Consider the following 115343-nt stretch of genomic DNA (forward strand, 5'->3'; position numbering starts at 1 on the left):
CGGTTCGTGATGTTGGTGAAGATTGCCAGCAAGGACTCTGAAGCTGTCGTCAATGCTCTGATAAGACACGCCGGCAAGCTTCCGCAGGAATTGTATAAATCGCTGACGTGGGATCGGGGCACGGAGATGGCTGGCCACAAGCGCTTCACTGTCGCGACGGACATCAAGGTCTACTTCTGCGATCCCCAGCATCCCTGGCAACGCGGCACGAACGAAAACACGAACGGGCTGCTGAGACAGTACCTCCCAAAAGGAACCGACCTCTCTGCCTACTCGCAAGCCAAGCTCAACGCCATTGCCCGACGGCTCAACGAACGTCCACGCAAGACACTAAACTTCGATACACCGGCTGAACGATTCCATCAAGCTGTTGCATCGACCGGTTGAATCCACCATCGGCTACAGCCGAACGCGTCGGGCTACAACCGGCCAATAGCCGACACTCGACGCAAACGGCCGAATCGATGACAATTTGGCTTCCAGAACGTCCGGCATATGCGATGAAACTGTACGGTATTCGACTCCGTGAGCATGCGCTGTCTGACGCCGATCGGTTCTGCGAATTGCAAATGAGTTCTCGTGTCGCACGATATGTGTCATGGCTCCCGCGAACGCGAGAGCAATGCGAGAAAGCTCTGGCTGACGTGATAGCGCAGCAAAGTTCCGCCGAGCGGGTGCGATTCTTCTACGCAGTGGAATTTCAGCACCAGGCTGGAATGATCGGAAGCGTCGGATATACAGTTCGGGATCCTGGCTCGGCCGATTGTGGATGGTTCCTTTTGCCCGCTTTTTGGGGACAAGGCTACGCGGCTCCGGCAGTTCGCGAACTGCTGCTGCAAGCGTTTGGTTCGGGCGGGATCGTAAGCATGGCAGCATCATGCTCGGTTGAAAATTGGGCCTCTGTTCGGGTAGCGGAAAAATGCGGATTTCGCTTGATCTCAAGGACTCGCGGGCGCGCGCACTTTGAAATCCGGCTGGATGACATTCACGAGCTTGCTCTACATGGACGTGTGTAGACGCTCGTTACCGCCGGTTTCGGTCACTCGACAGTGCGGCCGGATTTGGTGACAATCTGAGCAGTGCTGCTCGTTTAGGCCGCGTAGATCCGCGATGAATCTCAACGAAAGATTAGTCGAAATAGCCCGACAGTCATCTTGGTGTCTGTCGGCGCTGTCGGCGGCACGTGCAATGGGCCTGAAATCCTGGTGCATTGGCGCAGGGGCCATTCGCAATTTGGTCTGGGACTCGCTCCACGGATATGTGACTCCGACACGCCTAGCCGACGTCGATTTAGCCTACTTCGACCCGTCCGATTTGTCGTCGATTCGCGATGCCGAAATCCAGCGCAGCCTCACCGCGCAGTGTCCCGAAATTCCGTGGGAGGTCACGAATCAGGCCGCTGTTCATCTCTGGTTCGAGAGCGCCTTTGGGCATCCGGTGCCCCCCTTCAGTTCACTGGCCGAAGCCATTGCGTCGTGGCCGGAGTACACGACGACGGTAGGACTGACTTTGCTTCGTGACGGGACAATTGATGTCTGCGCGCCATACGGGCTCGACGACCTCTTTTCCATGGTGGTACGACGCAATCCAGTGCGTGTCAGCATTGATACCTATCTTCAGCGAATCCAGCAGAAAAGATACAAGGACCGCTGGCCCCGTGTGACCATCATCATTTAGAGATGTCGCAGGCAGTCAAGGGGCGAGTTACCGACGGAAGTCGACCATAAATGGTCAATCGACGCGAGAGGATTCCCGAATGCTCACAACAGCGTTCGTCGTTGAGGTTCCCGCAGCCGAGTCAACAGTAGCGGACCTTCGGAGCCGGTTTGATGCTACCTCTGACTTGGGCGTGCCGGCGCATATCACGGTCCTGTTTCCCTTCATGCCGCCTGACGAAATTACGCCCGATGTCCTTCATCAGGCGCGAAGCGCGCTGAGTAACGTGCAGCCGTTCGAATTTTCGTTGAGGAAGGTCGAGCGGTTTGCGGTCACCACTTATCTTGCTCCCGATCCGCCAGAACCGTTCGTCGCCTTGACGACTGCGCTGATCGAGCGATTCCCCATGTTTCGCCCCTATGGTGACGGACACGATGGCATCGTCCCGCATCTGACTGTCGCACACGGCGATGCTGCGACAGCACATTTGGCTGCCGTCGAACTCGAACATCGTCTGTCTGCGCGGGAGGCGATTCGAACGTGCTGTAGCGCTGTCGCTCTGCTGGGGAACTCGTCGGGCCGCTGGAGGAAGATGCATGTGATTGATCTTCCAAATGTCTACGTGTAGTGACGATCGACCGCAGTCCGGTCTGGACTGTTCCATGGGACTATGCATCTGGCCGATCTGAAGCGAATGGCTGCTTTGTAGAAAGCTGACCGTCCGTTCCGGGTCGTTCAGCGATATTCGGGAAGCTAGAGCTAGAGCACCTAGCCGCCTGACGTACGAAAAATCCGAATCTTGAGGGCTCCAGCACGTTCGCCGGGCTTAACTGACTTCTCTGTTCCATTGCTCCCCGGCCCCCGACTTGACCACACCCCGGAGGCGGCACTCATTCCCGGGATGGTGAATCAGCAAATATGGGTTTTCACACGCATAGAGGTTGTTGACGAGGTTGTACGCGCATTGCAAGGTTTGCCGTCCTTAACCCCATGGGCGCCGCAAACGGAAAGCGAACGCAAATAAATTGCACGCGGCGCAATTGCTTCGGTGCGTCCGCGTGCAATTCAACACGGATTTAGAACCGATGCCGCAATGCTACCCGGATCAGCACCTGATGGTTGTTCGACGAGTCACCCAGGTTGTCGATATCGGCAACGGCAGCGGCTCCTGTCGATGACGTGCCTGACGCTCGCTGCCAGCCGACTGTACCGTAAATGTCGGTTCGTTTGGAGAGCAGGTAGTCTGCCATGAAGGCGATTTGGTTGTAGTGTTGGTTCCCAACTGCCGTGCCGCTCGCGGTGCGTACCGTCGCGCCATTCATGTAGTCGTAGGTGAAGCCTGCAAAAAAGAAGGGGGAAAATTGGTATTGCGCGCCGATGTCGAAGTTATTGAAGCGAGCTCCACTACTGCTAAACTCCGCCCCGAGTTGCCCATATTGAACGTTCGAGTAGGACGCCGCGACGGTCAATGCGCCGATTTTGTAATTGGCGGCGACAATCGCAGATTGATAGGATTGCGCGCTCTTGTACGCCTTGTTGAGCGAAAAGGCCAGTGGAGATGAACCGCTTGCGTTATCGGTGAAGAATCCGGATCCCGCGGTTGCGGCCGTCGGATTCTTGAAATACTCAAACGCAGCACCTATCTGGAACGGACCATATTGATAAGAAGATCCCAGTGAATAGCCGCTGTTAGCGGTGAGGTTTCCTGCTACGCCCCCAACGCTATACTCGCCGCCGAATTTGAGGCCGTTGAAGTTCGGACTCATATAGCGAATGGCATTGTTGACGCGCACCGTGTTCGCGCCGTTGTCGATGTCCCCCGGATGGACTGCAGCGGGACCGCCGATCAAACTGGCTGCAGTCAGGGGTAAGGGAAAGTAATAGATAATGTCGTACTGACGGCCAAAGGTGAGGCTGCCGAGGTGGTCGCTGCTCAGGCCAACGAAAGCCTGACGACCGAACGCGGTGCCTCCTTGTCCGAAAGCACCATTGTTCAAATTGATGCCTGACTCAATCGTGAAGATTGCTTTCATGCCACCGCCCAGATCTTCACTCCCGGTCATACCCCACCGGCTGCCAAAGATTCCGCTCAGTGAATCGAGAAAAACCCGCTTTCCGCCTCCATTGTTGTTCTGAAACATCACGCCTTCGTCGATGACGCCATACAACGTGACATTGCTTTGAGCGTGTGCTGCGACTGAAAAGCCGGTGGCGAGAGCGGCGCAGACAATTTTCTGTCTGTAGGTTGCATTCATCATATAGTATCCTAACTAATTATGTTAACCTTTGAGTTCGCTGCGCCGACGAACGCATTCGCTAGAGATCGAACGCGATACATACTGAAAATTCACGAGTCAGTCGAATGGCGCAGGAACCTCAGCGCACAAGCGGACCTTGTGCGCGGCGCTATATTTGAATGGCGAAATATCGAGGTAAAATATCGATCGCCAGGTCCTCCTCCGGATTGCAGAAATAATGGTGCGGCACGCAGGCGGTATCGGCCGCGATGCGCGTGAGAGGGAAGGATTGCATTCGGTTGTTCAAAGATCGCAATGTGTCGATGCGGTCCGACGTGCGATTACTCACGGGTGGGGGGGCGTCACGGTTGTCTCCAATAGATCGGTTTTTGTATTTGCTGATATTGCCGCAGGCTACTTCATGCGCCTCGGCTCTTACGGTAATGCAACGTCCATGCCAGCGAGACAGCAGCGTGTCGGGGTGTGCGCGGATCTGAGCTCACGCTGACTTCGGTCGGAGCGATACGGCAACGTTCGGTCGTGACCTCGTGTCTATCGGTGTTTTTGGCTTCGACAACGATGTACTTGCGAAAAACAGCTATGTGACTTCGTGTACGTGACGCGGAAACGTCATGTGGGCCGCCTCGTCCGATGCTCAGAGCTCTGTGGAGTAAGAGCGTTGTCGGAGGAAAAGTGTTTGCGAGATTCTTATATCGTTCAGGAAGGTCGCGCACTGGGCGCGACCTTGCGCGACCACGCGGGCGTCAGTGCGCAATACCCTGACCGCCGTCGACGTAGATTGTTTCGCCTGTCAAGAACGCGATACCCGGGGTAAAAAGAGTCGCCACGAGTGCGCCGACTTCTTCAGCGGTGCCTGGATGGCCGCGCGGAATTCGCTTTTCGAGATAGTCGGCCAGCGGACCCTCAGTGATCATGTGTGCGTTCAGGTCCGTCTGAATATAGCCGGGGGCGACGTTGATGACGCGGATCCCTTTGCTCGCCCACTCGACTGCCAAGCAGCGTGTGATGGCGCCGACGGCCGCCTTGCTAGCGCAGTACGCCAGGTTGCGTTTGACACCGAGTTTGTCGAAGAAAGAGCCGATATTGACGATCAGCGCGCTACCCGCCGATACGAGATGGGGATAGGCCGCCTGACACGCGGAGACGACAGACGTCGCGTTCATGTCCATCACCTGATGCCACTGATCAAGGGGCAACTCCGCCGACGGTGCGTCGATGTGGAACCCCGCGTTATTGACGAGGCCGACGATTCGCCATTCTTCTTTGGAGAGTTCGCCGAGTACTCTCGCGAGGTCCTCCGGACGCGTGACGTCGGCGGTACGCGGTAGCCAGTGTGCGGACACTTTTGGACAGGCGTCGGGAAAGGATGGCAGGGCGCCCGAACGCGACAGACAGGCAACGTAATGGCCTTGCTTGGCCAGGGCGCGTGCAATGGCAGCGCCGATGCCTCGGCTCGCGCCTGTTACGACTATGCAATCACGGGTCATTAAGACTACTCCAAGGGGAAGCAATTGCGGTGTTCGAGGGCGAGTCGATAGCGCACGTGCCGATCGACTTTCTGCCCTCGCGACACGCGCGGAATTGTGGATTGGAAATATGTCAGGCGGTGCGAAACCGTACAGGAGCCGGCTCGATACGGCCGTCCCGTACCCACTGGACCAACTCACGTTTCAGGATCTTGCCGCTGGCGGTCAGCGGAAATTCCGATAGTGCGATGAAGTACTCGGGCATATCGAACTTCGACAGGCCTTCCCGGGCCAGATGCGCAAGCAACTCGTCGGCGGCGGGCGGAGCGCCGTCTCCGATAATCGCGAGGCAGACCTTTTCGCCGAGGCGTTCGTCCGGTATACCGAATGCCGCTGCTTTCTTGACGGCAGGATGACGATGGGCGAACTCTTCTATGTGCGACGGATGAATGTTGTGGCCGCCGCGGATGATCAGATCCTTTTTGCGCCCGACGATTTCGAGGTTGCCGGCGTCATCGAAGCGACCCAAGTCGCCGCTCATGAACCAACCGCTGCTGTTGAACGACGATTCGGTCGCCGACTGATTGTCGAAGTAGCCGAGCATCAGCACGCCGCCGCGGCCGCCGATTTCGCCAACTTCGCCGGGAGCGGCCTCAAGATCGGGATTATCGGGTTGCCATAGGCGCACTTCGTATCCGTCACATGCCTTTCCGCACGTCGCGGTAATGACGTCAACCGAATCGATCGGGCTGGTGTATTGATGGGAGCCGTTTTCCGTCATGCCGTAAACGTTCTGCGGCGTTGCGCCAAGAGCGAGCAGCTTGCGGGCGGTCTCACTCGGGATCAGGCTCCCAGCCATGTAGAAAACCTTGACGGAGCCGAGGTGCGTGACACCGCGTCGCTCTATCTCCTGCAGGAGGTCGATCGCGTGCGTGGGGACCCCCATCACGTAGCTGGCTTCGGTCGATACGATCAGGTCCAGCGGCGCGATGCCGGCTGTCGGATCGTAAATCACCAGTTCACAGCCTGCGACGAGCGCTTGTTCGAAGGCGACTGTGCCGACGTGATGAGTCAGCGGACTCAGCGTGAGCAGTACGGTATCACTGGTTTGTTTCCAGTCGGACACCAACGCGCGCCCGTTCGCGAGCAGCGTGTTGTCGCTGTGCATCACGCCTTTCGGCGTGCCGGTCGTGCCGCTCGTGAATGCCAGATAGACGACTTGATCGGGGTTCTGGCTCGGCGGCGGAAGCGGAATCTGTGGAATGTGTCCCGGAATCGGAAACGGGTGGGTTCCGGGCGGCGTGTCTGGATCGGCTACACGCAATGAAGGCAGCGCATACACGCGCTTGACGTGACCCAAAGCGTTGGCGCCCGAGAATACATCAACCCGATTGGCATCCGCGCCCCAGCCGGGCTGGGCAAACAACGCCCGGCACTCGATACGGCCGAGCATCGATAGGATTTCGGCAACCGTGTAGTTCTGATGCAACGACGGGTTGCAGACGTATCCGTTGCGGGAGCACGCCAGTTGAATGACCGTCATTTCGACGCGGTTCGGGAGCCATACGGACACGCGATCGCCACTACGCAATCCGCTGTCGTGGAGATCGGCGGCGACGGCGTCTGCCCACGCGACGAGCGCACTCCAGGTCAGGCGCCTGGTGCTGTCTCTCACGGCGAAAGCGGCGCCTCGCTCGGTCGCGTGGCGTCTCGCGAGCGAGTAAAGCGTGTCGGTTTGCCAGATTCCGGTCAGATAGTGTTTTCGGGCCGTTGCCGGATCATGCAAGGTAAGGAGATGCGACATGGTCGGGAATTCCAGGAGGCGTGCGGGTTAATGGCCGAATCGAGTTGCATCCGGCGCCCTGCGGTCAGCGAATGCATCGGCCAGTTCTGCGTGCTCGTCGGAGTCGAGGTATGCGCGCAGGAGCAGGTCGTGCGCCATGCGCGACAGGCCGGAAACGCCGCCGTGGCGCGCGTTGAATGCTGCCTTGATCGATGCGAGCGCGAATGCGCCGCGGTCGGCGATTTCGAGCGCCAGCTTGCGCGTCGCCTCTTGGAGTTCCGCGTCCGGAACCACGTGATTGATGAGCCCCCATTCGAGCGCTTCTCGTGCGGTCAACTTGGGATTGCGATACCACATCTCTTTCGCGCGCTTTTTGCCGACGAGATCCTCGAGATACCAGGTACCGTAGCCGCCATCGAAGCTACCGACCATCGGGCCGACTTGTCGGAACACCGCGCTTTCCTTCGCGATGGTGATATCGCATACGACCTGCAGCACGTTACCCCCGCCCACAGCGTAGCCGTTGACACACGCAATCACCGGTTTCTGCAGGCGGTCGATGCTCTCGTACATTTCGAGGGTCGGCAGAACGCCTGCATACAGCAGCGAGTCCTCCATGCCTTCCTTGCGGCCTCCCGTACAAAAGAACTTGTCGCCAGCTCCGGTAATCACGATGACGCGCGTGCGCGTCTCGCGACGGATTTCGTTGATGCAATCGCGAATCTCGTGGCACATACGCGGTGTGAACATGTTGCCGTCTTGCGGGCGATTGAGCGTGATGGTGCCGATCGGGCCGTCTTCCTGATAGATGATTTCTTCGAATTGCATTGATTGTCCTTAGAGGGATGCGCACTGCGCGAAGTTGAAGGATTTCGGACGATCGCGATGGACTGCGATAGCGCAATTCGGGCCTTTGAGTCGACCCGATGGCAGCCGGCGTGAGCATCGCGAATGTCGTCACGGCGTTTAATCTGCAAGCTCCGTGCCAAACTGACGAGCATTGGGAAATCGCAATTGCGTCCGGAAAGTGCGGTAGCCAGATGGGTTGAACCATCGGCGAGTGTCCGCCGCGACGACAGCAATCGATCGTGTTGGGGTGATTTCCGCGCAGACACCACGTGCCCCATTGCACCGCGCGCGGCTGAGTGCCGATGTACTGGCATGCCGGGACGAGATTGCGTGGTGCCGGTGTCGAGCTGCCGCCTGGACAAAAAAGCAACCCTCCTGGAGGGCCGGGATAATCGCAGCAACGGTTCGAGGTCAAGCGCCGGCTTCGAGGCCAGGCCGCAGCCTCAAGCCGGATCGGGTGCGACTTGCGCTTGCTTACTGGTCCGATGCGGCTCGCTTGAAGTCCGCGGGGCGGCCGTCCACGGCGGCGCCGAGTCCTTCTTGAAACTCGGGACTCGACATGGCCAGGATCTGCCCGAATCCCTCGAACGCGAGCATGTCGTGAAGGCTTGTTTCGAAACTGCGTGCCATCAGGTTCTTGGCAAGACCCATGACCTCGGCAGGACCATTCGCGAGACGCGTGGCTTCCGCGAGTCCGATTTCATCCACCTTCGCGTCGGGCACCACCTGTGCAACGAGCCCAAGCTCCAGCGCGTCCTGTGCGGAGAGCGTCGCGCCGCTGTAAAGCAGCCGCTTCGCAGCCGCCATACCGATGAGCCGCGGAAGGTGGTACATCGTTCCAATGTCGGGCACTACCCCGATACGGAAGAATCCTGGGATGAACTTCGCCCCCTGGCCGGCGATTAGCAGGTCGCCTGTCAGCGCGAGACCGAATCCTCCTCCCACCGCCTGACCTCGCACGCCGATGACGACCGGCTTATCGAGCGTGATCAGCGGGGTGAGCCATTTGCTCATGCCGCGAAAGCGCCGATGGACGGTCCATGGTGCAGACGCATTTTTCAGCAGGTTCAGGTTCCCCCCGGAGCAGAACGTCGGACCTTCGCCGGTGAGATAGACCGCGCGCACTGCACGATTGTTCTGCGCGTATTCGATCGCGTCGCCGAGCTGTTCGCGCAGTTCGGTCGTCAGCGCATTGCGGTCGGCAGGGCTACAGAGCCGGATGACAAATACGGAACCTTCGATCGAGGTGTTTACCAGCTGTTCGGTCATGCGATCTCTCCTGGATGCTGCTTTGATGAATGATTGCGGATGCACGCAATCGCCGTGCCAATTGGCTTGGTTCGACGTGATCGGCATGCGGTACCCGTTGCGTGCATTTTTTGCGGAACACGAATGTGACCTAGCGGCAAACTCGAAATGCATGTGCGAACGTCGACTTAGCGAGCAATGAACGTCGGCATGGCGCTTGCATGATCGAGCGCGTACGAGCTTGGCGCGCCTTGAACACGCCAGAGAACACAACCCGATTCAACGGAGATGCCTCGATGTTCGCGAACAATACGCTGGCCGGCCGCGTTGCCCTGATCACGGGGGGCGGTACGGGTATCGGTTTCGAGATCGCCACGATGTATGCCGGTCTGGGCGCGTCGGTGATGCTCATAGGCCGCAACGAGGAGCGCGTTCAGGCGGCAGCTCGGACGATCAACGAAAGCGGTGGCCGTGCCGCTGCACGGCGCGCGGACGTACGCGATTACGACAACGTGAAAGCCGCGGTGGACGGCGCGGTCGAATGCTTCGGTGGTCTCGACGTACTTGTGAACAATGCCGCCGGAAACTTCGTATGTCCGACAGCGGAACTCTCGCCCGGCGGTTGGCGGGCGGTGATCGACATCGACTTGAACGGCACGTTTCACGGCTGCCATGCAGCCTATCCGCATCTAAAGCGATCGGTACACGGTGGTTCGATAATCAGCATCATTACTATGCTGGGGGTGACCGGCTGGCCAGGTGCCGCGCACGCGTCGGCGGCAAAGGGCGGCATCCTGTCGTTGTCGAGGACATTGGCCGTAGAGTGGGGCGGTGACAACATCCGGGTCAACACGATTTCCCCCGGACCGATCGGTGATACCGAGGGCGTGCGTCGCATGTACGAGGAAACCGGCCGTGGCGAACTGGAGGTCAGGAAGACGGCGCTCGGCCGATTCGGCAGGAAGGCGGATATCGCGAATGCGGCTGCCTTTCTGGCGTCCGATCTCGGATGCTATATAACCGGCGAAAATCTGATCGTCGACGGCGGCCGGTGGCTCAAGTACGTCGCTGCGTAATCGTGCCGATCCGGCGGGCGTTCCGCCCACTCGATCTGCTCGAAGCGTTTGTGCTCAGTCCATCGTCAGTACGACGCGACCCGTCGCACGACGCGTGCCGATCAGCCGGAGCGCTTCGGAGAAGCGGCTCAGGGCAACGGTCTGCATGATGTTGGCGCGCAGCGTCCCCTTGGCCCACATGGATGCCATGACCGTATGGGCTTGCGCGACCTTCCACGGCTGCCGATCGCGATAGTCCGTCCATTGCAATCCGCTGACCGTCGCGTTTTTTACGAGCAGGTAGCCGGCCTTGACTTCGGGAATCCGTCCGGCGGCGAAGCCGACGGTGACGATTCGGCCATCCCACGCAAGCGCACGCAGCGACGCGTCGAAGATTTCGCCACCGAGCATATCGATCACGATGTCGGCGCCCCGGCCCCGATTCGCAGTATGGACCTGGGTGCGAAGGCTGTTGCGCAGATCGGGCGCACTCAGATCGATGATGCTGCACGGCACGTCACTGAGCAGCGATCTCGCACGCTCCGGTGAATTCACGCCTGCGAGGACCGTCGCACCCATCGCGCTTGCAATCTGCACGGCGGCATAGCCGACCGCGCCTGTGGCGCCATTGACGAGTACGGCCTCGCCGGGCCAGCGGCCGCGTTCCATCAGTGCGAACCACGCCGTTTGCGCCGGAAGGCCTAGGACGGCCGCTTCTACGAACGCCATATCGTCGGGCAGCGGCAGACATTGATCTTCCTGCGCGAGCACCTGCGTTGCGAAGGCACCCCATTCCACATGGATCAGCACGCGATCCCCCGGTTTGACCCGCGTAACGCCCGGTCCGACTATGCGTACGATGCCCGCGGCTTCCTTCCCGGGGGTGAATGGCAACGGCGGGCGCGTTTGGTATTGACCTGAAATCACGAGCAGATCCGGATAATTGACCGCAGCACTTTTGACCTCGATGACGACCTCGTGCCTTCCCGGTTCGAGATCGGGGAATTCCTCGATCGTATGAATTTCGGCTAGGCCGAGCGTCTTGATTTGAATCGCGCGCATTACTCTTTCTCCGTTTTTTCGAATATGGACGAGTGCTTCCGGCTATGCCGGGTGAATTCGCCGGGCCGTGCGTATCGCATTGCAATGCGCGTGCCATTCTCGTCGCAGCTGGATCGACCACGAGCCCGCTCGGCATGTCATTGGATTGTGCGCGGCAACTCACGTGTGTCTGTATCGCGGACACTTCGCAGTGCGCCGTCCGCATGATGTACACGATCGAGAACGTGTGTGTTGCGGTCGCCGCTGGCAGCGCGGGCTCCGACGGCCGATAGCGGTTGCAAAACGACCCATGTTGATCGATGGCATGCATGTTGCTGAGATGACGTGTCGAAAAGCACTTGTGGTGGGCTGACGAAGATGCCGTTCGGCGCGGCCCGATCGAAAGACCCGTGAAGGAGGAAGCGCGTGGATAAGGCGACGTCAGAGGAGATCGATTCGGTACGCGACCTGGTGACGCGGTTCATGCACAACGAGGTCGTGCCGGTCATGGACGAGTTCGAGAAGCGCGGACAGTTTCCGCGAGCCCTGGTGCGCGAGGCCGGCGAAGCGGGACTATATGGGGCTGTTTTTCCGGAGTCGGTGGGAGGGAGCGATATGGGCTACCTCGCGGCGGCGGTGATCCAGGAAGAGATGTGCCGGATCGACGTGCGCTTTGCATCATGCAACAACCAGCAGGGATCGACGTGCCCGAGCGCCATCTACTTCGGCGGGACGCCGCGCCAGATCCGCAAGTACGTGCCGGACCTGCTGGCGGGAAAGGCGATCGGGATGATGTCGCTGACGGAATCGGGCGGTGGTTCCGACCCGGGTGGCAGTATGCAGACGTTCGCGCGTCGGGACGGGGATGTGTACCGGATCAGCGGACAGAAGATGTTCGCTTCGATCGCGAACGAGACGGATGTCGGCGTGTTGTTCGCGAAGACCGACCGTGCGGCCGGCGCGAAGGGGGTGACCGCGTTCATCGTGCAGCCGAAGAAATATCCGGGATGGACCGCTCAACCGATTGACATGATGGGATTGTCGAACGCGTTCCGGACGAACGTGGTGTATCTGGACGATTTTGTCGTGCCGGCTGAGGACCGGCTCGGCGACGAAGGGGACGGCTCCAAGATCATCATGCGTACGCTGCAGCCCGGGCGCGTTGGGGTGGCAGCCAAGGCTCTGGGGGTTGCGCGGGCATGCTACGAGGATGCGCTGCGTTACGCGAACGAGCGGACTCTGCGCGGCCAGCCGATCGGCCGGTTTCAGATGATTCAGTCGGATCTTGCTGAGATGGCGGTCGCGATCGAGGCAAGTCGGGCGCTGGTTTACAAGGCCGCGCAGATGATGGATGCGAGCCTGCCGTCGAATCGGATCGCGGCGATCGCAAAATACCACGCATCCCAGACCGCAAAACTTTGTGCGGACAAGGCGGTGCAGATTTTCGGCGGCTATGGACTGGCGAAGGAATACCGGGTGTCGTGGTACCGGGCATATGCGGACATGTTCTTTACGGGAGAGGGATCGGCGAACGTGCAGAAGATTCTGATCGCCGAGGACGCGTTGGGATACAAGCTGGCGGACCGCCATCACGGAAAGACGGGACTACGCGACATCCGAAAGGACGATGTGCTGAAGAAGTCAGAACAAACTGAGTAGTGAGGAGGACGATATGTCGGAACAACTTAGATTAGAAATAGATCGTGGCATTGCTACGATCACACTCAATCGTCCGGACAAACTGAACGCCTTTACCGAGGCGATGCAGGACGCGTGGATCGAGGCGCTCGAGGAGTGTCGTGCGAATCCGGACATTCGCGTCGTCGTGATGACGGGCACCGGGCGCGCATTCACGACGGGCGGTGACGTCGAGACCTTTTCCGCATCGGCAGCGCAGACGCCGGCGAATATCAAGGCGCGAGTAGCCGACGGCGTACAGCGTCTGCCACGCAAGATCACCGAACTCGACAAGCCGGTGATCGCTGCATTGAATGGACTGGCGACAGGCGGTGGACTGGACATAGCTCTGGCATGCGACATCCGTTTCGCAGCGGAAAGTGCACGCTTTGCCGAGACCTACGTTCGACTGGGACTGATTCCCGGCGTTGGCGGAGCGTATCTGCTGCCGCGCATCATCGGGATGTCGAAGGCACTCGAGATGTTCTGGACAGCGGACTGGATGGAGGCGCGCGATGCAGAGCGAATCGGTCTGGTGAACAGGGTATTTCCGGACGCGGAGTTGATGGACGAGACGCATGCGTTCGCACGCCGGATCGCGGATGGGCCGCCGCTTGCCGTGCAGTTGATCAAGCGAGTGATGCGGTTTGGCCTGGACAAAGACCTGCAGACGGCTCACGAATTGGTGGCTGCGAATCTGCCGATTGTACGCGCCAGCGAGGACCATCAGGAAGCGGTGAATGCGTTCAAGGAGAAGCGCACACCTAAATTCATCGGGCGCTGACAGCGCCGTCGACTTGAGAAGAAACGGAATATGGACAGACATGCATTCGAGAAGTTTATTGAGCCGCGCAGCGTCGCGATCGTCGGCGCATCACCGCAGCCGGGCAATCCGCGCAATTCGCTGGTGCGTGTGTTGTTGAAGCATGGGTTTGGCGGGGCCGTGTATCCGGTGAGCCCGAACCACACCGAGGTAGAAGGGCTGATCGCGTATCCGTCGGTGGCGGCATTGCCCGAAGTGCCGGACGTTGCACTGGTGATTACGCCGGCTCACACAGTGCCGGGCGTCATTGCGGAGTGCGGGGAAAAGGGGATACGCAGCGCGATTGTCTTCAGTTCCGGATTCGAAGAGACGGAAGCCGGAAAGGAACATGCGCAGCGCCTGGCTGAAACGGCGCGGGCGCACGGTGTGGCGGTAATTGGCGCCAACTGTCAAGGCGTGTGGTCGGTTCGTCGGCGCGTCATGATGACGTTCGGATCGGCGGCGATGAGTCTTCCGACGCTCAAGCACGCGCCGATCGCGGTCGTCAGCCAGAGTGGCGCGCTCGCCGGGGCAATTGGCAATTTCCTGCAGAGCAACGGAATCGGATGCTCGTATATCGTGAGCGTCGGCAATGAGACTTGCTCGGATGCCCTTGACGTCCTCGAACACATCGTCGAGCAGGACGATGTGCGCGTGGTCGCGCTCTACATCGAAGGACTCGACGAAGCGAGCCGGATCGTCAGGATTGCAGAGCGTGCGCGAGAACGCGGTGTGCAGATCGTCGCTTTGAAGGCCGGCCGATCGACGATCGGGCAGCAGGCGACCGCGTCGCACACCGGGAAAATTGCTTCGGCGCACTCGGTATATGCGGATGTGCTGGAGCAGGCGGGGGTGATCACGGTCGATAGCCTGACCGATGCAATGTCGGCGGTCGAGGTCCTGGCATATATGCCGGAACCCCGCGCGAGCGGCGATCCGCGGGGCGGCCTAGCCGTGTTGAGTTCGTCGGGTGGGGCAGGCGCGCTGCTCGCCGACCACAGCAGTGAATATGGGATTCCGATGGCGGAATTCGGCCAGCAAACTGCAGCAGAATTGGAGCGGGTTCTGCCGGCGTTTGCACGCACAGCCAATCCGGTGGATTTGACGGGGCAGATTCAGAGCGTGCCGACGCTGTTCCGTGACACGTGTTTCGCTATCGAGGCCGAGCCGAGGGCAGAGGCACTGATCGTGCAGTTCGCCAGCAGCGGTCGTCGGTACCTTGAGCCGAACGCCGAAGTGTTCAAGAAGGTGGCGCGGTCCATGCCGGTGGTGATCAGTTTTATCGGGGAACTGCCGGATCACGAGACTCGCCGATCGTTCAGGGAGGCGGGCGTGCTGCTGGTCGCGGATCCGTCGCATGCGATGAAAGCGCTGTCGCTGCTGTACAAGCGTAGCCGGATGCTGTCATTGCCAAAATCGCAGGTTCGGACGCCGTTGGCGAACCGGGCGGCGCCGGAGGACTGGACGCAAACGATGCGGTTTTGCGCGGAGAGCGGGATGACACCCGCTAAGTGGGTGGTGCTCGGGCCGGAGGACCGCGCGTCGGAAGTATGTGCCGGAATGGCGTATCCGCTGGTCGTGAAAGTACTGCCATCGGAATGCGAGCACAAGACCGAGCTTGGCCTGGTGAAGTTACGCGTTCAAACCCCCGAGGAGGTCGATGCCTGTGCGCGCGAGTTTCGCGAGCGGGTAGCCAGACCCGATATGGGCGTCCTGGTTCAGGAAATGATCAGCGACGGCGTCGAAATCGTGGTGTCGTGCATGAGGCAGACGGACTTCGGGCCGATCATCTCGATCGGCTCCGGTGGCGTCGCGGTGGAACTGTACCGCGACATGTCGCACCTGGCGCTACCGGTGACTGCGGATCAGGTTCGTCAGGCGCTTCGGAAGCTCAAACTGTGGACGCTTCTAGAGGGTTTCCGTGGAAAGCCCGCGGCGGACCTGGACGCGCTGGTGGAGGCGGCCGTGCGGTTTGGCGACATGTTCCTCGCGAGCCCGGCGATCCAGGAGTTCGAGATCAACCCCGTGATCGTGAGGTCTTGTGGACGGGGACTCGGTGCCGTCGATGCGCTAGTGACGGTGCAGTGAAAGAACGCTGGACGTGCAGAGGACAGCGCGTCCGGCTGTTTCGGTTCTTGACGTTTGGGTTGAAGAATGAAAATCCTGGTGCCAGTGAAGAGAGTGGTCGATTACAACGTGAAGGTCCGCGTGAAGTCGGACAACACGGGCGTCGACATCGCGAACGTGAAGATGTCGATGAACCCGTTCGACGAAATCGCAGTTGAAGAAGCCGTGCGCCTGAAGGAAGCGGGCGTCGCGACCGAAGTGATCGCCGTGTCGGTGGGTGTCACGCAGGCGCAGGAAACGCTGCGTACGGCGCTGGCGATCGGTGCGGACCGCGCGATCCTCGTCGAATCGACCGACAGCGTCGAGCCGCTGGCCGTCGCGAAGATCCTGAAGGCGCTGGTCGACAAGGAACAGCCGCAACTGGTGATCCTCGGCAAGCAGGCGATCGACGACGATTCGAACCAGACGGGCCAGATGCTGGCTGCGCTGGCGGGCCTGCCGCAAGCGACGTTCGCGTCGAAGGTGACGATCGCCGACGGTAAGGCAACCGTTGCGCGTGAAGTCGACGGTGGTGCGGAAACGCTGTCGCTGACGCTGCCGGCCGTGGTCACGACCGACCTGCGCCTGAACGAGCCGCGCTACGTGACGCTGCCGAACATCATGAAGGCGAAGAAGAAGCCGCTGGAAACCGTGAAGCCGGAAGACCTGGGCGTGGATGTCGCGCCGCGTCTGAAGACGCTGAAGGTGGTCGAGCCGCCGAAGCGTGCGGCCGGCGTGAAGGTTCCGGACGTGAAGACGCTGGTCGAGAAGCTGAAGACCGAAGCCAAGGTGCTGTAAGAGGGAGCGCAAAGAAATGACGATTCTGGTGATTGCAGAACACGACAACGCGTCGATCAAGGCCGCGACGCTGAACACGGTGGCAGCGGCGGCGAAGATTGGCGGTGACATCCATGTGCTGGTGGCAGGCCACAACGCGCAAGCGGCAGCCGATGCGGCAGCGAAGATTTCAGGTGTCGGCAAGGTGTTGCTGGCCGATGCACCGCAGCTCGCGAGCGGTCTTGCAGAGAACATCGAAGCGACGGCGCTGAACATCGCGAAGGACTACTCGCACATCCTCGCGCCGGCGACCGCCTACGGCAAGAACATCGTGCCGCGTATCGCTGCGAAGCTGGACGTTGCGCAGATCTCGGACATCATCGCAGTTGATTCGGCCGACACGTTCGAGCGGCCGATCTACGCGGGTAACGCGATCGCGACGGTGCAGTCGAGCGACCCGATCAAGGTGATCACGGTGCGTGCAACGGGTTTCGATCCGGTTGCAGCGGAAGGCGGCAGCGCAGCCGTCGAGAAGATCGAGGCGGCCGCAGACGCAGGCAAGTCGCAGTTCGTGAGCCGCGAGGTGACGCAGCTGGACCGTCCGGAACTGACGTCGGCAAGCATCATCGTGTCGGGCGGTCGCGGCTTGGGCAGCGGCGAGAACTACACGAAGGTGCTGGAGCCGCTGGCCGACAAGCTGTCGGCAGCACTCGGCGCGTCACGCGCGGCAGTCGACGCAGGCTACGTGCCGAACGACTATCAGGTTGGCCAGACCGGCAAGATCGTCGCACCGCAGCTGTACATCGCGGTGGGAATCTCGGGCGCGATCCAGCATCTGGCCGGCATGAAGGATTCGAAGGTGATCGTCGCGATCAACAAGGATCTGGAAGCACCGATCTTCAGTGTGGCCGACTACGGCCTGGTTGGCGATCTGTTCGAGATCGTGCCGGAACTCGTCCGCGAACCGGGCTGACGCCATCGGGAATGGTTCAGGTCGACGCACCAATCACGAAACCACGCAATGTCGGTTTGCGGTTGCGTGACCCAGCGGGCGGAGGAGCCGAGATTACTGTACCGAAACGTTCTCTGCGAGCGGCAATCGGAAAATGGTTTGGCAGCGGCCCTGCCGTGCGTTTCCGTTTCTCACGTATCGGCCGATCGGATGAAAACCCGTGGCGTTGCGTGTGAATCGACTTCGATTGCTCTTCCGAACCCTTGTCAATCGTGTTCTTTCGTCACGACGATGGTTCGTGGCACGTTTTCCCCCACCGACAGAAGACGGGCGGTGATCGGCGGATCGCGATATGCCGGTTAGTTTCTCTGTCGCGTACACGAACCGCGAAAAAATTCGGACGCGTTTAGCCCCTCGGCAGTGAGCGCACGGCTCCGATGATCGACGTTTGTGGATTGAATGAAGCGCAAATTGAATGGGAGATGGAGATTGGGACAAGCTCTGAATAGAGTCGGCGTGGTAGGCGCAGGCGCGATGGGGCGCGGTATCGCACAGGTTTGCGCGGTAGCCGGTTGCGATGTGAAACTGTTCGACGTGACAGACGGTGCAGTGGCGCGGGCCATTTCAGCCATGCGTGGCGATCTGATGCAGTCGGTCGAAAAAGGCCGGATCGAGCAGCGCGACGCCGACGCTGCGCTGCAGCGGATTGCCGCGGTCGCCAGTCTGGCCGAAATGGCCGCGTGCGATCTGGTCGTGGAGGCAATCGTCGAGAATCTCGAGATCAAGCAGCGGCTGTTGCAGGAGCTCGAATCGATCGTATCCTCGACGTGCATTCTCGCAAGCAATACGTCATCGCTGAGCGTGACGTCAATCGCATCCGGTTGTGCGCAGCCGTCTCGCGTGGCCGGCTGGCATTTCTTCAATCCCGTCACGCGGATGCGACTGGTCGAGGTCGTGCAGGCGCCCCGAACCGCACCGGAAGCGCGGGATGCACTGGCTGAACTGTCGCGGCGCATCGGACATCGTCCGATCGTCGTGCCGGATTCGCCGGGGTTCGTGGTCAACCACGCGGGACGTGCGTTCGTCACCGAAGGGCTGAAGCTGCTTGCGGAAAAAACCGGCGAACACTCGGTACTGGATGGAATCCTGCGCCAGTGCGCAGGATTCCGCATGGGGCCGTTCGAGCTGCTGGATTTGACCGGGCTCGACGTGTCCGTGCCCGTGATGGAATCGATCCATGCGCAGTACTACGGCGACGATCGTTACCGGCCGGTGATGTTGGCACGCACCCGATTGAATGCCGGTCTGCTGGGTCGCAAGGCCGGGCAGGGCTTTTATCACTACGACGGCAAGCAGGCTGCCGCCGAGTCGCCGTCGGCGCAGCATTCGTCGCCGGGTAACGTTACCGTGTGGTGGCCGACGGATGGGGTGGCGGCGTTGCCGGAGTCCGTCGTGACGCTGCTGTCGCAGGTAACGCGTGTCGCCGACCCGCGCGATGCCGACCTGGCACTTGCGGCTCCGATCGACACTGACCTATCGACCGCGATTTCGAATCTGCATCTCGATCCGAGCAAGGTTGTCGCGATCGATCCAATCTTCTGCGGGCTGTCGGGCGTCACGTTGATGACGTGTCCGGGAACGGCAAAGTCGGCCATCGAAGCGGCACAGGCGATATTCGCCACGCAATCGATTCCCGCTTTCGTCATAGCCGATTCACCCGGGTTCGTCGCGCCGCGCGTGGTCGCGTGCATCGTTAATCTTGCTTGCGAAATGGCTCAACAGGGAATCGCGTCACCGGAGGACATAGACGTCTCGGTGCGTCTCGGTCTCGGCTATCCGGCCGGTCCGTTCGAATGGGGCGATGCGCTCGGCGCGGCGCGGGTCCTCGACATCCTGCGGGGTCTTTACGAGACCTTCGGCGACCAGAGATATCGGCCATCGCCGTGGCTCGTTCGACGCGCGCGCCTCGGTCTGTCGTTGACGTCGCCTGACCGGGCGCCCGCCTGACGAATGGCGATCGACCGAGAACAGGCGCAAGAGTCTGCTCACGCTAGCCGTTTTTCCAACCATCCCAAGCCCGCTATCGCATTGAACAAGCCGTAGACCGGATGCCCTTCGATCGACGCGTCGGTCTGCTGCAAATACAACAAACGGAGACAGGTGATGAAACTGCGATTTGACCTTCCTTGGGCGCTCGCCATCGTGGCACTCGCGTCGCAGACCGTGTTTGCGGCGTCGCCGCCGGAGCCGTTGAAGATCGGCGTAATTGTCGATATGTCCGGCGTCTATTCTGGCATCGGCGGAACCGGTGGGGTGGCGGCGGTAAAGATGGCGGTGCGCGATTTCGGCGGCAAGGTGCTCGGCAGGCCGATCGAAGTGCTGTCGGCAGACTATCAGAACAAGGTCGACATTACTGCGACGCGTGCGCGCGAATGGTATGACAGAGATAACGTATCGATGGTGATCGAGTCGACTGATTCGGCGTCGGCGCTCGCGCTGCAGAAGCTCGGTGCGGAAAGGCGAAAGGTGACGATCTTCGCCGGTTCCGCGACGACCGATCTGACCGGAAAACAGTGCTCGCCGTACGGCGTCCACTACGTGTACGACACGTATTCGCTCGCGAACGGCACGGCGCGGGCGGTCGTGTCGGAGGGGGGCACGCGCTGGTACTTCATCACCGCCGATTACGCGTTCGGCCATTCGTTGCAGTCGCAGGCCACGCAGGTGGTCCAATCAATGGGTGGGCAGGTGGTAGGCAGTATCAACCATCCGCTGGCGACCTCGGACTTCGCGTCTTTCCTGATGCAGGCACAGTCGTCGAAAGCCCAGGTTATTGCACTCGCGAACGCGGGACGCGACACGCAAAACGCGATTCGTCAGGCCGCCGAGTTCGGCCTGATGACCGGCAAGCAGATCGTTGCGCCGCTGCTGATTTTCGACGGCGATCTGAAGGGCATTGGACTGAAGACAGCGCAGGGTCTTCAGTTCACTACCGCGTTCTACTGGGACTACAGCACTCAGACGCGGGCGTTCGCGAGGACATTCAACGCCGCGACCGGGAAGATGCCCACGATGGTCCAGGCGGGCATGTATTCCGCCGTGACCCACTATCTGCAGGCGGTTCAGGCGGCTGGAACCACGCACAGCGACGCGGTCGTGGCGAAAATGAAGGCCATGCCGATCAACGATTTTTTTGCGCGGGACGGTCGCATTCTGGCAAACGGCTTGATGGTGCACGACATGTATCTGGCCGAGGCGAAGAAACCGTCGGAATCGAAGGGCGAGTGGGACTTGCTGAAGATCCGGTCCGTGATTCCGAAGGAAAAGGCCTTCGAGACGCTTGAGCAGAGCGGCTGCCAACTGCCCGCACACTGAGCGAGCGAAGCTTGCAGGCGCGTGCCCGGCGCGCCGATGTCGAAGCGGCATTGCGAATCGTGGCGGAGTCGATGCGTGGTGTCCGTCGAAAAGACATCTCATGTAGAGAGCGCAGACAGCGACGCAACACTCCCGCATGAACGTGATCATGTGGTGGCGCGTGGAATGGGCGTCGCATGCGGGTGAAAGCCCGTCCGCCGTGCCAGCAGCGACCGTATCGGACCGCGAATGCCGCGTCCCGGCGCGATTGGCATGTTCATTGCAATAGAAGTGCGACTTCAACTTCTCGGTGCGACGCCACGTCATGAGTACACAAGCCTTTATCTGCGATGCAATCCGTACGCCGTTCGGTCGTTATGGCGGTGCGCTGTCTTCCGTGCGAGCCGACGATTTGGCCGCGATTCCGATCAGGGCGCTGATGGAGCGCAATCCCGACGTCGACTGGGCGGCGGTCAGCGACGTGCTGTACGGCTGCGCGAATCAGGCCGGTGAGGACAACCGCAACGTCGCGCGCATGGCGGGCTTGCTCGCCGGCCTGCCGCTCGGTGTCCCGGGTGCCACGATCAATCGTCTGTGCGGCTCGGGCCTCGATGCGGTAGGCAGCGCGGCGCGAGCGATCAAATCCGGCGAAACGGCGCTGATGATCGCGGGTGGCGTGGAAAGCATGAGTCGCGCGCCGTTCGTCATGCCGAAGGCGGAGTCGGCTTTCAGCCGTGGGAACGCGGTCTACGACACGACGATCGGCTGGCGGTTCGTCAACAAGCTGATGAAGGAGCAGTACGGCGTCGACGCGATGCCTGAAACGGCGGAGAACGTCGCGGTCGACTACAAGATTGAGCGCGACGCGCAGGATCGGATGGCGCTTGCCTCGCAGACGAAGGCGCTCGCCGCGCAAAAACGAGGGTTCTTCGATAGCGAGATCACGCCAGTCTCCATCCCGCAGAAAAAAGGCGATCCGCTGGTCGTGACGCAGGATGAGCATCCTCGCGAGACGTCGCTCGAAACGCTTGCCAAGCTGAAGGGCGTCGTGCGGCCCGACGGCAGTGTAACGGCCGGCAATGCAAGCGGCGTCAACGACGGAGCGTGTGCATTGCTGCTGGCTGACGAGCGCGCGATTGGCCAACACCGCCTCACGCCGCGTGCGCGTGTGGTCGCGATGGCCGCCGCGGGCGTGCCGCCGCGCGTGATGGGTATCGGTCCGGCGCCGGCGACGGAGAAGGTGCTGGCACTGGCCGGATTGGGGCTCGACGAAATCGATGTAATCGAACTCAACGAGGCGTTCGCCGCACAGGGACTGGCCGTGTTGCGCCTGCTCGGCTTGAGTGACGACGATCCCCGGGTCAACCCCAATGGCGGGGCGATCGCACTCGGCCATCCGCTCGGCGCCTCCGGCGCGCGTCTCGTGACGACGGCAATCAATCAGTTGCACGCCACGGGCGGTCGTTACGCACTGTGCACGATGTGCATCGGGGTGGGCCAAGGCATCGCATTGATCCTGGAACGCGTCTAAGTGCGATCGGATACGTGTAGCGGACTCTGCCGAAACCGGCGAGTTCGTTTCGTGCGCCGTCCATGCGGCGTGCAGGCCATGTGCGCGCCACCAATCGTCGGCTGATCGCCGACGCGACATCGCGCGTCGGTCCGCGTATCCGCTGCGCAGCAACGAACGATCATTTTCATCAAGGAGCAGACGTCATGCTGATAGGTGTGCCCGTCGAAACGACGCCGGGCGAAGCCCGCGTCGCCGTCACCCCGGAGACGGCCAAAAAACTGAGGGACCAGGGACACACGGTGCGCACGGCTTCGGGCGCGGGCCTGGGGGCCAGCTATACCGATGATGCTTATCGCGCCGTGGGTGCCGAGATCGTCGATCAGGCGGCTGCGCTCGGCTGCGAACTCGTGTTGAAAGTCAGGCCGCCGCTCGAGAGCGAACTCGCCGCATTCGGCTCGGGCGCTGTGCTGGTCGGTATGCTCAATCCGTTCGACGCGATCGGTCTCGAACGGCTGGCCAAGGCCGGCATCACCGCGTTTGCGCTCGAGGCGGCGCCTCGCACGACGCGCGCGCAAAGCATGGACGTGCTGTCGAGCCAGGCGAATATTGCGGGCTACAAGGCGATCATGATCGCTGCGGATCGATATCAGCGCATTTTTCCGATGCTGATGACGGCTGCGGGGACCGTGAAGGCGGCCCGCGTGGTGATTCTCGGTGTCGGAGTGGCCGGGTTGCAGGCCATCGCGACGGCGAAGCGCCTGGGTGCCGTCATCGAGGCGAGCGATGTGCGTCCCAGCGTCAAGGAACAGGTCGAGTCGCTGGGGGCCAAGTTCATCGACGTCCCGTATGAGACGGCGGAAGAAGAAGAGGCGGCCGAGGGCGTCGGCGGATACGCGAGACCGATGCCGGCTTCGTGGCTTCAGCGTCAGCAGGTCGAGGTGGCCAAGCGCGTTGCGGCCGCCGATATCGTCATCACTACCGCGCTGATTCCCGGGCGACCTGCTCCAGTACTGGTGACGGAGGCGATGGTGCAATCGATGAAACCGGGGTCCGTGATCGTGGATCTCGCTGCGGCGCAGGGCGGTAATTGCCCGCTGACCAAGCCGGGTGGCACGACGGTATGGAACGGCGTGACGATCGTCGGCGAAACGAATCTGCCGGCACTGGTCGCTACCGATTCCAGCAACCTCTATGCGCGCAATGTACTCGATTTTCTGAAGCTGATTCTGCCGAAAGAGGGCGGTGTGAGGATCGATCTCGAGGACGACATTGTCGCCGGCTGCCTGGTGACCCGGGACGGCATAGTGTTGCGCGATCAACCTGCTCGCGCCCGGCCAACGGCCGAAGTTTCGACCACGAACTGAGAATCGCCATGGAAGCTGTCAGCCATATCATCACCAACCTGATCATATTCATCCTCGCCATCTATGTTGGGTACCACGTCGTCTGGAATGTGACGCCTGCATTGCATACGCCATTGATGGCCGTGACCAACGCCGTGTCGGCGATCGTCATCGTCGGCGCGATGCTGGCGGCGGGACTGACGTCTAGCAATCTCGGGAGGACCGCCGGCGTACTGGCGGTTGCCCTCGCAGCGGTCAACGTGTTCGGGGGGTTCCTCGTCACGCGACGAATGCTCGAGATGTTCAAGAAGAAAGAACGGAAGACGACTGAAAAGACGGGGGCGTAACGATCATGAGCATGAATCTCGTTACCTTGTTGTACTTGCTGGCCAGCATCTGCTTCATCCAGGCCTTGAAGGGGCTGTCTCATCCGACGACGGCAATTCGCGGCAACGTGTTCGGCATGACAGGCATGGCAATCGCTGTGCTGACGACCGCGGCGCTGCTCGTGAAGCTCGCCGCCACGCCAACCGGGCTCGGTCTCGTGCTGATCGGTTTGCTCCTGGGGGGAACCGTCGGCGCCGTGATGGCCCACCGGGTGGAAATGACCAAGATGCCCGAACTGGTCGCGTTTATGCACAGCATGATCGGGCTAGCGGCGGTCTTCATCGCGGTGGCTGCGGTGACGGAACCGTGGGCATTCGGCATTACGCCCGCGCCGGCGGGCGGCGCGGGCCTGGACGGTCTCACGCATCCGCCGATTCCGGGTGGTAACCGGCTGGAGCTCTTCCTCGGCGCGGCGATTGGCGCGCTTACGTTCAGCGGATCGGTGATCGCGTTCGGCAAGCTCAGCGGGAAATACAAGCTTCGCGTATTCCAGGGGGCGCCGGTCCAGTTCAAAGGCCAGCATCTGTTGAACCTCGTGTTGGGGCTGGCCATGATCGCGCTCGGGCTGATCTTCGTCGCGACCGAGAGCGGGCCGGTGTTTCTGCTGATGCTCGCATTCGCGTTCGTGATGGGCGTCTTGATCATCATCCCGATCGGCGGCGCCGACATGCCGGTGGTGGTGTCGATGCTGAACAGCTACTCGGGTTGGGCAGCGGCCGGCATCGGCTTCTCGCTCAGCAACCCGATGCTGATCGTTGCCGGCTCACTGGTCGGAAGCTCCGGCGCGATTCTCTCCTACATCATGTGCAAGGCGATGAACCGGTCGTTCTTCAACGTGATTCTGGGCGGGTTCGGCGGCGAGGCCAATGCCGCCGTCGGCGGGGTCAAGGAGGCGCGTCCGGTCAAGAGCGGCAGCGCGGACGATGCCGCCTACATGCTGTCGAATGCGGAATCCGTGATCATCGTTCCGGGATATGGGCTCGCCGTCGCGCGCGCGCAGCATGCGATCAATGAGCTGTCCCAGAAGCTCACGGAAAAGGGCGTGACGGTGAAGTACGCGATTCATCCTGTCGCGGGGCGCATGCCGGGGCACATGAACGTGCTGCTCGCGGAAGCGGAGGTTCCGTATGACCAAGTGTTCGAGATGGAGGACATCAACGGCGAGTTCTCGCAGGCTGATGTTGCGATCGTGCTCGGCGCCAACGATGTGGTGAACCCGCTCGCGCTAGAAAAGGGCAGTCCGATTTACGGTATGCCGATTCTCGATGCGTACAAGGCGAGGACGGTCATCGTCAACAAGCGTTCCATGGCTGCCGGATATGCGGGGCTCGACAACGAACTGTTCTATATGGACAAGACGATGATGGTTTTCGGCGACGCGAAGAAGGTAGTCGAGGACATGGTGAAGGCGATCGACTAAATAGGCCAACAGGTAAGGACCCCTTTACGGTCCGCGTCCCCGATCGGGGAGGGGAAATATGTTCGGTTCAACGCTGGTCCAAAGGCGTATCGGAAACACGTCGCTGACAGCCGAGTTTCACGAACGCTCGGGACGACTTCGCATCTCGTCGAACGGCATGCTATCGCATGAATTCTTTCCGCCCCAGTCATGGATGATCGTGGCCACGAGCGCTGGTGGAAGCCATTGGGGTACGCGCCCGAGCAAGACCGATCTGCTGCTCGTTCTCGAGCAGTTTGCGGGATAACGTGATCGGGCGACCGGTGATGGTGGCATGCGCATCACATCAATAGCCGGTCCCGCGACGAGCGCGTCGGTCCGTTTATTTTGAGGGATTGATGACAAATCCAGCCGACGTGCGTAGTGACGCAGCGCGACAGCGCGAATCGATGGAATACGACGTTGTGATCGTCGGCGGCGGCCCCGCCGGGCTGTCGGCCGCGATCCGGCTCAAGCAGCTGGCTGCCGAGAAAGGCACCGAGATCGGCGTGTGCGTGCTCGAGAAGGGTTCCGAGATCGGCGCGCACATCCTGTCGGGCGCGGTGATGGACCCGCGCGCGATCACCGAACTGTTCCCCGACTGGAAGGAACGCGGCGCCCCGCTCGACGTCGAGGTGACGGAAGACCGCTTCCTGTTCCTGTCCGAAAAGAGCGCGGTCACGACGCCCAACTGGGCGCTGCCCGCCAACTTCCAGAACCACGGCAACTACGTGATTTCGCTGGGCAACGTCACGCGCTGGCTTGGGGCACAGGCCGAAGCGCTCGGTGTCGAGATCTTTCCGGGCTTCCCCGCAGCGGAGATTCTCTACAACGAGGACAGCTCGGTGAGGGGCGTCGCTACCGGCAACATGGGCGTGGGCAAGGACGGCGAGCCGACCGAGAACTTCCAGCTTGGCATGGAGTTGCACGCGAAGTACACGCTGTTCGCGGAAGGCTGTCGCGGCCATCTCGGCCGTCAGCTGATCTCGAAGTTCAAGCTCGACGCGAACGCCGATCCGCAGGCGTACGGGATCGGCATCAAGGAACTGTGGGAAATCGATCCGGCGAAGCACAAACCGGGCCTCGTGATCCACACGGCCGGCTGGCCGCTGAAGTCCGACACGTACGGCGGCTCGTTCCTGTATCACATGGACAACAACCAGGTCGTGGTCGGCTTCGTGGTGGGCCTGGGCTACACGAACCCGTACCTGTCGCCGTTCGAGGAATTCCAGCGCTACAAGACGCATCCGTCGATCCGCGCGTTCCTCGAAGGCGGCAAGCGCGTGTCGTACGGCGCGCGTGCGATCACGGCCGGCGGCCTGCTGTCGCTGCCGAAGACGGTGTTCCCGGGCGGCGCGCTGATCGGCGACGACGCGGGCTTCCTGAACGCGTCGCGGATCAAGGGCAGCCACGCGGCGATCAAGACCGGCATGCTGGCTGCCGACGCCGCATTCGATGCGCTGCAGGCGGGCCGTCAGTCGGACGAGCTGAATGCGTATCCGGATGCTTTCAAGCAATCGTGGCTGCACACGGAGCTGTACCGCGCGCGCAACTTCAAGCAGTGGATGGCCAAGGGCCTGTACCTGGGCACGCTGATGGTCGGGCTCGAGCAGAAGGTGATGGGCGGCAACGTGCCGTGGACGCTGCATCACAAGCATGCGGACCACGAGATGCTGAAACCGGCGTCGCAATGCACGCCGATCGAGTATCCGAAGCCGGACGGCAAGCTGACGTTCGACCGGCTGTCGTCGGTGTTCATCTCGAACACGAACCACGAGGAGAACCAGCCGGCGCACCTGACGCTGAAGGATGCAAACGTGCCGGTGAACGTGAACCTGCGCACGTACGCGGGGCCGGAGGGGCGCTTCTGCCCGGCGGCGGTGTACGAGTTCGTGAAGAACGACGACGGCAGCGACCGGCTGGTGATCAACGCGCAGAACTGCGTGCACTGCAAGACCTGCGACATCAAGGACCCGACGCAGAACATCGTGTGGGTCACGCCGGAAGGCGGCGGCGGGCCGAATTATCCGAACATGTAGTGCGCCTTCGCTTTATCAGCCGTGACGAGAAATCGACAATCAATGCCAGTTTGATGCCGCTTCCGACCAGGCAAGCATGGGTCCGCCAGCTGCGGGATTTCCGGATGTCCGTGATCTTGTCTAGCGGGAGTCGCCGGAACGGACATCTGTCTTTTTCAAGGACACATTTGCGGCGATGCATGCACATGCCGCTTCCGCCCGTCCATCGAGTTCGTCGGTTAATGAAGTCGCATCTGGACGGGTGTATTCCGATCGGAACTACGTGGGCCCGGGAACCGGCTCCTTCACTTTCGAATCCTGTTCGCTCGCCGCGGATGTCGTTTGGAATGCTTCCAGAGTCCGCCGAATGCTGGCACGGGCATTGCGTTATCTGTGCTACTTGACGTGCCACTGCAACGTTGCGGATTGAAGCATAGGGCCGATGCCACCGTGGTCACGGATGGTTCGTCTTTCGCAATGGCCGGCGGCATTCGAGATCGAACGATTAGCGATAGAAAGAACAGGAGACAATCGATGCACCACCTTCCATTTTCCGCAACAGCACATCGCGACGCGCGAGACGGGACAGACGATGTTCCACATGCGCGGCCATCGGCGCTGCGTGTTTCGATTGATGAACGCCGCCCCGAACGTTGACAGCCGTTCCTTCGGCGCGTCCTTTATCCCAACGATCGAAAAAGAGGTATCAAAGTCATGGAAGGCTTGATTTCGGCTGGCGTCATCGGTCTGAGCCTGGGCACCCAATATGCGTTGATCAGCATCGGGTTCACGCTCATTTTCGGCATCATGGGCGTGGTGAACTTCGCTCATGGTGGTTTCTACATCCTCGGCGGATACATTGCCTATTCGCTGTCCCAGTCCCTGGGCGTGCCGTTCGCGGCAGCCGTGCTAATCGCCGCGTTGGCAACGGGCGTGATCGGATATCTGGTGGAGGTCTTGGTCGTGGAGAGAAATGTCTCCGACCATTTGGCGACGATGCTGATGACGTTAGGAATCTATCAGATCATCACGACCGGCATGACGGTCGCCTATGGCGCCGAGCCGATGAATTTCCCCTTCCCGGTGACCGGCTCACTGCGCGGTCCGGGTTTCTATATCCCTTACGCAAATCTGGTCGTCTTCGGTGTGTGCGCGCTGGCGATCGGCAGCGTTTATTACCTCGTCTTCAAGACGCGATACGGCATCGCTCTGCGTGCGATGGCGGATGACAGTCCGGTCGCGCGCGCTCAGGGGATCCGGCCCGCACGCATGTTCCCGTTGGCATTTGCCATTGCAACGGCTCTTGCGGGACTGACCGGCGCACTCGTCACGCCGATTCTTGCGTTGGAGCCATCGAGCGGAGATTCGGTGCTGGGCAGAGCGTTCATCGTCGTCGTCATGGGCGGACTGGGAAGTGTAGGTGGTGCCACGATTGCCGCATTCGTCGTGGGTCTGGTGGAGGCTTACGCCAGTGTCTACCTCGGGGGCTCCCAGGGAGCTCTCGTGCTGTTCGTGATCGTGATGCTGATCCTTTTGGTTCGCCCGCAGGGGCTGTTCGGTACCGTTACACGCAAGGCCTGAATTATGAAAATGACCCATCGCCGCCGTGACTTCATGCTCGACATATCGGGCGCGGTCGTACTACTGCTGCTTCTCATCGTACCGTTTGCATCAACGGATCCGTTCATGTATTCGCTCACCAGTCAGTCCGCAATCGGTGTGTGTGCCGCACTGGGCATCTACATCATGCTGCGGCTGGGGCTGCTGTCGTTCTCGGCGCCGTCTTTCATGGCGCTCGGTGGCTATGCCGCTGCAATCGCGGCGAATGCCGGTACGACGAACCTGGTTCTGCTCATGCTGATCAGCGCAATTGTGCCGGCCCTCGTGGCGCTGCCACTGGGGGCGCTGGTACTTCGGCTCAAAGGCGTGTACTTCATTTTTATCACGTTCGTCTTCAACGAAATTCTTCAGATCGTCATCTTCCAAACGCCGGCATTGACCGGTGGCCCGAACGGGATTACGGGTGTCCCGCCCGCGTTGCTGTTCGGGATGGGCGCGACCTCGCCAGCGACCGTCGTCGTCGTCACGGTCGCAATTTGTATCGTCTCCGCGCTATTTACGCTTGGCATTACGCACGTCCTCAGGCCCGAGTTCTCGTCGATCGAGGAAAACGAAACGCTTGCAGAAAGCCTCGGCGTTGCACCATGGAAATATCGCACCATCGGCTTTATTTCCTCAGCCGCCGTTTCGGGACTTGCGGGCTTCGCACTGGTCAACATGTTGTCGACCGCGCATCCGAGCTCATTCACCACGTGGTCCGTGAACAGCTACATCGCGTACGTCTTTGTCGGCGGGCGCGGATCGTTGCTTGGTGTCGTCGTGGGCAGTCTTCTACTCATCACGATGAACGATGTTTTCAGCAGCTACGCTCAATTGTCTTCTGGATTGTTCGGGTTGCTGCTCGTCGTCGTGATGATGATTGCTCCCGGCGGCATCGTCGGAACGCTGACGAAGTTGTTTGACAAAGCCAAGGAGCGCCAACGGGGCGTGCTTCAACCGCGTATCGAGGATCGCCGAGTATGAGTTCGTCAATTGATATCTCCAAACAGAGCAGCGAAGCCCCCGTGCCGACGACGTTGCAAGTCGAATCAATCACCAAGCGATTCGGCGGCCTACGCGTGTTCGAAGGCATCTCCTTCGAAGTGCCGGCTGGCGAAGTGCTTGGTGTAATCGGCCCTAACGGCGCAGGCAAGACTACGTTGATCAACGTGATGAGCGGTATGCTGCCGCCGACGTCGGGACGAATTTCGCTGGGCCGCCACGTTATCTCCGGGAAGCGGTTCTACAACGTGGCCCGTCTCGGCGTCGCGCGCAGCTTCCAGCAGACCAACACGTTCAAAAGTGCGACTGTCGAAGAGAATCTTTTTCGCGCGCAACGCTTCAGCACCTCCCATTTGGATGCGGATCTCGGAATCGAAAGTTTGCTGAATGAGTTCGGTCTCGCACAACACCTTCACGAACCGAGCGATAAGTTGCCGTACGGGCTCCAGAAAATGCTTGGCCTGGTGATGGTGCTCGCTTCGAGACCCCGCTTTTTGCTTCTGGACGAGCCGGCCGCTGGGCTGGAGGCCCGAGAGCGACCACAGGTGGACCGCTTCATCGAACATGCGCGAAATGTGCTCGGTTGCGGTGTCCTGATCGTGGAGCACGACATGGATATGGTGAAGCGACTGTGCCCGCGCATTATCGTGCTCGAGGCAGGGCGGCTGCTCGCGGAGGGAACGCCGGACGACGTGCTTTCCCGTCGCGATGTCATTGAGGCTTATCTGGGCATAAGTGAGGATTGAAAATGCTGAGCATCGAGAAGCTGGTCGTTTGCTATGGAGGCATCGTTGCACTTCGAGAAGTGTCGATCGAGGTGAAGGAGGGAGAAACCGTCTTGCTGGTCGGCGCAAACGGGGCGGGCAAGTCGAGCCTGATCAATGCCGTGGTCGGTCTGGTTCCCGCGGCATCCGGTCAAATTCGGTTCGCCGGCAAGGATCTGGTTGGCGTGTCGTGCCCGGCTCGTGCGCGTCTCGGGATCGGCTACTCGCCGGAAGGGCGCCGGATATTTCGCTCGCTGACCGTGAGGGAAAACGTCCTGGCCGGCACACTCGGCATTCCGAAGGCATCCGCGCAGGCCAACCTCGAGTGGATGGAGCGAACGTTCCCGCTGCTTGCCGAACGCGCGGACCAACCGGCCAACCAATTGAGCGGCGGTCAGCAGCAGGTCGTTGCTCTCGCACGTGCGGCGAGCACGCTACCCAAATTGCTGCTGCTGGACGAACCATTTCTAGGACTTGCACCAGTCTGGATCGAGCGCATCAGCGACTCGATTCGGGAGTTGCAACGTCGCGGCACGACGATTCTGATGACCGAACAAATGGCCCGTCCCGCGCTCAAGCTGGTCGACCGCGCTTACGTGATGCGTGGTGGCGAAGTTCGGCGTAGCGGCACCGTCGACGAGATTCGCGATGTTGCGTTGGCCGACGAATATCTTTGAATTCGAATTCACATCAAGACAAGGAAATGCAATGACGAACATGTTTCCGTATCCGCAGATCAAGGCCGGACGCGATGAGCCGATCATCGACCCCGACCTGCCGATCATCGACTCCGCTCACCACCTTTTTGACAGACCGGCATTGCGCTACATGTTCGAGGATTATCTGGAGGACGTGAACGCGGGCCACCGGATCGTCGCGTCCATCTACGTGGAAACGCTGGCCTTCGCACGACAGGATGGCCCGCAGGTGCTGCGGCCGCTGGGCGAGGTCGAGTTTGCGAACGGGGTTGCGGCGATGAGCGCCAGCGGTGCCTATGGCGATTGCCGCGTTTGCGCAGCTATCGTCGGGAACGCGGACCTGCGATTCGGCTCGGCGGTGGCGGAATTGCTCGATCGGTCGCTTGAAGTCGCACCCGAGCGATTCAGGGGCGTTCGCCAGATCACGATCGAAGATCCGAGCGATGCGCCGTTCCGATATGTCACGAACCGGCCGGCGCCTGGAATCATGAAATCCACCGGATTTCGTGCAGGCTTTCAGGAGGTGGCGACGCGTGGCCTGACGTTTGATGCGGCGGTATTCCATCATCAGATGGCCGACATTTGCGAACTTGCCGATGCCTTTCCCGATACGCTTATCGTCCTGAATCATTTGGGGCAGGCGATGGCCATGGACATGGACGCCGACGGCCGTGCCCGTGTGTTCGCGCAGTGGAGACTGGCGATACGTGAAGTGGCGCGCCGTCAAAACGTGCTGTGCAAGATCGGCGGGTTGGGATTGCCGTTCTGGGGGTTCGGTTTCGAGAAACTCGCGGAGCCCGTCGGCTATCTGGAACTGGCCGATGCGTGGAGACCGTATATCGAGACCGTAATCGATGCTTTCGGCGTGGATCGCTGCATGATGGAAAGCAATTATCCGCCCGATGGTCGGTCGTGCGGATTCGTGCCGATGTGGAACGCGCTGAAGCATGTCGTTCGGGACGTCTCGCCGCGAGAAAAGGCGGCGCTTTTCCACGATACAGCGGCACGCGTCTATCGGATCGATCTGTCTTGAACAACGAGCATTGCACCGGGGGCGAGCCTGCAGACGGCTCGGGTCGCCGCGGCAACCCTGCAAGAAGACGATGAGTTCTGCTTTCCGTCCGCTCACTGCGGACGGAAAGCTCGATGCCTCAGTGAGACGGAATGCCTGCCGTCGAGCCACCGTCCACGGGCATGACGATACCCGTGACAAAGCTCGCGTCTGACGACAGCAGAAACGCTATAGCGGCGGCAACCTCTTCGGGCTCACCTTCGCGACCGATCGGATGTGCATCCCGGATGCGTTGTTCGTTGTCCGGATCCTGGAACATCACGGCAGTCATCGGCGTGCGAATCATCCCCGGGGCAACGGCATTCACGCGGATTCCATACGGCGCCAGTTCCAGTGCCATCGTATGCGTGATGCCGGACACCCCGAACTTCGATGCCGCGTATGCGAGCCGGTTCGGCACACCTCGAATGCCGGCACCCGAAGATACGTTGACGATCGACGCGGGTGTTTTCGCTTCTGTCGCGATCCGTGCAAATGCCTGGCAGACATAGAACGTCCCATCCAGATTCACCGACAGGACGCGGTGCCATGCGTCCGGGTCGAAATCCAGTATGTTGCCGACGCCGCGAATACCGGCGGAGTTCACCAGCCCGTGAAGCGGGCCGAATTGCCGGGCAGCGCCGGCCATGAATACATTGACCTGGTCGCGATTCGATACGTCCATCGCGACGGCGTGGACGCGGCCGGTCGTGCCAAATTCCGATGCGACCTGGTCGACGTCCTCCTTGCGTACGTCTGCTGCGACGACCAATGCGCCCTCGTCGAACAGACGTCGGACGCACGCCGCGCCAATTCCGCTGCCGCCGCCTGTCACGACGATCGTCTTCCCTTCAAAACGCTTCATGTCCACTTTTCCTTTCCATATCGAAGTCACCACGTGCGGTCGTGCAACGCGTTCGCGACGCGCGGGTTCGCCGTGACTTCGTCGATTCGCGTTGCCGTGGTGAGTGAAAGATCCGGCAAAAGTCGCGCGGTAACGTGCCTGTCCCGCGCGACCCTCGACGATCAACCGCACATTCGGAGATTCAAGGCGTTGCAGGTTCCGCCGCAATGGCGACGCGTCGGTCCTTTTGCCTTTTACCGTTCGCGATCACACCCATCCCGATCGGGAACGCGAGCTGCTGATTAATTCCGTATTGCGCCTTGCCGCGCCACCCTCCCTTGCCGAGGTAGCGAGATTCCGGTGTCATCTCCCGCAACGCGGCCGCGATCTTGTCGCCGTCCTGATCCGTTCCGGCCCGCGAGATTGCGCGAAGAATCTGCTCGGCGGCGAGCGCGGACGGATAGAACAGGGTGTTGTCCGGCGCCTTTGACTTCATCACGCGCTCGTAGTCCGCATTCAGACGCTGTACGCCGGGGTCATCCATCGGTGCGAGTTCGAGCCAGTAGAACGCCTTCTGGGCTGAAATGTTGCCCACGGTGTTCAGCACGACCTCTGCGCCGCTGCCAAGGTCACCGAACGCGCCCGTGTATCCGGCGCCAAGCATTTGTTTGACGAGGACGCCGGCTTCACCCGGTGGCATCGGCCCCAACTCCACCGAGCCAGGGCTCATGCTCATCAGGCGGGCGACGATGGGCGCAAAGTTCGTGGTGCCGCGTTGATAGAATTCGAGGGTCGCCTTGGCGCCAGCCTTTTCGTATTCCTGGGCCAGTGCTTTACCCGCATCGGTCCCGCCCTGATCGTTCGGAGCAAGAACGACCACCTTGTCGAACTTGAACTCGTCCCTTGCGGTTTTCACGACAGAGGCGCCCCAGACCGGAGGCGTGAGCGATACCGCAAAGGCGAGCGGATATTGCGAGTTGATGACGTCCTTCGCGTACGAGTGCGCAAAATTCACAATGCCATAGCGCTTTGCGATGGGCTTGAATCCCGCGAGCTCGACCGACGGGACCGGACCCACAGTCGCGTGAACTCCTTGGCTTGCGAAATAGTTCGCGGCAGCTGCCCCGCCGGCAGCCGTCGATTGCGAGTCGTAACTCGTCAGCACGACCTTGCACTTGCGGTTGCCTACTTGCAGGCCGCCATTGGCATTGGTATAGGCGGCCTCGAACTCGACGGCAGCTTTCTCGGCCAGGCCCCACGACGATCCGCCGCCGCTCATTGGGCCGAACGCGCCAATTTTGATTTCGCACGATTGTGCCGACGCTGGCGTGCAGGCCGCCCAGGATGCGGCGAGCGTCGCTACGCAAGCCGCTGCTTTTGCCGTCTTCCAATGTTTCGCCATCAAAGTCTCCTTCTGGTAGTTATCAATGGGTTCAAGTCCGGAAATGGCGCTACCTCGTCCGAACACCCGGATCGCCGCTCAGTACGTAGCGCTGGGCGTAAAAAAATTCTGTTATCCGCCGAAAGCGGCTTATCGGCTCCGCGAACTGAACTGACGGCAATCAAGCAATTGCGATGCCAACGACCGTCGGAGGCGCTGTAGCTCGCGATGGAGGCGCTGTGCGCATGCGTGCCGGAGTGTCGGTCAAACGTCGCTATTGCGGACAACTGTGTTTCCCGAGGACATGTGTGAGCAGCGGCGAGGTGTCGACGGTCGGGATGCTGCTGTGACTGCGTATGCGATGGCCTCGCTAGGACAGACGGCGGATCCTTTTACTCGCGATATACCGGCGCAGCACTGCCGCATCGCATGATGCCCAATGAAGCTGGTATGAATTCTGCAACCGACTTGTCGACTGGGACGAAACTGCAGCGCGGCATTTTTTTGGAAAAGGGGCTGTACATGAAAGTCGGATATATCGGTTTGGGCGCGATGGGTGCGCCGCTCGCGCAGAGACTCATCGGCGCGTACGAGCTGAGCGTTTGGGATATCAATACTGCGGCTGTGGCCGAGTTCGAGAAGCTCGGTGCCGACGTCGCACCGTCTGCCGCCGAACTGGCACGTCGCTGCGACGTCGTGATGCTATGCCTGCCGCGCACGGAGAACGTGCGGCAGGTCATCTTCGGCCCCGAAGGGCTGGCGCAGGGGTTGACGCCGGGAAAGATCATCGTCGACCAGACGAGCGGTGTGCCCGATCAAACCCGGGACATCGCTTCCCGCCTCGCGGCACGGGGCGTCGCGATGGTCGACGCGCCGGTGGCCGGTGGCGTAGCCGCCGCGCATGCGGGCAAGGTGACGATCATGGTCTCTGGGCCCGACAGTGCATATGAGACGGTATCGCCGATCCTCGAAGCAATCAGTTCGAACGTTTTCAGATGTGGCGAGCGGGTCGGCGACGGGCAGGCGATCAAGCTGGTCAACAACGTGATGAACGCGGCATGCCGCCTTGCGACGCTGGAAATCGTCGCGATGGGAAGAAAGTCGGGACTGTCGCTGGCGACGTTGACCGATGTACTAAACAAAAGCACGGCTCGAAACCGCATCACTCAGACCATGCTGCCTGCGATTGTTGAAGGCCGGGCCGCGACCAACTTCGCGCTCCCGCTGATGGTGAAGGATGTTCGTCAGGCCATCGAGCTAGGTATGGGCGCCGGCGCGCCGATGCCTGTCTCAAGCATCACGCTCGGATTGCTGCAGACCGGTGTCAATACGTTGGGACAGGATGCTCGTCTCGAGGATGTCATCAAGCTCATCGAGTCGATGGCGGGCACGCGGTTGCGTGATGATGCGATTCCGACGTCCGTGCCGGCGTTGACGGCGGATGGTGCGGGTCGGGACAGGTTGACGGTCGGCTATGTCGGGCTTGGTGCGATGGGCGCGGCACTCGCGCGGCGCCTGATGAAATTCACAAAGGTACAGGTGTTCGATGTGCGGCCCGAGATCGTACGCGAACTCGAAGCTGATGGCGCCGTTGCGGCGCCGGATTTGCCCTCGCTGGCGCGCGATTGCGACGTCATCATGATTTGTGTGCCTGACTCGGCTGTGGTCCGACAGGTAATTTTCGAGAAGGGCGGGTTGGTGGAAGGCCTGGCCACCGGCAAGATCGTCGTCGATCAGACGACCGGCGACCCCTCGGCTACGCGCCGTATGGCGGAGGAACTCAAGGCGCTGGGCGTGGAACTGGTAGATGCGCCCGTTTCGGGCGGCCCGAGCGGGGCGGAGGCAGGCACCGTGGCGATCATGTGCAGCGGTGCGCCGGACGCTTGCGCGAGCGTGCGGCCGCTGCTCGAATCCATCAGCCCGAACGTCGTGTATTGCGGCGGCACCGGCTATGGCCATATCGCGAAGCTGGTCAAGAATGCAATTGGGGCCTGCAATCGGCTGATCGCGTATGAAGCTGTGGCGATGGGGATCAAAAACGGTCTGAGGCTTCGAGACATCGAGAAAGTGATCAACAGCGGGTCAGGGTGGAGTGCGACGTTCGAGCGCATCGTCCCGGTGCTTGCGGCGGGCGGACGGTCTGCGACCTTGCGTCTCGAGCTCATGGTGAAGGACCTCCGGTTGGCATGTGAGACCGCAATGAATTGCGGTGCGCCGATGTTGATCGCGAATGCGGTCCGTAACGTGGTCGAGGCGGCAGCGAATGAACTTGGGGGCGATGCCAACATCGACGAGCTGGCAACGCTGTTCGAAGCGCGGGCGGGGATCACGTTTTCCGCTTCGTGACAAAACGCTTGACGGTGCGAGGTGTTCCGTCCGATTGCGGTTGCGGCGACATGTTGGGGTTTGGCGTTAGCGTCGCGTTGGCGCTCGCCGACGCGACAAGTCAAGCGGCTTTAGACACAACGCGCGGTGCCGACAGCGCATCGAGCGTTGTGTGTACTACCGGTGGACACGGCTCGGGCGCACCGTCGTTGGTGTGGACATCCTGGAGGGCTCGTGACGGCCAATGACCCTGCGAAAGGCATGGCACATCAATTGCAAGTTGAAGGACAACTTCGTTCTACGCTTTTGCGCCTACATACGATGAATCAAACTTCCCGATCTATCTCCTTTCAACACATTGCCCCGGAATTGCGGCTTTACTGTGGCGACGAAAGCCTTGCTGCATTGGCCAAGGAGATCAAGCGCAGCGGTTGTCAGCGTGCCGTGATCGTCAGTGGTCGGTCGGTCAGGTCTTCCGAAGCGATGCGGCAGCTGCGCGATACGCTCGGTGCCGCGCTGGTCGGTGAGACGGCGACGGTTCTGCCGAATAGTCCGTTGCACTCCGTAGAAGAAACGGCTCGTGCGCTGAGTGCTCTGGAGGCGGACGCCGTGATTGCGGTGGGGGGCGGGTCGGCCGCCGTCATGGCCCGTGCAGCAAGCATCTTGCTCGCAGAGAAGCGGCCGGCGGGCGAGCTTTGCACGCGCAGGCTCGCGAGCGGCGAGTTCGACAGCCCCCGGCTGGCCGCCCAGAAGCTTGTGCAATTCGTTGTGCCGACTACGCCAAGTACCGCGTTTGTCAAAGCGGGAAGTGCCGTGCACGACACCGAGACGGGACAGCGGCTTGCCTTGTTCGATCCGAAGACGCGGGCAAAGGCAATTTTTCTCGATCCGGGTTTTCTCGGCACCGCTCCTGCGGCGCTCGTCGAAGGGGCCACGCTGAACACCCTTTCCACGGCAATCGAAGCGCTGGAGTCGCCGCGCTGTGACCTCGTGTCGGAGGCAATGTTGACGCAAGCGCTACGGCTCATCGCGCGCAATATTGACTGTATGTCGCCTGAAGATATCGCCGCTCGCGAACGTCTGGCGGTTGCCGCCGTCCTTTGCGGGCGGGGGACCGAGCAGTCGGGTGGTGGGCTTTCGTCGGTACTGGCGCATGCGATCGGGCATCGAAGCAACGTGTCGAACGGGATCGTCAATGCCATCGTGCTGCCGCAAACGATGCGTTTCAATAGCCCTGCAACGCACGATTCGACCGGGCGCATTGCCGACAGTCTATGGGTTCCGGCCGCCGATTCGGCACAGCGGTATGCGGCGCCAGCCGTCGAACTCCTGGAGAGCCTGCTCGCGAAGGTGAGCATTCCTCGGCGACTTCGCGACATCGGCGTGACGAAAGACGATCTCGATCCGATCGCGGAAGCGGCTATGCAGGACTGGTTTATCAAGCGTAGTCCGCGTCAGGTGACAGGCGTCGCCGATATACGCGGCATCCTCGACGCGGCGTGGTAGGGAATAAAGATCTCGGAGACGGAGACATCTCATGAAGCACGCATTCTTTTGTCGCCGGTTCGTTACGGGTGTATTCGTCATTTGCAACGCGGCGTCCGCGTCGGCAACCGAGCAGTTTCCGACCAGACCCGTGCATATCGTGGTCGCGATGGCGCCCGGCGGTATGGTGGACACTGTCACGCGCCTGCTGGCGCCGAAGCTGGGTCAGAGCTTGGGGCAGCCGGTGATTATCGAAAATCGTGGCGGTGGAGGCGGATTGGTCGGCATCCGCTATGTGAAGGATGCACGGCCGGACGGATACACGGTGCTGGCAACTTCCGCGGACACGCTCGGTCTCCAGTCGGCAGTCAAGCGTGATCCGGGTTTCGTTCTCCGCAGTGACTTCGTGGGGGTGGGGACGATGGTCGAATCGCCGCTTCTGATCGACGTCGGAGCCAGCCAGCCCTACAAGACTTTTGGCGAACTGACTGCGTATGTGAAGGCGAATCCGGACAGAGTGTCCTACGGATCGGGAGGTGTGGGCAGTGCGACTCACTTTGCTACGGCCGCATTTCTGCAACGGACCACGTTGAAGATGATGCACGTTCCATTCAAGGGCAATGGGGAAGCGCTGCCTGAAGTGATGAGTGGACGGATCTCCGTCATCTTCGACGCGCCGGTCAGCAGCTCTCCCTATCTGAAGGCCGGAAAATTAAGAGCATTGGCCGTGACGTCCCCGAAGCGCCTCGCAGCACTGCCGGACGTGCCGACGGTCGCCGAGGCCGGTTATCCGAACTACAGCTACGTTCTGTATCAAGGCCTGATGGCGCCGGCCGGTACGCCGCCGGCCGTCATTCAACGCCTGTCGTCGGCATTGCAAGCAGCGGTTTCGGATAAGGCGCTGGCGGAGCGCCTGCGAAGTTACGGGCTCGAACCCTTGACGATGTCACCAAAGGAGTTCACGGATCTCCTGCTGAAAAATGAGACTGAGAAAGCAAAGCTTGCCGCATATGTGGGCATGCCAAGCAGTAATTGGCGTGTCAGCAAGCAGGTGAAGAGCGTCGCCGATGTGCGGGGCATCCACGACGCAGCGTCGTAGGAAATCGAAGTCATGGAGAAAGGATCTTCTCATGAAGCACGCATTTTTTTGCCCTGGATGGGCGGCAGGCGCTTTCGTCCTTTTCGGAGCGGTGTCCGCGTCGGCATCCGACCAGTTTCCGACCAAGCCGGTGCATATCGTGGTCGCGACGGCGCCCGGCGGTCTGGCAGACACGGTCGCGCGTTTGCTTGCGCCGAAGCTGGGTCAGAGCTTGGGGCAGCCGGTGATTATCGAAAATCGTGGCGGCGGAGGCGGATTGGTCGGCATCCGCTATGTGAAGGACGCACGGCCGGACGGATACACGGTGCTGGCGACTTCCGCGGATACGATAGGCCTGCAGTCGGCAGTCAAGCGTGATCCGGGCTTCGTTCTCCGCAAGGACTTCACCGGAGTGGGGCCGTCGGTCGCGTCACCGCTACTGATCGAAGTCGGCGCCAGCCAGCCCTACAAGTCGTTCGGCGAACTGACTGCGTATGTGAAGGCCAATCCGGACAAACTGTCCTACGGATCTGGGGGCGTGGGGAGTACTACTCATCTTGCTACGGCCGCATTCCTGCAGCAGAGCGCTTTGAAGATGATGCACGTTCCGTTCAAGGGCAATGGCGAAGCGTTGCCTGAAGTAATGAGTGGACGGATCTCCGTCATCTTCGACTCGCTGATCAGCAGCTCTCCTTATCTGAAGGCCGGAAAATTGAGAGCATTGGCCGTGACGTCCCCGAAGCGCCTAGCTGCACTGCCGGACGTGCCGACGGTCGCCGAGGCCGGTTATCCGAACTACAGCTACGTTCTGTATCAAGGCCTGATGGCGCCGGCCGGTACGCCGCCGGCCGTCGTTCAACGCCTGTCGTCGGCATTGCAGGCGGCGGTTTCGGATAAGGCGCTGGCAGAGCGCCTGCGAGGTTACGGGCTCGAACCCGTGACGATGTCCCCAAAGGAGTTCACGGATCTCCTGTTGAAAAATGAAGCCGAGAAAACAAAGCTTGCCGCATATGTGGGCATGCCAAAGCAGTAACGTGCATAACGAAATTTGGAGGAGGTGACTCATGACGTCATATACGCGTCAACTGGCGGAATTTGCAGCGAAACTCAAACTGGCCGACGTTCCAGAAGATGTGCGCGATCGCGCAAAGCTGATCATTCTCGATGGTCTAGGATGCGGGCTCTTCGGCGCAAGTCTTGAGTGGACCCGAATCCTGGCAGGCGTGGTTCGCAAGCTCGAGCCGGATGGCGGGCGGGCATCGGTGTGGGGGCGCGGTGAAACGGCGTCGGCCGTCAATGCGGCGCTGCTGAACGGCACGATGATTCAAGGTTACGAGCTGGACGATGCGAATCCGGCATCCATTCACAGCTGCGCGGCGGTCTTGCCCGCGGCGCTCGCGGCGGCCGAATATGTTGGCCCCGAAAACGTCGACGGCGAAACTCTACTGACTGCAATCATCGCCGGCTTCGAGGTCGGTCCACGGGTGGGCCTCTGCATGAACGGCAACAAGATGCTGGTACGAGGTTGGCATACGCCCGGCATCTTCGGACCGTTTCCGGCCGCGGTGGCCGCCGGAATCGTCCTCGGTCTCGACAGCGAGCAGATGTACCACGCACTTGGTATCGCGGGTGCCCAGGCGTCGGGCATCATGGCTGCCCAGTTCGGCTCGATGGTCAAGCGCATGCTGTCGGCGAAGGCAGCACAAAGTGGGCTCTATTCGGCATTGTTGGCCGCCGATGGGTTTACCGGCATCGAGGATGTGTTCGAGGAAACCTATGGCGGATATTGCACCACCTTCACGCAGACTGCCGACCAGTTCGACTTGTCCGCGTTGATCGGTGAGCTCGGCACGCGTTGGGAAACAATGCGGATTTCCATCAAGCGTCACGCGGCAGTCGGCACGAACCTGTCCGCGTTGGACGCGATCGAGGAGGTCATGGAGGAAACGGGCCTGACCGCGACCGACGTCGAGCGAATCACGGTGCGAATGACCGAGGATGCGGTGCGTCATTCCTTCTGGACGCCGTACGTCCCGAATGGGCTTACTGCGGCTCAGATGCATCTCGGCTTCTGTATCGGCATGAAGCTCATTGACGGCGAGGTATTCGTCGATCAGATGATCGATGAAAACGTCGGCCGTCCGGATCTGGTCGAATTCGCGAAGCGTGTCGATGTGGTACGAAGCGAAGAGCGCGAACGAAAGGGGCGGCCTTTTGCGCGAGGCGCCGATGTTGAGATCCTGCTGACAAACGGAACGACGTTGCGCAAGACGGTCGACAACTTCCTGGGAAGTTATCAGCGTCCGATGAGCGACGAACAGATGGCGACAAAATTTCGCCGTCTCGCGTCGAAAGCTCTTCCCGCGGATCAGGTGGAGCGTCTCGAGGCCGCAGTGCGCGGGCTTGAGCGTGCCGGCACCGCGACAGATCTGCTTCGCTTTCTGCAATTGCCGAACTGATGCAGCACGCGCGCTCGTCCGACGATGAGCGCGCGGCGGCGGATGGACCAGATGTTACCTGTGATGAATAGGTGATTTCCCTCGTGCGTCAGACCAGTTCGGGGACGACGCACTAGTGCAGGCGCTTGCCACGGTAATGCCCCAGAGATTGATGAGTCGGATCAACAGGAGCTGTCGATCCGGCCCACTGATCATTGGATTTCGTGGTGTTACGCTGTGTCCGCGGTGAGGACAGACCAAAAAAAAAGCGATTCGATGATCGCCACGGAGACATAGGGATACCATCATGGAGACACTCGATTTTGCCAGACCTGGTGTGGCGGCGTCGCTACGTGGCGTATTGATTCTTTCCGCGGACGGAAAGGAGTTAACGGCGACCGGAATCGCCGAGCAGCGCGAAATGGCGACGAGAATCGTCGCGGGTTGGCATGATGCTCGGCGCCGCCAGCAACGCATTTTCACGGTTGAAGGTCCGGATTCTTCGCCGGTTGTGGTTATCGTGCTACCGGCCACGGATGCGACGATACTCGTCGCTCTGCTTCGAGAGGGGCGCGACGCGCTATTCGAGTTCGTCGGTTCCGTCGATTTCGCGAGCGACATCCTCAGTCACTTTCTCACGAATCCATTCGAAGCGCTGACCGTCGTCGATCGCGACGGGGTGCTGCGGTATATCAGCCCCGTCCATGAGCGCTTCTTCGGAATGAAGCCTGGCAGCGCTGTTGGCCGTCCCGTATCGGAGGTGATCGAAAATACGCGGCTCGACAAGGTGGTATCCACGGGTAAAGCGGAGATCGGTGCGATTCAAGAAATGCGAGGCGTGACGCGGGTCGTTACGCGGCACCCGATCAAGAATGCCCGCGGAGAGATGGTCGGCGCGATTGGCCAGGTAATGTTCAAAGGCCCCGAGCAATTGCAGACGTTCTCGACCGAGCTGACGAAATTAAAGTCCGAAGTGGCGTACTACCGCCGAGAGCTGAAGGATCTGAAAAATCGGAGCTACGGCCTCGACCAGATCGTCGGGGAAAGTCAGGCGATGCAGCGCCTGAAGCAGCAAATCGTGAAGGTCGCGCCGCTCGACGTCCCGGTTTTGCTGACAGGAGAGAGCGGAACCGGCAAGGAGTTGGCGGCTCATGCGATTCACAAGTTGAGCGCCATGCGGGACGGTAATCTGATTATGGTCAATGCTGCGGCGTTGCCGTCAACGCTGGTCGAGAGTGAACTGTTCGGTTATGAGGGCGGGTCATTCACCGGTGCAGAACGCAAAGGCCGGCGCGGCAAGATCGAACAGGCCGATGCCGGGAGCCTGTTCTTCGACGAGGTGGGAGACATGCCCGCCGACGTGCAGGTGAAGTTGTTGCGCGTGTTGCAGGACGGGTCGTTCCAGCGTGTCGGCGGAACCGAAGCTCGGCATTCGAATTTCCGTTTGATCAGTGCAAGCAACCGAAACTTCGAAGCGATGATCGCAGACGGTACGTTTCGGCTCGATCTGTTCTATCGAATCGGTGCGGTCGTCATTCGGCTGCCGGCGCTTCGCGAACGACTCGACGATATCCCGCTCCTCGCGGATCTGGCGCTCAACCAGTTTGCGGAGCGGCATGGACAGCGGCCAAAGCGACTGTCGGACCACGCCCTGGCCTATCTCCAGGTCCAATCGTGGCCTGGGAACGTGCGCCAGCTGATGCATACGCTCGAACGAGCGGCCATCTTCAGCGACACGGATATTATCGATGTAGCCGACTTCGGCGTCATCGATCTGTCAGATGCGAGTCCCGAAGTGACCGTCGCGGCTCCGGAGTTTTCGGATCGGTCGTCCTATCCGCCGTCGCTCGGGCAGCACGACACGATGCGCGTGAGTAGCGCAGTGGAGCAGGTCGAGGAGCAGCTCATTCGGAAGGCGATGACCCAATTCGGCGGAAACAAGAAGCGGGTGGCTTCCAGCCTGGGAATCTCGCGATCATATCTCTACAAGCGGCTTGCTCAGATGGGGCTGACCACGTCTTGACGGACCATGCCCGATCGGCCGGGCAATGTCGTCGCCCGGTCGGTGGTAGGTCGCCTTGTCGCTATCGGCGCCGTGCGTCGTGGGGGCCGGTCGATGTAGCCCGTCGCGCTGCAATTTTGATTTCGCTGATTGATACGACTGCCCAGGCCGACGAGGTGATCACCGAGGCGGGCGGCTTCATAGGATTTGGCCCAACCGGGCGACGTCGTGATAAGCGACCCGCTGCCACCTCGAAAGACGCAGGAGTCGCTCGGCAATGGCGTCGATATCATCGATTCGCCTGTTACCGGAATAAAAATGAGGCAAAGGAGGGAACGCTCAAGTTTTATGTCGGCGCCCGAGCGGCGGCCCTTGAAAAGATACGTTCGATTCTCGAGTCCATGACATCGCAGGTGGTTTATCTAGGTGACGTCGGCAACGACACGGCAGTGAAGCTCATGGACAACATGCTGTTCCGGGCCAACCGCGTTCTGACTATCGAGGTACTCGCGCTTGGCGCGAAGGTCGCACTCGATCCGACGCAAATGGTCGAGGTGATCAGCGATACAGCCAGCAATAGCGTCGCATTTCAGTAGTTGGCTCCGCGGGCCGTCGCGCGCAAATTCGACGGTATCTGCGTGCATATCACGTAAAGACATCGCGTTCCAGGCCGCGTTTGCCAAGTCGGCCAAGATGCCGATGTTCATGGCGAATGCCGCACTGCAGGTCTATCAAATGGCGAGGGCCGCCGGGCAGGAAAATGATGACGGCGTCGCCGTCGAGAAGATCCACGAGCAATCCACCAGTGTGCCGGTGTGCTCGCAAGCGCGATTCCCGATCGCAGCCGGCGACGCGATACGGGCGTCAGGTGTACTCACCGAGTCTGGTGCTTGCGGTGAAGACAGTCGTGCTTACCGCGCGGACAATCGATTCGATGTCGTTCAATGTGCAACCGGCAGATCGGCGAAGTGCTATGCATCGATCTGATGGCACATGTTTTGCAACGTGGTTTGCATACCTCAACCGTTAAAACCAGACAATGCGAAAATTCGAACAGTTCTACATCGATGGCAAGTGGGTCGATCCTATCGAGTCGCGTCCATTCAACCTCATCAACCCGGCGACGGAGGAGACCTTCGGAGTCGTCGCATTGGGAAGTACAGCGGACGTGGATCGAGCGGTACAAGCGGCAAAGCGTGCACTCCCCGCCTTTAGCGCCGCCCCCAAGCAGGAGCGGATCGAACTCCTCGAGAAAATCATCGCGGTGTACCTGCGTCGCGAAGACGACATCATGACGGCGTTGACCGAAGAAATGGGTGCGCCGTGCTCTTTGAAGCAACATACGGCGTCCGGCCTTGCGGCGCTCCGGCAGGCAATTGAGACGCTCAAGGGTTACGAATTCGAGAGTTGGCTGGGTGTCAGTATCATTCGTCGCGAAGCGATCGGCGTGGCGGGGCTCATTACCCCTTGGAACTGGCCAAACCAGCTAATTTGCAACAAGCTCTCGTCGGCGTTCGCAGCAGGTTGTCCGGTAGTGCTGAAACCGTCCGAATTCACGCCTGTGAGCGCGTTGATTCTCGCCGAGATTCTTCACGAGGCCGGCGTGCCCAGCGGGGTATTCAATCTTGTGAACGGTGACGGCCCGATCGTCGGCAACGCGATCAGCGCGCACGACGATATCGGCATCGTGTCGTTTACCGGCTCGACCCGCGCTGGGATCCTCGTAGCCGAGGCGGCTGCGCCGTCGGTAAAGCGTGTCGCGCAAGAACTGGGCGGCAAGTCGGCCAACATTGTCCTTCCGGACGCCGATTTGCGGGCCGCTGCGGTCTATAACGTGACACGCGGCTTTTCGAACAGCGGACAGTCTTGCCATTCTCCGACGCGCCTTCTCGTGCATGACGATCAGCTCGAAGAGGTTCTCGGCTATCTTCGCGAAGCCGTTGCGGAAATGCGTATCGGTGACCCGAAAAATCCCGAAACGACACATGGTCCGGTTGTCAATCGCGCGCAGTTCGATCGGATCCAGCACTACATCAAAGTTGGACTGGAAGAAGGCGCTCGTTTGGTTTGCGGTGGCCCCGGTCGTCCGGAGGGGATCGATCGGGGCTTCTTCGTTCGTCCTACGATCTTTGCCGATGTCACGCCCGATATGACTATTGCTCGTGAGGAAATCTTCGGTATGGTCACCGCGGTCCTGACGTATAGGACGGTGGAGGAGGCGATCGAGATCGCAAACAACACCGAGTATGGACTTGGCGCATACGTCTTCACCAAAGATCGCGAAAAAGGACTGGACGCCTGTCGTAAATTGAACGCTGGTCGCGTATTTTTCAACGGTGCGCCGGCAAATACCGTTGCGCCCATGGGGGGGTATCGGAAATCGGGTAACGGTCGCGAAATGGGTGTATTCGGGATGGAGGAGTATCTCGAGACGAAGGCCGTGATCGGCTTCGCCTGATTGTTCGTGCCGGCCTCCAGCTGTTGACGGATTGTTCGCCGCGCTTGCGCAGGCGGCGGCTTCGCGGTTCAAAGTGTTGCACAAGGCGAGTCACGAGGCGACGAAGTGTTCTGGACAAGTGAGTCGGCACCGAGCTTCATGTTGTTGATCCGGCACGTTGAACGGAGAAAACCCATGCTGAAACATTGTCGATCTCTGCTTCTATTTTCTGTGGTCTTGTCGATGCTGGCCACCGCGCACGCTTCCGAGAGCGGGTGGGATGGGGCCGCCCGAGCTATCCGTGTTCCCGATACGGTCAGTCCGGAAATTCGAACGATAATTGCGGCCGGCCCTTTTTCCTAATACTTATAAATTTGACATAATTGTATCTAGCAGTCGTTTTGTTTGTTGTAGGGGTAACCTTGATCTCCGTGCAATTTTCCGGTTAGAGCGATCTGGACTGCATGCGGGGTTGCGCCCCGCCGCCTCTAAATATTTGTTTAAAATCAAATGGTTGCTGTCTGTTTTTCAAGCCAGCGGGCTACAGGCATACCATCCAACCAACGAGTAACAAGAAATGAAGGCGCGGAAAAGGGCGCGTGGGTCGCCCGCAAGGTGATACACCGTCATCGCGACGCTTGTCGGCTCGGTTGCCGACGCGAACGAGGCGAATTTCGTAGCAACAGTCGCCTGGCGCGTCGACGGCATCGTCTCGGTGACGAACCAGTTGCAATTCGACGATCAGCCTTTGTGAGGTGAACGCGGCCACTATCTCCTTGCAACGATACGTTCATGGCGATCATCAATCGATACTAGGTGAAGATCCACGGCCGACCTCGAATGAGAGGGGGACCCACCCCTGCCGCGACCAACCCCGCGTTGTAATGTGATGAAGCAATTTCCGCCTCCTGCCCACGGTGGAGTATTCGCAACAGTCTCGTCATCAAATCGTGTGGGGTACACCCCGTTCTAGCAATGTCCGGGCGATCTGCGCAAGGCGTCGCGGGGGAGCGAATACGAGCTAGCGATCACGCTGCTGTCTTGAGCGCAGGCACCGGCGCGGCGCCCGCCGCGTCATACCCGGCAATCGCAAGCGCGAGCACGGGATTCAGGCTGTCAACCATCGCACTGGGGATCAGGATCGTCGCGCCGCGTTCCTTCGTCGTTTCGTAGATGATGTTCATCGCTCGCAACTGAAGCGCACCTGGATGATTTTCGTAGACCTGCGCCGCTTCGACGAACTTGGTCGCGATCTCGGCCTCCGCCGAGCCGAGGATCACCCGTGCCTGCTTTTCGCGCTCGGCTTGCGCCTGGCGCGACATCGAATCCTGCAGCGCGACTGGGATCGCAACATCGCGGGTCTCGACCGAGCGGACGGTCACGCCCCAATCCACGGTCTTTCTGCCGATCTCGTCGCGCAGGTGCATGTCGGCCGCCTTGCGATCCGACAACAAGGCAGCCAGCATCGATGCCCCGATCATTTCCCGCAGCGAGGTTTGCGCAACGCGGTCGATTGCCTGCCGGTAGTCGGTGATGGCGAGCGCGGCTTTCTGCGCGTCATGGACGTGCCAGAAAATCACGGCGTCGACGTTGACGGGCACGGTGTCCTTGGTCAGCGCTTGTTCGGCGTTGAAGGCGGTGGTTTGAATGCGTTCGTCGATGATCGCGACAACATTGTCCAGGATTGGAATGATCATGAAAAAACCGGCACCCTTGACGCTTTGCAGCTTGCCAATCCGCAGGATCACGAACTTCTCCCAGACGTTGGCGACCCGCACGGACAGTGCGATCAGGACCGCGACGATGAAAAGGGGGGCCGCAAGATACAGGTGGCCCCACGCGCCGATGGCGAATGCCGCGAGGACGAACGCGGCAGATAACACGAGTATGATGGGATTCATGGTGACGCTCCGTTTCGGTGACGACAACCTGGCGCATGAGCGATGAGGCGCACTGCATCTCGGGTCGTCTTGGGCGTTCTGGCAACAGGGGCAGAAGCCCTGATGCGAGCGTGCGCCCTATCGCCATGCCGATCGGTACGGTGCCGTACCTCGATCGCGCGCGCTGCGCTTGCGTGACCGGATAGCGAAATATCGGGCGATCCGGTGTGTGAACGACGTGCAGCGCACCACGAAACGCTTCCCGGAGACTGTTCTTCAGCGTACCGACTCGACGAGCCTGCGCGATGCACGATGACGTTCGTCACGTTCTTCAGCCGGGAGCGGTTAATGAAATATCCGATCTACATCACGCAGCATGGGCAGCCCCGCTATCGCGGCGCGCTTCCGGATTTCCCCGAGGTCGGCGTGGAGGGCGACTCGTATGGCGAGCTGCACGCGGCCGCCGAGCAACGGGTCATGGCCCGCTACGACCGCTCCGCGCGTCTCGTTCCGCCACCGACCACGGACATGTCGGTATTGCAGGCGTCGGAAGTTGATGCCGGGGACGGGATCTGGCGGTTCATCGATCTGGACCTGAGCCGGATGACGTCGAGTTCGGTGCGCATCGAGCTGTGCTTACCAAAGCGCATCGTGCACGACATCGATCGGACGGCGAACGCGCTGCATACGACTCGCGATGCCTTCGTGTCGCTGGCGTGCGAGAACGCAGCCGTCCGATCCGCGCAGCACGGACCGTTGCGGTGCGAACCCATCGCGAAATCGCTGTCGGAAGCGGCCTGACGGCCCGGATGTGCCGGGCATGAAGCCGCTGCGGATGGTGCGGCGATGGGGGAGGAGGCGCCTTGAAGATTCACGTTGCGCGTGTGTCGCGACGCCGGACATCGCCATGGAGCAATGCCCGGCCGATTCGCGAGGAGTTCTTCGGCGAGGAGCGACTGGCGCAGCATGCGGGCAGCCTGGCTCGCGCGCAGAAGGTGTTGCCTGGTGTGATCTCGGGCCCGTCGCTCGCCACACGGCTGAGAGACAATGCGGATCATCTGCTGAAGGCCTATCAGAACACGGCGGCCGCAGACGCACGCGGCGAAGAGATCATGCCTGCCGCGGAGTGGCTGCTCGACAACTACTACCTTGTCGCAGAACAGGTGCGACAGATCCGGGACGATCTCTCCCCGCGTTATTACCGCCAACTGCCCAAGCTCGGCAACGGCCCGTTCGCCGGTTATCCGCGCGTGCTCGAGATCAACTGGGCCTTCGTCGCCCATACCGACAGCCGTTTCGATCCCGACGCGCTATGCCGTTTCATGCTTGCCTATCAGGCCGTGGAACCGCTGACGATCGGTGAACTATGGGCGGTGGCGATCACGCTGCGGATCGTGCTGATCGAAAATCTGCGGCGGCTCGCGGATCAGATCATCGACGACCGGCGCGCGCGGCTCGACGCCGACGCGCTCGCGGATCGCCTGCTCGGCGAACGCGGGCAGGCGCGGGCGGAGACGGAGCCGCTCGTCGCGCGTTATGAGCAGATGGTATCGCACGATGCGTTCGCGGTGCAGTTGATCCAGCGGCTGCACGATCCCGATCCGGCCGTCGCGCCGGCACTGGCGTGGCTGCATCGGCACCTGGCAGCGCGCGGCGCGACGCCGGACCAGATCGTCGCCTCCGTCAACCACGAGCAGGGCGCCGCCAGCCTCACCGTGCGCAACGTGATCACCAGCATGCGGCTGATTTCAGAGGTGGACTGGACCGAGTTGTTCGAGCGCATCAGTCTGGTCGATCAGGTGCTGCGCAGCCACCCGGGTTTCGCGGAGATGGATTTCCCAACGCGCAATCTGTATCGCGACGCGGTTGAAGCGCTTGCCCGCGGCGCGCCCGTCAGCGAGCTCGAGATTGCCCGTCGCGTCGTCTCCGATGCCGCGGCCCAGGGGCCAAGCCAAGCGCCGGCCGCCGGCGTGATACCTGGCCGCGAGGCGGACCCCGGTTATTACCTGCTGGCGGACGGCCGCGCCGCATTCGAAGCGGAGATCGGCTATCGGCCGCCCGTTGCGTTGTGGTTGCGGCGCCTCACCCGCCACGCCGGTCTCGGCGGGTATCTCGGCCGAATCGGGCTGATTACCGCGCTGCTGCAGATGGGTATGCTGGCATGGCTCGCTCGCATCGAGCCGCCCGGTCAGTGGCTGATCTGGCTCGGCATCGCCGGCCTGCTACCGGCGCTGGATGCCGCGGTCGCGCTCGTCAATCGCGGCGTGATGCGCGATGTCGGTGCGAAGATCCTGCCCGGCCTCGCATTGCTCGACGGCATTCCGCCGGACCTGCGCACGATGGTCGCCGTGCCGGTGCTGCTGACAACGGAAGCTGTGCTCGGCGAGCAGATCGAGCAACTGGAAATTCATCATCTGGCGAGCCCCAACGGCGCGCTTTACTTCGCTTTGCTCTCCGACTGGATGGACGCGTCCACGCCGCACGCCGACAGCGACGACAGGTTGCTGGCATCCGCGACGGAGGGCATCGACCGGTTGAATCGCCTTTATCCGGCTGCGCCGGGCGAAGGCGAGCGCTTCCTGCTGCTGCACCGCAAGCGCGTATGGAACGACGGCGAACGGTGCTGGATGGGCTGGGAGCGCAAGCGCGGCAAGCTGCACGAGCTGAATCGATTGCTGCGCGGCGCATCGGACACGACGTTCATCGCGGCGGCCGGCCGGACGCCGCACGTGCCGCCGGACGTGCGCTACGTGATCACGCTCGATGCCGATACGCGGTTGCTGCGCGATACCGTGCGCCGCCTGGTCGGCAAGATGGCGCATCCGCTCAACCGGCCGGTATTCGATTCGGCGAGCCGGCGCATCGTCGGCGGCTACGGCGTCCTTCAGCCGCGCGTCACGTCCTCGCTCGCGAGCGGCGACGAGGGTTCGCTGTTCCAGCGCGTGTCGTCGAGCGCGCACGGCATCGATCCTTACGTGTCAGCCGTATCGGATGTCTATCAGGATCTGTTCGACGAAGGATCCTATGCGGGCAAGGGCATCTACGACGTCGACGCGTTCGAGGCGGTGCTCGCCGGTCGCGTGCCGGAGAACGCGGTGCTCAGTCACGATCTGTTCGAAGGTATTTTCGCGCGGGCCGGACTGGCGTCGGATATCGAGGTTGTCGAAGCGTCGCCGTCCCGCTACGACGTCGCCGCGAGCCGCCTGCACCGATGGGCGCGCGGCGACTGGCAGCTCCTGCCCTGGTTGCTGTTCGGCCACGAACCGTTGACGGCGGTCGGCCGCTGGAAGATGCTGGACAACCTGCGCCGCACACTCACGGCGCCCGCCATGCTGGTCGCGCTACTGGCCGGATGGATGCTGCCGCTCCCCGTATCGCTCGCCTGGAGCGCCTTCGTGCTGGTGACGATCGCGCTGCCGTTCCTGTTGCCTGTATTGAGCGGGCTGGTGCCGCGCTGGCGGCGCACGCACGTGAAGATGACCACGCGCAGCGTGCTCCATGCATGGTCGATGGAGTTGCGGTTCGCGTTGACGCGGTTCGGCCTGTCGATCGTCATGTTGCCGCAGCAGGCGTGGTCGATGGGCGACGCGATCGCGCGTACGCTGTTTCGTGTGGCGATCAGCCGTCGCCATCTGCTCGAATGGACCACGGCGGCCGCAGCGGGTGCGCGCGACCGGCGGACCCTCGCGCCCACCTATCTGCAAATGCGCGGCGGTGTGACGCTCGCGCTGCTTGTCGCGGCTGCCAGTCTGATGGCGGGCTGGCGCCTCGATCGTCATACGGGCTGGCTGGCCGTGCCGTTCGTACTCGTCTGGCTTGCCGCGCCGGCGATCGCGTATTGGCTGAGCCGCGCACCACGGTCGGCGGGCGAGCTGCCGGTGGCCCCGCACGATGCGCGTCAACTGCGGCGCGACGCGCGCCGGACCTGGCGTTATTTCGAGACGTTCGTGACGGCGGACGATCAGATGCTGCCGCTGGACAATTTCCAGGAGGACCCGAAGCCCGTCGTCGCGCACCGGACTTCGCCCACCAACATCGGGCTATACCTGCTGTCTGCCGTCAGCGCCCGCGAGTTTGGCTGGCTCGGTACGCTGGACGCGGTATCGCGGCTGGAGGCGACCGTCGCGACGATGCGACTGATGTCACGCTATCGCGGCCACTTTTATAACTGGTACGACACGCGCGACCTGCGGCCCCTCGAGCCGAAGTACGTGTCGTCGGTCGACAGCGGCAATCTTGCCGGCCACCTGATCGCCCTCGGCAACGGTTGCCGGGCCTGGGCGAATCAGCCCGCCGGTGTGGGGTGGCAGGCCGCGTACGAAGGGATCGGTGACACGCTCGCGCTGTTGCGCAAGGCCGTGTGCCGCGATGGCGATGCCCGGACGACCTTGCACGGCGAATTCGAGCAGGCCGCGACCGAGCTGGATGAGACGCTCGCCGCGCCGGCCCGGGAAGTCGGCGCCCCGGACGGCCCCGCAGCGCCGGAATGGTCCGAGATCACGATCCTCACCGCGACGGTCGCCGATGTCGCGCGCGCGCTGACGGACGAGGTCGGCGGGGTGCGGCGCGGCGACGTCGACGACGTGCTGTTTTGGGCGCAGGCGCTGGAGCACGCGGTGCAAGGGCATTGCCGCGACGCGACGCGCACGCCGGACGAAGCGGACGTGCTGAACAAGCGCCTGCATACGCTGGCCGATACCGCGTTGCAGATAGCCTATGCGATGGAGTTCGGCTTTCTGCTCGACCCGGTGCGCAATCTGCTGTCGATTGGTTACGCGGTGGGCGACGGGCGGCTCGATCCGGGCAACTACGATCTGCTGGCATCGGAGGCGCGCCTCGCGAGTTTCGTCGCGATCGCGAAGGGTGATGTCCCGGCGCGGCACTGGTTCCGGCTCGGCCGCCTGGCGACGCCGATCGGGCACGGCGCGGCGCTGATCTCGTGGTCGGGATCGATGTTCGAATACCTGATGCCGTCGCTCGTGATGCGCGCGCCGGACAGCAGCCTGCTCGCGCGCACCAATCAGCTGGTGGTGCGTCGCCAGATCGCCTACGGCGACGGGCTGCGCCTGCCGTGGGGCATGTCCGAATCGGCGTACAACACACGCGACATCGAGCTAACCTATCAGTATTCGAGCTTCGGCGTGCCGGAGTTGGGGCTCAAGCGCGATCTCGACCAGAACCTGGTGGTCGCGCCCTATGCGACCGCGCTCGCGGCGATGGTCGCGCCGAACGCCGCCGCGCGCAACTTTGAGCGGTTGCGTGCAGCCGGCGCGTGCGGGCGCTTCGGCTTCTACGAAGCGCTCGACTACACGCCCGCGCGCGTGCCGGAAGGCATGCCAGTTGCGATCGTGCGGGCATTCATGGCGCATCACCAGGGCATGTCGATCGTGTCGATCGCCAATGCACTGCTGGGCGGGCGCATTCGCGCCTTCTTCCATGGCGAGCCGGCCGTGCGCGCCACCGAGTTGCTGTTGCAGGAACGGGTGCCGGGCCGGGTCGCGGCAGGGCGGCCGCGGGTCGACGCCAGACCCGCCGGCAGGATGCATGGCGTCGACGCCGGCGTTGCACGGCGCCTGCTGTCGGCGGACGATCCCGCGCCCGTCACGCATCTGCTGTCCAACGGCCGCTACGCCGTGATGCTCACGGCCGCGGGCTCCGGCTACAGCCGCCGCGACGATCTGGCCGTCACGCGCTGGCGGGAAGACGCGACGCGCGACGATTGGGGTAGCTATCTGTATCTGCGCGACGCCGAGAGCGGCGAGGTCTGGTCGGCCACGTGGCAGCCCACCGGCGTGGTGCCGGACAGCTACGAAGTGACGTTCACCGAAGATCGCGCCGAGTTCGTGCGTCGCGACGGCACCTTGACGACGTCGCTTGAGGTGGTGGTATCCGCCGAGGACGATGCGGAAGTGCGGCGGGTGTCGGTGGCCAATACCGGCTCCCGGCCACGCGTGATCGAATTCACGTCCTACGCGGAAATCGTGCTCGCTCCGCCCGCCGCCGATCACGCCCATCCCGCATTCTCGAAACTGTTCATCGAAACCGAGTACGTGCCGGCGTCTGGCGCGATTCTGGCGACGCGGCGCAAGCGCGCGCCGAACGAGGCGGAAGTTTGGGCCGCGCATCTGGCCGTGACCTCCGGCGAAACCGTCGGCGCGGAAGAATTCGACACCGATCGATTGCGCGTCATCGGACGCGGGCGCAGCGTTCGCCTGCCGCTTGCGCTGACCGAACAGCGTGCGCTGGGCGCTTGCGAAGGCGCGGTACTGGACGCGGCGTTCACGCTGCGGCAGCGGCTGCGCATCGAGCCGGGCGCGAAGGCGAGCATCGTCTATTGGACCATCGTCGCGGATTCGCGCGCGCAGCTGCTCGACCTGATCGACAAGCATCGCGACGGCGAATCGTTCGCGCGGGCGGCGATGCTCGCGTGGACCCAGGCGCAGGTGCAGCTGCGGCATAGCGCGGTGAGCCTCGACGAGGCCGCGTTGTTCCAGCAACTGGCCGGATACATGCTCTACAGCGATGCGTCGATGCGGCCGGGGTCCGCCGCGCTGATACGACATGCGGCAGCGGTGTCCGCGGCGGGCGGCGTGGGCGCGGCGCCGCTATGGACCCATGGCGTATCGGGCGATCTGCCGATCCTGCTGGTGCGGATCGACGACATCGAGCACATCGCGATGGTGCGGCAGCTGATCCGCGCGCACGAGTACTGGCGGATGAAGCGGCTCGAGGTCGATCTGGTCATCATCAACGAGCGCGCGGCGTCGTACGTGCAGGATTTGCAGGCGGCGCTCGAGGGGCTGGTGCGGACCCGGCAGCAGCCGGACGAAGCCGGGCGCGGCAGTATTTTCGTGCTGCGCGAGGATCTGATGGCGGCCGCGGCGCGCGCGCTGTTTCCGGCGGTCGCGCGCGCCGTGCTCGCCGCGCGCAACGGCCGGCTGGTGGACCAGTTGCGGCGCCTCGCGGGTTCACCGCTGCCCACGCGACCGGATCCCGCGCGCGCGCCGCTGCCGCCGCCCACGATTGCGCCGCCGAAGGGCGCGCAGGCCGGCGCCGGTCTCGAGTACTTCAACGGAATCGGCGGTTTCGCGCGTGGCGGCCGCGAATACGTCGTGATCCTGCAGCCCGGTCAATGCACGCCGATGCCGTGGGTCAACGTCGTCGCGAATCCCTCGTGCGGCTTCCTGACGTCGGCGGAGGGGGGCGGCTATACCTGGGTGACGAACAGCCGCGAGCATCCGCTGACGCCGTGGTCGAACGACCCGGTCACCGATCCGCCGAGCGAAGTGTTCTACATCCGCGACGACGAGACCGGCGTGCGCTGGGGGCCGCAAGCGGCCTCGATCGGCGACGACGCGCCGGGCGCGACCGCTTTCGTGGCGAGTCATGGCCAGGGCTACAGCCGGTTTGCGCATTCCGCCGCCGACGTCGCCGTCGAGTTGCTGCAGTTCGTGCCCCTGGCCGATCCTGTCAAGATTTCCCGCCTGACCTTGCGCAACCTGTCCGACCGGACTCGCCGGCTGTCCGTCGCAACCTATGCGGAGTGGGCGCTGGGTTCGTCGCGCAGCGTCGCGGCGCCGCACACCGCGAGCGAGATCGATCAGCCGACCGGAGCGCTGTTTGCCCGCAACGACTGGAGTCAGGTGTATCGCGGCAGGGTGGCGTTCGCCGATTTATGCGGCCTGCAAACCTCGTGGAGCGCGGACCGGCGCGAGTTCATCGGCCGCAATGGCGTCCTGAGCGATCCCGCCGGTTTTCCGGGCAGGGCCGGCGCGTCGCCGTTGTCGGGCCGCGTCGGCGCCGGGCTCGACCCGTGTGCCGCGTTGCAGACCACGGTCGATCTCGAACCCGGCGGCAGCATCGAAATCGTCTTGCTGCTCGGCGAGGGCGCCGACGCGGCAGCGGCGCGACAGTTGATCGCGCATTACCGTCAGGCGGATCTCGACGCGATATTCGCCGCCGTGACGGCGTTCTGGGACGAGACGCTCGGCGCGATCCAGGTCGAGACACCGGACCGCGCGATGGATCTGATGCTGAACCGCTGGCTGCTGTACCAGACGCTGTCTTGCCGGATCTGGGCGCGTGCGGGCTTCTATCAGGCGAGCGGCGCGTACGGCTTTCGCGACCAGTTGCAGGACGGCATGGCGCTCGCCATCGCCCGCCCGGCCCTGGCGCGCGAGCATCTGCTGCGGGCGGCGGCGCGCCAGTTTCCGGAAGGCGACATGCAGCACTGGTGGCTGCCGGAAAGCGGCAGCGGCGTACGCACACGGATCTCCGACGACCGCGTCTGGCTCGCGCATGCGGTTGCGCACTACGTCGACGTCAGCGGCGACCGCGCGATTCTCGATGTATCGATCCCGTTCATCGACGGACGACCGCTGGCCGCCGACGAGCAGGACGCGTTCTTCATCCCGCGCATCTCGGAAACGAGCGCGTCGCTGTTCGAGCATTGCGTGCGCGGACTGGAGGCCAGTCTCGCGCAGGTCGGCGAGCATGGCCTGCCGCTGATCGGCACGGGCGACTGGAACGACGGCATGAACCGGGTCGGCGAAGCCGGGCGGGGTGAAAGTGTCTGGCTCGGGTGGTTTCTGCATGCGACGCTCACGGCGTTCGCCCCGCTCGCGGCGGCGCGCGGCTCGGCCGACCTGGCGGCGCGCTGGTCGACGCGTGCCGCCGCGTTGCGCGATGCGCTTGCCGATGCGGGATGGGACGGCGCATGGTATCGGCGCGGCTACTTCGACGACGGTACGCCGCTCGGCTCGGCCGGCAACGCCGAATGCTCGATCGACGCGATCGCGCAGTCGTGGAGCGTGCTGTCGCGCGCGGCGGACCCGATGCGCGCCGCTCAGGCAATGGACGCGCTGGAAGCGCAGTTGATCCGCCGCGACGATGGCCTGGCCCTGCTGTTCGCACCGCCGTTCGATCGTTCGTCGGTCGATCCCGGTTATATCAAGGGCTATCCGCCGGGCATCCGGGAGAACGGCGGCCAGTACACGCATGCGGCCACGTGGTCGGTGCTCGCGTTCGCGCAAATGGGCGACGGCGATCGCGCCGCGAATCTGTTCGCGCTGCTCAATCCGGTCAATCGCAGCCGCACGCGCAGCGGGGCGAATCGCTATCGGGTCGAGCCGTACGTGGTCGCGGCCGACGTATATTCCGTCGCGCCGCATGTCGGCCGCGGCGGCTGGACGTGGTACACCGGCTCGGCCGGCTGGCTCTATCGCGCGGGCGTCGAAGGCGTGCTCGGTCTGCGCAGGCATGGCGACATGCTGTCCATTCAACCGTGCATCCCGCTGTCCTGGCCGGGCTTTAGGGCCACGCTGCGTCACGGCGCGTCGCACTACGACATCGTCGTCGAGAATCCGGGCGGCGCCAGCGGCGGCGTGTCCCGCCTCGTGGTCGATGGCGTGCGGCTCGCCGCCGGCGAAGCGGCGGTGCGGCTCGTGGACGACGGTCGCCGCCACAGCGTGGTCGTGACGCTGGGGGCGGCGCAAGCGGTGCTTCTGTGACGCGGCAGATCGGCATCCGCGCCGGTACGTTAGCGGACGGACTGCGCGCGATCGACCGGCCATCATGAACCGATGTCCCGAATTTCATCGAGATGTCAGCGCATGGGCCTCCGTACGCCGTGCCGGATCAGACGGCGCCGCGGCACCCCAAAGGAGATGATCATGAGAAAGCTAGATTCCGTGGCACTCGAGATGGCGATAGTCACCATGACGATTGTCGTGCTGGCAGGTTGCGGTGGGATGTCTCACCGTGGAACGGACACCGTGATCGGGGCGGGTGTCGGCGGCGTCGCCGGCGCGGTACTGACGGGCGGCAGTGCATTGGGCACGGTGGGCGGCGCGGCCGTCGGCGGGGTGGTCGGCAATCAGGTCGGGTAATAGATCGGGCGTTTTCGGAAGACCCGGTACATGGGCAATTGGGACAGCATGGACATCGACTGGCTGAGAAACGTGTTCGGCAGGCATCCGTGTTATGTCGATGGCGGGACGCAGCCCAGGCAGTACCTACTTTTGCGACAGCAGCCGGTCGCTTTCCTTCTTGACTACCATGTAGCATTCGCACACGCGCCGCTCGAGGGCGCTGCGATCGACGACTTCAATCAATCCGCGCGAATAACGGATGATGCCTTCTTCCTGAAGCCGTTTTGCGGTTTCCGTCACACTGGCTCTGCGTACGCCGAGCATGTCGGCAATCAGTTCCTGCGTCATCCGCACGTTGCGCGAATCCAGCCGGTCAAGGCTCAGCAGCAGCCAACGGCAGAATTGCTGCGCGATCGAGTGATGGCGATTGCACACGGCCGTCTGCGCCATCTGGGTGATGAGCGCCTGCGTGTAGCGCAGAAACACGCGCTGCAATGCACCGCCGCGCGCGAATTCCTCTTTCACGATCTGTCCGCTCAGGCGGAACGCTTCGCCCGCGCTCTGGACGATGGCCCGGTTCGGCATCGTTTCACCGCCCATGAACAGCGCGACGCCAAGCAGCCCGTCGCGTCCGACCACGGCAATTTCCGCGGACGAACCGTTTTCCATCACGTACAGCATCGAAATGATCGCAGTCGTCGGCAGGTAGACGTGGCTCAGGTGATCGCCCGGTTCATACACTACATGCCCGAGCGGCAGCGCGACCCACGACAGATGGGGCTCGATGCGCTTGCGCTCGTCCATGGGCAATTCGCCGAGAAGATTGTTCGCTACTACGGGCGAGTCGGCCGCGTCGTCCCGCTCTGCGGGCACGACGCCTACTCCCGATCGGATTCGGTCGATGCGCGCAAGAAGCTTTGCATGCTGTGCTGCCTGTGTTTCCCGGTTTTTCTCGGGCAGCAAGCTCGACAGCGACGTACGCAACGTGTCGTGACCCAGTGCATCGAGGATCTTGATCTTGGTCAGGATGCCGAGATCGCTTTTGCCGGTGCGCCATGCCGAGATTTGCGCGCGCGTAAGCCCAAGGCTGTCGGCCAGTTGCGCATCGCTGCCGAACTGCCCCTCGCGCTTCAGTTCGTCGAACAGCTTGCTCCAATCAAATCGCATCGATCGATAGTTAAGTTTGGTGTCAAATTGATTTGACACCACGCCTGGTCGATGAAAAAATACGATGAGCGTTGGTATGTCAAATCCTAGAGACACTTATAGCATAGGCGCCTTCCGTCGTGAAACAGCGTCCGTGCTTCGGGCATTCACGCCGCGTTCGTGCGTTTCACGAGATCCGCATGAGTGATCGCCCGTCTTACATCCGTCTTCCTCCTTCGTTGTCCGACAGTGTTCTCGCCGTTGTGCCACCTTCCGTGGGCGATGACGAATTTGCCGCTCACCAGATCGAATTCATCCAGCGCGTTTTCAGTTATAGCGCTTATCTGCGCGAGCATGCGCGTGAGACGCCCGTCTCCGATTCCTTCCTCATTGCATTCGTTAGCCTGCTCGAGGCGATCGATGCAAATGCCCCCGAGGATGCTCGCCGATGCGCGCGGCAACTGCAGCAAATTCTCCGGATGCTCGTTGATGAGCCCGACGGCAGCCCACCTGAACCGGCTTCACCGCCCGCAATCTGTTGACCGGCTATTCCACGCCGCGCGGCCGCGTGCTGCGCTCGGCGGCAAATCCCGGGCACGGTAGCGGACAGAAGAATTGTTCGCACGATACTAGACTGCTCAAGCACTCAGACGGATCGATCGGCATACCGATTGATGATGATTAAGCCATCCATCGAAGGGTGGCTAAGCGATTGCTGGGGGAGCGGCGACATGAATATCGAAGCACTGGCTGCCCGACTGGCGCAGACGTTCGGTCCGCAGAGTCTGGCCGGACTGGCGCTCGCCGAATTGAAGCGCTGTCGGGCGAATGGCGAGCGTGCGGCCCTCATTCTGGAAAAGGGCACATTTGCCGTTGTGCACGACAGACTCAATCCCGACGATTTGCCCACTACCGTCAGGAAGCCAGCATTCGATTGCAGGGATCGCGTGGATGGCGGTAGCGGCAGACGCCTGCGATACCTCGCGCATTCGAACGGTTACGTCATCGTGTGCTGGACCGAGGGCACGCCTTTCGTTGTAAACGAACGGCACTGGCTTGTGATGAGGGTCTGCTCGCATCGCCATCGGATGTCGCCGGCGTGATCCCCGACCAGGCCGTGCTGCCGCTCGTCGCCACGAAAAGCCGCATCCTCGCCGGCGCGAGCCTCGCGACGTTCGACGCGGAAATCGTGGCGGGGCTTTCGATCGAGACCGTCCGCCTGTGGGCGTCGCTTCCCCGCATGCAGATCGCCGTCCGGAATGACTCCGGGGTTCCCTATCGCATGATCGCCGTCGAATCGATGCGCCAGTGGCACTGCTTGATCCAGTGGTTCCAGGATAACCGGTTCGCGGATGAACTTTCCGGCCGTTGCTTTTCCCGAAACAAATTCGACGCCATCTTCCGCAAGTTAGTGTGACCGGCGCGTCTAGCGGGCAGGGCATCCATACGATGCCGCCTTCAATCGAACTTGAAAAGGCAATCTTTCTCGATCACTTTACCGCCCTTCATCAAGATGCTTCGCGGAAAATCGTGGAGGGCTTGAGGGCGATTGCGTAATCTGACGCCTGACCTTAAAGGGAGCGGGAAAGATAATTACTCGACCCTAGGCACTTCAGGCGCCGGGTTGCTGGGCGAGTTATTGGTTAAAGCGTGGGGAATGGCCGATCCGATTGGCCGGTGAGTGCTGTGGGTTGGGGGGGATGGATGGCTCGCGCGACACGTTTCGAACCTGCATCGAACAGTTGCCTGAAGGCATCGCCGCGCGCATCGAAACGGTCACCATCGACATGACTACGGCCTATGAGCTGGGGATCAAGGCACAGTGCCCGCAAGCAGAAATCATCTTTGATCTGTATCGCGTCGCGGCAAAGTTCTACCGCAAGCCGGCCTGGGCGAAAAAGGCTTGGGAGGCAATGATTCGAACAGGCTCGGGAAAGCGGGATGGCCGCCCTGCAAAAGTTCGCCGGACGTTTGCAGGGCTACTGGCATGGAATCGTGACCCGAACGGAACAGCGCGGATCAAGGCCATTGCCGAATTCTTGATCCGCCTGTGCCAGTAGGCCCGATGCCGGAACGTCGGCGACGTAGCCTGCGGGACGCGCGCACGACAACGCGGAGCGCGAATGTCATGCTCCGCCTGTGTCGGGAGCAACGCCGTATCATGATCACAGTGCGTGCTCAATTCGGCGGATAGGCCATACCCCAGCGCTTTCTCGAATCGGCGATCCGTTGCTTCGCGGTCCGCAATCGTTCTTGCTCGGTCGGGCACGTATGCGTCGGCACTTCGGGCGCGGCGGGCATACCGTCGTCCGTTGCATTGTCCTGCTCGTATTTACGGCGTTGCTGCCCGACAGCGTCGTCTTTCTGCTTGCGGTCGTTCATCTGCCTGCTCCCGTGAATTCGCCTTGCGCGGGCGTATCGGCATCGACGACGCACGCGTGTCGAATACAGGATGACCGGGCCGGACGAAGAAGTCGGTACGATGCCGCGCAGTGTCGGCCAGCGCCGTTGCTGACGGATTCCTAGAGCCGCTTCAGGTCAGGAAGCAGGCGATCGAATTCGCGTTTGACCACGCTGTAGCATTCGCACACACGCTTTTCGAGCCCGGGTCGGTCCAGCACCTCGATATGGCCGTAGTTGTAGCGGATGAGGCCAGCGTCCTGCAGTTTCAATGCCGCTTCCGTCACGCCCGACCTGCGCACGCCCAGCATGTTGGCGATCAGCTCCTGCGTCATGCGCAACTGGTTCGATGGCAGACGGTCGAGGCTGAGCAGCAGCCAGCGACACAGCTGCTGATCGATCGAGTGATGACGGTTGCATACCGCGGTCTGCGCCATCTGCGTGATGAGCGCCTGCGTATAGCGCAACAACAGACGCTGCATCGAGTTGCCGCGCCGGAATTCTTCTTTCAGGACGCTCGCGTCGAGCCGGTAGGCCTGCCCAGCGCTTTGCACGACGGCGCGACTCGGCGTCGTTTCACCACCCATGAACAGCGACACGCCGATCATGCCCTCATGCCCGACGATCGCGATTTCCGCAGACGAGCCATCCTCCATCACGTACAGCAGCGACACGATCGTCGTGGTCGGAAAATAGACGTGATGAAGCTGGCCGCCCGATTCGTACAGCACTTTCCCGAGCGGCATGTCGACGATCGTCAGGTTCGGGATGATGCGTGCAAGCTCGTTCTCCGGCAGTGCGGCAAGCAGGTGATTTTCAGTGATGGGGGGGATGTCTGGCATGCGTGGTTCCTAGGCTCGCATCTGGCGGGATGGCGTTGTCTGGTCGCTTCGAGCGCAGCGGGGAGTGAGCGGGATTCACTATCGTATCTCGTCGTTCGCAGCTTGACGGTACGGTAGCTGAAAATAAGCCCGATTTCCTGACGAGCCAGGGACGGCCGTGATCGGCAAGGCTCAGGGAGCTGTTCGCCGCGCGATGTCGACTACAAGGAAGTCAGGTCAACGCCGGCTTTGGCGCCGGGCGCGGTGCAAGCGGCGCTTCCGTGAGACGGTCGGCCGGCATCCAGTCCGGTACGTTAGCGGACGGACTTCGCGCGATTTACCCCCCATCGTGATTCGACGTCTCGAATTTCATCGGGACGTCAGCCCAGGGGGTTCCGCGCGCCGTGCGGGATCGGACAGCGTAGCGGCGACCCGAGGAGATGATCATGAGAAAGCTACATTCCGTGCCGGTCGGGACGGCGATAGTCACCATAACGATGATCGTACTGGCGGGTTGCGGCGACATGTCCCACCGCGGAACGGATACCGTGATCGGGGCGGGTGTCGGCGGCGTCGCCGGTGCGGTCCTGACGGGCGGCAGTGCGTTGGGCACCGTTGGCGGTGCCGCCGTCGGAGGGGTTGTCGGCAATCAGGTCGGGAAATAGGAGGCTCGTCGAAGGGCAGGGAATCGGCACGCGCACGCGTCGTCACGGCGAAGCGTGCGCGGATACCAGTGTGGCGCGGAGTGCGAACGGAATGTCGGCATTTCTTCTGAACGGCGAACTGAGGCTGTCCTGGTTGCAGCTTGCGTGGGTCGTGTTCGTGCTCACGCATGTCACCATCATCAGCGTGACCGTGTACCTGCACCGCTGCCAGGCGCACCGGGCGCTGGATCTGCACCCGTGCATCAGTCACTTCTTCCGGTTCTGGCTGTGGTTGACGACCGGCATGCTGACCTCGCAATGGGTCGCGGTGCATCGCAAGCATCACGCGCGGAGCGAGACCCCGGACGATCCGCATAGCCCGCGAACCCGCGGCCTCGCGACCGTGCTGCTGCGCGGCGCGGAACTGTACCGTGCGGAAGTGCGGAACGAGGAAACGGCGCGCAGATACGGATCGGGGACGCCGGACGACTGGCTCGAACGCCACGTCTATGCCCGCTATCCGAATCTCGGCGTCGGGCTGCTGGTCGTGATCGACGTCGGGCTGTTCGGGTTGCCCGGCGTGGCGGCGTGGGCGATCCAGATGATATGGATTCCGTTCTGGGCCGGTGGCGTGATCAATGGCTTAGGCCATTTCAGCGGCTATCGGAATTTCGCGACACCCGATGCGAGTACCAACCTTTTCCCGCTGGGCATCCTGATCGGCGGCGAAGAGCTGCACAACAATCATCACGCGTACGTGACGTCCGCCAGGCTGTCGAATCGCTGGTTCGAGTTCGATATCGGCTGGGCGTACATCCGCCTGCTGGCGGCATTGCGGCTGGCGACCGTTCGGCGAGTCGCAACGCAGCCGCGCCTGCTCCCGGTCAAGGCAGTCGCCGACGACGCGACGCTGCAAGCGGTCATCCGCAACCGGCATGCGGTGATGGCCGCCTTTGCGCGCACGCTCGAGTCCGCCTGCCGGCGGGAACTGCGCCGCGTCGAGGACATGAGTCGAGACGACAAGCGCGCGTTCGCGCTCGGCATGAAACACTGGCTGCGCCAGGCCTGGGGCCATCGGAACAAGCCCGACCTGCGCGTGCTGACGAGCCCCAATGCCAACCGGCGAATACGCGTGTATGTGGATATGTACGACGCGTTGCTCGAGCTATGGACGTGGCCACACGCGTCGCACGAGCAATTGCTGGCTCAGTTACAGGATTGGTGCCGCTGCGCGGAGCAGAGCGGCATCGACGCGATCGCCGAATTCTCGATACACCTGCGCCGGTATGCGTGATCCCGGCCCGCCCGCGACCTGCGGTGCGGGACCGGTGTGCCACGGCGCGTGGCGCATCCGTCGCTCATCTCGCCCGATTGTCGGGGCGCAAATAACGCCACTTGCTCGCATTGGAGTTGATGCCGGCATCCTGACGGATGCGCTTTTCGGCGCGTTCGACATCGGCACGCGCGAGATCGTCCCGCTGTTTTTTCCGGGTCGCGTCATCGCGCCGGTCGATCGAGGTGCTTGAGTAATATTTCATGGATCGCTCCTGAGTGAGATGTGCTCGCGTCGCGAGACGCCGCATCGAGTCCGATGCGGCGGATGGATCAGATCGCCGTAGGGGCGATTCTGCCGTCGACGATGTCCTTGCCGAATTGCATCGCCAGATCGAGGGCGAGCGCCGCCGTTTGCGGAGCGCCATGCTCGAAAATGGTCGAGTAACGCGGCGCCGTTGCCGAGGTCGACGGAATCGTGTCGATGCGTACGATTGAACCGAAACGTTTCGGACCGGGGGCGTGGGGATCGCCGAACGGCGGGAAAAGCATTTGTGAATAGACGCGGAGTTCACGGCCGCGATATTCGAGAGTGGGAATGGTCATGATGTGCTCCTGACAGAGCGACCGTTGGCGCCGAAGGATTCGAGGGCGCCGATGCCTTGACAACGAACCGGCAGGTCTCTGTAGTGTGCGCGTTCAAAACCGGTTGCGCAATAAAAATATCGGATACCGAATCATATTGTCGATTCAGGTTGATCATCTGGCGTCAGCGAGGTGCCGCAAAACCTGCGTCCAAATAGTCGATACCGTACAGACCCGCGCGTGTCGCTCGGTTCAACATGAAGTCAATACCGAGGAGGCCGCCATGTGCATCCCACTTTCACCCGAGGTTGTCGAGACCCTCAAATCGCTTGATCGGATTCCCGATTCACAAGCCGATATTCCACGCGTCATAGCCGATGAACTGTTGACTCACGGGCTTGCATACGAGTCGCGCACCGGCGGTTCGATCAACATGACCGCCGCAGGCCGGCTGTGGCTGAATCGGTGCGCCGATTAGCGCGCACGCGTCGACCGGGTTTTTCCTGTACAACGATCCATGGACCCATGAGGCAACGATGAAAATCCAATCTACACGATGGTTTACGCTGGACCAATATGCGCCTGTGCGCGACGGATGGTATGAGGTTCGACTGGTGAGCGGAGACACGGCGTTTGCGAAGTTCGGCGACGGCGAATGGACGGAAAAGCCGATGCTCACCTTTACGCGCTGGCGAGGCTTGTGTTCCGATCCGGCCAAGTCGAGCGACCAGGAGACGCTTGCAGTGGATGCGACCGCAGATGCGACCGCGGCGAAAGGTGTCCGGGACGCGTGGGACACGTTCTTTCCCGGCGTGGGAGACGCGCAGCACAAGCCGCTTGCCGACGTGCACAGCGACCACCCTCGACGCATTGCGATATCTTGAAGGTCGGTCGGGAAGCGGGTAGCGCCGGATGTTGCCTGCACGCGCCGTCAACATCCGGTGAATTCGCGTCACGTTGCCCGATCGCGCGGTGCGATAGAACCGAACCGTTCGCGTGAGCATCCTACGGCCGCTTCCTGAGTTGCTCCTTCGCGTCACCGAATGACGCTTGCGTCTTTCCGATGACCTGTTCGACCTTGCCCTGCATCCTGGTCGATCGATTTCCCATGATTCTGCCGACCATTTCCTTCAGTTTGCCCTTCGCTTCCGCGATGCGGCCTCTCATCTGATCCCTGTTCATCATCTTGCTCCTTGACATGGATCGCATGTTTCACCGGTACGAAATCCTGAACCATCGAAGCGTCGTACTGGTGCTTCGGCGCGCGACAATCAGGATGCCGGAATACAGGTTGAGCGCGTTCGTGACGGAAGTCGGTACGATGCCGTACGTGAACCGGCACCGCCACGCGAGCAGGTGTATGCGGGCGGCTCCCGGGTCGATCGCTGCGAAGGGTGGTTGTCTGTTTTTACATGCTTGGTACGCTTTCGTACCGCATTCACGTTCGCCAGTGTGTAGCGTCGGGGATATCCACGAACTGCCTGAGGCGAATCATGCAGCGAAAAACACTTACATGAGGTACGCAGGGATCGCGTCTTGCTATCTGCGTCGTGGTGCAGGGATGCACGACGACCGGCACATCCGACGCGAGCGGCCGCCAGATCGACGAATGCCACATCACCGCCGCCGGCGTCGGCTCGCTCCTTGCGCGCTCTTGCGCGACCGCCAAGAGCCCGCGTGTCGCCTGGGTCAAGTCGCTGTAACGAGCATCGGAGGCAGCGCGGATTCGTATCCATCTGTCGTTTTCAATCTTGCGGAGGGCATATGCACATCCTCACGAGCGCAGGCCCACTGGTTTCGCTGATCGCCGGCATTCTGATTCTCGTCGTGCCGCGGCTGTTGAATTACATCGTTGCGATCTACCTGATCGTCATCGGGTTGCTCGGTTTGTTCGGAGGGCATCTCCACTGAACCGGGTCCCGTCACCCGAAAAAGCAGGTGACGAACTTCGCAGGTGGTACCCACGATCGTCGGCTCGTCGGTGTCGACAGGTCGATCCGTCGCGCGGTGCCGTGCGTCCGGTACGTCGCCGGACATACTCCACGCCCGCGTCCGCCTACCTTGATATCGAAAGAGTCGATGCACGTCCCGAACCGGGTGCATCGCGCACGAGCCCTGCATGAAGAAGCAGGACGACTTCCGTCCGGGTAACTCCGGCATTCGAGAGGCGACCCCGCGAATTTCGACGCGACCGGCGACGAACGGCGCGTGCGCGCGTCGACGTGGAATCGCTCGGGAGCGTTTCGACGGAAACATCGGTTCGATTGCATTCGGCGAGGCCAACGATGCGGACGCATCGCGGCATGACTGGCCGGATTGATTGAAGAGAGACGGCATGTCACTGGGACTACTTCTACTGATCGTTGCCGTGCTGCTGATGGTCGGGATGATCCCGACCCGGCGCTACAGCAACGGCTGGGGTTATGGTCCAAGCGGATTGCTGGGCTTGGTATTGGTCGTGTTACTCATACTGATGCGGCTGGGCAGGCTGTGACGCGGGACATCATCGACGCTGCAAGTTCATGGAAGGACTGTCGCCCGGCACCTTGAGTGTCGGGTGTGGCATCGCGCCAAACCGTTCGACCAGCCCACGCATCGCGTCACTACGCCCGTCCTGAGTCTCACGCATAACGACGCATCAGCGGCGCAGCTGAAATACCGTGCAGCACGATCGACACGGCGATGATGGCCAGTACCCACGGAACCATCGGCAACAGTTGCGCGCGCGGCTCTTGCTCGATGGCCAGCATCAGGTAATACAGGGAACCCACGCCGCGAATGCCGAACCAGCTGATCAGCCGGCGCTGGTGGTGCGACGCCCGGGAGCCGATCAGCGCAAGCTGGGTGGCGGCCGGCCGGATGACGAACAGCAGTGTCGCGACCACGGCCGCGCCCGCCCAGGTGAGCATGTCAGCCCAATACCGTGAGACGAGCGCGCCGATCAGCAGGATCAGGACGGCTTCGACGATGTGTTCAAGCTCGATTGTGAATCCCATGACCGATTCCGCGACGAAGGCATGGGCTTTGTCGGGATCGGTGGCGGTGGCTTCGACATCTTCGCTGTTCACGACGCCGACCGTCTCCTTCGACGTCTTCTGGCCGCTCGTTCGATGTTCGACGCGCCGCATCGCGACGCCCGCCGCGAACACGGCCAGGAACCCGTAGCCATGAATGGCGAGCGCCACACCGTACGACAGCATGATCAGGCCGAGCGCGAAGAACCCTTCGAGGCCGAGCGCCTGGCTGTGACGGCTGCGCAGGAATGCGACGAGCCGGGCCGTGACGAAGCCGAGCAGCCAGCCTGCGCCCGCACCGGACGCGATACCCCATGCAATGCCGCCGACCATGCTCCAGTAAAGCGCCGACGTCGTGCCGGAACCGCACAAAAGCATGCCGAGTACCGCGCACGGGTAGGCCGTGCCGTCGTTGATCCCACCTTCGGCGGACAACGAAAAACGTACCAGCTCGACGTCACCCGCGTCGCGCACGCCGACGTCATGAGCGAGCACGGGGTCGGTCGGCGCGATCATCGCGCCGAGAAGTACCGCGACACCGAGATTCAAATTCAGCACCAGCACGCCGAGCGCGGCGATCGACGCCACGGTGAAGATCATTGCGACGACGCCGAGCCGCAGCGGCAGCATCCAGCGGGGATCGGCGGGCGGGACACGCAGCCTCAGGCCGATCGCGAACAGCGAGATCAGCAAGCCGATTTCGGCAGCAATGCGCAAGTTCGTGACGTCGTCCGGCAATTTCAGCGACAGGAAGCCGGTGCCGGCCGGTCCGACCAGAAAGCCGATCCCGAGATACACCATGGCCGCACTCAGCGGCAGGCGCTTAAGCGACGATCCGATGAGTCCCATGAAAATCAGCAGGGCTCCGAAGATGAGGCATCCGATCGTTTCGGTCACTTTGCATACCTCGCGTGGATCACGTTGTGCTCGCCGCGTGTCGGCCGCAGGTCGCCATGCGACGTCGTGGAGGGTGGTGCGCGGCACGCACGGGACGGCTCGCGCCGGACGGGGCGCCGATGCCCCCCGCGCCCGTCGCACAGTATCGCGCCGGGCGCCTGCATTGCGGCCGTCGCTGCCGGGAAGTGCCCCGCGCGCATGCGATGTACGGTAGCGGGCAGAGCGGCGCAGTGCTTCGGCATAGACTGTCCGCCGTTCCTCACGACAACCGGAGCATTGCCATGGCCCACACAGCAATCGAGGAAGACCTCCGTTCACTCGAACGACTCATTGCACGCGTCGCCCCCGGTGAGCCTGCGCCATGGGCACTCTGGCGAATTAGGCTGGAATCGATTCTCGAACACGGCAGTCCGACGCCATCTGAACGCATGCATGTCGTCAGCATCATCGCCCTTATTCTCATGCTCGAGCGCCGAGCCGGCAAGCCCGCCACCGCTTGAGCATGGCGGGTGGCGGAATGGGCGGCGCTTCGCGCGTTCGGTTGGTTGTGGAAGGTCCCGGCGCCCGCCGTCCGCCACGCGCATGCCGGCAGTCACGGCCGTGCGCGAACGAGAATGCGCCAGTGCCTTATACAGGAGAGCGGAGCGGATCACGTGGCGCATCGTGCCCGATGCCCAGTCGATGGTCGACGCGGTACTCGAAGCCGGTATGTGCCATGCCAGCTGCGGCCCGAACGGTTGATACGCGTACGGGCCGTCCACGGATCAGGCGAGCAGTTTCAGTGCGTGGTCGCAGACGTTCTCGACCGTGAAGCCGAAATCTCGCATCAGCTGGGCGCCCGGCGCCGACGCGCCGAAACCCGCGATGCCGAGTACGTCGCCACGATCGCCGACATAGCGGTGCCAGCCTTGTGACACACCCGCTTCGATCGCCAGCCGCGCGCCGACCGACTTCGGCAGCACGGCGTCCTGATATGGCTGGGGCTGAGCGTCGAATAATCTCCAACAGGGCAGCGACACCACCCGAACCGCTACGCCGCGCGCGAGCAATTCGACTTGTGCTGCCAGCGCGAGCGTGACTTCCGAGCCCGTCGCGATCAGGATCAGCGTGGGGTGGCCATCGGGGGCATCGGCCAAGACGTAGCCGCCACGCCGCAAGCCCTCGGCCGGCGCGAACCGGAGGCGATCGATGGTCGGCACGTCCTGGCGGGTCAGTACCAGCGCAGTCGGTCGCTCCCGCGCTTCGAGCGCCACACGCCACGCGACGGCGGTTTCATTGGCATCGGCCGGTCGAATCACCAGCAGGCCCGGGACCGCACGCAGTCCGGCAAGCTGCTCCATCGGCTGATGTGTCGCACCGTCCTCGCCGACGGCGAGACTGTCGTGCGTGAACACGTAGATCACCTGCAGACGCATCAATGCGGCGAGCCGGATCGGCGGACGCATGTAGTCGGAAAAGATCAGAAAGGTCGCGCCGAATGGCCGGATGCCGCCGTGGGCCGCCAAGCCGTTCAGGATCGCGCCCATCGCATGCTCGCGCACGCCGAAATGCAGATTGCGGCCGCTACGGCTCCAGCCGCCGCCGTCGGACCCTTGTCGGTCGAGCGCGTTCACGCCGGCGGCCTCGAAATCGCCGAGCCCGATTAGCGCGGTGAAGGTGGAGGGGTTTAGGTCGGCGGAGCCGCCGACCAGCGACGGGACGCGGGAGGCGAGGGCGTTCAACACCTTGCCGGATGCGACCCGCGTCGCCATGCCTTTCGGATCGGCCGGAAAGACCGGGATATCGCGGTCCCAACCGTCGGGCAGCTTGCCGTGCACAGTGTTCAGCAGCATCCGAGCCAGCTCGGGGAACGCGCGCGTATAGGCCTCGAACCGCGCGTTCCACTGCTCTTCCCGTACTCGCCCCTCCGCCAGCGCCCGGCGAAAATGCGCGAGCGCCGGTGGGGGAATATGAAACGCGGGATCGGGCGGCCAGCCGAGGTTGTGCTTGGTCAGGCGCACCTCGGCATCGCCGAGTGGCGATCCGTGAGCCTGGTACGTGTCTTGCCGGTTGGGCGAGCCATAGCCGAGATGCGTGCGCACGAGGATCAACGACGGACGTCGCTGCTCGGCGCGTGCGTTGACCAGCGCCGCATCGATGGCGGCCAGGTCGTTGCCGTCTTCGACCGTTTCGGTATGCCAGCCGTAGGCGTCGAACCGTTGTGCGCGATCTTCGGTGAAGGTGATCGCGGTGCCGGCGGACAGCGTGACGCGATTATCGTCGTACAGGCAGATCAGCTTGCCGAGCTGGAGATGGCCGGCAAGCGATGCCGCTTCCGCCGCGACGCCTTCCATCAGGTCGCCGTCGCTGACGAGTGCGTAGGTGCGGTGATCCACGATCTCGAAGCCGGGACGGTTGTAGCACGCGGCGAGCTGCGTTTCCGCCATCGCCATGCCGACGGCGTTGGCGAAACCCTGGCCGAGCGGGCCGGTCGTCGTCTCGACACCCGGAGTGAGGCCGCGCTCCGGATGGCCGGGCGTGAGGCTGCCCGATTGCCGGAAGCGGCCGATCTGATCTAGCGGCAGGTCGTAGCCGGTGAGGTGGAGCAGGCTGTACAACAGCATCGATCCATGTCCGGCCGACAGGATGAAGCGATCGCGATCGAACCATGCCGGATTGGCCGGGTGATGCTTGAGATGACGCATCCATAGCGCATAGGCCATCGGCGCGGCGCCGAGCGGCAGGCCTGGATGGCCGCTCGCCGCTTTCTGCACGGCATCGATCGACAGGAAGCGCAGCGTATTGATGCAGAGCGCATCGAGTGCCGCCCCTTGGATTGACGGGAAATCGGTTGAGGTCATGCAACTGCTCCTTGGCGTTCGGTCACGCAACATCCCAAACGGGATGGTGGTTGCGTTGACGGCCCGTCGTCCGCGTTATCGGTCTCGGGGCCAGTAGCCGTGCTTGCCGTAGAATTCGTGCAACTCGATTTCGTAGCTTCGATGCACGAGCTGCGAGTCGTCGTAGGGAGGGCTGCGGCGGATCGCGTCGCGCGTGAGCGTGGCCGACACCGTTTCCGTATGCCATTCCACCTGGTCAAGCCAGTGCGTCGCGATCAGGACTTCCTTGCCGGTCGACCACCAGCTCGACGTGTCGATCGCCAGATAGCGGATCACCCAGGCTTCATCGTCGTAAATGAAGTCGGACACGTGACCGATATGTCCGTCCGTGGCTTCGAGCCGATATCCGTCGACCTCGCCGGTGCTGCGCAAATGCGTATCCGCCGGCGCACTGGCCGGCGCGCCGTGCGAGAACAGCGGGTCGCCGGCATCGAGATCCTGCGACGGTCCGGCCGGATCGAAAGCCGGGTAAGCACCCATCCCCCAAAGGTTCGGGCCGCCCCAGTAAGTCGGGTAGTTGTAGTAACGCAGGTACTCGATCTCGTGCTGGCGCGATACCGGCTTGTGCGTGTCCAGATTCGGGCTGTCTCTCACCTGCTCTTGCGACAGACTGACATATAGCGTGCGGCATTCGGGATGTGTTACGGAATATGGCGAGATTAGAACCCGTCTGTCGTGCAGCCAGTCGCCCGTCTCGACGACGAGGTAGCGAATACACCAGTTGTCGTCGTCGAAGTAGGCCTGGTTAATGTGCCCGATATCGCCGTCCTTCGCTCGAACCGTGTCTCCGTGCAACCTTCGGATGCTTCGCAACATGATGTCCTCGTCAGAGCGATGCCCGGCACTTCGGTGATCCGGCTGACCTGCCTGCCGTGCAGTGGTATCCAGCCGTTCGCCCGCCGATGCGGAGCGATGCCTGCCAAGCGCGTCCCCTCGGGTGGCCGGCATGATTGAGACGCTACACGCGACGAATGCCCGATGCGGTACGAAACCGTACAATGCGCGCACGGGCGCGAACCCCCCTCCCGGCATGTCGCGACACCTCCTCGCCAGCTTCGTCATCAGGATCACGAAGCAGTGAGGATCGCCACATCCACGTGCCGCCAGGTGTACCCGTCCGCCGGACTGGATTCGTACGTCAACGCAGCCGCAGCGGGATGAACAGCGAGACGCCGGGCGCCGGTGCCGGCTCGTAAACCATCGGAGGCGCGGCATAAGCGTCATCCTCGCCATCGTAATAGCCGTCGCCTCCATGCCGGTGATGGTCGTAGTAGCGACCGCCCTGATGTGTCATGCGCGCGTGATTGCCCTTGTCCCAGCCGTGATTCATTCTCTCCGCATGCAACTGCGGTGCAACGACAAGGCAGCCGAACGCAACGATCATGCCGACGAGCCGCGTGCCTGATCTCGGCGCCACCGTGTTTCGACGTGCGTGTCCGGCAGAAACGTCCATCATGTTCTCCCGTGTACGATCCGCAATCTGCCGGTCAGCGGCTGTCATCGACAGTCGGTATCGGCAGAAGGTCCGGAACTATTGCTCCTTGATCAGGTGGCGACCGTTGCCACGGAAAATCGCATTCGCGTTCTGCTTTTACGTATCGGACATCTTGTCGTAAAGCGGCTGAAACGCCGTGGTCAGCTTTTTGACGCCATCTGCGTGCACGTTGGTGACTTCGCCATAGGAATGAAGATCGCCCATCGCGCTCATGTCGTTCGCGTGATCGCTACGTGCCTTCCTGAGCGATTCCATCGCGTTCGCGTTGTCGCGCATCACCTGCGCCACCGGCTGCCACAGCGATTCCTGGCCAGGCGTGATGCCAAGCCGCTGGTGCAGGCTGTTGATGCGCCCGTCGATCGACCTTTGCGCCGCCACGGGCATGATGTGGGGCGGTGCTTGATCCGGTGCGGAGCCGCGGGCATTCGAGAGTGAGGGGAAGACGGCCGCGCCGAGGGCGACTGTCGCCGCCACGGAGAACTCGCCGGCAATCTGTCGGGGGAGAGCGAGAAGAACGAGTGTCGTGGCGGATCCTGGTGAAAAATTGGGAAGAAGTCGACGTACCGCGACGCATCCGGTCGGCGGCGAATTTCGGCCCGGTAGCCCAGCTATACGCGGGATGCGCGGGCTCAGTCTGTCCGATGCCGGACGGTTTGCCGGTGTACGTGGCCGTTTCGCGATGTCCGGCGGATCACGCTCGCACCGGGCGGAATATTCCAATCGGGCCTATGCTGGCATCGTGACCGGAGGCGTTTCACGCTGGTGGGCCAGATGAATCCGGCCCGATCCGACCATCAACTCCACGGAGGCGGTTATGCGCAGCAGGTATCGAGAGCAGCATACGAACGGTGGCAAGAGCGAGCGCAATGTCGACGAGGCGGTGGAGGGGACGTTCCCCGCCAGCGATCCGCCGTCGATCGGTGGTGTCACGAGGATGATCTCCCGCCCGGCCCATCGAAAGCATCACCGGAAGTCGTTGCACATCAAGCACCGCTAGCGCAGGGGCAGCGCCCTGCGAGACTACGAAGGATCGAGTCGTCGCCGGTATTCGGCGATATCGATAAGCGTGGCGGAATCGGTCGGAGCGTCGGCGAGCCAATATTCCCGAGGTGCTCGGGTACGGAACCGTACCGACTTCCAATGCCGGTGCGCGCAGCGTTTCCTCGTGCGTCGAGTGCCGCTTTCGATGTCGAGGCCGTGTACGAGACGGATATTCCCGGAACTTGTCCAAGGAGGACATCATGAGGATGCTCCACACCCCCGACCGATCCGGGGATGACGGCAACGGGGGCAAGCTCGTCGAACGCGATGCTGGCGATGAACCCGGTCATATGGTGACGACCGCCGATGTCCTGAGGGGCAGCAAGATCATCGCGTCGGACGGTGAGGATATCGGCAACGTGTTCGACATCGTGCTCGATTTGCACCACGGCAAAATTGCCTACGCGGTAGCGTCCAGCGGCGGCATGGGCGAGATGCTTTGTGCCATTCCGTGGAGTGCGATGAAATACGATGTCGGTGACAAATGTTTCCACCTGGACGTGACCGCCGCGCATGTCAAAAGCACCCCTGGCTTCGACGACGAGCATTGGCCGGTGATGACGCAATCGCAGTGGGGATTGTCGCTTCACCAGTACTACAATCGGGCGCCGTACTGGGTCGTCGGATGAGGCGAGGTTGGCGGCAAGGTGTCGATCGGCCGCTTCCGGGCCTTCTCGGGCATCGAGTGCAGTTGCGGGGAAGGCCGGCACGATGCGGCTCAGTGGCGGCTAGAGTCTCTTCAGATCGGGAAGCAGGCGATCGAATTCGCGTTTGACCACCGCATAGCATTCGCACACGCGCGTTTCGAGCCCGGGTCGGTCCAGCACTTCGATATGGCCGTAGTTGTAGCGGATGAGGCCCGCGTCCTGCAGCTTCAATGCAGCCTCCGTCACGCCCGACCGCCGCACGCCCAGCATGTTGGCGATCAGTTCCTGCGTCATGCGCAACTGGTTCGACGGCAGGCGGTCGAGACTGAGCAGCAGCCAGCGGCACAGCTGCTGATCGATGGAATGATGGCGGTTGCACACCGCGGTCTGCGCCATCTGCGTGATGAGCGCCTGCGTATAGCGCAACAACAGGCGTTGCATCGCATTGCCACGCCTGAATTCTTCTTTCAGGACGCTCGCGTCGAGCCGGTAGGCCTGCCCAGCGCTTTGCACGACGGCGCGACTCGGCGTCGTTTCGCCGCCCATGAACAGCGACACACCGATCATGCCCTCATGCCCGACGATCGCGATTTCCGCAGACGAGCCGTCCTCCATCACGTACAGCAGCGACACGATCGACGTGGTCGGAAAATAGACGTGATGAAGCTGGCCGCCCGACTCGTACAGCACCTTTCCCAACGGCATGTCGACGAGCGTCAGGTAAGCGGCGAGGTGAGCGCGTTCGTTTTCCGGCAGCGCGGCAAGCAGGTGATTTTCGGTGATGGGCGGGTTGTCCTGCATGCGTGGCTCCTGCGCTCGCGCTCGGGCGACGATGAAGAATCCAGCCATTAGGGGCGCAGTGGGAATCGGCGGGAGAGGCCAATCCTCACACTTTACCGATCCGACGACCGGACGGGATGGCGGCAGCAATATGTCCCTTTTCTCGATGAGTTCGGGAGACCGTTCGAGCGGGAATCCTGCATCAAAAATTATAGTGCCGGCACATGTCTCATCAAGGTGGGCGCAATCACGCGCACTCGATACGGAACCGATATTTCACGGAGCAGTTGACGGGAAATCGATCGCGGTCGGCAGGCCTGAGCGGTGTCGACCGCGGAAGGATGAGCCGCGATGAAGCGCGCGCGCGTCCGCTCCGTTGCCGGACAGGTGCCACACGAGCACGGTTACGCGCCGTTCAGGCGAGTCGAATTCAGATCCGCCGCCGCGTCCTCAGGGCGCCGCGTCTGCCGGCTCACGCTGAGCACTACAGTGTCTTCAGCTTCGAGATCTTCGTTCCTTCAAGCGTCACACCCGCCATCAACCCGCTGTTCGTCAGCACGAATGCTTCGATCGGCGCGGTCGCGGTGATGGTGTCGACATTGCCGTTCGCACCAACTTTCAGGACTGCAACTGATGCGTCGCCGCCTGCCGACCAGCCTTCGCTGCTACGGAACCGATTAAGCGCGTCCTCGGTCATGAACAGGAAAATGATGGCTTTCGATTGTGCGCCGATCTGCAGCCCGATCGAGCCGGTCGTGGTGCTGTAGTACCCGACGGTGCTGCCGGCCACGCGCAGCGAGCCTTCACCGTACTGACCGCCGATCCAGAAGCCGGCCGCGATGACCGATGGGAACACCAGCACGCCACGCGCCTTACCGACAAGTTCATGTAAGCCGTTGGCGCTGGAGTAAAGACGTGCGAGGGTCGAGTCGACACCCGCATCGATGGTGTGGCGTTTGTCGGTCTGGTGGCCGCTGGCGTCGGATGTTCCGGTCATCGTGCAACCTGAAACCGCGAGGGGAAACAGCCAGGATCGATCCCGGCGTACCCCATAGAAATGTTCGTCGTAGCATCATCGTCTCCTGATTGTTGCCCGAGCTTTCGAGGCTACGTCAGGACGGCCACGGATGCGGTACGACAGCGTACAAAGGCGCAACATCCGCGTTGTCCCGCGTCGCGTTCGGCTTCGCGGCACGTGCAGCGTGTGCGGGTGAATGTCGGTCGATGCCGCGCAACCGGTCCGTCTCCGCAAGCGTCCTTCACCGTACAGACACGCCATCTCGTTGTCGGGACGATGTCCTCTGCAACCATCCGTTCGTTCGTGCGTGACCTGTACACGCACATCGACGTGGTTCACGTCAGCGGTGAATGATTCCGTCATTCGTCTCCGGTCGATCAAACGAAGCAACGTGCCTGGATCCGACCGGCAAGGAGAGCAACATGCGTGCGTCTGTCTACGTCTGTCTTGCGGCTATTGCGACCGTGCTTGCCGGATGCTTTTGGGTACCCGGTGAGGGCTATCGCGGCGATCGAAACGGGGGGTATGGCGGTGCGTATGGCGGCAATCACGAAAGCGGATGGAATCGAGGCGACACTTCGCGCGACCACATGAATCATTCCGGGCGTTCCGATGACCAGGGGCCGCATGGGGCAGGGCAACGGGAAGGATGGTAGGTCAGGGCTGCGGGCGTCACATGAAAACAGCGTCCTTCCGGTGCGCTTCATCATGACCGATGCCGCGGCTCGGCAACGCACACGTCGCCGTGTCGAAGTTCTCCTTTCATATCCCGTTGTACGGCGATTCTCCCAAACAGATCGATCGGAAGAAACGACCGGCAGTCGCCATGGATGGCCGGGCCGCGTCGTTCGCCATTCGATCGCGTCGTTTCGCGAAGCTGGCGCCCCGGATACCCCATTGCTCACGTCCTGCCAGACTCGAGCAGGTTCTTCAGCGCCGCCATTTGTTCCTTCTGCATGTTCAGCAATTCAGTACATTGCTCCTCGCGCAACCCGTCCAATTTTTCATGGAGCAACATGATCTCGAGTTCGGCCTTCAGATTGATTTCGTAATCGTGTTCGGCAGAGACCCGGTCCTTGTATGACTGCCGGTTCTGCGCCATCAGGATAATGGGTGCCTGGATAGCTGCCAGCATCGAGAGAAACAGGTTGAGCAGGATATACGGGTAAGGATCGAAGGCCTTGCTGTACGTTGCCAGAATCAGCGAATTCAGACTGACCCAGGCGACCATGACGACGACAAAGCACGTGATGAATATCCACGACCCGCCGAAGGCGGCAACGGCATCCGCTGCGCGCTGGCCGCGCGTTGCCGCTGCATCCAGTTCTTTCGTGGGGTCTCTCGCGACGTGCTTTCGCTCCGAGATGAGATGTGCAACATTCTTCGTGCGCTCGTCCAGTGATTCATAGGGGACGCCAAAGAATTTTTCGGCAAGCTCCGCAGGTTTACGCATGTTGCTCTCCGCGCGCGGTCGCACAATCAGAACAGAATAGAACCGCAGTCAGGTCATTGCAAAAGGCTGGTTGCTCGGCAACCGCGAAGCAACGAAACCGAAACGGCCCGAACAGCGGCCTCTCCCGGTTTCGTTGCCATCCGACCCAATGGACAAAGTCCCGCGCGATCCCGCACCCTACCGGAACCGGAGCGGTATGAACAGGCTGACGCCTGGCGCCGACTGCGGCGCATAAACCACGGGTGAGAGCGAAGTCCGAGCGTGGCCGACAGCCAGGAACAAATTGCAATAGAAACGGGAACAGCTTTACGGAAAAGAGCGGCAGCGGCTCGCGGATTCCATTTGGATCATTTTAATTTGACATAATGGAATCTCTCGTCTGAAACGAGTAGTCGCGGAGCATCCGAGTCTGGATCACCAGCACCGACTGGCCAAGAATACCGCTCGCTTAATTGTTCGTTATTCTGAATCGAATAATCCATCTACGTCCAGATTCAGCGCGAATAGTCAAAAAAATGAAACGGCGAATCTTCGAACGATATCCCGCAGACCCGCCGGAAACGGTGGATTACGACGGCTGCTTCCCGGCTCGGCAGTTGTCGACCCATTCCCATGCCATGTCGTACGGGATGATCGCATCGGGACCATTCTTGGCTACGAAATTATTCTGCCACTTTTGTGTACACGCGTTTTCTTCGGTCGGCCACGCGTTGCGATCCTCGGTAGGGGCCGATGAAGAGGGCGACGCGGATGCTGCTGCATTGTTGCCGACAGGCGGGAAGCGTTGCTCACATTCCTCTGACCACTTTGCTTCTTGCTGACCACTAACGTCCATCGGGTCCGGTGGCGTAGCGTTTCGAAGGTCGCGGATACAGGCTTTCACCTTTTTGCTATGCTCAAGGGTTGCGAGCGTGTTCGCTGTAGTCTGTGCTTCTTCTGGCGTTGGTACCCGCGTGCCCATTTGCCATACGTCGTGGCTGATGAGTTCGCCAGTGTTGGGATCGAATCGATCCTCGGCACCGTCGAGTTTGTCGTTGGAAAATGATGAGCGGTAGATGACGCGCTTGCCATCGGGTGCATAGCGGATCATTTGCCCGTTGGCCGCACCGTTTTCATAGTGTGCTTCCAGGAGCGTGTTTCCGGTCTTGCCGTCGTACGTCTTGACCGTGCCGTCGAGCCATCCGTGCTTCCATGGAAATTCCCCGATGAGCTGTCTGGTCGGTGCGTAGTAGACCTTCTCTGCCCCGTCCGGCTTGCCGTTGCTAAAATTGACATCTAGGACGGTACGATCACCGGTGTTATCAAAGACCTGCATCGAGCCGGTGAGTGCAGCGCTGCTGAACGACATTTTCATGCGAACGGTATCCGATTGCGGCGCCTTGCAGACGACATCACCATCGAGTATGCCCTCGGTCACCTTTGCATCGCAGAGGAACTGATGGATGGCCATCGGACTGATGCCATCACGATAAGCTTCGGGCACGACGTACGCGCTGCTTTGCATCATCCGTTGGTAGCCCGGCTGGTTATTCAGAATGTCGGGGACTGGCACGTTTGTGACTTTTCCGGAGAACGGTGAGTTCGCGTCACCAGCATAGACCTTGCCGTTGACGATCTGAGTGTTACGGTAGTCGAGGGCATCGCCCTTGCAGCCACTGAGGATGAGGGCTGCGAAAGCGATCGCAATTGGTACTGCGAGACGTTGGCGAAAGTGGGTGGTTGCCATGGCTGGAAATATGATTGAAGACGCGATCGTGACGCGGTGGTTTGAGCGACCGCGGGTACAAAAAAACCGACCGGCGAGCCGGTCGGCTGAAATGGTTCTGGCTATCCGAGGGGGGTACATGCCAGAACCCAGGCCAAGCATTGCAAGCTGTTTAGTTCAATGCGGCGCGGCGACGACCGAGTTAAGTGCGGTCAACAAGGTGCCAGGAAGATCGGATGCGAACTGCAGGGATTTGTCGGTGTAAGTAGACGGGTACAGCCAGCCGACCTGCAGTCGTCCAGCGCGAAGTGCAACGACAAGCTTGGCGCCGAGGGCGAGAGGTTGGAGTCGAGCGTTCCCCGAAGTCAGTGCCGAAATATCGGCGGTCGCGAAGTCGAGTACCAGCACATTGGCGTTTCTGGCGTATGCGGACCACGTGCCAAGCGTGTTGTCGACGACGGCGCGATGATCTGCCGACAGCTGAATCGTGCCCAGTCCGACATTCAGTCCGGCCATAGCGATGCCGACAGCCTGTTGAACCGAGTTGTACGTCGTAGTCGAACTGCCGGACGTCATGACGATCGTGTTGCCGTCCATATAGGCGGGAACTCCACCGCAGACCAACCCGCCTTGCACAACAGCGTTGTCACACATCGGAACGGATACCGGCAGTACGACGCGGTCGGCCGAATAGGTCTGGATGCCGAGGTATGCAGTCGTGCCACTCGGGAATATGGTGCCGGTCAATTGCGATGCATGAGCGAAGTCATAGAAGCCCGGTACGGCAGGCGCGGCGAACGACAAGGGTTGGCCGGACAGGTCAACGGAACGTGCCTCATACGTGAACCCCATACCCGATACCGGGTCGGAGCCGGATAGCGTCGCGCCGATACGCGAAAGAGGCAGCGGGGTGAGCCGCTGAGTCTCCGAGACGAGGTTCGACCACGTTCCGTCTTTCTTCAGCGCGTACTCGCCGGCAAGCCCGTCGTATTTGTCGCCGTTGTACGCACCGAGACCGACATTGGTCCAGTTGTCGGTTCCGGCCGGCAGGTTTTCCTGTCGATCGGTCTGCAGGGCCCCATTGACGATCTGGCGGACATTGCGAACCAGCGCTTGATTGGTCGAGCCCGGCGTCGGGTTGTATCCGCCGAAGAACGAGATCAGGTAATCGACAAAGCTGTAGGTGGGTTTGGCGAGGACCTGCGAGGCGTCCGCGATCTGGTAGACCGGTTTTGCCGCTTGGGTGGCTAGATCGTCCTGAGTGATCGCCGTCACGCTGCCCTTGGCGACCATGGCGTTCAGGGCATTGCGAAGCGTCGCGGCATCGACCGCGCCCTTGACCGAGAAGGTTCCGAGCTTGTCCACGATCTGCGCTGCGAGCGCTTGGGTCGCCGCATCGCTGTTCGCGAGGTAGTCGGCATTCGGATCGACCTGTTTGCCAAGCAGGTTTTGCACGGCAGCGATGGCCTGCGGGTGGCTCAAACCGGTCTGCATTTGGGCGCCAACCAGTGTCGTGAGCGGACTGATAACCTGCGATGTCGTGGGTTGGATGACCTGCGACAGCGTGAAGGTGGCGGGGAACTGGAATCCCGCTGGGCGAGACTGGTCCTTGGTCGTCGGTGTGACCTGGACGAGTAGCGTTTTTCCGGTTGTGTCGCCGCTATACGGAATCGAGAACTGGCCGGTCCCGTCCGTGACCGCCGTGGGCTCTCCAGAATCACAAACCCCGTTGTTGTTCAGGTCCAAGCAGACCGTTGCACCGACCAGGTAACCGTCGATGGCTTTACCGGTGACCGCAGGTGCCGGCGTTGTCGGCGTGCCTCCGCCCCCGGGTGACGGCTGACTGGGGCTAGAATTGCCGCCACCGCCGCAGGCGGCAAGGGCGGTCGCGACAGACAGGCCCAGGATGTGTTTGCTGAACCCCGTATGTTTTTTGGCTTTCATTGCTTTCTCCGTTTGACGTGCTCGTCCCGTACGGATGGGCACATTGGATGTAGTGTTTACTCGACAATTCAAGGCGCACGGATATAGCTGGATCGATACGAGCTCGAACCAGCAGGACGCTCGAGGCAGCCAATGGACGTCGTAATGTAGATTATATACGTCTATAATTGAAGTGTTTACAGCGTCGTTAATCAGTCGACGGGCGGGCATCCTGCACGCCATGGCTACTAGGCGCTCAACTTCCGCTGCATCAAGACCTGCCCCGATCTCGATTGCTCTTGGCAAGCGAGTCAAGGAGTGTCGACATGCGGCCGAGAAATCTCAGGAAACATTGGCTTTCGAAGCGCACGTTGACCGCACGTATATCTCCGCGATCGAGCGTGGTATCGCCAATCCATCTGTCGAAACGCTCGCGAACATCTGCTACGTCCTCAATGTGACGTTGGCCGAACTCTTTGCGCCGTTGGATGGCGTGTCGCTGAAACCGACGGGAGAGCGCCGAGCGAATGCGGCGACGCCGCCGGAAATCAAGCGGCAGCGTCTGCGTTAACGGTCACCGCCTCGAGTTGCCTAGACGGCGACTATTCGCTAGGCGGAGTGCCGTTCAATAATCGCCAGGTAGCAGAAGCGTTGTCACGGACCGATCCCATTCAGTAATGAGCCAAACGGTCTGTCCATCAGCGAGGACATAACTGGACAGGATCCGTGATCCAGCATCGACGGCCAGTTCGTTTTGTTCCCGATCGGATTCAGATAGATCTCCCCAGTCCCCGCAGGCGTGTCGGATCAACAGATTGATGATCGAGACGTTCGCATTGGCGACGACACTCAGCGCGGCGGGTGTGGCAAGGACTCGGCCGAGCTTGAAGCGCGGGCCGGGCAGACGGTTGGATGTCGAATTCATGGTGTTCTCCAGTGAGTGGACGAGCAACGGCCTCCAGGCTTGGCTGGATGCGAGGACGTCCGGGGGAATTAAGAAAAGAGAACCGGGCGAAAGCCCGGTTTATGCCGGCAGGTTGAGTTCGGCGAGTCGCCGGCGAAGTGCCAACGCTTTGGCTTGTGAACAGCCGAGGTGGATACGGATGTCTGCGACGGTGGGGCGGACCAGACCGGCCGCAACGTCGTGCGCGAGTCGAGTCACCGCGTCGTCAGGCCGTGTCACGATCGACGGCCTTTCATTCGGATCGTCTAAATTGCGACTAACGGTCTCACCCGTTTCCATCATCGAACTTGCCGCCGCGACTGTGGGTACCGCCGTAGTCATGGCTGCGACGACCGGGATTTCCATGGGAGTCGCGTCACGGGACGTCGCTTCGGCAGAAGAGCGCCCGAGCACGATGACCCACAGCAAACAGGCGGCGCTTTCCAGTACGGTCGCGAACGTCAACCCCGACAGCAGATCGACACGCGCAGTCGTCGCACCGAGTAACGCCGCGAGTCGCGACGTGACCGGATCGACGAGTAACGCGTCGCGCTGATCGGTGACTCGATCGCGTTCGGCTTCGACGTGTCGCACCTCGTCGGCTTCTGCGTTCAGCGCGTCAAGTTTCGCGACCAGCGTCACGTGGCGTGCCTCTTGCATCACGCAGTCACGACGACACCGTAGTGCGTCGATTGTCGCGAGCTGCTGCATGATCGTGGCCCGATCATCCATGACGACGGTCAGGCTACGGCGCGGTGCGGGCGGGAAAGCAACTGCAGTGGCCATCCGCCGGGCACCTGCATGCTGCTGGGCAAGCAGAAAGAAGGTGACGTGGCCGTAACAGGCGGTTGCCATGCATGCCAACCACAACAGGCCGCCGATCACTCTGACGCCAAGCGGCTTACCTCGGATGAGCGCCGGCAGTAGATGCGCGCTCGTGATGAGCACCACGCCAATCGCGATCCAGATGAGCCGTTCCGGCCACGTGCCACCGCGTTGCCAACCCGCCAATACAGACAGACTGAGCGCAGTGGCCGTGGCCGACATCGCCAGAGCAATAATCCAGCGAGATGACCGCATCATGCTGCCTTGCCGCCCAGCAACACGGCTTTGCGCTCGAGCTTGCCGCGCAGCGTCGCGGATTGACCGGTATCGTCGCCGCTTCCGGTATCCGGATGGCCCGCCGACTCGGGATAGAACTCCTCGGCCACGGCGGCGCGTTCGTCAGGACTGTCTTCGAACGCGCCATTCGCGAAGCCAGACCGTGCTGCCGCGTCGAGTGCGGCCTGATCGAACCCTGCCGCTCGCCGCCGCGCATCGAGTTCGCGCGCCTGCATCAGCGTGTCTTCGAGCGTACTGCCCGATCGCACGCCTAGATCGACGTAATAGATTGCGGACCGATAGCTCTGCGTGGTTGATTTTCCGCGCAGCCGAAGCTCCAGCGACAGACTGGCGAGCAGGTTGCCGGACACGGCACGGAAGTAGTGCAACCGAGCGGCAAGGGTGCGAATCGAGTTGTACGAGGTGGTGCGGAAGATGAACGAACCCATCTCGTCTTCGTCGCCAACGATCACATTCAGTCGCGCATAGGGCTTGCAACCGCCCTGGCGCGCGAAGGCACAGCCGTCCGGCGACGGGCAGGGTAGGTTTTCGATGCCGGCGTCACCCGCGCGACGACACGTTTCCCCGTTGCCGACGCACACCGGCCGCCCGGTGTCCCGGTCGAACAGGCTGTAGTCGGCACGCAGGTTGAGATCCGGATCGTTGAAGAGCATGCGGACCGGAATCGCGCGGAGCTTGCCGGACGCCGCCTTGCGCAGCGTTTCATTCAGTGGATGCAACATCCACTCGCCACGCTGTTGTACCTGGGTGGTGAGCGTGAACTGGTCGTCCTTCTCGGGAATGCGCTTGCCGTTTTTCTCGACGATGCGACCGATGGAGATGCGCCCGACAACGGGCGGAGTGATAGCAAGACCTTTGAGCATGATGGCCTCTAAGCTGAATAGGTAAAGTGGAGGGATGCGATTTCGAGTTGCCGCACTGGCTACCGAGCGAAATGTGCTTCGAGCTTGTCGTGGATCTCGCGCGCGACGCCTTGCCAGGCTTGAACGCTGATCATCGGGTGAACGCCAAATTGCGCTTGCAACTGGTCGAGTGGCACCGTCGCAACCCGCTCGGCATGCTTGCTGAGCGCGTCCATGACGAACGCCTGGGCAAGCGCGCCATATCGTGAAAAAGTCATGATGTCGGTGAGACATTCGAGATTTGTCATGGTCGGTAGGGGTTAGGTAGAAATGAGGAAGCGCCGAGAACCGGGCTTCGAGATGGCGTATTGCTGTTCGAGCGAGGGGTGATCGGCCAGTAGCCGCTCCAGATCGATCGACGACGAATCCTTGCTGCGCTTGAATGAGACCGAGCCGGTTTCGAACAGGGCTCGCGTGGCGTCCCCCATGGCTTCCTGGATTGCCTGCTTGAACTGCGCCTCGAGCTGCTGGCGCGTCTCGATCTCGGTCCGTACGACGACCAGATCGGCAAACACGGAAGACAGGTGACGATCACCGCTGAAATCGATCGTTTCGCCGTTGCCGGGATACAGATGGCGTAGGGCGCGATCGGCTGACTCCGATCCGTCTGCGGGCGGTGGCGTATCGCTCTCCACGAAACGCCAGAAACGGGCTTCGAGTTCGACCAGTCGCTCGATCAATGCCTCGTCCCGTTCGATCCGATGAACTTCCAGTGCCTGGCCGCACAACAGGACGGCGACGTGTGCAGCAGATTTGCCTGTTACTGCAAGCTGATGCTGAACCTGAATTTGTACGTACTCGGGCACGCCTTCCCGCCAGAGCCGGGCCCCGAACTCTCCCGCTGTCTTACATTCGAGAATCTGGACGTCGGGCACGCCAACGATCTCCCGGTCGAGGTTGGCGAGCATGAAAGGGATCGTCGGGTGACGCAGCACGGCGTTGATCCGTCGAACTCGATTGCCGGTCTGCTTGGTGTAGGACGCGGCGACAATAGGTTCGAGTAACGTGCCCCAGTAGGTCGGCGAACTTGTGTCGTCCGGATCGGGCCCGGGCAAACCGTCCGCGCGGCCGGTCTTGTCGAGCCATAGCTCAAGCGGACTCATATAGGGATTCAGGCCCACTGCTGCCGCGGCGTCCGATCCACCAATGCCGGTGCGTCGAACCGCGAGCCAGTCCTCGCGCGATAGCTCGGCGGTTCTGGCAAGCTTCAATGCAGGGCGTCGCGAACGAACGCGACTGGATGGTATGCTCATGAAACCTCCAGAAACAGAACGGCCCGGCAGGCGAACCTGACCGGGCCGGGGTGAGTGAATACGAGACGGGAGCTATACGACGAGCTTGAGCGCTTCGTCCCAGGCTTTTTGCTTGATAAGCGCGCCTTGCCCGAACCATGCGGCATCGCGCCGGTGGTCGTCGCTGCGAGCGCGGCGATGGTGGTCGACATACTCGGTGATGCTGTTGAGCAGCCCCCAAGCCGTACCGGATGCGGAGGGCAGCTGCGCACCTTTGCCGCGCCCGGCATAGAGTTCGCTCACCGCACGGAGTGCCCGTTCGTTGACTGTCGTCCCGTCACGCTCGCCGGGATTCGTGACGGTGTAGGTCAGCACCCGCCGGAAGAAGGCATCGGCAGCCGAATCGGTTACCTTGCGCTCGGCCATCGCCTTCGTGCGGACCATGAATGCATCCCACGACGACACGGCGATTCCGAGCTGACGTTTGACGGCGGTGGCATCGAACTGCGAACGATGGGGTACCTTGACGACACCCGTGCCGTCACCGAGCGCGATCGCCAGCGTGTTGTTGCAGACAACTCGGACCGAGGTGAATTGCGCCGTCGTGGCGAGTGTGCCATCACAGGCGGTCGCCAGCAGCAGATAGCCTTTGACGTTATCCTTACCCTTCAATATGCCGGATTGACCGGTGTTGGCGAGTGCCCAGAATTTGCGACCCTCCTTGAGCACGCCAGCCGTTTCGAGTTCGAATCCGCCGACTTCCGTCAGGTCTCGGTAGAACTCGAGGATCTCGCGGGGTTGGACGACCTGATAGCGCGCGGAGACAACGGACAACGGTGCCTTGGTATCCGACCGATACAGCACCTTCTGGTCGGGAAAGGCGTGGATCGAGCCGATGCCGGCGGAGCCGGACACGTACCGGACTTCGGACGATTCGATCGACCAGTTCATACCGGCGCGATCGGCCCAGACGTCGATCGGTTGGTTGGCGGCGAGGCGGTTGCCGAGACCGTGCCAGGGCTCTCGACCGACGTAGGCCATGGTTTGGAGGAGATGCATTGAATACTCCTTTTCGATAGAAATGGCATAGCGCCCGACTAATGTCGGGCAGATTGGTTTGAATGAGCGGGGAGCGGAAGAGGCGGATGGCGAGAACGACTGCCACGACGGCGGTGATCAGCGGTATTGCGCGCCGAAGGTGTGACCGCACGATACGCACCGGTAATTGTCGAGAAGACTGTCGTCAAGTACGCCGCCGACAGCGGAACCAGCGACCGAGCCGGCTGCGCTGCCAATCAACCCGGCGATGACGGCGCCCGTCAGGCCACCGAACACAGCGCCAAGCGGACCACCAATGGCACCGACGGCCGCGCCCGCCTCGGCCCCGGACAGCGCCATGGCGACACCGCTCGTCGCGCCGGCGACGCTGCCAAGCGTACTGCCAGCTTTCCGGCCGACGTTGAGCACGTCGACATGGGGGGAGTCACATTGAGGACAGGCTCGTGTCTCTCCGCTAGGCGACAGAGCCCCTGTCGCCCACGCAGGCGCGTACGAGAAGTGAGTGGAATCGGTAGCTGTTGTTTTGGACGAATGGGGCGTAGCCGGGAACGACGATGGAGAGTCGAGAGGTTCGTTGCGTGCTGGCGATTCAAAACGGCGTCGAAAGGATTGGGTTTCGAACGATTCACTGTCGTCGGGAAATGGATCGGGTAAACAGCGAGTGGGGTAGTCTGATGTCTGAGAGGATGTCGGCGGCGTATGTCGAAAAGCATGTAGTGCGTGATCAGGGTAGGGGGTTTGGGCTTCCCATTCTTCGATCGTTGGATCGAGTAGCTCGTACTGAACCGGGGAGGTAACGGTGATAGGTGTAGGCGACGTTGGGGTGGGCGTTGGAGTTGCGCGCCGCCTGAGAAACAGCAGGATGCCGGTAGAGATAAGAATTGCGACAACGGCATTGCCAATGGCGAAGGTAAGAATGGGATGCATGGGGAGTTCCTGAGCGAAGTGCGCCGATGCGGGAGTGCAGCGGTGGAGCGGCTGTAGCCAACCGTACTCAGATAGGTCATATGTGACCGAGAAAATCTACATTGACGCGAGAACACGAACGATAGGATGAGGAGGGCCGTGATTGACACGAGACAGGCTAGGCGTGACACGTCGGTCGGCTGCGGTGTGGCCGCCAAATGAACAAGCATGCCCTTCCCCTTGGGGCTTGCGGTTGCTATTTGCTGTGTTGCCTCCTTCAATTCCCGGCCCCATTCGACGTAGAATCGTCTGATAATTCGGTGGCTCGTTGCCGCTTGGGGTGTCGGAACAGGTAGGAATTTACGAGGACGTAGATGCAAGAGGAAGACGAGTTGCAGTCCAGGGTCGACCGCTGGTTAGGCAAACTGTCGTTGATGAGGCTTGCTCGCCACCAAGAAATCCTAGAGACCAATGCGGAGCTCCACACGGCCGAAGTCAACAAACGAGTTCAGGTAGCTAAAGCAGAGGGCTACGGTGAAGGAAAAGACGACGGTGACTCAGTGGGCTTCGATCGTGGCCTTGAGAAGGGGCGCGAGGAGGGGCAATTGTTGGAGCGCGCGGAGCAGGCGGAGGCTGCACGGCAGCGGGAGCAAACGGAGGCTCGTAGGCGGCAGCAGGAGGCGGCCGAACGTGCGCGCTGGCTCGTTGCCGACAAGCCAATTGGTATCGACGAGCGCATGTCAAGCGAGATCCGTCAGGACGTCGTCTCGTGTACCGGGCAGAATGCCCGTGATCGACAATGGGACATGATCTTGTCGAATCACCCGGCGACTACCGACCGCCTGGGGCGAATCATGCGGGTGGACCGTGGCCCAGCGTTCTCCGGGGCAACGAGCACTGAACCCTGGCAAGACCGAAGGCAAAACGGCGGCAACCCAACGAGTAAAAGGCGCAGGTACGGAACGCGACCAAGCGCCTATCTGTGCGAGTTCGGTTGACTATTCAGCGAGCCCTTATCGCCTTCTCCGACGCAAGCAGTGGCGCGTTTCCCCGCTTCTTGTACTTGCAGGCAGGGAAGTTGGAACAGGAACGAAACTCCCCATAGGGGCCGTTGCGCAACACCCGAACCCCTTGCTTGCACGAGGGGCATTCCTCCTCCTGAACGACCTGGTCGTCGGTGTCGGTGATCGACACCGCGCCGTCCTGCTCGAGTTCCCGCAAGAAGCTCGAACGCTGACCGCGTGCCGTGAACATGGCCCCACGCTGCGCCGCGCCCTAGTCAGGGCCACGTAGAACAGTCGGCGCTCTTCCCCGTCCGGGTAGTTGTCCCCGGCGGGCATGGCCAACGCCAGTACTGGATCGTCAGCGCGCGTGTTCGGGAAGCTACCGTAACCAAACCCATGTGGGAGCGCTGAGCTTCAGCAACGTGCCCGACGTTGTCCATAGGGCTTCTAGGACGGTGGAGCCGGGTGGCGATGTTGATTGGCATGGTTTGGCAGTGCTCTAAGATGCCTACATCACGCCTACACAGGCTTGATAACATATTTTCTTTTTAGGGTGTTACTCTATTAACGTATTGTTTTTAAATGTATTTTTTGTGTCTTGACTCGCGAATCTTGCGGATCTCGAGTTCGCGGATGCAGGTGGTGGCGAGCGAGTAACTCATGCGTCGCGAGATGAAAGGTGTAGGGAAATCAAGGTGATGACGGCCTGGCGATGCGTTTGATATCGACCCGCGCAGGCATCGGGCGGCGGCACGAGCGGGCGGGATGAAACAGGAATTTTACCGTGGCGCGCATCGATGCCTTTCGAAGCCGTCAAAACGCGACGCCGATGCGAATGGTCAGGCGCGGGCAAGCGCACCGGCTTTGCCACGGGACTCGACGTTCCGGATTCGAAGGCAGGTACGCCGGATCACGGTTGCCTTGACGTCGTGGCGCCGGCGCCGATCTGGAGTGCATACAGCTCGGCAACGTCGACCGCCTGACGGCTGCTGCGTTCGACCGATCCTTCTTTCGTCCACAGGAATGGATGGAAGCTGAAGCATTGATCCGTCGTCAGGCACTGGACATCGGCCTGCCAGCCGGGCCAGCGCATGCTCGCGTAGAAGTCGCTCAGCGTGTCGCCGAGCGACCATCGCAAGAAGTCGCCGTACCCGATCCCGAGGGGCTCCCATTCCAGCGTGTCGGGTGCAAAGTAGTACACGGAACCCGTGTCCTCCCCGAGTGCGCCGCCGTTCAAGGCGAAGAACCCGCCGACGGCATCGTCCGCGACCAACAGAAAGCCCGAGGATCGTCCCTGATTCCAGCCGACGATGTCCCGGGGCAACGCGGGATGGCCCGAGCCGAGCAGACGAAGGTAGCCGCCGTCCACGAGCAGGCCGCCGGTCGAATAGGCGATCGTCCCCAGGAGCGATCGCGTGGTGACCTGAAGGGTGGACAGGATTTCGCCATTCCGGCCCGATGGCGGCAATATCTCGCAACGATCACGCGCTGCCGCCGACCACTCGATCAATGACGGCAGGGCGGATTCACGCTCGTTGACCAGTTCGTTCAGCGGACGCATGTGTCTTCTCTCCGGGTGGTTCGGTTCGGCATGGGCCGAGCCGGGACGATACGGCCTGCACCGGCTCGTGCGGCATCAACGCGCCCCGACCGACGCGCGCAGTGCCGCGCCCAGCGTGCGCAGCGCCTGCCGGGCTCGCGCATCGGTCAGGCTCGAGTGGAGCACCACGTCGCGCGTCGGCAACGGCGGCAGCCCGTAGCGCGCACCGACGTCGACCGTGCCGGCGGGCGCCACGCGATGCCCGAGCGCCGCGACGGCCAGCCCCGCGGACACCGCCGCGCCGATCGTCGCGACGCCGCCGCCGACGAACACCTCCGTCCAGCCGACACCGGCCTGGTCGAGCGCGCCGATCGCCATGCGGCGCACGCTGCAGGGTTCGGCTTGCGTGGCCAGCCGCAGCGGTTGCGGCGGATGGTACTCGAAATCCGCCGCGGCCATCCAGCCGAACGACTCCGACAGGATGGTTTCGCCGTCGAGCCGCCGGCTGTCGTGCTGCAGCGCGACGGCCGCGTCGAGCTGGCCGCGGTCGAATGCATCGAGCACGTCGCGCGACGCGGCGACGCGGATCTCCAGCACGAGCGTCGGCTCCGCCTCGCTCATGCGCCGCAGCAGCATCGGGAGATCGGCGCCGACGACATGGTGGCTGACGCCGATCACCAGCCGCCGCCGGCCGGTGCCGAACGCGCCGATCGCACCGTGGTGGGCGGCCACCAGTTCGCGCGCCGGTTCCAGGAATGCGGTGCCGTCGGCCGACAGGCGAACCTGCCGCGGTGTGCGTTCCAGCAGGCGGCGGCCGAGGCCGCTTTCGAGCCGCTTGATCTTCAGGCTCACCGCGGACTGCGTCGTGTCCATCGCCTCGGCGGCCCGCGTGAAGCTCTTGAGGTCGGCGGTCAGCACGAACGCCTGCACGGCTTCGATGTCGAGCGTTTTCATCGCACTCTCATCCATTGAGAAATCGAATCATTGAAATATTCTGCCATCGTATTTTCAAATGATTCAAGGTCTTCTACGCTGTTCTCGAGCCATTCGGAATCTCCGTTTCCCTTCAGGAGTCGATCATGCTGACCGCGTACTATGTGCACCGCCTGCCGGCGGACTACGACCTCGACATCATCCGCCATCGCGTGCGCGAGCGCGGCAGGCTCTGGGACGACACGCCGGACCTGGTGTTCAAGGGGTTCCTGCTGCGCGAGGCGGGGCGCTACGGTGCGACGGAAAACGGCTATGCGTCGTTCTATCTGTGGCGTAACGAGCAGGCGTTCGCCGGGTTCGTCACGGGCGGCCGCTACCGGGTCGTGACGGACAGCTTCGGCCGCGCGCCGATCGACGTGCAGGTCGCGCTCGATGCGCGCAAGGGCAGTGCGTCGACGGGGCGCTTCGTTCGTCTGGAAGCCGTCGATATTCCGGCGGATGCCGACCTCGAGGCGACGCTGGCGCGGGAGGTGACGCGCAATCGCGAAGTGGCGGCGCGGCAGGGTGTGGTGGCGGCCGCGGTCAGTCTGGACTCGCTACGCTGGCGGCTGACGCGTGCCCTCGTCACCGAACACGAGCCGGACGGCGGCGCAGGCACGGTGTATCAGGTGCTGCATCTGGCGAGGCCGTTGCTCGATACGCTGGAAGGGAGCGGAGCATGACGACGGGCGTCGCGTCGCGATCGCGGGCCGGGCCGTCGGGTGGGGCGAGCGGCCCGGCATCCGTGCGATTGCCGGCCGGCCTCGTGGTCGCCGCGCATCTGGCCGGGATCGCGGCGGGGATTGCCGCGATTGCCGCGCTCGCGACGCTGCTGGCGCTACTGTTCCGGTGAGGATCGCCGGTGCGGACGGCGGAAGACGGAAGAGCCGGGCGCGACACGCGCGGCTCCTCCGCTGGGTTGGCGCCGCTCAGTGCCCCTGCAACCGGATATCCCGCGACGACGCACCGACGTACACGGTCCCGCCCGGCACGAACCGCCAGCCGTTACGCGACGTATCCCACACGCTCTGCATGCGCGGCGACACGGTCACGCGGACACGCCGCGCCTCGCCCGGATTCAGCCGGATCTTCTCCCAGCCGACCAGCCGCTTCGGCGGTTCGTCCTTGTACGGCACGCCGAGATAGACCTGCGGGATCTCCGCACCGGCGACGCGCCCGTCGTTGCGTACCGTGAACGCGACGCTCAGCGACCCGTCCCACTGCTTCGACACCGACAGCCCCGAATACGCGAAGTGCGTGTACGACAGCCCGTAGCCGAACTCGAACATCGGCTTGATGTTGCGCGCGTCATACCAGCGATAGCCCATGTTCAGCTTTTCCGCGTAGACCGGGTCGTTGTCGAACGTGCCGTTTTGCCCCCAGGCCGGCGAATCCTGATCGCGCGCGGGGAAGGTGACGGGCAGTTTGCCGGACGGATTGACCGCGCCGAACAGCACGTTCGCGATCGCCTTGCCGCCGGCTTCACCCGGATACCATGCCTCGACGATCGCCGACACGTTGTCCTTCCACGGCATCAGCACCGGATTGCCGCTCTGGACGACGACGATCGTATGCGGATTCGCGCGCGCGACGGCTTCGACGAGCGCGTCCTGGTTCGACGGGTTCGCGAGGCTCAGGCTCTGCAGGTCGCCGAAATCCTCGCCGGCCGGCTGGGCCACCACGACGATCGCGACGTCCGAGCGGCCCGCGAGCGCCGCGGCCTGGTCGATTTCCTGCTGCGTATACGCACGGAACGGCGACTGCTGGTCGCTGTTCCCCGCATACGTGACCTGCGCGGCCGGCGCAAGCGCGCGGATGGCCGCGACGATCGGCACGTCGACCTTCAGCCACGGATTGCGCCACCAGCTGCACCCGGTCGACGCGCCGAACGTCAGGCCGCCGCAACCCGCGAACGACCCCGACACCGGGTCGCGCGTGTTGCCCGAGCCGCCGCCGGACAGCACGGCCGCATCCGCATGGCCGCCGATCACGGCAATGCGCGACAGCGCCGATGCCGCCAGCGGCAACTGATTGCCGTCGTTCTTCAGCAGCACGATCGACTGCTCGGACGCGGCCTGCGCGAACCGGTTCGCGGCCGCGAAATCGATCGTGCCGCCGCCCGTGGCCGGATCGTCCATCACGCCGACGCGGATCATCACGGCGAGCTTGCGCCGCACCATGTCGTCGAGTCGTGCGGTCGACACCGAGCCGTTCGCGATCGCCTGCTTGACGGCCGTCGGCGTCAGGTACACGCTCGGCCCGACGTCTTCTTCCTCGTCGAGCCCGGCGTTGATCGCGGCGGCCGTGCTGTGCGTGGCGCCCCAGTCGGACTGCACCTGGCCCTGGAAGCCCCATTCGTTCTTCAGCACGTCGTTCAGCAGATGAGGGTTTTCGCACGCGTATGCGCCGTTCAGCCGGTTGTAGCTGCACATCACGCTGCCGGGGCGACCGCGCTTCGCGGCGATCTCGAACGGCAGCAGGTAAAGCTCGCGCAGCGTGCGTTCGTCGATCTGCGTGTTGCCGCCCATCCGGCCGTGCTCCTGCTCGTTGCCCGCGTAGTGCTTGATCGTGGCGATGACCTTTTGCCGTTGCGTGGCGAGCGTGCGTTCGGCGAGCAGGTCGCCCGCGAGCAACGGATCTTCGCCGAGATACTCGAACAGCCGGCCACCGCGCGGCTCGCGTGCGAGATTGGTGCCGCCGCCGAGGCCCATGCCGAATCCTTGCGCGCGCAACTGGATCGCGACCTGCTTGCCGTAGTCGTACGACAGCCGGCGATCCCAGCTCGCGGCGACGGCGATCGTCGCGGGGAACGTCGTGCTGGCCTGCGACGTGCTGCCGGAGCCGGTCGCCGAGTCGACCATGTTGAGATCGGGAATGCCGAGCCGCGGCACGCCCTGGATATAGCCGGCGCCGCCGCCCGGCACCTTGGACATTTCGTATTGCGAATGGATGAACTGGAGTTTCTCGTCGAGTGTCATCTTGCGCACGAGCAGGTCGGCGCGCCGTTGCGCGGCGGCCGACGCGAACGCATCGGTCGCATCGCCTTGCGCGTTGAAGTCGGCATCGCCTGCGTAGGCGGTGGTGCAGAGGGTCGCTGCCAGCACGACGGCCGGCCAGAGTGTGTCCCGCATGTTGCTCTCCTGATCGTATTGCCGATTGTTCGGATGATGTCTGGAGCTGCGCTCGTCCGGTGGATTCGCACCGGACGCATTCGGCTGGCGATGCAGGGTGGTTGCGCGTCGGCATGCCAGGCCGGGCGGGGAATCGTTACGGCCGGTTGGGCTCGACCGGTCAACGCGGGCGGCGACGCGCAGGCCGCCCGGCACTGCCGAATCGGATGTAGCGATTCTCTGCAGCGACTAATGGTATGAATGTAGTTTGACTACAGCATCGGTGTTTCTACCGATACGTACGATCTTTATCGGGCAGGGCCGCGCGGCGGGGTGGAAAAGCGGTCATCGTTCCCGACGGGGGGGCGATCGGGTAAGAAGTACCCGGGGCAAGCGCGTGTGAGAGTCATGCTGCGGCGCGGGTGCGCCGGTTCGTTGCGTATGCATCGAACCGGGCTTCGGTCATGTTGCGCACTGTTCGTCGGGTATGCCGCTTCTATTCTGGAATAGGGGCGTACGAACGATCGTGCACGGGCGTTCCCTTCGAATTCCCCCGTTTTCTTGATGTTTTTGCATCGAGATTGAATTGCGACGATACGGAGCGCGTGAATGACAGCAGAATTTCCGGCTACATATGTTGTGGGTAACGCAACGGGCCTGACCGCCCGACCGCTACTGCAGGAACTGGTCGATCTCCCGATGAGCGTGAGGCGGTTCGGGGTGGTGGGAGACGGCGTGACCGACGACACGGCGGCACTCCAGGTGGCGCTCAACGCCGGGATCCCGCTGTACTTTCCGCCGGGAACGTACCTGTACAGCAATACGCTGACCGCAACGGCGTCGATCGTGGGAGCCGGGTGGGATTCGATCCTGCAGTGCACGACACCGCAAGGCGAAAATTCGGTGATTTACTGGCGCAACGCCAGTCATTTCAAAATCAGGGATCTGCAATTCTTTTCGAAGAATTCGACCGCGTACTATCCGGACGAGAACGCAGGTTCACTCAACCTGCTGGATTGCAGCCAGTTCGAGATTTCGGGATGCAAGTTCAACAACTCGGCCGGCGGTGGCGCGATCATGCGCAGTTGCGTCAACGGCAAGGTGTTCGGCAATACCCTGCTCGACGTCTGGCATGACGGCATCCATGTCACGAAGGCCAGTTCGGACATCACCATCACGAACAATGAAGTGATCAACGGCGGTGATGACGCGTTTGCGGTGGTGGGCTATTTCAACGAGGGTGTTCGGCCCTGCCGCGTCACGATCGCAAACAACCGGGTTGTTGGAACCAAATACGCGCGGGGCATAGCGATTGTCGGGGCGCAAGACATCACGGTGACCGATAACCAGATCTATAACCCGATGGCGGCCGGTATTTATGTCGCGTCGGAGTCGACGAGCATCTACCAGTCTTACGGCAACGACAATGTGACGGTCGCCAACAACGTTCTGGATACGTGCGGCGTGCAATCCAATATCGGTGCTATCGTCAATTCGCCAAACGGACCGCTCGGTTATGGGGCATTGGTCGTGACCGCGACGGCCGGATTCAATAACTCGAACATCACGATCGTCAACAACACGATCAAGAACGCCGCGGGAACGCCGATCGGACTGTGGCAGCCGGCCGGAAGCAACATCCACGTCAACATTTCGCAGAACACGATCACTAATGCGTGGGACCCGAACAACAAGAACGGTTTCCCGTTGACGACGATCGGCGCGACGTCCGCATCGACGACGCTGAACTTTGCCAATACCCCCGGCGTCGCTGTCGGCATGATGGCCTGGTATTTCGACGGGTCGACAAGCGTACCGATCGGCACGGTCGTATCGGCAGGCGTATCGACTGTGACGCTGAACCGCAGTGCGACCGTGCCGAGCGGCGGGACCGTGATCTTTTCCGGTGTCGGCCTGTTCGGTTCGACGATCCCGACCACCGCGGCGGCCCTGAACGGTGCGACATCGTTGACGTTCGCCACGACGACGGGTGTCGCCTGCAACGACAACTACGGTTTCGGGTCGCCCGGAAACGAAACGACAGGTGTGTCGATCGGGCAGGGTGTCAGCGGGGCCAACATCGCGGCCGGAACCTTCGTGACCGGCGTGACGGCGAATTCCGTCACGCTGAGCAAGGCGACGACTGGCACCGTGGCGAGCGGTGCTTCCATCGTCTTTACCCCGATGGTCTGCATGACGACTCAGACGATCAAGACCTCGGCCGCGGCGGCGGCTGGAACCAACACGCTGACGTTTACGCCGTACCCTTCGGCACGCGGCTGTGCCGTGGGGCAAGGTGTATCCGGAACGAATATCCCGGTCGGCACTTACGTGACGTCGGTTTCCGGTAACGGAAATGGCCCGACCGTGACACTGTCCAGCAATTTCACGGGTAGCGGAATCGCCAGTGGCGCGTCAATCACGTTCACCGGAACCGGCGGACTCAGCGCCGTTTCCGGAATCACGCTGTACAACACGCGAGGGTGCATCGTCTCGAAGAACCAATTGTCCGGCATCTCGAAGGACGGAATCTACGTGGATGGATCCTGCGCGTCGTTCACGGAGATCAGCGGCAATACTGGTGAGAATATCGGCTGCTGCAACGGCTTTGCTCGCCTCATCACGGTCGGGGCGCTCGCGGCCGGGGCGTCGCTCAAGTTGCGGGGAAACTATATGGCCCAGCCGGTCAATTATCCCCGTGCAATCGACGCGCTGATCTCGTCGAACTCGTGGGCCTACACGTCGTGGAGCGAAGACAACATCGCGCAAAACGGTTTTGTCGGTTTCGGCGTGCAACTGATACCGGTTCCGCAGGCGGTGGGTACGTCACCGTGGACGTTCGCGAACAGTTACCCGAGTGCGGTCAGCCTGTCGGTCGAAGGCGGCACCGTATCGTCGATCGGCGTATCCCGAAACGGGCAAGCGTCCCATGCGTGCGGATTGACGAACGGGTTGATCGATCTCAAGCCCGGTGATGCGATGACGGTCACCTTTAGCGTGGCGCCGAGCGTCACGATGATTCCGAGACTGGGGCAGTAACGCGCGTCCTCGCGTCGAAATCCGGGCGGGGACGGCAAGCCGGGATCATGCCGATCCGACGGATCGGTGGGACGGCCGCATGACTCGCCTGAGACAGCTTTGAGAGGTTCGAAACAAATGCGCCACTCGGTGGGCCGCATTCAACGTTTTCGTCAACGTTCATCAAGCGTATTCATCAACCGCATGTCGAGGATCGATATGGCATTCCAGCTTCAGGATCGTGTTCAGGAAACGACGACGACCACCGGTACGGGGGCGCTCTCTCTGGCGGGTGCAATGACCGGATTCCGTTCGTTCTCGTCCGTTTGTGCAAATGCCGATACCTTCTATTACGGGTTGCAGGCCGTGACCGGTGCCGGTACCCCGAGTGGCAACTGGGAGATCGGAATCGGCACATACAACGCGAGCGGGAACACACTGTCGCGTACCACCGTGTTGGCCTCGAGCAACGGCGGGTCCGTCGTCAATCTTGCAGCAGGTACCACGCAGGTATGGATTGATCTGCCGGCGGCGCTGCCTGCCAATTTGCCGGTCAGCGCCAAATACTTCGGCGCGAAGGGAAATACGAGGATCGTCAACGATGGTGTGACGACGTCGGGGTCGACGGCGATTTCGTCGGCGTCGGCCGCGTTCACGGCGGCGGACGTCGGCAAGCGTATCGATATTGCGACGACCAATGCAAGCGGCGTCGCGACGCTTGTGGTCTCCACGACGATTGCGGCATTCGTCAGCGCAACACAAGTGACGCTCGCGAAAGCAGCCGGTGCTTCCGCCACGGCGGCGAATGTGGTCTACGGCAGCGACGACGGCCCGGCCCTGACGGCGTGGTTGAACTACCTGATGACCATCTGGCCGGTCAAAGGGGATCTTCCTGCCGGGGTCTACTATTCGGGTACCGCGCTGCCCGCGATCACGAAGCCGATCGCCTTGTTCGGGCATTCGGCGCGTACCTCGATCATCCAGTTTGGCGCCGGGGTCAGCGGTCAATGCCTGACAGTACTGAACGCGGGTTTCAATAACGAAGCGACGGACCTCCCGCAAACAGGCAACGTATCCTGGACATCCAACACGGCCGTCCTGGCCGGTTGCGTGCTGCGTGACTTTACCCTTCAGGGCAATCGCGCGTGCACGTCGCTTCAACATGGATTGGTATTGCAAGGCAACGTGGACTGGCTCGACGTCGCGCACGTGAACTGCCTGTATTTCCGGGGCGGCGGTGTGCTGTGGATGGATACCGGAAGCGGATCGACGCAAGCGCGCGCCAACGTACGCGAAGTCAATCTGGATACGATGAAGATCAGGCATTGCGGCGACGTGTCGACGAACACGCCCAGCCTTGGCATCTATCTTGACGACAGTCCGGCCGCCGCCGGATCCGATTCGTCGAACCTGTTCAACCTGAACAATATCGACATCATCTTCAGTTACGGCACGGCGTTCGCCGTGCAGGACCGGCGCACGTCGAATACCGGCTTTCCGCTGTACGGTATCCAGGCGCGCAACATCGTGCTGCATGATCGCATGACGACGATGGGCCTGAGCGGAGGGCGCATGTTCAGTGTCATCGGACAGGTCACCAACTGCCTGTTCGACATCAACTTCCCGTTGAGTGCGCGCAACGACTATGCGGCCGAGATTCTGCCGAACCCGAATTTCAATGTTTATCCGACCGACAACGAATTCACCTTTGCATTCCCGAAGACGGTCAAGGGCGTGATCGTCGGGAACGTCGGCTATAACACGATCAGGTTCAGGAATTACTTCGGATGTGCTGAAGCGGTCTTTATCGCAACCGAGAGCCCATACAATCTGAGAATCGATTGCGAGACAGACAGCGTGTTTCAGCAAATCACCACGGCCCTGGTGCTGACCGGTACGGGTGCCGTGGCGATTCCGGGCTGGTCGTTCGGTACGACGCCGAACCTGTCGATCTTCATGCCGGTGAATGCCGTCAACGGGACCGGCGACACGACACTGGCGACGATCTTCGGGATCACCGGCACCATTACGCGTTCCGGAAGCGTGACGGCAGGAACGGACAGCTATACGTTTACGCCGTCTTCATCCAATACCTCGTATATCCCGGCCGGTGAATACTTCTCGAAGATCTGCGTCGACGCTTCGCAAGGCAACGGTGTCGCCGGTCGCTACAAATATATTCCGGAAGACCGCTACGGGCGCGCAGTCAATAGCGCATGGGCAAGCGGGCGCCTTCTGCAAATGTGGCCCTGGCAGTTTCACATCGAGAATGCAACCGGGCTCGTTCGGTACAGCTACGGTGTGCCGACGGCCGACAGCGCCGGCAATGCGATAGCGGTCTGGGCAAATGGCTTCGTCGGCACAAGTTCGACGCCGAGTGTGACCGGAATCAGCAAGCTGACGGCGAACTATGCGTTGCCGACGACGCTGACAAACCTTGTCGGCGGGATTGACGGTCAGTCGATCAAGATCGTTGCGACCAACGGGAACTGCACGATTGCGAACAACGCGAACATCCAGACAGCAACCGGGGCCAACGTCGTCATGGCGACCGGTCAGGTTCTGACCTTGACTTTCGACGCGACACTGAACAAATGGTGTAGCGGCTGACAAGACCGTCATGGTGACTTTGTGACTCGGCCGTCCACGGCAACGCGCACCGATCGGTGCGCTTTTTTTGCAACGACGGATCCGGCGACCGAGCTTGCGGTGGCCGGGCGACGATTTCCGGTGGTGTGGTCAGCGTAGCGGGGCGTGATCGTCTGGGGCGATCGGATGCTTGTATGAAGATTGGCTTTCGGTGAGGTTGCTCACATACACGCGGTGCCGGACAGTGTTCAATCAGGTATCAGCGCGTGAGTACTCTGGCACGACCGGCAAGGCGGTGTCGGCGCGTGGTGCGCGGGGGCATATCAGGCGACGATTGTCGCTGCGATGCAGGTGGCATGGGGTGCGCCGGCCGACCGGCTGCAGACGAGCGCGACAGGGTATCGCTCATGATGACCTGTACGGATCGACGTGCGGCCGACGTGCGATGCAAGGGCCGCGCGGCAATGCAATGCGAGTCGCACCGGCAATCGTAATGCGGCAATCCGTCATGTCGGCGGGTTCCAGCACAGTTTGGAAAGACGCGATGTCAACTACTACACAAACCAGATCGAGGCTCGGTTCACCGCGACTGTTCGCGGCGGCGGTGACCGTGTGTGCGCTGAGCGCATGTGCATTTGCGCCTGGCATGACGTACCGCGCGCCGGCCGAACGCGACGCGAATGCAAGCGTGGGTGTCGCCGCGTCGGGCGCGGGCGGCCTCGACGGCGTACAGAACGTGTCAAGCGCGGACTTGATCGAGATCACGCCGGCATTCGTCGAGCAGCAGCACGCCACGCGTTCTGCCAGTGTCGACGCCGAAGTCCGGCACCTGTTCGGCACGCCGAAGGCGTACGTCATCGGTCCCGGCGACGTGCTGAACATCGTTGTATGGGATCACCCCGAACTGAATCTGCCGGCGGCCCAGGCGACGAATGGCGACAACGTCGGTACCAACTCGGTCGCGGCGGGCTACACGGTCGACGCGAGCGGTAACGTGCAATTCGCGTATGCCGGCCTCGTGCATGTCGCCGGGATGACCGAAGCGGAGGCGCGCACGGCGCTGACCAGGCGACTCGGCGAATATGTGCGCAAGCCGCAGATTGCACTGCGCATCCAGGCGTATCGCAGCAAGCGCGTGTATCTCGACGGCGAAGTTCGAACGCCCGGGTTGCAGATCGTCAACGACATGCCGATGACGCTGCCCGAGGCGATCGATCGCGCGGGCGGCTTCACGACCGCGGCCGATCGGTCGCAAGTCACGGTGACGCGCAGCGGCAAGACGGTAAACGTGAGCCTGCCGGCGATGATTGCGGCCGGTGTGAATCCGTCGAACATCCTGCTGCGCGACGGCGACCTGGTGCGCGTGCGTGCGACGAGCGAAGCGAAGGTGTTCGTGCTTGGCGAGGTGTCGCGCCCGGCGACGCTGACATTGACCGATGGGCGAATGAGCCTGGGCGAAGCGCTCGGCGACACGGGTGGCGTGAGCCAATACACGTCGGACGCGCGGCAGATTTACGTGGTGCGCCGCGGGCCCGGCAACCGGCCGCTGGTCTATCACCTGGACGGGAGTGCACCAGCATCGTACGCGCTTGCCGACCAGTTCGCGCTTGAGCGTCGCGATGTCGTATTCGTCGACGCGTCATCGCTGGTGCGCTGGAGCCGTGTCGTGAACCTGCTGATTCCGTCTGCGGCGCAGGGAGCGCTGACCGCCCGCGCCGTTACGCCGTGAAGCGCGTTTCGGATGCCACCGTCGCGATGTTCCGGCCCGCTCCGAGCGGAGTGCGGCGAAATGTATTGAAAATGTAATGTGACGTACGCAATACGTCAGAAATGGATGGTCTACTACCCGTAGACATTCGAGCGGGGCCGTCTGCCCGACGCATCGAGGTCATCCGGCGTGAAAAATGGCGATATGACGGAATGCGAATGAAGGACATTCTCGGAAGCAGTCTCAACGACGAAGCGCAGGCGGATCGGGGTGGTCCGCGGCGAACGCTCACACGTCAGGTGTGCGCGTCCCTTCGTTCAGGCGAGTAGCGATCGACCACTTGCCCCATGGCCTGCGGCAAGCACGCATTGAAATCCGGCCTGTCAGACACTTAAAACAAGGACCAAACCATGACACCCATCCAGTTCGATGGATGCGTCGGCTGGCTTCACGAGGGTAACCGATCCCATGGCATCGTGATTTGCGAACCGCTCGGCCACGAGGCGCTCTGGCTTCATAAACTGGTACGCTCACTCGCCGAGCATCTCGCGGATCGTGGCTTTCCGGTGCTGCGCTTTCACTATCCTGCGAGCGGTGATTCGCTCGGCGACGAACAGGACGCGGATCGCTTCGAGCGCATGCTCGAGAGCATCCGGCAGTCCGTTCGCACGCTGCACGAGCGGGTAGCGCCAGACAGCCTGACGCTCGTCGGCATACGCGCCGGCGCGGCGTTGGCGCTCCTCGCAGCCGATGGCATGCCACGGCTCACGCGTTTCGTCGCAATTGCGCCGGTCGTGCGTGGCCGCAGCTACGTACGCGAGCTTTCCCTCGTCGCACAACGTTGGCTCGATAATGTGCCGCCGACCGTACGGGATGCGGTGCGCGACGAACGGCCGTTCAATGTACTCGGTCACGCGTATCCCGACGATCTCATCGACGCACTCCGGCGCATCGACCTGAGCCACGCTGCGGCGAACATGCGCACGTTGCCGGCACGCGCGTTGCTCGTCGATGCGCCATATGGCGACAGCGCCACGTTGTCGGACGCACTGCAGGCGCGCGGTGTCGCGGCGAGCGTTCATACGTGTCAGGATTGGGCGGTCGCGATGCGCGAACCGCTCTGGTCGCGGCTGCCCGATGCGCTTCCCGATACGATCGCGAACTGGATCGAAGACGGTGCGGATACGGTCGTACGCGTCCGTGCGCCACGTCCGGTATCAGGCGTCGTACCGGCGGGCAAGGGCAGCGTCGAACATTTGATACGTGTCGGCCCGCAACAACTGGTCGGCGTGTTGAGCGAACCGGCCGGCGACAGGCTATGCATCGGTGCACCCACACTGCTGATCGCCAATACGGCCGCCAATCCACGCATTGCCGACGGACGGCTTGCCGTTCGACTGGCACGGTCGCTCGCGGCGCGGGGTATCCGCAGCCTGCGATTCGATTCGAGCGGCATCGGCGACAGCAGTGAGCGTGCGCGTGACGACCAGACGGACATTCCGTACTCGGACCAGGCGGTTGGCGACGTGGTTGCCGCCGCGCGCTGGCTGAAAGAAGCGGGACACCACAAGATCGTTGCGTTCGGGATCTGCTCCGGGGCGTACGCATCGCTTCATGCGGCCGCGCGGGCGCCCCTGGCCGGCGTGATAGCGGTCAATCTCCCGGTTTTCATCTGGCCGCGCGGGCAGACGCTCACGAATGCCGTCAATAACCAGACCAATTCGATGCGCGGCTATGCCGCATCGTTGCGCAATCTCGACAAGTGGCGCCGCCTGCTGGCCGAGGGTCGCGACCTGCGTCCCGTATTGCGCGCGCTTATCCGCTTCGTAGCGGATGTCATGACCGTACCGGTCAGGCGCTTCATGGAGCGTGTCGGCCGGGGGGGCGGCAAGGACACCCCCCGTGGCTTGCTGCGTGACATGTCTGCGCGCGGCATCCAGACGCATCTGATCTACGGTACGTTCGACGCGGGCGTCGACGTCGTAGTCCGGAATTTCGGCTCGGCGTCCAGCGGTGCGTTCGCGCACTTGCCGAATGTATCGATCGACACTCAGGATGCGCTCGATCACTCGCTGCGCGGCACGGCTGCCGCGCAATACGTGATCGATCGATGTACTGCGTTGCTGACCGGCTGGCATGCGCCGGCAGTGCCAGCCGTCAGCGCCGGCACCATCGCGAAACCGAAACCGAAAGCGGAAACGAAGACGAAACGAGCGATCCAATAGCACGTCGGCGTGCGCCGAACCGACGCAAACGCGGTGGAGTCGGCAATTTGCGGAGGGCTGAACGTCTGGCAGAGGGGCGGTGCCGGGGACGTAACACGCCTCGATGCGTCGGGACGCCCGTTTGAAACCGCCCGTAAGTAATCGTGCGAACAGATCCCGGACGTCCGAAACACTATCGTGGCGGTGTCCATTTCTCGTGTCGTCGCGCCTGTGAGGGGGCGGCGCCACGAGGCCGTTCAGGAATACCGATGCAACGAAATTGCCACGAATGCCGAAACACGAGCACATGCTGCGAGCTGCGGGCCGCGCATGCCGGATGGCTTAGTACGCGCCCGCGAAAAGGGCGAACCGGGCCGCTTCCCGCGTACGAGGACCGTGACGACGCGTCGCGTTCACGGTACGACGTCCGTTGAGGCCTGTCGTGACGCGTGTGTTGATCATCAATGACTTCGTTCGCAGGGGCGGGGCCGAAGAGGTATATCGGGTATCGGTTGACGTGCTGCGCGCCCGCGACGACGTAGTGGTCGAAACCTTCGACGAGCACACGCTCCCCGATGTCGAAGACAGCCGGCGTTCGCGTGCGTGGTCGCCAGCCGCTGCACGTGCGCTCGTCACGCTGCTCGAGCGATTTCGTCCGCAACGGATCCTCGTGCACAACTATCACAACCTGTTGTCGAGCGCGATCCTGCCTGTGCTGGCGCGCTACAAGCGGCGGTCGGGATGTGGCTTGTACCTGACCGCGCACGACTACCATCTGTTGTTCTACAACCCGAGCCTGATGGTCTATTGCCGGGGAACGGCGCGGCCGTTGTCTCCGGACGAGCTGCGGCGCGTCCGGCGTCTTGCGCTCACGGCCAGTCCGCGCGGTTTTCTTCACGACCTCGGGAAGAAGTTGCACTGGCATGCGGTCAAGGCGCTGTTCGACCCGATCAGCCTGTTCGACGAGATCCTCTGTCCAAGCCCCTTCATGCGGGACCTGATTGCGCGGTCCGGTCGAACGCCTGCCACGCTGGTGCCGAACCCGATCGACGCCACGCTGGTGCCCCGCGCGCCGAAGCCGGCGAAGGGCGATCGTCTCGATCTCGCGTTCGTCGGTCGCGTGGAACCGGACAAGGGCCTTGCGCAGTTCCTTGCGCGAATGACCGAATCGGCAGGCGATGCGATTGCGTCGCTCACTGTCTACGGTGACGGATCGGAACGCGGCAACCTCGAACAACAGTACGCGGCACTCGTCGAATCGGGGCGGTTGCGTTTCGCAGGACGTCTCGATCACGACACATTGTTCGCCGCACTGCCCATGCACGATGCGCTCGTGTTGCCGTCGATCTGGGTAGAGAACGCGCCCCTCGTCATCGTCGAAGCCGCGGTGCTCGGCCTGCCGGCGCTCGTGCACGACATCGGGAGCCTGTCGACCTTCGGCGACGAGATCGGCAACAAGATTCGCTACCGGAATACGCCTGACGGCTTCGCGCGCGCACTGGCCGAACTGCGTGCGCACCTCGACAGCGAGAAACGACGCTACGACTGGGCGCGTTACTCGGTCGACTGCTATGCGTCGTCGCTGTACGCCGTACTCGGTCTCGGTAGGGACAGCCCGCGCACGTGGGCACATTGACGGTCGGTGCACTGTTCATATTCAGCCCGGAAAGCACGATGACCGCCGTCCGAAAAAACTTTGCGTTGTTGTTTTCGCTGCAAATCTCGACCTATGTCATACCGCTCGTCACGTTGCCGCTGCTGACGCGCGTGCTCGGCCCGCAACAATACGGAACGCTGTCGTTCGTGCTTGCGGTTGCAACGTACTTCATCAACCTCGCGAATTACAGTTTCGACCTGACTGCAACGCCGCGTGTTGCGCTCGCGAAGGACAGGGGGGAGCGATCACGCATCTTCTGGACGACGGTTTGCGCCCAGTGGCTGATTACCGTTGCCGGCTTCGCCGTGCTCATCGCGCTAACGATGCTGATTCCGCATTTCGCGGCGGAGCGCACGGCACTGCTCATCGGGTTCGGGATGGCGATCGGTGCCGCGCTGACACCAGGCTGGTATTTCCAGGGAATCCAGCGGTTGAGCGTGTACAGCGTCACGGTAGTCGTGTACCGTGCGCTCAGTGTCGCCGCCTTCTTCCTGTGGGTTCGCACGCCGGACGATCTCCTGCCCGCCGTCGCGATCAACGCGGCGGTACCGTTGCTGTGCGGGATCACCTTGCTTGCCTATCTCTTCTTTCAGCGCGAGATCGAAGGGGTACGCGTGCGGTTTGCCGATATCGTTACTGCGCTGCAAGGCGGTTTTCAGGTGTTCCTCGCGTCGACGTCGATCTCGTTCTACGCGTCGACCAATACCGTGCTGCTGAGTATCGTCTCGGGTAACGTCGCCGCCGGCTATTTCGCTGCAGGTGACAAACTAATCCGGGCAGCGGTCGGCCTGTTGCAGCCGCTTCGGGCATCGACCTATCCGCACATTACCTATCTGATGCATCACGCGCGCGACGAGGCATTCGCGTTCCTGCGCAAGCTGATCGTCATGCAGGGTGCGCTCGTCCTGGCCATGTCGGCCGTTATCTACGCGTGCGCGCCGATCGCTGTCCGGATTCTGTATGGCAGCTCATTCGCGCCGACGATTGGCGTACTGCATTGCCTGGCGCTCGTGCCGTTCATGGCATGCATGACGGATCTGTTCGGCGTTCAAACGATGCTGCCACTCGGCATGAAGCGCGCCTTCAGCATCATCCTGATTTCATCCGGCATGTTGAATGTGACGTTGCTGCCACCCCTTGCCATGCTGTTTGCCGAGCGGGGTGCGGCTATCGCGGTGTTGATCACGGAAACGGCCGTCGCTGCCGCGCTTGCGTATGTCCTCCGTCGCGAACGGGTCGGCGTCGTCGATATATCGGTGCGTTCGGGTTGACGCGATTCGCGCCATGAACACACGACGCAGGGGGCAGGGCCGTGGCGAGAACCGGCCATGCCGCAGGTACGGAAAGTGTGAGGTGTCGAACGTTTCGTCGGATTGCGCCCGCCTATACTGGCCTGACGTGAGCGCAGGCCGGCGACGCTTCGCTGCGCCTGATCGGCGCGATTCGCACGGGGCGGATTGCGCGAACCACGTCGCGCGCCACGCCTTCGCGTCGCTCCGCTCGAAAACAGGTGTATCCAGCATCATGAACGGAAACCGATCGATTAACCGGCTCTGGGCCGCCACATTCATGATCGCGATCGCGAGCGAGGTCTTTTCCGGCGCGATTCGCTACTACACGTCGCTCGCTGGCATTTCGATGCTTGGCTATCTGCCCAAGGCGATGATGGTCGGCTGCATCGTGCTTGGCCTCGTGATTCGACCGCGTATCGATACGCTGCTCGTCGGAAGTTACCTGGCCGTGCAACTGTGCGTTTCGCTCGCGAACGGCGTCAGTCTCGTGGCCGCATGTTTCTGGGTCTGGACGGTCGCGCCGTTGCTGTTCGTGCTTCTCATGCCGCCCGGCGCGCTTGACATGCTCGAGTCGAACCCGATCCGGTTCGCGTTCATCGTGTTGACGACGGCATGCTGCGCCGGCGTCATGCTCAACGGGTTGGTGCACCTGCCGTGGGTGGGCGGGAGCATCGACGTCGACGGCGTCAATGTGCAGCTTGCTTCGTCCAATTACGTCGGTACCGTTCCACGCTTGCCCGGGTTCGGTCGAAGCAGCGCGACGACCGGCCTCGTGATCGGCCTGCTGACCGCGTGGCTCGTCCCGCGCCTGCGCCATGCGATGGCGACCGTGGTGCTGCTCGTCATGTCGGCCGCCGCCATCTGGGCCACGACCAACAAGACGACACTCATTGCACTCTCGCTCGTGTTGCTCTGTTTCGCCACGCTGAAAACGACAGGCCTGAGGCGCGCCTGTATCGTCCTGACGGTACTGGTGATCGTATTGCCTGTCGCGGGATGGGTGATCGCCGCGACGACCAACGTTGGAGTCCCCGATACGGGATCGCTCGCTTCGATGCAGGACCGGTTGTTGAACACCTGGCCAAAGCTGCTCGACGGTATGGCGAACGCAAACCTGCTCTGGTTCGGTGTCGGGCCCGGTGGCTTCGGTTCCGCGACGGCGTACTATACGGCCGATTTCGGCTTCAATACCGGCTACTCCGATAATGCGGCGCTCTATGTCGTCGCGAATTTCGGTGTGGTGGGGGCCATGCTCGTCATGCTCGTATTCGTACAGCGCGTGCTTGCAAGTCGTGCCGACGACCCGCGTGCATGGCTGATGCTGCTCTTCGTGTTGTTGAGCGGCGTGACGACCGACATCTTCGAAGCGCTTGGCTGTCTGCTTTTCACGGGCCTCGCGATTCGCACGCTGACCATGCATGCCGGCCGCGAGTGTCTAACCGGTCGCGACGCGCCGAAGCGTGCGGTGAACTGGGCGGGCATTCAATGAGCACGGCTGTTCATTCCGCACGCGCGAGGCGCTGGGCGAGGTGGTTCGCAAGCGCGCTGCTCTGGGTCGTCGTCATATCGACGGCGTCGAATTCCGCGGGCTCGGACGAACCGGCTGTCGTCCTGCCGAACGCGACACAAATGACGGCGCTGCCGTTCGTCGCCCTCCCGCGCTTTTTCGACACGCGCGCGAATTCGGGGGTAGCGATTCACCAGATCGACGATCCGGCGCTGCTCGACGCGGTACGAGACGCCGGATTCTCGTTCGTCCGTACCGACCTGTTCTGGGATTCGGTGGAAACGCCGAGAGGCTGGGATTTCTCGCGCTACGATGCACTCGTCGCCAACCTGCGCGCGCGCCGGTTGGGGGCGCTGTTCATCCTCGGCTACGGGCATCCACGATACGCGCCCAAGCAGCCGCCGACGTCGCCCGCACAGATCGACGCATTCGCCGAGTATGCGACCCAGGCCGCGAGGCACTATCGCGATCAGCCCGTACGCTTCGAAGTCTGGAATGAGCAGGATCACAAGGACTACTGGCTCGCGCCGCCTTCGCCGGCCGCGTACCGGAACCTGCTGGAAGCGACCGTCCGGGCGGTCAAGGCCTCGAATCCGGATGCAGTCGTTGCGACTGGGGGCGTTCAGCAGGTGGACGTGACCTTCATCCGTGCAGTCGGCGATATCGGCAGCGCGTCGCAGCCCGCACCCGACGCGGTCAGCGTGCATCCGTATCGGCAGAATGCGCCGGAGACTGCGCTGGGCGACTATGCCGCGCTAGCGCGCGATCTCGCCACCTATCGCACGGTTCCCGCGATCTGGGCCACTGAGTGGTCGTATCCGACCTATGCATACAAGTACGTGTCGCACACGCGTGACGGTCACGATCCAGTCGCGCGTGAACGCCAGGCGCGCTACGCGGTGCGGCGCCTGCTGGTCGACTGGATCGCGCAGATCGGGCTCACCGCCTACTACGACATGCGCAACGATGGCCGCGACCCGAAGAACATGGAGCACAACTTCGGCTTGCTGGACGCCGACAACACGCCGCTGCCGGCGTACGTCGCGGTTCGCCATCTGTTCTCGTTTACCGCGAACGCCCGCGCCGCACGACTGTTTCTCGATCCGGTCCGCCGCTTCGCCGTCCTGCAGTTGCGTGCCGAAGGCGTCGTGAAATACGTGGTCTGGTGCTATGGAAACGACAAAGCGGTCGACGTCGACCTGTCGCAGTTGCCCGTTGCCGGTACGTTCGCATCCGACCTTTATGGAGCGTCGCTCGACATCACTGGGCGTCGGCTGACACTACGCGAAGAGCAGGGCCCGGTGTTCATCGTCTCGGCGACTGGCCGATAGCCGGCAAGCAGGATCGAAAACGGTCGCCTCATTCAGAAAACAAACATGATATCCAACGCACGAAACATCCAGGCCCCGCAGCGGGCACCGGACGAATCCGGGATGACGCAGCTTTGGCAAGCCGTCATGCGGCACCGCCGCCTGTTCTTCGCAACGATCGGCGTCACGTTCGTCGCGGGCGTGCTATACGCGCTACTGGCCACGCCGCAGTATCGCGCCGAAGCACTGCTGCGCGTCCAGACCAAACCCGGTTCGTCGATCAGTTCGCTCTCGGACGTCTCCGGAACGATCGCAGCATCGCCGTCTGCCTCAGACGAAAGCGAGATGCTGATTTCGCGCGCAGTCATCGACAGCGCGATCGATGCGACCGGTGCCGATCTGGATATCCGCAACGCAAGCCGGTTTCCGGTGATCGGCTCATTCGTTGCGTCGCGCTTCGATGCGGACGACGCGCTCGCGCCGGCACCGCTCGGGCTGACCGGTTACGCGTGGGGCGGCGAGCGGCTCGACGTCGGTGAATTCTCGATTCCGGCGAATGCGCTTGGCGATCGATTCAGGATCGTCGCGGACGACGCGAACACCTGGACGCTCCAGGACGACGACAGCCGTACGCTCGCGCACGGCAAGGTCGGTGAAACGGTGCCGTTCCGGCTGCCCGGCGAAAGTACGGCCGGCCGGTTGCGCGTCGATGTGCTGCGCGCGCGCCCGGGTATCGCATTCACGGTGCGCAAGCAGCCGGAGCCGCTCGTATACGAAAACGTATCGAAGCATCTGAAGACGGTCGTGCCGAACCGCGACTCGACCCTGGAGTCGCCTTCGATGATTCGGCTCAGCTACCAGGCGGATAGCGCGCGGGAAGCGACGAACATGGTCAACGCGATCGTGCAGCAGTATCTGCAGCGTGATCTCGCGTTTCGAACCGATCGTGCACGACGCAATCTCGACTCGCTGCGCCAGCGGCTGCCGGTCCTGAAGCAGGACTTGCAGAAGGCCGAGGACGATCTGAACCGGTACCGGACGCAAAATGGTGCGATCGACGTCGATCAGCAAGGCGCCGCGCTGATCACCCGCCTCAACACGCTAGCAGAACACCAGACCGCGTTACAGATCTCGCTGGACGACGTCAGACAGCGCTTTCTGCCAAAGAGCTTCCAGTACCAGACCGTGCAATCGCAGCTTGACCAGGTGAAGCGCGAGATCCGTGACACGAGCGCAACGGCGGCCAGATTGCCCACGACGCAGCGCGAATTCGTGCGGTTGTCACGCCAGGTGACGATTGCGACGCAGCTCTACACGAGTGTGCTGACCAACGCACAGCAGCTCGAGCTCACCATTTCCAGCGCGTCGCCGGGCGTGACGGCCGTCGACTGGGCGGTTACGCCGTTCCGGCCGGTCTGGCCCAAGCGGGGCATAGTCGTGCTTGGCGCACTGTTGGCTGGGGTGTTCTTTGCACTGACGAGCGTGCATCTGCTGTCGCTGTACCGGCGTGAACTGCATTCACCGGCCGCGCTGGCCAAGTTGACCGATAGCCCCTGTCTCGCGATCGTGGCGTCGTCGCCGGCGTTGGCAGCGCTGCCCGGCGGGTCGCGCCCGACCGCGTTGCCGTTGGCCGCGGCACATCCCGACGATGCGGGTATCGAATCCGTGCGTGCATTGCGAGCGAGCCTGAAGGCCGCGCTCGCGGCGCATGGCGATGACAGCGAGCGTGGCAAGGTCCTGCTGCTCACGGGGGTGACGGCGGGCGTCGGCTGCAGTTTCGTGTCGTCGAATCTGGCGTATCTGTTGGCGGGAACGAACGCCAGCGTGCTGCTGATCAACGCCGACTTGCGTGTTTCGTCGATGGCCGGGGGGCCGGGCCTCGCGCAGGTGCTCGACGGCTCGGTGTCGCCCGATACTGTGACGCTGCCCGTCGCGGGCAGCCACCTGTCGATCATGCCGGCGGGTGCTCCGGTCAAGACGTCACCCGGCGAGTTGCTGGAAGGATCCGGCTTCATGACACTCATCCTGGCGATGCGCGAGCAATACGACTTCGTCGTCATCGACGGGCCGCCGCTGCTGCCGAACAACGATGCGCTCGGCATCGTCGGCGTGAAGTGCGACGCGCACGTCCTTGTGTCGCGCAGCGGCATGACACGCGCAGCCGACGTCGAGACCGCGTTGTCGAGGTTGCGAAGCATCGGTGGCGACATCACGGGGTACGTGTTCAATACATACAAGGGATCGCCTCGGCCGGTCGTCGAACGCGTGCGGACGCGTGGTTTTCCGGTTCGCCCGACCGAGCGCCAGCGTGTGTAATGTCGGGAAGCCCGGTGTCGCGGATTATTGTTGCGGCACCGGTGTAGCGGGGGAAGGCTCGCGTTGCAACGCCGTACGGCTGATGCGGTTTACCACGATCGATAACTGCATCGCAGGGGCGGTGGTAGACGTGGACGAGCGCTTGCGGGCTTGTGGCGGCCACCCATTCGCCATGAACGTCGAAGCGGCACGGATTTGATCGGGCTCGACTCGCGCCGGCGACAGGCCGTTCGCGTGCGCTCGACGATGCGCGTCGACTGCCTTAAAGCCCGTCGAATATCCGGGTCATGATTTCGGCGCTCTTGCTCCAGCTGTATTGCTTGGCGTGAACGGATCCCCGGTGTTTCAGATCCTCCCGGAGTTCGGCGGAGTCGAGCAGATTGCGCAGTTTTTCCGCGATGTCGTTCGACGAGTAGGGGTCGCAATAGAGTGCAGCATCGGCGCAGACTTCCGGCAATGCCGCCGATCGTCCCACCAGGGTCGGGCAACCGTATCGCATCGCCTCGAGAGGCGGTATGCCGAACCCCTCGTAGATCGACGGATAAAGGAAGCAGGCCGCATGCTGATACAGCGCCTTCAGCTTTTCGTCGCTAATATACCCGGCGTACTTGATGTTCGGTTCAGGCGCGGAAATATCGTCCTGCGTGCCGAACACGGCGGCATTGCGCATGCCGACGATGACGAGATCCACCGATGGGTCGTCGATTTGACGAAACGCCTCGATCAGCCGGCGGAAGTTCTTGGTGGGGTTCATGCTGCTGACCGCCAACACGAACCGGCCCGGCGTGAGCGCATGCTCCTTCAATACGCTCGGGTCGGGTTTCAGTGCGTCGAGATGGTCTGCCCCCAGTGGCACGACGCTGATTTTGTCGGTTGAAACGCCACAGTGGTGGGCCAGGCGATCGCGCGAGAAGCTGGAGTTGGTCAACACGCAAACGGAAGTGCGCGCCAAAATCCAGAACATGATCCGATACCACGCCCGGAATGGGCGGGAGAAGTGCGCGGGGGTGTCGAACACCGCGGCATCGTGCATATAGATGATCTGGTTGCCACGGAAAATGGAACCGGAATTGCTCAGGTTGACGATGCGGTCGCGGCGTGCAAAAAGCGGAAGGACCAGTTGTTCCCAGATCACGCCCTTGGCGAAACCGACCTTGACCGTCTTCGTGCCGCTCACCACGGCGTCGGTATGTGGGGGAACCAGGAGCGTGACGGAGTCTTGCGGCCGCGTCCGGGCAAGTGCAGCGATCAACTCGCGCGCGACGCGTTGTACTCCTGTCGTTTTCTGAGTGGCGAAACGGCCGTTGTAGACGAGTTTCCTGGGTTCTTTGGGGTTGCTCATGTCAAATCCGGTGAAATCGAGGCGCAGCCGGGGCGCGTGCGCATCATGCTGAACAGCGGCGCCGGTATCGCGTTCATGGGGCGCATCGGTTCGATTGCTGAAGGCCGAGCGGGCAATATGGCGAGTGCATTGCTGTCGGGGCCGACGCGCACGTTTCCCGATGTCTGCAAACCGTCAGGCCTTGACGTGCTCCGGCGCGGCATGCTCGAAATACCGGGCGTCGGCGCGACGCGGGTGCACATTCAATCCGTAGAGGGAATGCCACTGCCTGAAGATGGACTGCATCGAGAACCGATGGAGCGCGAACTTTCGGGCCGATTCCCCCATTTGTTCCCGGAGCTGCCGGTCGTCGCGGAGCAGGGCGACATACCGCACCATCTCGTCGACACTTGACGCGACGTATCCGGTTACGCCGTGAATGACCACGTCGCGGTTGCCGACGACGTCCGTCACCACGGCGGGCAGGCCGGCCACCTGGGCCTCGATCAGCGCCACCGGCATGCCTTCCCATCGGGAGGTCTGGACGTAGATGTCCAGCCCGGACGTCAGCTCGAGTGCGCGCGAACGCGTCACCCAGCCGCTGCAGACAATTGCCCGACTGTCACGGGGATCCGGAATTTCGCCTGCGTCACCGCCAATCCAGAGAAACTCGACGTCGGGGGCGTGCAGTTCGGATGCCAGTTGCACGAAGGCTTGATGATTTTTCTGGAACGACGCGCGACCGCTCATTCCGATCGCAATCTTGCGATCGTCACGCGCACGGCGCGAAGGAATCTCGGCGACGTTGACGCCGTTCTCCACCAGCACCGCCGATTTCGCCCGAATTCTTCCCTTGATCTCTCTGAGTTCGCTGTCCGAGCAGGCGACAATGGTTCCGCCGAGGAGGGCTGCCGCTCGCTCGAAACTCAGGTAGGCGAACTGTTTCGCGCGGGAAACATCGCAGCGCAAAAACGAGAGACCATGCGGGGAATAGAGCACCTTTGCGGCAGGCGCGGCAATTCTTGCCGCGGCCCGCCCCAGTACACCGGCCTTCGACGAATGAAGATGGATCACCGTCGGACGGCATTCGCGCAAGTATTGGACCAGCACGCGCAAACAGATCAGATCGTTCCTGACACTGACTTCGCGAGCCATGCCGACGTGGACGAGTTTGACGTCGGGCCGGAAGAGCGTCTGGAAATCGTCCGGCGTTTCGGGACGAATGGAATGCAAAACGGTCACATCGACGCCCGTTGCCGCTGCGTGATTGGCGAGATGGACGAGCATCGAAAGCACGCCCCCGCCAAACGCTTCGACAATATGAACGATTCTTTG

The 115343-nt window shown here is 62.1% G+C and carries 97 protein-coding genes and 2 pseudogenes (1 of these 99 running past the window's edge); 60 read left to right on the forward strand and 39 right to left on the reverse strand.

The window, feature by feature from the left end; translation table 11 throughout:
- From ACTJLD_RS10800 to ACTJLD_RS10815, 4 genes are all read left to right on the forward strand, one after another.
- A partial coding sequence (locus ACTJLD_RS10800; RefSeq protein WP_440658690.1) for an IS30 family transposase occupies window positions 1-387 on the forward strand: 387 nt, incomplete at its 5' end.
- Window positions 388-500: 113 nt separating this feature from the next.
- Entirely contained in the window at window positions 501-1016 is a 516-nt protein-coding gene (locus ACTJLD_RS10805) for a GNAT family N-acetyltransferase (protein WP_440658692.1), read from the forward strand.
- Between the two features lie 94 nt (window positions 1017-1110).
- A complete protein-coding gene (locus ACTJLD_RS10810; protein ID WP_440658693.1) occupies window positions 1111-1677 on the forward strand; it encodes a nucleotidyltransferase family protein in 567 nt (188 codons plus the stop codon).
- A gap of 79 nt (window positions 1678-1756) precedes the next feature.
- Window positions 1757-2284, forward strand: coding sequence for a 2'-5' RNA ligase family protein (locus tag ACTJLD_RS10815; protein WP_440658694.1), 528 nt, complete (start codon window positions 1757-1759; stop codon window positions 2282-2284).
- A 448-nt stretch (window positions 2285-2732) separates the two neighbouring features.
- Here the strand turns inward: ACTJLD_RS10815 and ACTJLD_RS10820 are convergent, their stop codons facing one another.
- The 5 genes from ACTJLD_RS10820 to ACTJLD_RS10840 all read right to left on the reverse strand — a co-directional run bounded on the left by ACTJLD_RS10820 (window position 2733) and on the right by ACTJLD_RS10840 (window position 9281).
- Window positions 2733-3911, reverse strand: a complete 1179-nt coding sequence (locus ACTJLD_RS10820) for a porin (RefSeq protein WP_440658695.1) — start codon at window positions 3909-3911, stop codon at window positions 2733-2735.
- Between the two features lie 746 nt (window positions 3912-4657).
- Window positions 4658-5401 carry an SDR family NAD(P)-dependent oxidoreductase gene (locus ACTJLD_RS10825; RefSeq protein WP_440658696.1) on the reverse strand — a complete coding sequence of 248 codons (744 nt, stop codon included), beginning with the start codon at window positions 5399-5401 and terminating at the stop codon, window positions 4658-4660.
- A 112-nt stretch (window positions 5402-5513) separates the two neighbouring features.
- Window positions 5514-7184, reverse strand: a complete 1671-nt coding sequence (locus tag ACTJLD_RS10830; protein ID WP_440658697.1) for a class I adenylate-forming enzyme family protein — start codon at window positions 7182-7184, stop codon at window positions 5514-5516.
- 27 nt (window positions 7185-7211) lie between these two features.
- The gene (locus tag ACTJLD_RS10835; RefSeq protein ID WP_059497406.1) at window positions 7212-7991 is read right to left on the reverse strand and encodes an enoyl-CoA hydratase-related protein; all 780 of its coding nucleotides are present in this window, start codon (window positions 7989-7991) and stop codon (window positions 7212-7214) included.
- 495 nt (window positions 7992-8486) lie between these two features.
- Window positions 8487-9281: an enoyl-CoA hydratase/isomerase family protein gene (locus tag ACTJLD_RS10840; protein ID WP_440658698.1), complete on the reverse strand. Its 795-nt coding sequence runs from the start codon at window positions 9279-9281 to the stop codon at window positions 8487-8489.
- Window positions 9282-9556: 275 nt separating this feature from the next.
- On the opposite strand from ACTJLD_RS10840, the gene ACTJLD_RS10845 reads away from it, so the two are divergent.
- Window positions 9557-10336, forward strand: a complete 780-nt coding sequence (locus ACTJLD_RS10845; protein WP_440658699.1) for an SDR family oxidoreductase — start codon at window positions 9557-9559, stop codon at window positions 10334-10336.
- A gap of 54 nt (window positions 10337-10390) precedes the next feature.
- Here ACTJLD_RS10845 and ACTJLD_RS10850 read toward each other — a convergent pair whose 3' ends face one another.
- Complete coding sequence (locus ACTJLD_RS10850; RefSeq protein WP_193093301.1) at window positions 10391-11377, reverse strand: NADPH:quinone oxidoreductase family protein; 987 nt, start codon at window positions 11375-11377, stop codon at window positions 10391-10393.
- Window positions 11378-11782: 405 nt separating this feature from the next.
- Here ACTJLD_RS10850 and ACTJLD_RS10855 point away from each other — a divergent pair, with 405 nt between their 5' ends.
- The 18 genes from ACTJLD_RS10855 (at window position 11783) to ACTJLD_RS10940 (ending at window position 32819) form a co-directional block, all read left to right on the forward strand.
- Entirely contained in the window at window positions 11783-13015 is a 1233-nt protein-coding gene (locus ACTJLD_RS10855) for an acyl-CoA dehydrogenase family protein (RefSeq protein ID WP_440658701.1), read from the forward strand.
- A 13-nt stretch (window positions 13016-13028) separates the two neighbouring features.
- The gene (locus ACTJLD_RS10860) at window positions 13029-13817 is read left to right on the forward strand and encodes an enoyl-CoA hydratase/isomerase family protein (RefSeq protein ID WP_193093299.1); all 789 of its coding nucleotides are present in this window, start codon (window positions 13029-13031) and stop codon (window positions 13815-13817) included.
- A gap of 30 nt (window positions 13818-13847) precedes the next feature.
- Entirely contained in the window at window positions 13848-15923 is a 2076-nt protein-coding gene (locus ACTJLD_RS10865; RefSeq protein WP_440658702.1) for an acetate--CoA ligase family protein, read from the forward strand.
- Between the two features lie 66 nt (window positions 15924-15989).
- Window positions 15990-16739, forward strand: coding sequence for an electron transfer flavoprotein subunit beta/FixA family protein (locus ACTJLD_RS10870; protein ID WP_440658704.1), 750 nt, complete (start codon window positions 15990-15992; stop codon window positions 16737-16739).
- A 16-nt stretch (window positions 16740-16755) separates the two neighbouring features.
- Window positions 16756-17691 (forward strand): electron transfer flavoprotein subunit alpha/FixB family protein, encoded by a 936-nt coding sequence (locus ACTJLD_RS10875; RefSeq protein ID WP_440658705.1) that lies wholly within the window; start codon window positions 16756-16758, stop codon window positions 17689-17691.
- Window positions 17692-18129: 438 nt separating this feature from the next.
- Complete coding sequence (locus tag ACTJLD_RS10880) at window positions 18130-19677, forward strand: 3-hydroxyacyl-CoA dehydrogenase (RefSeq protein ID WP_440658707.1); 1548 nt, start codon at window positions 18130-18132, stop codon at window positions 19675-19677.
- A 156-nt stretch (window positions 19678-19833) separates the two neighbouring features.
- A complete protein-coding gene (locus tag ACTJLD_RS10885) occupies window positions 19834-21045 on the forward strand; it encodes an ABC transporter substrate-binding protein (protein ID WP_440658709.1) in 1212 nt (403 codons plus the stop codon).
- A gap of 304 nt (window positions 21046-21349) precedes the next feature.
- A complete protein-coding gene (gene pcaF, locus ACTJLD_RS10890; RefSeq protein ID WP_440658926.1) occupies window positions 21350-22555 on the forward strand; it encodes a 3-oxoadipyl-CoA thiolase in 1206 nt (401 codons plus the stop codon).
- Window positions 22556-22740: 185 nt separating this feature from the next.
- Entirely contained in the window at window positions 22741-23901 is a 1161-nt protein-coding gene (locus ACTJLD_RS10895) for a Re/Si-specific NAD(P)(+) transhydrogenase subunit alpha (RefSeq protein WP_440658711.1), read from the forward strand.
- 8 nt (window positions 23902-23909) lie between these two features.
- Window positions 23910-24227 carry an NAD(P) transhydrogenase subunit alpha gene (locus ACTJLD_RS10900; RefSeq protein ID WP_193093293.1) on the forward strand — a complete coding sequence of 106 codons (318 nt, stop codon included), beginning with the start codon at window positions 23910-23912 and terminating at the stop codon, window positions 24225-24227.
- Between the two features lie 5 nt (window positions 24228-24232).
- Window positions 24233-25687, forward strand: coding sequence for an NAD(P)(+) transhydrogenase (Re/Si-specific) subunit beta (locus tag ACTJLD_RS10905; protein ID WP_440658712.1), 1455 nt, complete (start codon window positions 24233-24235; stop codon window positions 25685-25687).
- Between the two features lie 377 nt (window positions 25688-26064).
- Window positions 26065-27744: an electron transfer flavoprotein-ubiquinone oxidoreductase gene (locus ACTJLD_RS10910; protein ID WP_440658714.1), complete on the forward strand. Its 1680-nt coding sequence runs from the start codon at window positions 26065-26067 to the stop codon at window positions 27742-27744.
- A 439-nt stretch (window positions 27745-28183) separates the two neighbouring features.
- Window positions 28184-28450, forward strand: coding sequence for a hypothetical protein (locus ACTJLD_RS10915; protein WP_193093290.1), 267 nt, complete (start codon window positions 28184-28186; stop codon window positions 28448-28450).
- Window positions 28438-29304 (forward strand): branched-chain amino acid ABC transporter permease, encoded by an 867-nt coding sequence (locus ACTJLD_RS10920; protein WP_059497376.1) that lies wholly within the window; start codon window positions 28438-28440, stop codon window positions 29302-29304. Before ACTJLD_RS10915 ends, ACTJLD_RS10920 begins: the two co-directional genes overlap by 13 nt.
- A 3-nt stretch (window positions 29305-29307) precedes the next feature.
- Window positions 29308-30306, forward strand: coding sequence for a branched-chain amino acid ABC transporter permease (locus ACTJLD_RS10925; protein ID WP_440658716.1), 999 nt, complete (start codon window positions 29308-29310; stop codon window positions 30304-30306).
- A complete protein-coding gene (locus tag ACTJLD_RS10930; protein ID WP_059497372.1) occupies window positions 30303-31070 on the forward strand; it encodes an ABC transporter ATP-binding protein in 768 nt (255 codons plus the stop codon). The genes ACTJLD_RS10925 and ACTJLD_RS10930 overlap by 4 nt, the downstream gene beginning before the upstream one ends.
- A gap of 2 nt (window positions 31071-31072) precedes the next feature.
- Window positions 31073-31765 carry a branched-chain amino acid ABC transporter ATP-binding protein gene (locus ACTJLD_RS10935; RefSeq protein ID WP_193093288.1) on the forward strand — a complete coding sequence of 231 codons (693 nt, stop codon included), beginning with the start codon at window positions 31073-31075 and terminating at the stop codon, window positions 31763-31765.
- A gap of 31 nt (window positions 31766-31796) precedes the next feature.
- Window positions 31797-32819, forward strand: a complete 1023-nt coding sequence (locus ACTJLD_RS10940; RefSeq protein ID WP_440658719.1) for an amidohydrolase family protein — start codon at window positions 31797-31799, stop codon at window positions 32817-32819.
- Between the two features lie 118 nt (window positions 32820-32937).
- Here ACTJLD_RS10940 and ACTJLD_RS10945 read toward each other — a convergent pair whose 3' ends face one another.
- Both ACTJLD_RS10945 and ACTJLD_RS10950 read right to left on the reverse strand, forming a co-directional pair.
- A complete protein-coding gene (locus ACTJLD_RS10945) occupies window positions 32938-33702 on the reverse strand; it encodes an SDR family NAD(P)-dependent oxidoreductase (RefSeq protein ID WP_440658721.1) in 765 nt (254 codons plus the stop codon).
- Window positions 33703-33883: 181 nt separating this feature from the next.
- On the reverse strand, window positions 33884-35083 hold the full coding sequence (locus tag ACTJLD_RS10950) for an ABC transporter substrate-binding protein (protein WP_440658723.1): 1200 nt from the start codon (window positions 35081-35083) through the stop codon (window positions 33884-33886).
- Window positions 35084-35512: 429 nt separating this feature from the next.
- Between ACTJLD_RS10950 and ACTJLD_RS10955 the strand changes: the two genes are divergently transcribed.
- From ACTJLD_RS10955 to ACTJLD_RS10985, 7 genes are all read left to right on the forward strand, one after another.
- Entirely contained in the window at window positions 35513-37408 is a 1896-nt protein-coding gene (locus tag ACTJLD_RS10955; protein ID WP_440658725.1) for an NAD(P)-dependent oxidoreductase, read from the forward strand.
- Between the two features lie 213 nt (window positions 37409-37621).
- Window positions 37622-38893: an iron-containing alcohol dehydrogenase family protein gene (locus tag ACTJLD_RS10960; RefSeq protein WP_440658727.1), complete on the forward strand. Its 1272-nt coding sequence runs from the start codon at window positions 37622-37624 to the stop codon at window positions 38891-38893.
- 31 nt (window positions 38894-38924) lie between these two features.
- Complete coding sequence (locus tag ACTJLD_RS10965; RefSeq protein ID WP_440658729.1) at window positions 38925-39971, forward strand: Bug family tripartite tricarboxylate transporter substrate binding protein; 1047 nt, start codon at window positions 38925-38927, stop codon at window positions 39969-39971.
- Window positions 39972-40002: 31 nt separating this feature from the next.
- Window positions 40003-40983 carry a Bug family tripartite tricarboxylate transporter substrate binding protein gene (locus ACTJLD_RS10970; RefSeq protein WP_440658731.1) on the forward strand — a complete coding sequence of 327 codons (981 nt, stop codon included), beginning with the start codon at window positions 40003-40005 and terminating at the stop codon, window positions 40981-40983.
- Between the two features lie 31 nt (window positions 40984-41014).
- A complete protein-coding gene (locus ACTJLD_RS10975) occupies window positions 41015-42409 on the forward strand; it encodes an MmgE/PrpD family protein (RefSeq protein ID WP_440658733.1) in 1395 nt (464 codons plus the stop codon).
- Window positions 42410-42695: 286 nt separating this feature from the next.
- Window positions 42696-44411 (forward strand): sigma-54 interaction domain-containing protein, encoded by a 1716-nt coding sequence (locus ACTJLD_RS10980; protein ID WP_124646763.1) that lies wholly within the window; start codon window positions 42696-42698, stop codon window positions 44409-44411.
- Window positions 44412-44527: 116 nt separating this feature from the next.
- Window positions 44528-44986, forward strand: coding sequence for an NAD-binding protein (locus ACTJLD_RS10985; protein WP_440658735.1), 459 nt, complete (start codon window positions 44528-44530; stop codon window positions 44984-44986).
- 49 nt (window positions 44987-45035) lie between these two features.
- Here the strand turns inward: ACTJLD_RS10985 and ACTJLD_RS10990 are convergent, their stop codons facing one another.
- Complete coding sequence (locus ACTJLD_RS10990) at window positions 45036-45182, reverse strand: hypothetical protein (RefSeq protein WP_440658737.1); 147 nt, start codon at window positions 45180-45182, stop codon at window positions 45036-45038.
- Window positions 45183-45429: 247 nt separating this feature from the next.
- Here ACTJLD_RS10990 and ACTJLD_RS10995 point away from each other — a divergent pair, with 247 nt between their 5' ends.
- Window positions 45430-46848 (forward strand): aldehyde dehydrogenase family protein, encoded by a 1419-nt coding sequence (locus ACTJLD_RS10995; RefSeq protein ID WP_440658739.1) that lies wholly within the window; start codon window positions 45430-45432, stop codon window positions 46846-46848.
- 1007 nt (window positions 46849-47855) lie between these two features.
- On the opposite strand, the gene ACTJLD_RS11000 is transcribed toward ACTJLD_RS10995, so the two are convergent.
- On the reverse strand, window positions 47856-48728 hold the full coding sequence (locus ACTJLD_RS11000; protein ID WP_440658740.1) for a slipin family protein: 873 nt from the start codon (window positions 48726-48728) through the stop codon (window positions 47856-47858).
- Window positions 48729-49055: 327 nt separating this feature from the next.
- Between ACTJLD_RS11000 and ACTJLD_RS11005 the strand changes: the two genes are divergently transcribed.
- The 3 genes from ACTJLD_RS11005 (at window position 49056) to ACTJLD_RS11015 (ending at window position 58594) form a co-directional block, all read left to right on the forward strand.
- Window positions 49056-49508: a type II toxin-antitoxin system HicB family antitoxin gene (locus tag ACTJLD_RS11005; protein WP_048994445.1), complete on the forward strand. Its 453-nt coding sequence runs from the start codon at window positions 49056-49058 to the stop codon at window positions 49506-49508.
- 62 nt (window positions 49509-49570) lie between these two features.
- Window positions 49571-58216 (forward strand): GH36-type glycosyl hydrolase domain-containing protein, encoded by an 8646-nt coding sequence (locus ACTJLD_RS11010; RefSeq protein WP_440658742.1) that lies wholly within the window; start codon window positions 49571-49573, stop codon window positions 58214-58216.
- A 162-nt stretch (window positions 58217-58378) separates the two neighbouring features.
- Window positions 58379-58594: a glycine zipper 2TM domain-containing protein gene (locus ACTJLD_RS11015; RefSeq protein ID WP_234743368.1), complete on the forward strand. Its 216-nt coding sequence runs from the start codon at window positions 58379-58381 to the stop codon at window positions 58592-58594.
- A gap of 126 nt (window positions 58595-58720) precedes the next feature.
- Here the strand turns inward: ACTJLD_RS11015 and ACTJLD_RS11020 are convergent, their stop codons facing one another.
- On the reverse strand, window positions 58721-59782 hold the full coding sequence (locus ACTJLD_RS11020; protein WP_226153370.1) for a helix-turn-helix domain-containing protein: 1062 nt from the start codon (window positions 59780-59782) through the stop codon (window positions 58721-58723).
- Window positions 59783-59922: 140 nt separating this feature from the next.
- Between ACTJLD_RS11020 and ACTJLD_RS11025 the strand changes: the two genes are divergently transcribed.
- The 4 genes and pseudogenes from ACTJLD_RS11025 to ACTJLD_RS11040 all read left to right on the forward strand — a co-directional run.
- Window positions 59923-60264 (forward strand): hypothetical protein, encoded by a 342-nt coding sequence (locus ACTJLD_RS11025; protein WP_234743370.1) that lies wholly within the window; start codon window positions 59923-59925, stop codon window positions 60262-60264.
- Window positions 60265-60453: 189 nt separating this feature from the next.
- Window positions 60454-60825: a hypothetical protein gene (locus tag ACTJLD_RS11030; protein WP_127479540.1), complete on the forward strand. Its 372-nt coding sequence runs from the start codon at window positions 60454-60456 to the stop codon at window positions 60823-60825.
- Window positions 60822-61139, forward strand: a complete 318-nt coding sequence (locus tag ACTJLD_RS11035; protein ID WP_226153369.1) for a hypothetical protein — start codon at window positions 60822-60824, stop codon at window positions 61137-61139. The genes ACTJLD_RS11030 and ACTJLD_RS11035 overlap by 4 nt, the downstream gene beginning before the upstream one ends.
- A gap of 240 nt (window positions 61140-61379) precedes the next feature.
- Window positions 61380-61726: pseudogene (locus ACTJLD_RS11040) on the forward strand (transposase); the annotation flags it as partial.
- A 174-nt stretch (window positions 61727-61900) separates the two neighbouring features.
- On the opposite strand, the gene ACTJLD_RS11045 reads toward ACTJLD_RS11040, so the two are convergent.
- Together ACTJLD_RS11045 and ACTJLD_RS11050 are read right to left on the reverse strand one after the other, a co-directional pair.
- Window positions 61901-62104, reverse strand: coding sequence for a hypothetical protein (locus tag ACTJLD_RS11045; protein WP_006413539.1), 204 nt, complete (start codon window positions 62102-62104; stop codon window positions 61901-61903).
- 140 nt (window positions 62105-62244) lie between these two features.
- On the reverse strand, window positions 62245-62964 hold the full coding sequence (locus ACTJLD_RS11050) for a Crp/Fnr family transcriptional regulator (protein WP_011548853.1): 720 nt from the start codon (window positions 62962-62964) through the stop codon (window positions 62245-62247).
- 425 nt (window positions 62965-63389) lie between these two features.
- Here ACTJLD_RS11050 and ACTJLD_RS11055 point away from each other — a divergent pair, with 425 nt between their 5' ends.
- Both ACTJLD_RS11055 and ACTJLD_RS11060 read left to right on the forward strand, forming a co-directional pair.
- On the forward strand, window positions 63390-63608 hold the full coding sequence (locus tag ACTJLD_RS11055) for a glycine zipper 2TM domain-containing protein (protein ID WP_059236745.1): 219 nt from the start codon (window positions 63390-63392) through the stop codon (window positions 63606-63608).
- A gap of 91 nt (window positions 63609-63699) precedes the next feature.
- Window positions 63700-64881, forward strand: coding sequence for a DesA family fatty acid desaturase (locus ACTJLD_RS11060; protein WP_027792669.1), 1182 nt, complete (start codon window positions 63700-63702; stop codon window positions 64879-64881).
- 64 nt (window positions 64882-64945) lie between these two features.
- Here the strand turns inward: ACTJLD_RS11060 and ACTJLD_RS11065 are convergent, their stop codons facing one another.
- Together ACTJLD_RS11065 and ACTJLD_RS11070 are read right to left on the reverse strand one after the other, a co-directional pair.
- Window positions 64946-65125, reverse strand: a complete 180-nt coding sequence (locus ACTJLD_RS11065; protein WP_006413543.1) for a hypothetical protein — start codon at window positions 65123-65125, stop codon at window positions 64946-64948.
- Between the two features lie 67 nt (window positions 65126-65192).
- Entirely contained in the window at window positions 65193-65465 is a 273-nt protein-coding gene (locus ACTJLD_RS11070) for a hypothetical protein (RefSeq protein WP_006413577.1), read from the reverse strand.
- Between the two features lie 262 nt (window positions 65466-65727).
- Here ACTJLD_RS11070 and ACTJLD_RS11075 point away from each other — a divergent pair, with 262 nt between their 5' ends.
- The gene (locus tag ACTJLD_RS11075) at window positions 65728-65922 is read left to right on the forward strand and encodes a hypothetical protein (protein WP_034196223.1); all 195 of its coding nucleotides are present in this window, start codon (window positions 65728-65730) and stop codon (window positions 65920-65922) included.
- Between the two features lie 58 nt (window positions 65923-65980).
- Entirely contained in the window at window positions 65981-66328 is a 348-nt protein-coding gene (locus tag ACTJLD_RS11080; RefSeq protein WP_011548858.1) for a hypothetical protein, read from the forward strand.
- 121 nt (window positions 66329-66449) lie between these two features.
- Here ACTJLD_RS11080 and ACTJLD_RS11085 read toward each other — a convergent pair whose 3' ends face one another.
- Window positions 66450-66626: a CsbD family protein gene (locus tag ACTJLD_RS11085; protein ID WP_027792671.1), complete on the reverse strand. Its 177-nt coding sequence runs from the start codon at window positions 66624-66626 to the stop codon at window positions 66450-66452.
- A gap of 582 nt (window positions 66627-67208) precedes the next feature.
- Between ACTJLD_RS11085 and ACTJLD_RS11090 the strand changes: the two genes are divergently transcribed.
- From ACTJLD_RS11090 to ACTJLD_RS11100, 3 genes are all read left to right on the forward strand, one after another.
- Window positions 67209-67355 carry a DUF3096 domain-containing protein gene (locus tag ACTJLD_RS11090; RefSeq protein WP_006413561.1) on the forward strand — a complete coding sequence of 49 codons (147 nt, stop codon included), beginning with the start codon at window positions 67209-67211 and terminating at the stop codon, window positions 67353-67355.
- A 208-nt stretch (window positions 67356-67563) separates the two neighbouring features.
- Window positions 67564-67764 (forward strand): hypothetical protein, encoded by a 201-nt coding sequence (locus ACTJLD_RS11095; RefSeq protein WP_006413579.1) that lies wholly within the window; start codon window positions 67564-67566, stop codon window positions 67762-67764.
- 15 nt (window positions 67765-67779) lie between these two features.
- Window positions 67780-67938 (forward strand): DUF3309 family protein, encoded by a 159-nt coding sequence (locus ACTJLD_RS11100; protein WP_088924800.1) that lies wholly within the window; start codon window positions 67780-67782, stop codon window positions 67936-67938.
- Window positions 67939-68065: 127 nt separating this feature from the next.
- On the opposite strand, the gene ACTJLD_RS11105 is transcribed toward ACTJLD_RS11100, so the two are convergent.
- From ACTJLD_RS11105 to ACTJLD_RS11125, 5 genes are all read right to left on the reverse strand, one after another.
- Complete coding sequence (locus tag ACTJLD_RS11105; protein ID WP_125381367.1) at window positions 68066-69355, reverse strand: cation:proton antiporter; 1290 nt, start codon at window positions 69353-69355, stop codon at window positions 68066-68068.
- Between the two features lie 764 nt (window positions 69356-70119).
- Window positions 70120-72195, reverse strand: a complete 2076-nt coding sequence (gene tkt, locus ACTJLD_RS11110) for a transketolase (RefSeq protein ID WP_234743371.1) — start codon at window positions 72193-72195, stop codon at window positions 70120-70122.
- Window positions 72196-72270: 75 nt separating this feature from the next.
- Window positions 72271-73050, reverse strand: coding sequence for a PRC-barrel domain-containing protein (locus ACTJLD_RS11115; protein ID WP_440658743.1), 780 nt, complete (start codon window positions 73048-73050; stop codon window positions 72271-72273).
- A gap of 322 nt (window positions 73051-73372) precedes the next feature.
- Window positions 73373-73735, reverse strand: a complete 363-nt coding sequence (locus tag ACTJLD_RS11120) for a hypothetical protein (RefSeq protein ID WP_226153368.1) — start codon at window positions 73733-73735, stop codon at window positions 73373-73375.
- A 90-nt stretch (window positions 73736-73825) separates the two neighbouring features.
- Window positions 73826-74203, reverse strand: a complete 378-nt coding sequence (locus tag ACTJLD_RS11125) for a Spy/CpxP family protein refolding chaperone (RefSeq protein ID WP_011548864.1) — start codon at window positions 74201-74203, stop codon at window positions 73826-73828.
- A 340-nt stretch (window positions 74204-74543) separates the two neighbouring features.
- On the opposite strand from ACTJLD_RS11125, the gene ACTJLD_RS11130 reads away from it, so the two are divergent.
- Both ACTJLD_RS11130 and ACTJLD_RS11135 read left to right on the forward strand, forming a co-directional pair.
- Complete coding sequence (locus ACTJLD_RS11130) at window positions 74544-74726, forward strand: hypothetical protein (RefSeq protein ID WP_011548865.1); 183 nt, start codon at window positions 74544-74546, stop codon at window positions 74724-74726.
- A gap of 244 nt (window positions 74727-74970) precedes the next feature.
- The gene (locus tag ACTJLD_RS11135; RefSeq protein WP_027792673.1) at window positions 74971-75399 is read left to right on the forward strand and encodes a PRC-barrel domain-containing protein; all 429 of its coding nucleotides are present in this window, start codon (window positions 74971-74973) and stop codon (window positions 75397-75399) included.
- A gap of 99 nt (window positions 75400-75498) precedes the next feature.
- On the opposite strand, the gene ACTJLD_RS11140 is transcribed toward ACTJLD_RS11135, so the two are convergent.
- The 5 genes and pseudogenes from ACTJLD_RS11140 to ACTJLD_RS11160 form a co-directional block, all read right to left on the reverse strand.
- Complete coding sequence (locus tag ACTJLD_RS11140) at window positions 75499-76218, reverse strand: Crp/Fnr family transcriptional regulator (RefSeq protein ID WP_234743372.1); 720 nt, start codon at window positions 76216-76218, stop codon at window positions 75499-75501.
- 463 nt (window positions 76219-76681) lie between these two features.
- Window positions 76682-77270 (reverse strand): annotated as a pseudogene (locus ACTJLD_RS11145) (BPSL1445 family SYLF domain-containing lipoprotein).
- Window positions 77271-78116: 846 nt separating this feature from the next.
- Window positions 78117-78668, reverse strand: coding sequence for a DUF1003 domain-containing protein (locus ACTJLD_RS11150; protein WP_234743373.1), 552 nt, complete (start codon window positions 78666-78668; stop codon window positions 78117-78119).
- Between the two features lie 568 nt (window positions 78669-79236).
- Window positions 79237-80394 carry a toxin-antitoxin system YwqK family antitoxin gene (locus ACTJLD_RS11155; protein ID WP_431642881.1) on the reverse strand — a complete coding sequence of 386 codons (1158 nt, stop codon included), beginning with the start codon at window positions 80392-80394 and terminating at the stop codon, window positions 79237-79239.
- A gap of 156 nt (window positions 80395-80550) precedes the next feature.
- Entirely contained in the window at window positions 80551-82317 is a 1767-nt protein-coding gene (locus ACTJLD_RS11160) for a hypothetical protein (RefSeq protein WP_431642883.1), read from the reverse strand.
- Between the two features lie 220 nt (window positions 82318-82537).
- Between ACTJLD_RS11160 and ACTJLD_RS11165 the strand changes: the two genes are divergently transcribed.
- Window positions 82538-82867, forward strand: coding sequence for a helix-turn-helix domain-containing protein (locus ACTJLD_RS11165; protein ID WP_124470067.1), 330 nt, complete (start codon window positions 82538-82540; stop codon window positions 82865-82867).
- Between the two features lie 54 nt (window positions 82868-82921).
- Here ACTJLD_RS11165 and ACTJLD_RS11170 read toward each other — a convergent pair whose 3' ends face one another.
- From ACTJLD_RS11170 to ACTJLD_RS11200, 7 genes are all read right to left on the reverse strand, one after another.
- Window positions 82922-83221: a hypothetical protein gene (locus tag ACTJLD_RS11170; protein WP_124470068.1), complete on the reverse strand. Its 300-nt coding sequence runs from the start codon at window positions 83219-83221 to the stop codon at window positions 82922-82924.
- Between the two features lie 99 nt (window positions 83222-83320).
- Window positions 83321-84319: a hypothetical protein gene (locus tag ACTJLD_RS11175; protein WP_431642888.1), complete on the reverse strand. Its 999-nt coding sequence runs from the start codon at window positions 84317-84319 to the stop codon at window positions 83321-83323.
- Window positions 84319-85224 (reverse strand): recombination directionality factor, encoded by a 906-nt coding sequence (locus tag ACTJLD_RS11180; RefSeq protein ID WP_431642885.1) that lies wholly within the window; start codon window positions 85222-85224, stop codon window positions 84319-84321. The genes ACTJLD_RS11175 and ACTJLD_RS11180 overlap by 1 nt, the downstream gene beginning before the upstream one ends.
- Before the next feature lie 59 nt (window positions 85225-85283).
- On the reverse strand, window positions 85284-85511 hold the full coding sequence (locus tag ACTJLD_RS11185) for a hypothetical protein (protein ID WP_440658746.1): 228 nt from the start codon (window positions 85509-85511) through the stop codon (window positions 85284-85286).
- A gap of 12 nt (window positions 85512-85523) precedes the next feature.
- Window positions 85524-86516 carry a YqaJ viral recombinase family protein gene (locus ACTJLD_RS11190; RefSeq protein ID WP_440658747.1) on the reverse strand — a complete coding sequence of 331 codons (993 nt, stop codon included), beginning with the start codon at window positions 86514-86516 and terminating at the stop codon, window positions 85524-85526.
- A 72-nt stretch (window positions 86517-86588) separates the two neighbouring features.
- Entirely contained in the window at window positions 86589-87554 is a 966-nt protein-coding gene (locus ACTJLD_RS11195; protein WP_431643453.1) for a DUF932 domain-containing protein, read from the reverse strand.
- Between the two features lie 117 nt (window positions 87555-87671).
- Window positions 87672-88481, reverse strand: a complete 810-nt coding sequence (locus ACTJLD_RS11200) for a hypothetical protein (RefSeq protein ID WP_431643451.1) — start codon at window positions 88479-88481, stop codon at window positions 87672-87674.
- Window positions 88482-88834: 353 nt separating this feature from the next.
- Between ACTJLD_RS11200 and ACTJLD_RS11205 the strand changes: the two genes are divergently transcribed.
- Window positions 88835-89458 carry a hypothetical protein gene (locus tag ACTJLD_RS11205; RefSeq protein ID WP_431643449.1) on the forward strand — a complete coding sequence of 208 codons (624 nt, stop codon included), beginning with the start codon at window positions 88835-88837 and terminating at the stop codon, window positions 89456-89458.
- Between the two features lie 4 nt (window positions 89459-89462).
- On the opposite strand, the gene ACTJLD_RS11210 is transcribed toward ACTJLD_RS11205, so the two are convergent.
- From ACTJLD_RS11210 to ACTJLD_RS11220, 3 genes are all read right to left on the reverse strand, one after another.
- Complete coding sequence (locus ACTJLD_RS11210) at window positions 89463-89714, reverse strand: topoisomerase DNA-binding C4 zinc finger domain-containing protein (RefSeq protein ID WP_431643447.1); 252 nt, start codon at window positions 89712-89714, stop codon at window positions 89463-89465.
- Between the two features lie 660 nt (window positions 89715-90374).
- Entirely contained in the window at window positions 90375-91025 is a 651-nt protein-coding gene (locus ACTJLD_RS11215; protein ID WP_440658749.1) for a DUF2625 domain-containing protein, read from the reverse strand.
- A gap of 75 nt (window positions 91026-91100) precedes the next feature.
- Window positions 91101-91958, reverse strand: coding sequence for a LysR family transcriptional regulator (locus ACTJLD_RS11220; protein ID WP_027791394.1), 858 nt, complete (start codon window positions 91956-91958; stop codon window positions 91101-91103).
- Between the two features lie 125 nt (window positions 91959-92083).
- On the opposite strand from ACTJLD_RS11220, the gene ACTJLD_RS11225 reads away from it, so the two are divergent.
- Together ACTJLD_RS11225 and ACTJLD_RS11230 are read left to right on the forward strand one after the other, a co-directional pair.
- The gene (locus ACTJLD_RS11225) at window positions 92084-92659 is read left to right on the forward strand and encodes a DUF4865 family protein (RefSeq protein WP_440658750.1); all 576 of its coding nucleotides are present in this window, start codon (window positions 92084-92086) and stop codon (window positions 92657-92659) included.
- Complete coding sequence (locus ACTJLD_RS11230; RefSeq protein WP_162923081.1) at window positions 92656-92829, forward strand: hypothetical protein; 174 nt, start codon at window positions 92656-92658, stop codon at window positions 92827-92829. Before ACTJLD_RS11225 ends, ACTJLD_RS11230 begins: the two co-directional genes overlap by 4 nt.
- A gap of 76 nt (window positions 92830-92905) precedes the next feature.
- Here the strand turns inward: ACTJLD_RS11230 and ACTJLD_RS11235 are convergent, their stop codons facing one another.
- The gene (locus ACTJLD_RS11235; protein WP_059696358.1) at window positions 92906-95107 is read right to left on the reverse strand and encodes a glycoside hydrolase family 3 C-terminal domain-containing protein; all 2202 of its coding nucleotides are present in this window, start codon (window positions 95105-95107) and stop codon (window positions 92906-92908) included.
- Window positions 95108-95695: 588 nt separating this feature from the next.
- On the opposite strand from ACTJLD_RS11235, the gene ACTJLD_RS11240 reads away from it, so the two are divergent.
- The 9 genes from ACTJLD_RS11240 to ACTJLD_RS11280 all read left to right on the forward strand — a co-directional run bounded on the left by ACTJLD_RS11240 (window position 95696) and on the right by ACTJLD_RS11280 (window position 112687).
- Complete coding sequence (locus ACTJLD_RS11240) at window positions 95696-98125, forward strand: right-handed parallel beta-helix repeat-containing protein (RefSeq protein ID WP_060085150.1); 2430 nt, start codon at window positions 95696-95698, stop codon at window positions 98123-98125.
- A 198-nt stretch (window positions 98126-98323) separates the two neighbouring features.
- A complete protein-coding gene (locus tag ACTJLD_RS11245; protein WP_091919782.1) occupies window positions 98324-100714 on the forward strand; it encodes a hypothetical protein in 2391 nt (796 codons plus the stop codon).
- Window positions 100715-101237: 523 nt separating this feature from the next.
- Entirely contained in the window at window positions 101238-102422 is a 1185-nt protein-coding gene (locus ACTJLD_RS11250; protein ID WP_027791399.1) for a polysaccharide biosynthesis/export family protein, read from the forward strand.
- A 389-nt stretch (window positions 102423-102811) separates the two neighbouring features.
- Window positions 102812-104626, forward strand: coding sequence for a serine aminopeptidase domain-containing protein (locus ACTJLD_RS11255; protein ID WP_440658751.1), 1815 nt, complete (start codon window positions 102812-102814; stop codon window positions 104624-104626).
- A 421-nt stretch (window positions 104627-105047) separates the two neighbouring features.
- Window positions 105048-106241, forward strand: coding sequence for a glycosyltransferase (locus ACTJLD_RS11260; protein ID WP_060085153.1), 1194 nt, complete (start codon window positions 105048-105050; stop codon window positions 106239-106241).
- Window positions 106242-106279: 38 nt separating this feature from the next.
- Window positions 106280-107533 (forward strand): oligosaccharide flippase family protein, encoded by a 1254-nt coding sequence (locus ACTJLD_RS11265; RefSeq protein ID WP_027791402.1) that lies wholly within the window; start codon window positions 106280-106282, stop codon window positions 107531-107533.
- Between the two features lie 82 nt (window positions 107534-107615).
- Window positions 107616-109043 (forward strand): O-antigen ligase family protein, encoded by a 1428-nt coding sequence (locus ACTJLD_RS11270; RefSeq protein ID WP_334065972.1) that lies wholly within the window; start codon window positions 107616-107618, stop codon window positions 109041-109043.
- Window positions 109040-110392, forward strand: a complete 1353-nt coding sequence (locus ACTJLD_RS11275; RefSeq protein WP_176096390.1) for a cellulase family glycosylhydrolase — start codon at window positions 109040-109042, stop codon at window positions 110390-110392. Before ACTJLD_RS11270 ends, ACTJLD_RS11275 begins: the two co-directional genes overlap by 4 nt.
- Window positions 110393-110494: 102 nt before the next feature.
- Window positions 110495-112687: a GNVR domain-containing protein gene (locus ACTJLD_RS11280; RefSeq protein WP_440658752.1), complete on the forward strand. Its 2193-nt coding sequence runs from the start codon at window positions 110495-110497 to the stop codon at window positions 112685-112687.
- A 262-nt stretch (window positions 112688-112949) separates the two neighbouring features.
- On the opposite strand, the gene ACTJLD_RS11285 is transcribed toward ACTJLD_RS11280, so the two are convergent.
- Both ACTJLD_RS11285 and ACTJLD_RS11290 read right to left on the reverse strand, forming a co-directional pair.
- Window positions 112950-114029, reverse strand: a complete 1080-nt coding sequence (locus ACTJLD_RS11285; protein ID WP_027791406.1) for a glycosyltransferase family 4 protein — start codon at window positions 114027-114029, stop codon at window positions 112950-112952.
- Between the two features lie 174 nt (window positions 114030-114203).
- Window positions 114204-115343 carry the 3' portion of a glycosyltransferase gene (locus ACTJLD_RS11290; RefSeq protein ID WP_440658927.1) on the reverse strand. 9 nt of this gene lie beyond the right edge of the window, so 1140 of the gene's 1149 nt are visible here — the last part of the coding sequence; its start codon lies off the right edge, out of view; it ends in the stop codon at window positions 114204-114206.

The organism is Burkholderia sp. 22088 (genome assembly GCF_052045915.1).
GTDB lineage: Bacteria > Pseudomonadota > Gammaproteobacteria > Burkholderiales > Burkholderiaceae > Burkholderia > Burkholderia cepacia.

Bases quoted from the DNA above. Each gene is read 5' to 3' on its own strand.
- ACTJLD_RS10805 (WP_440658692.1), top strand. From the start codon at position 501: ATGAAACTGTACGGTATTCGACTCCGTGAGCATGCGCTGTCTGACGCC.
- ACTJLD_RS10810 (WP_440658693.1), top strand. From the start codon at position 1,111: ATGAATCTCAACGAAAGATTAGTCGAAATAGCCCGACAGTCATCTTGG.
- ACTJLD_RS10815 (WP_440658694.1), top strand. From the start codon at position 1,757: ATGCTCACAACAGCGTTCGTCGTTGAGGTTCCCGCAGCCGAGTCAACA.
- ACTJLD_RS10820 (WP_440658695.1), bottom strand. From the start codon at position 3,911: ATGAATGCAACCTACAGACAGAAAATTGTCTGCGCCGCTCTCGCCACC.
- ACTJLD_RS10825 (WP_440658696.1), bottom strand. From the start codon at position 5,401: ATGACCCGTGATTGCATAGTCGTAACAGGCGCGAGCCGAGGCATCGGC.
- ACTJLD_RS10830 (WP_440658697.1), bottom strand. From the start codon at position 7,184: ATGTCGCATCTCCTTACCTTGCATGATCCGGCAACGGCCCGAAAACAC.
- ACTJLD_RS10835 (WP_059497406.1), bottom strand. From the start codon at position 7,991: ATGCAATTCGAAGAAATCATCTATCAGGAAGACGGCCCGATCGGCACC.
- ACTJLD_RS10840 (WP_440658698.1), bottom strand. From the start codon at position 9,281: ATGACCGAACAGCTGGTAAACACCTCGATCGAAGGTTCCGTATTTGTC.
- ACTJLD_RS10845 (WP_440658699.1), top strand. From the start codon at position 9,557: ATGTTCGCGAACAATACGCTGGCCGGCCGCGTTGCCCTGATCACGGGG.
- ACTJLD_RS10850 (WP_193093301.1), bottom strand. From the start codon at position 11,377: ATGCGCGCGATTCAAATCAAGACGCTCGGCCTAGCCGAAATTCATACG.
- ACTJLD_RS10860 (WP_193093299.1), top strand. From the start codon at position 13,029: ATGTCGGAACAACTTAGATTAGAAATAGATCGTGGCATTGCTACGATC.
- ACTJLD_RS10865 (WP_440658702.1), top strand. From the start codon at position 13,848: ATGGACAGACATGCATTCGAGAAGTTTATTGAGCCGCGCAGCGTCGCG.
- ACTJLD_RS10870 (WP_440658704.1), top strand. From the start codon at position 15,990: ATGAAAATCCTGGTGCCAGTGAAGAGAGTGGTCGATTACAACGTGAAG.
- ACTJLD_RS10875 (WP_440658705.1), top strand. From the start codon at position 16,756: ATGACGATTCTGGTGATTGCAGAACACGACAACGCGTCGATCAAGGCC.
- ACTJLD_RS10880 (WP_440658707.1), top strand. From the start codon at position 18,130: ATGAAGCGCAAATTGAATGGGAGATGGAGATTGGGACAAGCTCTGAAT.
- ACTJLD_RS10885 (WP_440658709.1), top strand. From the start codon at position 19,834: ATGAAACTGCGATTTGACCTTCCTTGGGCGCTCGCCATCGTGGCACTC.
- pcaF (WP_440658926.1), top strand. From the start codon at position 21,350: ATGAGTACACAAGCCTTTATCTGCGATGCAATCCGTACGCCGTTCGGT.
- ACTJLD_RS10895 (WP_440658711.1), top strand. From the start codon at position 22,741: ATGCTGATAGGTGTGCCCGTCGAAACGACGCCGGGCGAAGCCCGCGTC.
- ACTJLD_RS10900 (WP_193093293.1), top strand. From the start codon at position 23,910: ATGGAAGCTGTCAGCCATATCATCACCAACCTGATCATATTCATCCTC.
- ACTJLD_RS10905 (WP_440658712.1), top strand. From the start codon at position 24,233: ATGAGCATGAATCTCGTTACCTTGTTGTACTTGCTGGCCAGCATCTGC.
- ACTJLD_RS10910 (WP_440658714.1), top strand. From the start codon at position 26,065: ATGACAAATCCAGCCGACGTGCGTAGTGACGCAGCGCGACAGCGCGAA.
- ACTJLD_RS10915 (WP_193093290.1), top strand. From the start codon at position 28,184: ATGGTTCGTCTTTCGCAATGGCCGGCGGCATTCGAGATCGAACGATTA.
- ACTJLD_RS10920 (WP_059497376.1), top strand. From the start codon at position 28,438: ATGGAAGGCTTGATTTCGGCTGGCGTCATCGGTCTGAGCCTGGGCACC.
- ACTJLD_RS10925 (WP_440658716.1), top strand. From the start codon at position 29,308: ATGAAAATGACCCATCGCCGCCGTGACTTCATGCTCGACATATCGGGC.
- ACTJLD_RS10930 (WP_059497372.1), top strand. From the start codon at position 30,303: ATGAGTTCGTCAATTGATATCTCCAAACAGAGCAGCGAAGCCCCCGTG.
- ACTJLD_RS10935 (WP_193093288.1), top strand. From the start codon at position 31,073: ATGCTGAGCATCGAGAAGCTGGTCGTTTGCTATGGAGGCATCGTTGCA.
- ACTJLD_RS10940 (WP_440658719.1), top strand. From the start codon at position 31,797: ATGACGAACATGTTTCCGTATCCGCAGATCAAGGCCGGACGCGATGAG.
- ACTJLD_RS10945 (WP_440658721.1), bottom strand. From the start codon at position 33,702: ATGAAGCGTTTTGAAGGGAAGACGATCGTCGTGACAGGCGGCGGCAGC.
- ACTJLD_RS10950 (WP_440658723.1), bottom strand. From the start codon at position 35,083: ATGGCGAAACATTGGAAGACGGCAAAAGCAGCGGCTTGCGTAGCGACG.
- ACTJLD_RS10955 (WP_440658725.1), top strand. From the start codon at position 35,513: ATGAATTCTGCAACCGACTTGTCGACTGGGACGAAACTGCAGCGCGGC.
- ACTJLD_RS10965 (WP_440658729.1), top strand. From the start codon at position 38,925: ATGAAGCACGCATTCTTTTGTCGCCGGTTCGTTACGGGTGTATTCGTC.
- ACTJLD_RS10970 (WP_440658731.1), top strand. From the start codon at position 40,003: ATGAAGCACGCATTTTTTTGCCCTGGATGGGCGGCAGGCGCTTTCGTC.
- ACTJLD_RS10975 (WP_440658733.1), top strand. From the start codon at position 41,015: ATGACGTCATATACGCGTCAACTGGCGGAATTTGCAGCGAAACTCAAA.
- ACTJLD_RS10980 (WP_124646763.1), top strand. From the start codon at position 42,696: ATGGAGACACTCGATTTTGCCAGACCTGGTGTGGCGGCGTCGCTACGT.
- ACTJLD_RS10995 (WP_440658739.1), top strand. From the start codon at position 45,430: ATGCGAAAATTCGAACAGTTCTACATCGATGGCAAGTGGGTCGATCCT.
- ACTJLD_RS11000 (WP_440658740.1), bottom strand. From the start codon at position 48,728: ATGAATCCCATCATACTCGTGTTATCTGCCGCGTTCGTCCTCGCGGCA.
- ACTJLD_RS11005 (WP_048994445.1), top strand. From the start codon at position 49,056: ATGAAATATCCGATCTACATCACGCAGCATGGGCAGCCCCGCTATCGC.
- ACTJLD_RS11015 (WP_234743368.1), top strand. From the start codon at position 58,379: ATGAGAAAGCTAGATTCCGTGGCACTCGAGATGGCGATAGTCACCATG.
- ACTJLD_RS11025 (WP_234743370.1), top strand. From the start codon at position 59,923: ATGAGTGATCGCCCGTCTTACATCCGTCTTCCTCCTTCGTTGTCCGAC.
- ACTJLD_RS11030 (WP_127479540.1), top strand. From the start codon at position 60,454: ATGAATATCGAAGCACTGGCTGCCCGACTGGCGCAGACGTTCGGTCCG.
- ACTJLD_RS11045 (WP_006413539.1), bottom strand. From the start codon at position 62,104: ATGAACGACCGCAAGCAGAAAGACGACGCTGTCGGGCAGCAACGCCGT.
- ACTJLD_RS11050 (WP_011548853.1), bottom strand. From the start codon at position 62,964: ATGCCAGACATCCCCCCCATCACTGAAAATCACCTGCTTGCCGCACTG.
- ACTJLD_RS11055 (WP_059236745.1), top strand. From the start codon at position 63,390: ATGAGAAAGCTACATTCCGTGCCGGTCGGGACGGCGATAGTCACCATA.
- ACTJLD_RS11060 (WP_027792669.1), top strand. From the start codon at position 63,700: ATGTCGGCATTTCTTCTGAACGGCGAACTGAGGCTGTCCTGGTTGCAG.
- ACTJLD_RS11065 (WP_006413543.1), bottom strand. From the start codon at position 65,125: ATGAAATATTACTCAAGCACCTCGATCGACCGGCGCGATGACGCGACC.
- ACTJLD_RS11070 (WP_006413577.1), bottom strand. From the start codon at position 65,465: ATGACCATTCCCACTCTCGAATATCGCGGCCGTGAACTCCGCGTCTAT.
- ACTJLD_RS11075 (WP_034196223.1), top strand. From the start codon at position 65,728: ATGTGCATCCCACTTTCACCCGAGGTTGTCGAGACCCTCAAATCGCTT.
- ACTJLD_RS11080 (WP_011548858.1), top strand. From the start codon at position 65,981: ATGAAAATCCAATCTACACGATGGTTTACGCTGGACCAATATGCGCCT.
- ACTJLD_RS11085 (WP_027792671.1), bottom strand. From the start codon at position 66,626: ATGAACAGGGATCAGATGAGAGGCCGCATCGCGGAAGCGAAGGGCAAA.
- ACTJLD_RS11090 (WP_006413561.1), top strand. From the start codon at position 67,209: ATGCACATCCTCACGAGCGCAGGCCCACTGGTTTCGCTGATCGCCGGC.
- ACTJLD_RS11095 (WP_006413579.1), top strand. From the start codon at position 67,564: ATGAAGAAGCAGGACGACTTCCGTCCGGGTAACTCCGGCATTCGAGAG.
- ACTJLD_RS11100 (WP_088924800.1), top strand. From the start codon at position 67,780: ATGTCACTGGGACTACTTCTACTGATCGTTGCCGTGCTGCTGATGGTC.
- tkt (WP_234743371.1), bottom strand. From the start codon at position 72,195: ATGACCTCAACCGATTTCCCGTCAATCCAAGGGGCGGCACTCGATGCG.
- ACTJLD_RS11115 (WP_440658743.1), bottom strand. From the start codon at position 73,050: ATGTTGCGAAGCATCCGAAGGTTGCACGGAGACACGGTTCGAGCGAAG.
- ACTJLD_RS11120 (WP_226153368.1), bottom strand. From the start codon at position 73,735: ATGACAGCCGCTGACCGGCAGATTGCGGATCGTACACGGGAGAACATG.
- ACTJLD_RS11130 (WP_011548865.1), top strand. From the start codon at position 74,544: ATGCGCAGCAGGTATCGAGAGCAGCATACGAACGGTGGCAAGAGCGAG.
- ACTJLD_RS11135 (WP_027792673.1), top strand. From the start codon at position 74,971: ATGAGGATGCTCCACACCCCCGACCGATCCGGGGATGACGGCAACGGG.
- ACTJLD_RS11140 (WP_234743372.1), bottom strand. From the start codon at position 76,218: ATGCAGGACAACCCGCCCATCACCGAAAATCACCTGCTTGCCGCGCTG.
- ACTJLD_RS11150 (WP_234743373.1), bottom strand. From the start codon at position 78,668: ATGCGTAAACCTGCGGAGCTTGCCGAAAAATTCTTTGGCGTCCCCTAT.
- ACTJLD_RS11155 (WP_431642881.1), bottom strand. From the start codon at position 80,394: ATGGCAACCACCCACTTTCGCCAACGTCTCGCAGTACCAATTGCGATC.
- ACTJLD_RS11160 (WP_431642883.1), bottom strand. From the start codon at position 82,317: ATGAAAGCCAAAAAACATACGGGGTTCAGCAAACACATCCTGGGCCTG.
- ACTJLD_RS11165 (WP_124470067.1), top strand. From the start codon at position 82,538: ATGGCTACTAGGCGCTCAACTTCCGCTGCATCAAGACCTGCCCCGATC.
- ACTJLD_RS11170 (WP_124470068.1), bottom strand. From the start codon at position 83,221: ATGAATTCGACATCCAACCGTCTGCCCGGCCCGCGCTTCAAGCTCGGC.
- ACTJLD_RS11175 (WP_431642888.1), bottom strand. From the start codon at position 84,319: ATGCGGTCATCTCGCTGGATTATTGCTCTGGCGATGTCGGCCACGGCC.
- ACTJLD_RS11180 (WP_431642885.1), bottom strand. From the start codon at position 85,224: ATGCTCAAAGGTCTTGCTATCACTCCGCCCGTTGTCGGGCGCATCTCC.
- ACTJLD_RS11185 (WP_440658746.1), bottom strand. From the start codon at position 85,511: ATGACAAATCTCGAATGTCTCACCGACATCATGACTTTTTCACGATAT.
- ACTJLD_RS11190 (WP_440658747.1), bottom strand. From the start codon at position 86,516: ATGAGCATACCATCCAGTCGCGTTCGTTCGCGACGCCCTGCATTGAAG.
- ACTJLD_RS11195 (WP_431643453.1), bottom strand. From the start codon at position 87,554: ATGCATCTCCTCCAAACCATGGCCTACGTCGGTCGAGAGCCCTGGCAC.
- ACTJLD_RS11200 (WP_431643451.1), bottom strand. From the start codon at position 88,481: ATGCATCCCATTCTTACCTTCGCCATTGGCAATGCCGTTGTCGCAATT.
- ACTJLD_RS11205 (WP_431643449.1), top strand. From the start codon at position 88,835: ATGCAAGAGGAAGACGAGTTGCAGTCCAGGGTCGACCGCTGGTTAGGC.
- ACTJLD_RS11210 (WP_431643447.1), bottom strand. From the start codon at position 89,714: ATGTTCACGGCACGCGGTCAGCGTTCGAGCTTCTTGCGGGAACTCGAG.
- ACTJLD_RS11215 (WP_440658749.1), bottom strand. From the start codon at position 91,025: ATGCGTCCGCTGAACGAACTGGTCAACGAGCGTGAATCCGCCCTGCCG.
- ACTJLD_RS11220 (WP_027791394.1), bottom strand. From the start codon at position 91,958: ATGAAAACGCTCGACATCGAAGCCGTGCAGGCGTTCGTGCTGACCGCC.
- ACTJLD_RS11225 (WP_440658750.1), top strand. From the start codon at position 92,084: ATGCTGACCGCGTACTATGTGCACCGCCTGCCGGCGGACTACGACCTC.
- ACTJLD_RS11230 (WP_162923081.1), top strand. From the start codon at position 92,656: ATGACGACGGGCGTCGCGTCGCGATCGCGGGCCGGGCCGTCGGGTGGG.
- ACTJLD_RS11235 (WP_059696358.1), bottom strand. From the start codon at position 95,107: ATGCGGGACACACTCTGGCCGGCCGTCGTGCTGGCAGCGACCCTCTGC.
- ACTJLD_RS11240 (WP_060085150.1), top strand. From the start codon at position 95,696: ATGACAGCAGAATTTCCGGCTACATATGTTGTGGGTAACGCAACGGGC.
- ACTJLD_RS11245 (WP_091919782.1), top strand. From the start codon at position 98,324: ATGGCATTCCAGCTTCAGGATCGTGTTCAGGAAACGACGACGACCACC.
- ACTJLD_RS11250 (WP_027791399.1), top strand. From the start codon at position 101,238: ATGTCAACTACTACACAAACCAGATCGAGGCTCGGTTCACCGCGACTG.
- ACTJLD_RS11255 (WP_440658751.1), top strand. From the start codon at position 102,812: ATGACACCCATCCAGTTCGATGGATGCGTCGGCTGGCTTCACGAGGGT.
- ACTJLD_RS11265 (WP_027791402.1), top strand. From the start codon at position 106,280: ATGACCGCCGTCCGAAAAAACTTTGCGTTGTTGTTTTCGCTGCAAATC.
- ACTJLD_RS11275 (WP_176096390.1), top strand. From the start codon at position 109,040: ATGAGCACGGCTGTTCATTCCGCACGCGCGAGGCGCTGGGCGAGGTGG.
- ACTJLD_RS11280 (WP_440658752.1), top strand. From the start codon at position 110,495: ATGACGCAGCTTTGGCAAGCCGTCATGCGGCACCGCCGCCTGTTCTTC.
- ACTJLD_RS11285 (WP_027791406.1), bottom strand. From the start codon at position 114,029: ATGAGCAACCCCAAAGAACCCAGGAAACTCGTCTACAACGGCCGTTTC.